Raw genomic sequence first — 93,582 nt, 5'->3', positions numbered from 1 at the left:
GATTTAGGATTATACAATATGTCAGTTATCTATAAACAGTTCAAACATTATTCGAAACCGCCGTGTACGAGAGTACGCACGGTGGTGTGAGAGGGCGGGGGAGTAATCCCCCTACCTACTCGATTTGCACTACATTAGTCATTATTTAGAGCTGGTTCAATTAGAGCTTAGAAGCATGTTTTGGAATCTGGAGACCTATTATTTTCTATCTTTAGGGGTTTGCTTTTTAGCGAACCGCTTAAAAGAAGAGTCAAGCGATGCATTCATCCCAAATCTCATCTATGTTTAATTTTTTTAATTAATAATGATGACAAAAAAGTACGATGTAATTATTGTTGGTGCTGGACCAGCCGGTATTTTCTGTGCCTACGAACTGGTTAAATCAGGTAAGAAACTGAATATTCTAATGCTTGAGAAGGGTAGAGGAATTGCCAATCGAAAATGCCCCAAGCATTTTAATGGGGGAACCTGTACTCATTGTAAGCCTTGCAGTATAACCACAGGTTGGGCAGGAGCAGGAGCCTTTTCAGACGGGAAACTTTCCTTATCACACGAAGTTGGAGGGACGTTGCCTAAATATTTAGGTGTAGAGAAGGCCATGGAACTGATTAAATATACCGATGAGGTTTATTTGGAGTTTGGAGCTGATGGAGATATTCATGGGGAGGACTTTAGTCCTGAGATGAAAGATATTAGAAGAAGAGCAATTGAGGCAAATTTAAAATTAGTTCATTGTCCGGTTCGTCATTTGGGGACAGAAAAAGCTCAGGCTTTATACCATAAGCTTTACGACTATTTAACTGGTGAAGGTGTAGAAGTGCAATTTAATTCAGCGGTAAACGATTTGATTATTGAGGATGAGGTAATTAAAGGTGTTCGCAATGGAAGTGGAGACTATTTTGCTGATCAAGTCATGGTTTCAGTTGGACGTGAAGGTGCAGATTGGTTGATGCAAAAATGTGCTCAAGAGAATATTTCAACGGAAGTAGGAGCCGTTGATATAGGTGTTCGTGTTGAGTGTAGAAATGAAATCATGCAAGAAATAAATGATAATTTCTACGAAGCCAAGCTGATTCATTATACCAAGACATTTGACGATAAGGTGAGAACTTTTTGTTCTAATCCAGGTGGATTTGTCTCATCAGAATATTACGAAAATGATTTGGCAGTTGTAAATGGTCATAGCTTCAAAGATTTGAAGAGTGATAATACAAACTTTGCTCTATTGGTTTCTCAAAAATTTACAGAACCTTTTAACGAGCCAATCGAATATGGAAAGCATATTGCACGCTTAGCTAATATGCTAACGAAGAACCAGATTATGGTTCAGCGATTTGGTGACTTTATGCGTGGTCGTCGTACTACAAAGGAACGTTTGTATCGAAACAATATTATCCCTACGCTTAAGGATGCTGTTCCGGGTGACTTAAGCTTAGTTCTACCACACCGTATACTTAAGGATATTCGTGAGATGATAATGGCTTTGGATAAGGTAACACCAGGTTTAGCTTCTGATGAAACCTTACTTTATGGTGTTGAGGTGAAATTCTATTGCAATGTCGCTAAAGTTGGTAAAGACTTTCAATCACTTTCGGTTAAGAATCTTTATTTAGGAGGTGATGGCCCAGGTATTACTCGTGGTTTGATGCAAGCTTCGGTTAATGGTGTTGTCATTGCTCGTGAATTATTGAAGAAGTTCGATAATTAGGAGATACTGCTTAAAAAAAGCAAGAGCCTGTGTATATCAATACACAGGCTCTTTTTATATCGTAAAGGTGGATTTTATTCCAATTTAAGTTTACAGTTATTTGCTCTGATATTTACTTTTGATGAGGCATTTTTAGAACCAAATTTTCCTTTAGATATTGCTTTTTTGCCATCCATCGTTTTATTCGATTCTAAATCGAAGGCACTTGTTTTATCAAACTTAACTGCACGATGATTAATTTCATAATCGAAGTTGGTATTTTTACTAAAGCTCAAGCCAAGGTTACCAAATTTTGAATCGAGTTTCACAAACGAAAAAAGATAATCAACATTGAAAATAAACAGATGACCAAAGTTAATATCATAATCAATTTCACTTCCCAAATGACTGATGTCAAACTTCGATAAGCTCGAAGAACCATAAAGAGATTCAATTTCTTTAATCTCAAAATTGTCACGAGATGATTTAATATTCATATTGTCTATACTTCCAAGTTTATATTTTGAATCACGACTATCCCCCGTAATTTTATTAGCCTCTTCAATATTGATTTCAGATCCACCAATATTTAATTCAACTTCATTAATCTTGCCAATTTTCAGAAAGCAGTTTGAGCGTAATTCAAAATCATTTTTACCAGACAAGTTTTCAGCAGTAAGTTCGCTATAGGTTAAATCGAGCTTTATGTCAGCAGAATGGTTGGCAATGAATGAACGTGAATCCTTTAGAACTAAATCAAGTTTTGTAACTGTAGGAAGGTAAATCGTATAGTCAATTTTAACTTTACCTTTATTAAAAATGGAGTTGCTCAATTTCTTAAGACTAAAGAAATCACCAAATACGGTTTTTGCTATTATCAAATCATCGCCTTCAGTCATGTCAATAGTGATATTGTTGAGCATGGTTTGAGCATTCTCAGCCTTATTTCCTTCAGCTGAAATTTCAATTTCAAATTTGATCTCATTTTTATCCCATGTCTTAAACTCAACTCGACTATAGCGAGTATCGACTTTCAAGTTAGAGCTAGCTGAGTACGTTTTTGTTATTTTTTTAGTCTTTGTTTCTGCTTTTGCATGTAAGCTAATACCTAAACTGATTATAGCCAGTAAGGTGATTTTTAGGAGTGACTTCATATTTAGATTATTTTGTTTTTAAATTGAGATATAATTTACAGTTAAGTTCATAGAGCAATATAACGTCACAAATCAATCTTTTGAAATTGTTGTCTTTTCATTAAAAAAATAAATAAAAGAGTAAACCACTAAGCACATTAAGGACGCAAAAACAAATGATGAAAAATCAGCATAGCGCCCGTTGTACAGTAATTAATAATGAAATAACAAACTGTTACGAGCACTAAGAAATAATGTGTATCAACTTTGTGTTCGTTGCGTTCATTGTGGTTAATATTAATGATTATTGCATATGTTAATACGATATTGTTTTTTCACCATTAATTAGTCATGCCCAATGACCATTAAAAGCAAGCTTTATTTATTCGATTATTTTTCATGGTATTGATAATTCATTAGATAAATTATTGGACTGCTAATTTTCAAAAATAATAAGGCTTAATTGAATATTAGTGATTAGCTCGAGTTATCCGTTTGATTTTAACAAAGATTAATAAAAGGATGGCAAAAAATGCGGCTGTTCTACCCATGTAATCTCCATGTGTGGAATAGAACGTTTTTCTGGAAAATAATTTAATATCACCTCTCAGTATGTCTTTTGTCCACCAATTTGTTTGCTTGACGATTTCTCCTTTTGAATTGATAATTGCTGAAATTCCATTGTTCGCAACCCTTACAATTTCCCGTCTGTTTTCTATAGCTCGTAGGCGGGAAAAATCGAAATGGTATTTATAGCCCAAAGAGTTTTTCCACCAGCCATCATTGGTTATCATGCAAAAGAAACCAGGTAGTTGATTTACCCTCTGAGCACAATAGTCTCCAAAAACGGATTCAAAACAAACGATGGGAATAATTTCAGTTGAGTTACTTGTTGTAAACGTATTAATTGTATTTCTATTGCTATAAGTCCCATTGTAGCCGCCAAGTTCCAAGGAGTATTTCCCCAGAAAACTTAAGTATTGCACAAAGGGCATTCGTTCGAAGAGAGGCACCAGTTTCGTTTTGTGATAAAACTTGGGTTTATTATTCTTAGCAATGAATAATGCTGAATTAAAAGCCTCGTAATAATAATCCTTCTTGTTATTGTAACGGCTTCCTGCTGGAACTTTATCGCCAAGCTTTTGGTAACTGTGAACACCAATTAGAAATTCAGTTCTGGGGTGGTTACTTTTTAGTTTTACTAAGCCATTATAAGAATCTGATTCTATGGGTATTTCTTCATTTATAGCTTGTAGAATCATTGTTTCTGGTCCAAATACAAAATCTGTTTCGTCTTTTTGTAGAAGAGAATCTGTTATTGAAAGAAATTCCATGAAGTGTATCTTCTCATTCTCAGGCTGGAATTTCTCCGTATATGGATTAAGATTGGGTTGAATAAGTGACAAGCTTTTGCTTAAAATAGGTATTTCTTCCTGACTATATAGATACAGAGAGCTGATTATGGGTATAATAAACAGAAGCAGAGCTCCTGTTAAGTTTCTGATATTTCTTTTTCTGAACAGTGTAAATAGCACAATATTGGTGACGATAATCCATAGGCTACCGCCGCTAACACCCGTGTATTCGTACCATTGTACAAGTTTGGGTTGAGTGGTGAAAGCATTGCCTAAATTGAGCCAGGGCCAGGCCAAATCCCATTGCGTATGAAAATACTCGAAACCTAATCCGATGATCAGGAAGGGAAAGAGAATAGAGATTTTAAGATGTTTTCTTGTCATTGAAATCACCCAAAAGACCGTAGCTTGAATGGCTGAATTGATGAGGATGATTAGAATAGATCCTACCAGTTGAGCTTCGCTTACCCACCAATACGATAATGAATTCCATATAAGGAAAGCTAAAAATGAGTAGTTGAAAAGCCAATAGGGATTATCCTGTTTATGACTATCCTCTTCGAGAATAAGAAGTGGTATATAGGCAAAAAATATTGTGAAAAAGAAAACCGAAATCGTCCAAGGCATAGCGAGTAATATTCCTGATAATAGTGCAAGTAGACTTGTTTTGTATTTCATGTTTTTCTTAATATTTATCAGAGAGCAGACTCTAATTAAGTGTTAAAAGTATGTTTTTTCTCCTTTCTGTCAAATATTATATTGAATCCTGTTGTGAGGTTTCAGCGAGTTGAATGTTGATGGAATGATTTTACCAATTGTCTAGGTAAACTATTAATTGAGGGGTCAGGATTGCCAAGGGAAGCCTAAAACTACTAATGGGAGGGGAGTCGTTGCCGTATGTAAGGCTAAAATGACCAATTGGATCACAAATATGACTTAAGGGATATTAAAAGGGACTCATTATACGCTTCACAAAGAAATTGAGATCGAAAATGAAGTCAATGGAGGGCTATTTTGAGTCATGGAAACGGATTAATCCTCGTGGGGGAGGTAAAATGCCCCGAGGGCAGGATAAAACTGTCTAGGGGATAGTATTTAAAAGGAATTGAATATCTTTTGTTAGCGATGAGTAAGATTCACGCCCACAAGTATCAAACAAATCGCTAGAATTTGACTGATTGTAATTTGATCACCGCCAATAGTGATACCCCAAAATAAAGCCACAATAGGAATAAGGTAAGCTATAGATGCAGCAAAGATATGAGATGATCGTTTGATGAGTTGATTGTAAAAAATGACACCGAAAAAAGTTAAGACAGCCAGTAAAGCTAGCATTGAAGCGCTTTTAGTGAAATTGTCAGTTTGAATTACGCTTTGTAAATCGGTAGTTAAAAGGAAAATTCCAGCTATTGGACCAACGAATAAAAATGCTAAAGAAGCAATTTCAATGCCATTGAGTTTTGGGAGAGCAAAGCTGACGATATTGATACTTATGGCAACAGAAAGTATAGCCATAAAAACGTAGAATACACCCATGAATTGGGTGCTGCCAAAGGAATCGCCCATAAGAGCAATCATACATGAACCTATAAGACCTAGACCAATTCCAATAAGTGTATTCCGATTTGACTTGCCTTTAAAAAAAAGAATGGCAAGAACCAAAGTGATACCAGGTAGCATCGCATTGAGCATGCCAGCTAAAGACGAATTAATTAGGGTTTGAGCTTTAGCAAAGAAGAATGAAGGGCCTATATTTCCTGCAATACCAGAAAGTAATAAAGGCCCAATATTGTCTTTGTTTAACTTCTTGAAATTTTTGAATATCAGAGGAAGGAATAAGATGAATGAAAGGAAAACCTGAAATGCTGCAACCTGACTATGTGTAAAACTCTTAAGTGCAATTTCTCTTAAAATATAGGGACTGCCCCAAATGAATGAAACGACTAGTAATAATATCCAGTTTTTGTATTTTGCCTGCATTATCAGTGTAAATAATTGAATTAAGATTTGTCGTCTTAAATTAGAATTTTTTAATTTTCATCCTCACATCCTCACATCCTCACATCCTCACATCCTCACATCCTCACATCCTCACATCCTCACATCCTCACATCCTCACATCCTCACATCAACTAATCTTTATCTTCTTCGAAAGCTTTATATTTTGCAGTTAGCGTAGCAATCATTTCGCTAAATGAACTAACGGCAGCAAGAGTATCTTTTGAAATTTCTTTTTTCTGAAGACGTAGCAAGAGAATACCATAAAGGGCAGTTAAGCAAAGTTCGATATCATTGTTATCATCAGTGGCTTGCGACTTAGTTCTAAATTCGGCAATATGACCCGCTGATTTTTGGAATAAGGCGATATAGGCATTATCCTTTTTATTATTGAGCAAGTGCAAATGAAAATCGAAGAGTTCTTCAATATTATTTTTGATGATTTGAAGATGACCTTTTTCTTCAATCTTTTCAATCTTCATCATTTCAATTAAGTTCTCATACCAATCCTTAACTTCAACTTGCTTTTCTTCTGGTAGATTGAAATGCTGGAGCACAGCTTCCGAAATCAAATTAATGTCGAATTTATAAGCTCTTATCAAATCTTCAATTTGCCACATGTAGAGAATATATTCGGCTAAATTGGTCTTTCTTTTTTCTTGTGCTATAATCATCTTTGGAATCTAAAATATTTATAATTTGTTTAGAAAATCTGCTTAGTCGACGTCTTTCAGTTTGTCAATCATTCGTCTATCATGTTTGGTTGGTCTACCAATACTTCTATCTCGTTTTTCAAAACCAAAATTTTTGGTGGCATCGAGTAAATTAAGCTGATCTTGACTAGTAACATCTTTTACAAAATCAACAGCAAGTTTTGCAGACATTCTTTTGCCCGAAATTGCAAGAACTTTATACGAACGGATGATAGGAGGTACTCTTAGGCTGATCACCTCATTTAATCTGACTTCGCGTGATGGTTTTATACTAACTCCATCAACAGTAACTTTGCCTTTCTTACAAGCTTCGGCTGCCATACTTCTTGTTTTGAAGATGCGGACAGCCCATAACCATTTATCAACTCTAACCTTATCGCTCATAATATGAATTCTATTGGTAAAATCAGAAACGAGTATAAAAACTTATTCTGCTGATTCACTCTTAGGTTTTTTAGGCTCTTTTTTAGTATTGTATGCGGTCATAGTACGTTGTACTCCTATTGTACTTATGCCTTTAATCATATTGATACAGGTTTTGTAAAGTTCAGGAAGCTCTTCAAGTTCTTCTGGTGACCAATTACCTAAAACGTAATCAATTTGTTTGCCTTTGCTGAAATCAGCACCAATACCAAAACGTAAACGTGTATAGTTTTGGTGTCCTAATGTTTCGTTAATGTGTTTTAGTCCGTTATGTCCAGCATCGCTTCCTTTTGAACGTAATCGTAATGTGCCGAATGGAAGAGCCAAGTCATCGACTAAAACCATCATATTTTCAATCGGAATATTCTCTTTCTGCAACCAGTAATTAACAGCTTTACCGCTCAAATTCATATAGGTGCTTGGTTTCACAAGAATATACTGTCGTCCTTTAAATTTGTATTCAGCAATGGCTCCGTATCTACCATCTTTAAATTCAAGATTAGCTTTTTCAGCAAGAGCATCAAGAATTCTGAAACCAACATTGTGACGGGTGTGAAAATATTCTGGTCCTATATTCCCAAGTCCAACAATTAAGTACTTCATATCAGCGTTTTTTTCTGAATTATTGGCTTTTGTTCTTGTGAATAAATTTTTGACAAACTTAAACATGTTGCATGTAATTTATGTAGAAGAATAAGGGCCAATTTAATCAATAGTTTTTGATCTTTTATGCATGATCTACAAGTTCATTTCTTTTTTAGTAGGAATGAATTTGTAAATTGGTTTTAAAAATAAAACTCCCAAGCATAAGGGCTTGGGAGCTTGTATTTTTGCTAATATTTGTATCAGCAAGCTTTTGAAAATGCTTATTTGCCTTGCGCAGCCATTGCAGCAGCACGAGCAGCTCTGGTAAGTTTTACCTGAACAACAACAGCACTCTTAGCATTCAATAATTCAAGGTTCTCAAAAGATAAAGCACCAACTTGGATACTCTTACTTAGACCAAGATTTGTTACATCAATAGGAAGAGCTTCAGGAAGATCCTTCATGAAAGCTTTCACTTTAAGTTTTCTTAAGTTTACAGCAAGTTTACCACCAGCCTTAACACCTTCAGCGAAACCTTCAACTTTTACAGGAACCTCAACTTCGAAAGCTTTATCTTCAGTTACCTGGAAGAAATCAACGTGAAGTGCTTTATCATTTACTGGGTGAAATTGTACTTCTCTCATTACTGAAGTAAATACTTTTCCGTCAATATCAAATTTAATGATAAACACCTCAGGAGTGAAAAGCAATTTGTTAAGGTCTTTTTCGCTTACAGAAAAGTGAATGTTTTCTTCACCACCATAAAGCTCACAAGGAACTAATTCTGCTCTACGTAAAGCTTTAGTCGCTTTTTTTCCTAAGTCTGTTCTTAATGAACCTTTTAATTCTAAAGTTTTCATTGTACTTTTTTTGTTGTGTTACTCAATACAAATATCATAGCCTTTGGTAAGCAGGCTCAATTCATATCCCATCACACGATTATAAATAGTATTACCAAAATTCGCCGCAAATATATTAATTATATAATAAAGTTCGAGCTAATTGACTCGTTATTATAAACATTAAGGATAGTTTTTGCAAAAATGTCAGCAATCGTTAATGTTTTAATCTTAGGTGAAACACCATCCAACTGGATAGAATCAGTGAAAAGGACCTCAGAAAGTTCCGATTCGTCAATTCTTTCGTTAGCTGGTCCTGAAAGAACAGCATGCGAAGCAACGGCTCTAACGCTTAGTGCTCCTTTTTCTCTAAGCATGTTGGCAGCTTTTGCAATGGTACCTGCCGTGTCAATCATGTCGTCAACAATAACCACATTCATACCTTCAACATCACCTATAGCTGTCATTTCACCAACGACATTCGCTTTTTCTCTTCTTTTGTGGCAAATTGCAAGACCAGCATTTAAATATTTAGCATATGCATTTGCTCTTTTACTACCTCCCATGTCTGGAGAAGCAATAACAAGGTTTTCAATATTTAACTCCTTAAGATAAGGCAATATGACAGATGACCCATAAAGATGATCAACTGGAATATCGAAGAATCCTTGAATCTGATCAGCATGTAGATCCATAGTCATAACACGGTCTACACCAGCAGCCATTAATAAGTTAGCGACTAGTTTTGCCCCGATAGCGACTCTAGGACGATCTTTTCTGTCCTGGCGAGCAAATCCGAAATACGGCATTACGGCACAAACTTTATAAGCTGAGGCTCTCTTGGCAGCATCAATCATCATTAAAAGTTCCATCAAGTTGTCAGCAGGAGGAACAGTAGATTGAACGATAAACACGTGAGCTCCACGAACAGTTTCTTCGTAAGCAACCTCAAATTCACCATCACTAAAGTTGACGATACTTGAATTACCGACCTCTAGTCCGGCGGCTTTAGCAATTTGGGCTGCTAATTTTTCACTCTTTGAACCTGCGAAAATTTTAATTGGGGCATTCATAATTTGGCTGTTTTTTACTGATGTTGTAAGTGACATTAGTGCAATAATTATTGAATTGTTTGGAATTCTATAATTTGCACTAAGATAACGATGGTGCAAATTTAAGAATATAAACTAGTTTTTAATAAAAATAAGAACGCAAATATTGTATTTGTTCTCTTGTAATTGAACGACTTAATTGATTGCTGTTTATAATGAAAAAAGAAGATCTCGGATGGAAATCTTCTTTTGGTTATTTTTTTTAGAAGCTGACAATCTTATTGGTTTCTTCTATGAAATTTAAAATTTCTTCTTGTCCCATTCCGGATGATGAGGAACTGATAATATAAGGTGGCATCTCTTCCCATCTCACTAACATTTGCTGTTTATAAGCTTCAATGTTATCGGCCAGTTTTCTTTTGGTGAGCTTATCAGCCTTTGTAAAGATGATAGAAAAGGCGATACCTTTCCCATTCAACCATTCCATAAAGTTGAGGTCGATTTGTTGCGCGTCATGACGAGCATCAACCAAAACAAAAAGGTTAAGAAGATTTTCACGACTTTCGATATAGCTGTAAATAATTTTACTGAAACCACTTTTAAGGTTTTTCGAAACTTTTGCATAACCATATCCAGGAAGGTCAACCAAATACCATTCCTTATTGATAAGGAAATGATTCACGAGTTGGGTTTTTCCGGGTTTTCCTGAAATTTTAGCTAAACCTTTGTGATTGGTTAGCATATTAATCAGGGATGATTTCCCAACATTCGAACGTCCAATAAAAGCATACTCTGGCATATTTGCTTTAGGGCATCTGGTTATGTCGCTGTTCGAAATAATAAATTCGGCTGTATTGACCTTCATGTTTTATATTTTTTTTACCGGGCAAAGTTAGTCAGAAACTAGCTTAATCGAAATAGTGATTTCATATATATTGATTGACTCTTCTATTTCGATGAAGAGTTACTGATTTTCTAGTATGTAAATCAACTTTTACTTATTGAATAAATACTTCAAGTAGTTTTGTGTTCAGCTTAGGTGCTAAAGTCAAATTCTTTAAACTAGCAGGTATTAGTACGGTTTCACCCTTTGTTAATGAAACAGATTCTTCATCTTCAATTTGAATATCACATTGCCCATCTAAACAGATATAGATCACAAATGAATCCAGTGTGAAGTAATCTTTTTCAATAGGTTTGTTGAATTCGATTATATTGGTGGTGAAAAATGGACACTTTATTAAATCTGAAGTTTCATTGATTTTATGCTCGAAATCGGTTTTATACTTTTTCTCAAATGTATAATCCAATGCTTCCTTTGCCAAATCAAGATGAAGTTCACGTGCCTGTCCTTCCGCATCACATCTGTCCCAATCGTATATCCGATAAGTAATGTCTGATGTTTGTTGTATTTCGGCAAAGAGAACACCTTTCCCAGTGGCGTGAATTCTACCAGCAGGAATCAGGTAGCAAGTGTCCGCTTCTACTTTCTCTTTATTAATGATATCTGGTAAGCTACCATTCTGAATGGCATCTAGAAATAGGTTTTTATCTATCGGCTGATTAAAACCGATGAGAAGTTCAGAGTTCTTTTCAGCTTCAATAATATACCACATCTCAGTTTTGCCATAAGCCTTGTGCTTTTCAAGAGCAAATTCATTATCTGGATGAACCTGAATGGACAAGTTCTCATTAGCATCTATAAATTTAATGAGTAATGGGAACTCGAGACCAAATTGGTCGTATACCTTGTCTCCAACCAATTCACCCATATAAACCTCAATGAGTTCTTCCAAATCGTTTCCTTCAAGAAAACCATTTTTCACAAGAGAAAGGTCACCTTCTAAACCTGATATTTCCCAACTTTCACCTACTTTGTCAGTAGTATTGAATTCTTTGTTTAATGTTTTGTTTAAACGGTTTCCTCCCCAAATTTTTACTTTAGGAATTGGATCGAATTTTAAAGGATATAAGTTCATAAAGACTAATTTGTAATATGTGGTTTAGATGTAATATATTTGATCTAATAAAATAAATGATCGGTATTGTTGAGACTATTTTAACCAAGTTAAATTCTCAAATCAATTTGATATTTAAACTAAGAGTGACGACTTAGAGCAATTTATTGAAGGATAAAACTCAGCATAAAATTTATATCTTTGCACTGCAAAATTAGTGCAAATTTATAATATTTGATTTAAATACCATTTCACATGTTAATAATTGGAATAGCAGGAGGTACAGGTTCGGGTAAAACGACCGTTGTGAGAAAGATTATTGAGCGTTTACCTAAAGGAGAGGTTGCTGTATTGCCTCAAGATTCCTATTACCGAGATAGTAGTCATTTGCCATTAGAGAAGCGTCAGGAAATCAATTTTGATCATCCAAATTCAATTGAATTCGAACTTTTGCAAGAGCATTTAAAGCAATTGAAAACGGGTCTTGCTATTGAGCAACCTATTTATTCATATTTAACTTGTACTCGTTCGGAAGAAACGATTCCTGTGCAACCAACAGAAGTGGTAATTATTGAGGGGATTTTGGCTTTAACTCAGCCTGAATTGCGCGATCTAATGGATATTAAAGTATTTGTTGATTGTGATGCCGATGACAGATTGAATCGTGTTATCAAGCGCGATATTGTTGAACGTGGCCGCTCGGTAGATAAAGTTTTAGCTCGCTACGAGGATACATTAAAACCTATGCACTTGCAATTTATTGAGCCAACCAAACGTTATGCCGATATCATTGTTCCTCAAGGGGGAAATAATCATGTTGCTATTGATATTCTGACTCAGTTTATTCAAAAGAACCTTAAGGTAAGTGTTTAGATTTTTATTTAAAGGTTGATTCGTGTCAGGTGCGGAACAAGCCTGGATCAAGCATAGAACAGGTCTGGGTGCATCCAGTCTTGATACGAAGTAGGTGTAGAGAAAGTACGAAATAAACTCTGAGGATACTTCGTAAACGTAAAAGATTTGAAACCTATGATGAAATCAGGGTTTGTGAAGGAGATTTTGTTATGATCTCCTTTTTTTATAGATTTAATCTTCATTTATGATAAATTATTGACTATGCTTGATGATATTAAGATAGAAGATTTACTTTTTGTCGATATTGAAACGGTTTCAGGTGAAGCCGATTTCGATAAAGTTAGTCCCAAGTTGCAAGACTTGTGGGAGAAAAAATCAAATTATTTTAGAAGCGAAGAGCAAACGGCTTCAGATGTCTACCCTAGGGCAGGAATATACGCTGAGTTTGGAAAAATCGTGTGTATTTCAACTGGTGTGATTGTTAAAAAAGGAGATGGAAAACATTTTATAGTGAAATCATACTACGGTCACGATGAAAAGCAATTATTAGCCGATTTTAGAGAAATGCTTGATCGTTTTTGCTCAAAGCCAAGAAAGAATCTTTGCGCTCACAACGGGAAAGAATTCGATTTTCCTTATATCGCACGCAGAATGTTGATTAATGGATTGAAACTGCCTAACGCATTAAATATTGCTGGAAAAAAACCTTGGGAGATCAGGTTTATAGATACCATGGAGCTATGGAAATTTGGCGATTATAAGCATTATACCTCATTGGCTCTGTTATGTGAAGTTTTCAATATTCCAACACCCAAAGATGATATTGATGGATCGATGGTTGGTCAGGTTTATTGGGGGGAAGATGATTTGGAACGTATTGCTATTTATTGTGAAAAGGATATTTTGGCAACCGCTCAATTATTTTTACGATACAAAGGTGAAGATCTGATCCCTGAAGTAAATTTCGAGAGGGTATTGATTTAGTATCATAATCTGTGCAATATTTTGCTTAGTTTCGTGTTTGGAGTAATGAAATTGAAATCAGTCTTAGTTTAAAAGCTAAAATTAAAATAGAACGATGAAAAAAATAGGATTTAAAAGTTTAGGGATTTTTACTGTATCTGCTCTCTCATTGATTATGACTTCATGTGGAGGAAGTAGTGGAGGAGGAGATATAGAAATAGATTTTGAACAAAAAGATTTAGTTAATAAGATGTGGTATTCAAACCCTTACTTATCTAAAAGCTATGAAAATGACGATGCGGTAATTGCATATCGATTTGAAAGTGGAGGAATGCTTAAACGTCAGCAATATAGTGGTAGACGTGATGAAAATGTAGGAACTTGGAGTTTAATTGACGATGTACTCGAAATAGTTGATAATTCAGTGGAAGGTTCAACGACACAAAAATGGTTTATTCAGTCGGGTTCTACAACAGATTTCCTAAAATTAAATAGTAGCTCAGGGAGAAGAGAATATACAACCTCAATTGAGGGGTTCGAAGATGTAACAGCGGATGCCTATATTGTAAATGATTTGCGTTTAGTAGATAATGTTTTTAAGGCAGATTATAGAGTGGATTATGAAGTGACAGGTTCTAATCTTGAAGAGGTAGTTGCAATGCAAAGTTTAAACAAACAAGAAGAATTGATAAAATCTGAAAATTATATTAATGATAAGATTTTTGTGCTTTCAGATGAGGGTTTGAGTCGCTACTTAGATGGTTTTGAGGGAGCTAAAAAGATTCGCTTCTATTTGAGAACTAAGGCAAATGAAAAATTCAAATTAGACGAAGATTTATCTGAATATAAGTTAGAAAAGCTGGATTATACTAAGGTTAAATTTGTCAAACCTGTTGGGTCTACAGATGTTACTGTTGAGTGGAAGGCTCTTGACGGTAAGGATGTGTTTTATATAATTGAGATATTATCATCTAAATCGAACACGGTGCCAGTTTTGTTTAGAAGTTACCTTCAGCCAGCAGAGTCAGGAGCTGATAAATCATTGGAAATTTCACAGAGTATTGGTGCTGAAATACCTTTGGATGTGAACAAAATGAATATCGGGGAAAATTATTTTATTAGAATATCTGGTCTCAAATATGAAGATAATATTGACCCTATTAATTCGAGTAACAAGCGATATAATATTCAAGCCAAAACAGTTTTCACTTATAAGATTACTTGGTAATATTATATTTTCGAATACATATTTAAAAGAGCCGAATAGAATCTAATTCTATTCGGCTCTTTGGTATATTATATTTAACATTAATTCTTTAGGCTTTTTGTCAAAACTTTTAGGATAAATCGAGGCTCGATGCACGATTGATGTTAATGTTTTTAAGCTATACTGTGCTTCGATACTCGATTTTCGTGCCTCGAAGTAGGGTGGGTGCCAATTTTTTTAATAGCAAGTGTGTCTGCATACTCGATATTCGAGTATAGATACTCGAACGAACCTAAAAGAGCCGGATTAAGTTCTATTCCAAAACAAAGTAGTTGATTGTTTTTACAAGTAAATCTGGCTGTTCAGCATGTACCCAATGTCCTGCTTTAGGAATGCTGGTAATTTCAGCATAGGGAAAAATGCTTCGAATAGGCTTGTGGTCGTTATCACAGATATAATTCGATTCCTCGCCTTTTATGAATAAAACAGGGAACCCCGTAATTCCTTTACCTTTCAAAAAAGAGCTTTCATCAATTCCATCCATTATTTGTGGTAAGTAGTCGCTGATTGTTTTAATATTCAATTTCCACCCAAAGCGTTTGTCCTCATTCCGTTTAAGATTCTTCAGAAGAAATTGTCTGACCTTCTCGCTTTTGATTTGTTTAGCAAGTTCGAGATTGATTTCAGTTCGTGAATTAAACGGAGTTAAATCCATATTCAGAATAACGGAAACAAGATGTTCGTGATTGATGGTTTGAGGTGCGTAGTCAGAGATTTTGCTGTAGTTTTTCGGTGCAATGTCAACAACAAGCAAGCTGCTGACTCTTTCTGGATGATCAATAGCAAAAAACATGACCGTTTTACCACCCATAGAATGACCCAAAAGAACAGCTTTATCTATTTGTTGATCGTCCATAAATTCCAGAAGATCATTTTTTAGGTCTGAATAAGTGTGCGAGTCAGCATGCGGTGAATTGCCATGATTTCGTTGGTCGATTAAAAAGACCTCGAAATTTTGAGATAACTCCTTGGCTACACTTAGCCAATTGTCCAGGCTTCCATATAAGCCATGAACAATTATAAGGGCTGGTCCCTCGCCAAGTTTCTTGTAATTGAGTTTCATGGCAGTGTGTAGGTGAGAAAAATATTTGATGTGAAGATTTACACCTTCACATCAAATGATTTTGTTTTATTTTAATTGACGCTTGTACATTTGAATCGTGTTTTCCATTCCAAAATATAAGGCATCAGCAACTAAAGCGTGTCCGATTGAAACTTCAGCAAGATTAGGTACATTTTCGTTGAAGAACTTTAGGTTCTCAAGGCTCAAATCGTGCCCTGCATTCACACCCAATCCTAATTCATGTGCTTTTTCAGCTGCAATGGTGAATAAACGAACAGATTCTTTAGGATTATTTGGAAAGTCTGTTGCGAAAGGTTCAGTATAAAGTTCGATTCTGTCAGTCCCTGTTTCTTTAGCACCTTCAATATTTTTAAGATTTGTGTCTACAAAAATTGATGTGCGAATGCCAGCGGCTTTGAATATAGAAATCACTTCAATTAGAAAATCCTTATTGTTTACTGTATCCCAGCCTGCATTAGAAGTTATCGCTTCTGGTGGATCTGGAACTAGAGTTACCTGATCTGGATTTACGCTTAATACCAAATCAATAAATTCTTTATTTGGGTATCCCTCAATATTAAATTCAGTTGTAACAATCTTTTTAAGATCTAATACATCTTGATAACGTATGTGGCGCTCGTCCGGACGAGGATGAACTGTGATGCCTTCTGCACCAAATCTTTCACAGTCGGTAGCCATTTTGCAAACATTGGGCGTATTGCCACCTCGGGCGTTTCTTAATGTTGCAATTTTGTTTATATTTACACTAAGTCTAGTCATTTTATGTATGAATAATTGAGTTGTTAGAATTAAACTCACAATTTGTACTATTATTGGTTTCTGATTAAAGACAAAATTAGAAGTATTTCCTTGAAAAAAAACCTAATATGATTGCAAAAGATTTAATTTCTGATGTTGTTCCGGTTTTGCGAGAGTCTGACACAGGGCTTCAAGCTCTTAATTGGATGGAAATATTTAAGGTTTCTCATCTTCCTATTGTGAGAGGCGATGAATTTATTGGGCTTCTGTCAGATAATGATATTTACGATTTAAATCAGGTTGAAGAACCTATCGGAAAACAAAAATTGTCTTTATTTAGTCCTTTTGTGACTCAAGACCAGCATATTTATGATGTAATTGAAAAGGTCTCGCATCTTAAACTAACAGTGATTCCTGTTCTTTTAGAGGATGAAACATATTTAGGTTTGATCACCTTAAGTGATTTGATGCAATACGTCGATAAGATTTTTGCAGTGAGTGAACCTGGTGGTATTATCGTTTTAGAATTGAATTCTATTGATTATTCTCTCAGTGAAATTGCTCAAATTGTGGAAGGTAATGATGCGAAAATTTTGAGTTTATATATTAAATCCTCAGATACTTCTCGTAAAATTGAACTAACCATCAAGATAAATGAGACTAATTTAACATCTATTATTCAGACTCTCCATCGTTACGATTATGTCATTAAATCATCTTACCTAAGAAATGATGATATGCAAGATTTACTTTTTGATCGTTATAATTCTTTTATGAAATTTTTGAACACTTAATTAATGTGATTCAAAAGCTCCATAATCTTGTTTAGCTTCTCTATTCCCTTATATTTGTGAATAAATTATAATACAAGTTATTGTAATTAAAAATTGATGTTGAGTTTTAGCTCTATTCATTTATTTTGAACATTTACTATATTAAAAAACAACATGAAGGTAGCCCTGTTTGGGAAGCAGTTTAGTGAAGATTTTCTAGATAGCTTTAAATTAATTTTAAATGAGTTTAATTCTCATAAAATTGAACTTTGTATTTATCGTCCCTTGTACGATTTTATCGTAAATAAATTGGATTTCACACCAGATGTAACTGAGTTTTTTTCTCAACATGCTGATTTGGATAAAGCGGTAGATTACTTTTTTAGTATTGGTGGGGATGGTACTTTTCTTGACGCAGTAACAGTGGTACAGGATTCCGGAATTCCAATTGTGGGTGTTAATAGTGGACGACTGGGTTTCATGGCCGATATTGCTCGTGAAGAAATCCCTGCAGCTATCTCAGATATTTTCGATGGTAATTATTCGATTGAAGAAAGAACCTTGCTAAAGGTTCAAACTAAAGATAATGGCTTATTTAAGGATTTTAATTATGCTTTAAATGAGTTTACGGTTCACAAGAAAGATTCAGCCTCGATGATTACGATTCATACTTATATCGATGGTGAATATCTGAATTCGTATTGGGCTGATGGATTAATAATTGCTACTCCAACGGGTTCAACCGCTTATTCTTTGAGTGTGGGAGGACCTATTTTGATTCCCAACACACAAAATTTTGTAATTTCTCCAATCTCCCCACATAACCTGACGGTGCGCCCTATTGTGGTTCCAAATCATCAAGAGATAACTCTGAAAGTTGAAGGTCGAAGTGACAGTTATCTGGCTTCTTTGGATTCAAGATCGGTCAGTTTTGAAGCTTTAAATGAATTGAAAATAAGTAAAGCTGATTTTAAAATTAAGGTGCTGAAATTAAAAACTCATTCTTTTTATAGCACACTCCGTAACAAGCTAATGTGGGGTGTTGATAAGCGTAATTAGCTAGCTTTTAGGGGCTGGTGAAAACATTTGTAAACCGCGGTTAATTTTTGTTAAGACCCGAGGTTTTTTCAGATTATATGCTACTTTTGTAGCTTATGATTGAATAATATTCGAAACTTAGCGCATCTTATGTTCGAATAAGAAGGATTAAGTTATATAAACGAGTTTTTCATGTATAAATTTATTTTAGGGATATTATTCTTTTTTGTTGGTCACTCAGTTCTTGCTCAGAATTCATCTGATGTCGGAATTATTGCAGGAACCAATTATTATCTGGGAGATATTAACCCTAATAAACAACTTTATTCAAGTTCGCCAACGCTAGGTTTCATGTATCGTTATAATATGGGACCAAGATATGCTTTGAGAACAAGTTTAAGTTTTGGAAATTTAAAGGCTAATGATCTCGACTTTGATAATAAATATCAACAATCAAGAGCAGCATCCTTTGAAACAGAATTGGTTGACTTTTCCATACAGATGGAATTTAATTTTCAACCTTTCTTAGTGCCATTATCGAGTAGGGCAAAACGTTTTTCTCCCTATATTACAAGCGGTTTGTCGTATGTATCATCAAGTAGTACGACTTCATCATTTGCTATTCCTATGGGAGTAGGATGTAAATACTTAATCGGGAAACGCTGGACAGCCGCTGTTGAGTGGTCGTTTAAAAAGACTTTTACCGATGATTTGGATGGATTGAGTGATCCGAATAAATTAAATATTGCTAATAAGTTTCACAATGATGATTGGATATCATTTTTAGGTGTAACATTAACATTGCAACTCTTTAACGATCTGCAATGTCATGCATATGATAGAATAGTAAAATAATATATGTCGATTACTGATAAGATCATAAAAGAAAGATTACCTAAGCACATTGCTATTATCATGGATGGTAATGGTCGATGGGCAAAGGAGAGAGGCGAACATCGTGTTGTTGGTCATCAGAATGGTGTTGAAGCCGTTCGACAAACAGTAGAAGCTGCCGCTGAACTTGGTATATCTTATCTGACACTCTATGCTTTTTCTACTGAGAATTGGAACCGTCCTAAAGATGAGGTTTTAAGTTTGATGTCGTTGCTTGTTGATGCCATCGATCATGAGACCCCAACTCTTATGAAGAATAATGTGAGATTAAAAGCAATTGGAGATCTAGGGACTTTGCCCGAAGAGGTGAAGTTAAAATTAGATGGGACAATTGAAAAAACCGAAGTGAATACAGGTTTAACTTTGGTATTAGCATTAAGCTATAGTGCTCGATGGGAAATTGTTGATGCCGTAAAGCAAATAGCTCTTAAAACAAAAAATGGCGAACTTTCAATTGAAGATATTGACGCATCTTTGTTCGAAAATCATCTTACAACAAAGGGAATACCTGATCCTGAATTGATAATTCGGACTAGTGGTGAACACCGAATTAGTAATTTTTTGTTGTGGCAAATTGCCTATTCTGAATTCTATTTTACAAAGTTGTTTTGGCCAGACTTTAATAAGGATGAGCTATGTAAAGCAATTTTAGACTATCAAAATAGAGAAAGACGTTTTGGTAAAATTAGTGAGCAAGTAAATAATAAGTAAGAATTAACTATTCAATTAGATAATGATTAAGCGATTAACTTTCCTCTTTTCTCTTCTTATAAGTTTAAGCACTTTTGCACAAGAAGCCGATACTATTTACAATCCTACGGTGGACTATGCTTCACCCCAGAAATATGAAATCGGTGGTGTCACTGTTTCAGGTATTAAACATCTCGAAAGTGATGTTTTGATACGAATTGCTGGATTGAAAGCTGGAGAACAACTTGATGTTCCTGGAGAACAAATCACTAAGGGTATCCAAAAATTATATAAGCAAGGTCTATTTTCGGATATTAATGTTTCTGCGACTAAACTTATTGGAAAGAAGATTTTTTTGAATATTCATCTTCAAGAACGACCACGTTTATCTAGCGTAAACTATGGGGGGCTTTCAAAAAGTGAAACGACAAAACTTAAGGAGAAGTTGAAACTTCAGAAGGGGATTCAAGTGACTGATTTCTTACTTAACAATACAGAGATCGTCGTTAAGGACTATTTTAAGGAGAAAGGTTTTTATAATACTGAAGTTAATATTGTTCAGCGAGATGCTACTGATGAAGAGAATAGTATTATTCTGGATATTATAGTTGATAGAAGCAATAAGATAAAAGTTCGAAATATTTTTGTTGAAGGAAATAATGCGTTTACAACAAAGAAAATTAAGAAATTTATCAAGAATACGAAGGAAAAGAGATTCAAGAACTTCCTTAAATCTTCTAAATATATCGAAGAGAAATGGGAAGAAGATAAAATTACTTTGATCGAGAAGTTTAATGAAAAAGGTTTTCGTGATGCCTTGATTATTTCTGATAGTCTTGTTATAGTTGAGGATGATCGTGTAGATATTTACCTAAAGTATAAAGAAGGGAATCGGTATTATTTTAATGACGTAACTTGGGTTGGTAATACCGTTTATAATTCATTCGTTCTTGACCAGGTTTTAAACCTAAAAAAGGGTGATACCTATAATAAAACTTTATTGGATAAGAGGTTGACGATTGAAGATGATGCTGTTAGTAATCTTTACTTAGATAATGGTTATTTATTCTTTAATGCAAATCCTGTTGAAACGGTTGTAGGTACGGACTCAATTAATATAGAAATGCGTATTGTTGAGGGAAAACAAGCCTATATCGACAGAGTAAATATTATTGGGAATACAAAAACGCATGAACATGTTGCTCGAAGAGAGCTTTATACCTATCCAGGCGAATTGTTCAGTAAAAAAGATATTATTCGTTCAGTACGTGAATTAGCTCAGTTGGGGCATTTCGATCCTGAAGCGATAAACCCTGATATTAAGCCTAAGCCAGAAAGTGGAAAGGTTGATATAAATTATGAGTTGGAAGAAAAAGCTAACGACCAGATTGAGCTTTCAGGAGGTTGGGGTGCTGGTATGATTATTGGGACTGTAGGTTTGAAATTCTCAAACTTTTCTATCCGTAATATCTTTAATAAAGAAGCATGGAGCCCACTGCCAACAGGTGATGGACAAACCTTAAGTATTCGTGCACAAACGAATGGCTCATATTATAGTTCATACAGCGTTTCATTTGTAGAACCTTGGTTGGGTGGCAAGAAACCGACTTCATTGAGTACTTCTTTCTATTACTCAAAACAATCAGGATATAGTCGTTCGTATAGTCAGTATTATAATAATAATCAGCCCAATACCGATCAGCAACAGGAGGTTCTGGGTATGAGTGTTGGTTTGGCAAGACGATTGAAATGGCCTGATGACTTTTTTACATTACATAACGAGATAAGCTATCAGAATTATCGATTAAAAGATTGGCAGTATTATCTCATTCATGATGGAACATCGAATAACTTCAGTTTCACAACAACTTTATCCAGAAGTTCTATTAATAATCCTTTATATACAAGAAGTGGTTCTTCATTTTCATTAAGTATGAAAATAACACCTCCTTATTCTTTATTCGATAATGTAAATTATTCTCGACTAACGAATAGCGATAGGGATCAGCAGGAAAAGTACAAATGGATTGAATATCATAAGTGGGTATTTAAAGGGAAAATGTTTTCACCAATCTTGAATAAGACTGATAAGTTAGTTTTATATACAGGAGCTGAGTTTGGTTACTTAGGTCATTACAATAAAGATAAGCGTTCACCTTTCGAAGGTTTTGAAGTAGGGGGTGATGGTATGTCAGGATATTCAATGTACGGTAGCGATAATATTGGTTTACGTGGATATGGTAATGGAACATTAACACCAATTGCTGAAAGTGGACAGCGTTTGGGGGGTAATATCTACTCAAAATTCACAGCTGAAGTTCGTTATCCATTATCTTTAAGTCAATCGGCCACTATTTATGCTTTAGCTTTTGCTGAAGCAGGTAATGCTTGGTATGAATTTGAAGATTTTCAACCCTTCAATGTTAAGCGTTCTGCTGGTGTTGGTATGAGAATTTTCTTGCCTATGTTTGGATTGTTAGGTATCGATTGGGCTTACGGGTTTGATGAAGCAGCTAGACCTGGAGAGAATGGAAGTCAGTTCCATTTCGTAATTGGTCAGCAGTTTTAACTAATTTTAATTGGTTAAAAATTACTGTTAAGTTTATTTCTTTTAAATTTATAATTAGTAAATTCGATACGTTCAAAAAAAATAGACTTAAGTGTCATTAATTTCTATTTACAAGATCATTTAATCAAGCAAATATTATGATGAAGTATTGGATATGTGTTTTAAGCTTTTTCCTGTTTAGTGCTTTAAGTCTTAATGCACAACAACAGCGATATGGATTTGTTGATACATCATATATACTTGACCATGTGCCAGATTATAAAACTGCGCAAGATCAATTGAATGAATTTTCTGCGAAATGGCAATCAGAAATCGAAAGTGTTTATCTCGAGATTAAGAATTTACATGCTAAATTGCGTAAAGATCAGGTGTTCTTATCTCCTGAGTTGAGAACTAAAAAAGAAAAGGAAATTCTGGAAAAAGAAGCTTTGGCTCAAAAATTGCAGAATCAGTATTTTGGACAGAACGGGGCTCTTTATAAAAAAAAGCAGGATTTGGTTCGTCCAATTCAGGATGATATATACGAGGCAATCAAAGAGATAGCCAAGGCTGGGGATTATGGAATGATTATTGATAAAGCTAATGGACCAACAATCATCTACAGTAATAATAAGTTCGACCTTAGTGATAAGGTCCTTTATAAATTAGGAATAAGAGTAAACAAACAATAAAACGATGAATTTGGTTGAGTAATTTAATTGCTTGTTCAACTTCAAATCTAAAAAGAAACCAAATGAAAAGAATTTTAAAAGTTACTTTGTTAGCCGTAGTGCTTTTAACAAGCGCTAATACTTTTGCTCAGACACTTAAGTTAGGTCATATTGATTCTTCTAAGCTTCTAGCGATTATGCCTGAGAAAGATATGGCGCAGAAGCAAATTGAAACAAAAGCTAAAGAATTCGATACTCAGATTAAAGCGATGCAAGCTGAATATCAGAAACTAGTTGAAGCGTATGTAGCGGAAAGAGAGACTTTGTCTGATGCTATACGTGCTGATAGAGAAAAGGCCATTCAGGATTTACAGAATCGTATGCAAACTTTTGATCAATTTGCACAAAATAAAATCCAAACAACTAGACAAGAGTTGTTGAAACCAATTTTTGATAAAGCTTCTAAAGCTATACAGGAAGTTGGTGAAGAGAATGGTTTTACTTATGTTTTAGATCTTAGTACGGGTGTTGTTTTGTTTAATTCATCATCTAGTATTGATATTATGCCACTTGTGAAAACAAAATTGGGTATCCAATAGACACACTTGCCTTGGCAGATGAAAATATTAAAAGGTAGACTTAGTGATAAGTTCTACCTTTTTTTTGTATCATTAGGTGAGTTTTTTTTTATTAAGTATTTATAATCTGATGAATAATATCTTGAACGATCTTTCTTCTACTAAACAACCCATAGGCGTTTTTGACTCTGGTTATGGCGGTTTAACTATTCTCGACGAATTGGTTAAGCTTATGCCTGATTATGATTTTATTTATTTAGGAGATAATGCCCGTGCACCTTATGGTACGCGATCTTTTGACGTTATCTATCAATATACTCTCCAAGCAGTCGAAAAATTATTCTCTATGGGCTGTCAGTTGGTTATTTTAGCTTGTAATACCGCGTCAGCTAAAGCTCTGCGAACGATTCAGCAGAGAGATTTGCCTCGTATAGCACCTAATAGGAGAGTCTTAGGCGTTATTCGTCCGAGTGTTGAACAGTTGGGAGTCTTGAGTAAAACCAAGCATGTAGGAGTTATGGGGACGCTTGGTACTGTGAGGTCAGAATCCTACTTAATGGAAATGGCAAAATTGTATCCGGATTTTACCGTTTTTCAGGAAGCTTGTCCAACTTGGGTGCCTTTAGTCGAGAATAGAGAGTTTGATAATGAAGGGGGACGCTATTTTATTAAAAAACATATTGACTCATTAATGTCAAAAGGTAAGCAAATTGATACAATTATTTTGGCTTGTACGCATTACCCAATTTTGAATAAAGCAATAGAATCTTTTTTGCCGAAACATATTCAGTTAATTTCACAAGGGGAGATAGTTGCAAGAAGTTTAATTGATTATTTAGAACGTCACCCTGAGATAGATCATGTTTGTTCGAAAGAAGGCGTGCTTAAGTTTTTTACGACGGAATCTGTTGCTGATTTTGAAGAAAAGGCAGGTGTATTTTTAAAACGAGACCTAAAAGCCCAACACATCACTTTAAGTTAGTGATGTACGCTTAAGAATTATTAATCGTACATCACCTATTGTTAATGGTTTACTCATACCAACTTGCATACATGGCGTACGAATTGGCTATACGATTGATTTCACCCTCAAGCAAGTCTGGACTTAACTCTTTTATTTTCTTAGCTGGGGAGCCTGCATATACGCTTCCAGATTCTACATGGGTTCCTTTTGTAACAACGGCGCCTGCAGCAATAATTGAATTCGATTCAATAATAGCATCATCCAGTACGACCGCACCCATACCTATTAAAACATTGTCTTTAATTGTACAGCCATGTACAACAGCGTTGTGAGCAATGGATACATTGTTACCAATATTTGTTGGTGATTTTTGGTAGGTGGCATGTATTGTTGCATTATCTTGAATGTTTACGTTGTTGCCGATTTTAATGTAATGTACATCACCTCGAAGTACCGCTCCGAACCAGATGCTACATCCATCTCCCATTTCAACTTCTCCAATAACACTTGCATTAGGTGCAAGGAAACAATCTTTCCCCATTTTTGGAGATTTTCCTTTTAGATCTATAATATAAGCCATGACTTATCTTTCTTATTTAGTTTGAATTTAAATACAAATTTAAATAAAAATTAGACATGAGAATCATGTTTTTAGTTGTGATTATTTCATGATTTTAAAACACATATTTTAACATAGATTAACTTGTATATCTGGCTTGTAGAAACATTATGCTATGCTAAAGCTTTTGTTATGTCGATTATGAAGTGCCTTGCTTTCATTTTATTATTAATATAATACCAGAGTATTGTTCGTGATAATACTTTGATTATTTAATATTTTTTCACACTTTTGGTATTGCTTATTTCAATCTGTTAGTCTCTTGAAATGGTCTAGCCCCCATGTAGAAAGGCTTTTGAGCGGATTGTTAGGGCATTGGCACGATAAAATCATGGTTTTCGTCATAGTTGGAAATGAATACTAATGTTTTCTGAGTGTAAATAAATGTTAATTAACCACTAACTAAAAATTTATGAAAAAAAGTCTATTTTCGATGTTAATCCTGTGTTTAATAGGATTACAGAGCGTATTCGCTCAAAGTCGAGAAGTTTCAGGGGTCGTGACATCAGCCGAAGATGGCATGTCTGTTCCTGGAGTTTCTGTAATTGTAAAAGGTACAACCATAGGTACTTCCACTGATTTCGATGGGAAGTATTCTATTAGTGTTCCTGCTGATGGAAAGATTCTTGTCTTTTCAGCTGTAGGGATGAAAAAAATAGAGGTAGCAATTACTTCTAATGTTATCAATATGGTAATGGAGTCTGAGTCAATTGGTGTGGATGAAGTCGTTGTTGTAGCTTATGGTACCAAGAATAAGAGAGCACTTACTGGTGCTGTAACTAGTGTTGGGGCTGAGGTTTTGGAAAATCAAATTGCTGTTTCTCCTATTAGTTCAATTCAAGGTGCTGCTCCTGGTGTTAATATTTTAACGTCTGGTGGACAGCCTGGTGAGAATCCAACGATTCGTATTAGAGGTGTTGGTTCTGTGAATGCTTCTGCTGATCCACTAATTGTTGTTGATGGTGTTGTATTTTCAGGTAACTTAAACTCAATCAGTTCTTCTCAGATTGAGACTATTAATGTTTTGAAAGATGCTTCTGCATCTGCATTATATGGTTCAAGAGCCTCTAATGGTGTTATCTTGATAACAACTAAAGGAGGTAAGTATGTTAAGAAAGATGCAACTATCTCTATTAATGCAAGAGCTGGTGTTTCTAATGCTGCTGTTGATTTATATGACTATGTTGGTGCTGAAGATTATATGAAGTATTCTTGGGAAGCTCTTAGGAACGGTGCAATTACTGGTGGTGCTGATGCTGCAACTGCTGGGCAAACAGCAACTAATAGTTTGATTACAAATCTTGGTTACAACCCATATGATACTGCAAACCCAGTTGGAGCAGATGGTGAAATTGTATCTGGAGCAAACCTTAAATATGATTCTGATTGGTATGATGCTTTATCAAATGATAATGCATTCTATAATGAGTATGATTTAAGTGTTAATGGTAGTAGTGATAATGTTGTTTACTTTATTAATGGTAACTACCTTAAGCAAGAAGGTGCTATTATTGAGTCAGAATTTGAAAGATATTCAGGACGTATTAACTTAAAAGCAAAGTTAAGAGACTGGATGGAAATGGGTACTAATTCATCTTTTTCTAAATCTATTCAGAATTACCCAAATCAATCTGGTAACTCATACACGAGTATTATGCAGTGGGCTAACTCTGTTGCTAATATTTATCCTATTTACCAAAGAGATGCGAATGGTGATTTGAAATACGATTCAAATAATGCTAAAATGTATGACTACGGTAATGCAAGTGGACAAGCAATAAATGCTGTTCGACCTGTGTTAGGTGGTGAAAATGCAGTGTCGTCTTCATTGTTAAATGAAATTTTATACACGCGTTCAAATCTTTTCTCTTCTACTTTCCTTAAGCTTGACTTACATAAGAATCTTTCTTTTAGAACTAATTTCGGTTATGAAAGATATGTATTTGATTCTAATGAATATGATCATTATAAGTTTGGATCTGCTGCTTCAGTAGGTGGTCGTGTTTCTCAGGAAAGAACAATTACTGAGACAACTACAATTACAAACTCATTGAATTATAAGAAAGACTTCGAAGATCATTCAATTGCAGTTGATTTAATCTCTGAAATGTACGATTATAATTACGATCGTTTATCAGCACAAGGAACAGGATTTTTACCTGGTGTAAAAGTAATGTCTGGTAGTACTGTGCCTGAATCTGTTGGAGGATATATTAATTCTGAAAGACTAGAGTCTTATATGGCTCGTGTAGATTATAACTATAAGCAACGTTATTTTGTTGACTTCAGTGCAAGAAGAGATGGTTCTTCAAGATTTTCTGAAGATAACCGTTGGGGTACTTTCTACTCAGTTGGTGCTAACTGGATTTTGTCTGATGAAAACTTCATGAAGAGTTTCGCTGATAAGATTGACTTATTGAAAATTAGAGGTTCTTATGGTGAGCTAGGTAATAACAGAGGTATTGGTTATTTCCCATACTATGCAGCTTATGGTACTGGTTGGAACAATGGTGAAAACACTGGAGTTCTTCAAGGTGGTATCGTTGATCAAAACATCAAGTGGGAGAAAACAGCTTTGTTTAATGTTGCTCTTGATTATGGTTTCTTCAACAATAGAGTAACTGGTTCTTTCGAGTATTATAGTAAGGAATCTGTGGATCTATTATTTGATATGCCTTTACCTTCTTCTACGGGTAACACAAAAGTAACAACTAATATTGGTACAGTTAAAAACTCTGGTTTTGAGTTTATTGTGAATACTGTAAATGTACATACTGATGATGTTTACTGGACTTCAACTTTCAATATCTCTACTAACAAAAATGAGTTGACTAAGTTGCCTCAAGAAGAAATTATTAGTGGTACTAAGAAGTGGAAAGTTGGGAAATCTATGTATGATTTCTTTATTAAAGAATATGCTGGAGTTGATTCAGATAATGGTGAAGCTCTTTGGTATACAGATGTTGAAGATGCTGAAGGTAATGTAACTCGAGAAACTACAAATGATTATGATGAAGCTGATCGTTATTACCAAGGATCTTCTTTACCTGATTTCACTGGAGGTTTTGGTTCATATTTCAAGTATAAGAATTTCGATTTAAATGTTCAATTTAACTTTAGTGTTGGTGGACAACTTTACGATTACTCTTATGCAGGACTAATGGGAAGTCTTGACCGTCCAGGTTATCAGTTACATGTTGACATTAAGAATCGTTGGCAGCAGAAAGGTGATATTACAAATACACCTAAGTTGACTTCTGAAGAGAATAGTTATAATGGAACTTCAACTCGTTTCTTATTTGATAACGACTATTTAAGAATGAAGGCTTTAACTATTGGTTATAATCTTCCAGAATCTATCTTGAAAAAGACAAAACTGAATAAGTGTCGCTTCTATTTCCAAGCTGATAATTTGTTGACTTTCTCAACAATAAAAGGTATCGATCCTGAGCAAAATTTAGCAGGAACTACTGATAGTCGTTCAAATATTATGAAGACTGTATCAGTTGGTGTTAACTTAGAATTTTAACCTACAAAAATTAAGAAATGAAAAAAATATATAATCTTATAGCAATTTTTGCTATCATGGTAGGAGGATTTGGATGTTCAGGTTATCTTGATGATCCAAAACCGACCGATGTGCTTACTGCACAAGATATTTATGGCTCGAATGAAGGGGTGCAAGCATACTTCTCTGGAATTTATAGAATGTTTAGGAGTCAGTACGAAGATGGAAATACTCATTTCGGTGGGGTTTACTCAATGTATTATGCTAGATCTGTAAAAGCTAATGACATTATTTCTGGTCCAACTTGGTTTTTATATGACTATGCTCATACTTATCGTACACCATCTAAAATGAGAGTAACTGTAACTTGGCAGTATTTTTATGAGATGATTAATCATGCTAATACTATTGTAAAGGAAGTTACAGCTAGTACAGCAATTGCTGAGGCTGATAAGCCAGTTATTATTGCAGAAGCAAAAGCTTTACGTGCATTTGCTTATTTTCAATTGTACTTAGAGTATTATTCTAAGGATTCTGGTTTACAAACACCTCCATTGTATAAGGAGCAAGTTACAGAAGCAGGACCTATGTCTGATCCTGCAGAATATGAAGCTTTCATGATTCAAGATATTAATGATGCTGTTGCTGGATTAACAGATAGTAGAATTAATAAGTCTTACATGAACAAAAGTGTTGCTCAAGGTCTTAAAGCTCGTATTTTAATGGCTTTAAATAAAGATTGGGATCAAGTTGAAGCTGCTGCTAACGCTGCTTATGGTGGTGATGCTGCTGCTGCATTAGATGCTTCTATTTATGCTGGTGGATTTAATGATCTTAGTGCTTCAGAGGTAATGTGGAGTATGGATCAACAGTCTGATCAGTCAAATTATTACTATATAGCTCCTCATGCTTTTGCTGATCACAACCAAGATGCTTATTTCGGTATGTTCTGTAATAATACATTCGTAAGCAACTTTACTGCAACTGATGTTAGAAATGAATTTTGGAATGGTTATGGAGTTCCTGCTACGGATTACAGACAATATATAACTGATAAATTTGTATTTGCTTTTGATTCGGACATGCACTTAATGAGAAAAGCTGAAATGGTTCTTATTGATGCTGAAGCTAACTTCCGTAATGGTGATGAGACAACGGCTCATAACTTACTTTTCGCTTTACAATCGGATCGTGATCCTAGCGCTGTTAAGTCTGCTAACACAGGTGCTGCTTTGCTAGAAGAGATTCTTTTGGAAAGAAGAAAAGAACTTTATGCTGAAATTGGTGTTGAGTGGTTTGATGCTAAGCGTTTGGGTAGAGGTATTGTACGTGATGGTAACCATCGTGTAAATCTTACTTTAGAGCCAAATGATAAGAGATTCTTCTTAACAGTTCCTCAAGCTGAGATTGATGCTAATGATTTTATTGATGATACTGTAAATGATAACAGATAATTAATATGATTCTATAATTTTAAAAAAAAGGATTACTCTGTTTTGAGTAATCCTTTTTTTTATTTATTTAGTAATCAATAAATAAATTATAATAACATGAGATTATTAAAACTCGTTTCCCTGGTTGTTTTTGTATTGTTTGTTTTTAATAAAACTGGGCGTTCACAGGTCCATTCTGGTTTAACAACAGCTTTTTCTGAAGTCAATAAAAAGCATTTCGAAAATTTTTCTAAAATGATTAATGTCGAAGGTGATTTTTTTGTCAATAAAGATTGGACGGATGGCACTGTATACTTTAATGATAAGCACGTTGTTAGCAATGTGTCCATGAGGTATTTTATAAAAGGAAAAGAAATGCATGTAAAGCATGATGGGAAAATCATGAAAATCATAAATCAATCCTCAATTGATTCAATTTTAATAGGAGATCATACTTTCGTTTATTCTGAATTCGTTTTCGGTTCTACTTTATCCCAGGATTTTTTAGAATTGTTATCTGGCGGTTCTATTAAGTTCTATAAACATTATACAAATAAGTTTATAAAGGCTAAAGAAGTTAGTAGTTATCAAACTCAAGAGTCGGATAAGTATATTATTAAAAAAGAATTCTATGTTAGTGTTAATGATAATGCTGCAGAGTTCTTTAAGCCCAAAAAGAAGTCGATATTAGCTCTGTTTTCTGACAAAAAAGAGGATGTTATGAGTTTTGTAAAAAAGAATAAGTTAAAGTTTGGTAGGGAAGCTGATGTGATTAAAATCTTTAATTACTATAACTCTCTATAGTAACTTGTGCCCTCTTAATAATACTTAAGTGTTATTCTCACCATATGAGAATAGCACTTCTTTTTGTGCCTATTTAATAGGGACTAGTTGCTTTAATGATTAAAATATAATTGTTTGGTCTAGTTTACGACTTACGCTAGCTTATTTATAATGTCGAATTTAGTGGTTTACATAGGTTATGGGGACCTTGTGATTGTAATCTATTTATTTATTGACAAATTAACTTTTATTAATGTTTAGTCAGTTTTTCTTAGAGGTTTTGGCTTCAGTATTTTATCTTTTTGTTGGTCTAGTTTTGGTTTTAAGTTGCTGGAATTTACACATGTACATAATACAATAGATTTTTTCTTGGTTTAAAGGTTTTTTAAGTAAAATTAATAGCAAACTTATGTTAGTGATGTTATTGAAAATCCAAATACTTCTTGTCGATTTAAGTTTTTTTCACACTTTTGGCTTCGCTTTTAATGATTGTTAAACTTATTCAAAAGCCCGTATTTGCAGCATATTAAGATGATTGATTGTTTTGTTTGTTGTGGGGTGTTGGAGTTTTGATCGTTTTGTTTTAACAATTATTAAGGCAAATAATTAACCACTAACTAAAAATTCATGAAAAAAAATCTAGTTTCGATGCTAATCCTATGCTTAATAGGATTGCAGAGCGTCTTTGCTCAAGCTCGAGAGGTTTCAGGGGTAGTAACATCAGCAGATGATGGGCTATCAATCCCTGGAGTTTCTGTTGTTATTAAAGGAACCACAATTGGTACTACTACTGATTTTGATGGTAAGTATTCTATCAGTGTTCCAGAATTAGGGGAAATTCTGGTTTTTTCCTTTGTAGGTATGAAAACCACTGAAATGCCAATCAAATCAAATATCATCGATTTAGTGATGGAGTCTGAGTCAATTGGTATGGACGAAATTGTTGTAACAGCTATGGGTGTTACACGTGAGAAGAAAGCACTTGGATATGCTGCTACTTCAGTAGGTGGTGAAGAGATTGGAAAATCTCAGGCAATTAACCCAATGAGTGCCCTTCAAGGTAAAGTTGCAGGTGTTGATATCTCAACTGCTCCAGGACCAGGATCTACACAAAATGTAATGATTCGTGGAGCTTCCTCTTTTGGAAATAACCAGCCTCTTTATATTGTTGATGGTGTACCTATCACCAATGAGCAAAATAGTTCAGGTAGTGCTTTGAATTCACAAGTTGACTTTGGTTCTGGTATCAATGCGATTAACCCTGATGATATTGCAGATATGACTGTGTTGAAGGGTGCAGCTGCAACGGCTTTATACGGTTCACGTGCTGCCAATGGTGTTATCATGATTACCACTAAATCAGGTAAAGATACTGAAGGTAAGATGAGAGTGTCTTACAACGGTTCGGTTACGCTTTCTAAAGTCGGTCGTCTTCCTGATGTTCAAAAACAATTTGGTCAGGGATGGTCTGGTCACAGAGCTCTTGATGAAAATGGTAACTGGGGTCCTGAATATGATGGAAAAGATCGTGTTTGGGGTAATATTGTTGATAATAGTCAGCAAATTAAACCTTATGTATTTTTGGAAGATAGAGTACGTGATTTCTATGAGACTGGTAAAAATGTTAAGAATTCAGTTTCATTGAGTGGTGGTAATGCAACGACCAACTACTTTATGTCATTGTCTCAGAACTCTGTTGATGGTGTTATCCCAACAGATAATGATTCATACAAGAGATATACCATTGCAACTAAAGGTTCTCACAAAGCTGGAAAATTAACTGTAAGTTCTTCTGTTAACTTCAGCACTGAGAAAACTAAAGCGGTTGCTTCTGGTCAGGGAACATCTGTATTTAGATCTTTATACGAATCTGCAAATGATATTTCTATTGTCGATTTGAAAGATTATAACAATAAATTCAATAACCTAGATAACTATTTCACCCCTTATGGAGTGAACCCTTACTATGTGTTGAATGAGAATGCTGCTGAGCAGGATAAGAAAAAGATTTTTGGTAAATTCCAATTTGATTATGCTTTTACGGATGATATTAAATTGAGTTACCGTTTTGGTGGTGACTATGAAACTACAAGATCAGAAACACATACTGCTATTATCGCATTTGCTCCAGGTTCTCCTAATGATGGATCTAGTTCTGCAAATCCAGGTAGTTATGCTGAGACCAGAAGATCAAGAACTCAAGTGAATCATGACTTAATGGCAAGTTTAAAGCAAAATCTAAATGAAGATTTTACTTTAAATGCGATTATTGGTTTGAACGTAAATGAAAGAAGATACAACTGGTTGTCAGGAAGTATTAATTCTATTGATATTCCTAATTTTTACAACCTTAGTAATAGCTTAGCGCCTTCTGTATCAGGTCAGTATAATGAGAAGCGTCGATTGATCGGACTTTATGCGAATGTTGATTTCAGTTTTAGAAATTACGCTTACTTAACGCTTACAGCTCGTAACGACTGGTCGTCTACTCTACCTACAGGAGCTAATGATTATTTCTACCCAGGTGTTACAGGTAGTTTCTTAATTACTGATTTCTTAAAATATAATGATATTGATACGGGTATCTTAAGTTTTGCTAAAGTTAGAGCTGCTTATGGTATGACGGGTAACGATGCTGATCCTTATTCAGTTTACGATCGTTATGTTTCTGCTTTCTCTTCAAATCCAGGTTACCCAAAAATTGACGATCTTAAATTTCCTATTGGAGGCGTTAATTCATATATGGCTTCTAACCGTTTGGGTAATCCAGATCTTAAAAATGAGTTAACTAAGGAATTTGAATTGGGTGTTGAAGCTCAGTTCTTCAATAACCGTTTAGGTATCGATTTCTCATATTATAATCGTTTAACTGAAGGGTTGATTTCCAGTCTACCAAAAGATCCATCATCAGGTTATACAACTCAGATGGCTAACTTAGGTGATGTACGTAATCAGGGTATTGAGTTTGTATTAAACTTTACACCTGTTAAGACAGAAAACTTTACTTGGGATGTTTCTTACAATGTTGCTTTGAACAGAAACAAGATGGAAAATCTTGATGTTGATGAAGTATACTTAGGTGGTTTCGGTGGTGCTGGAATTTATGCTGTTGAAGGTAAGGCTATGGGGCAATTCAAGATTGCTGCAGTTAAGAAAGTTGAAATCGACGGTGTAATGAAAACTGTAGTTGATGGTAGTGGAAACCCACAGCCAACAACAGAAACAGAATTTATCGGTAAAGATATCAATGAGAAATACAGAATGGGTTTAACTAATACCTTTTCATATAAAGGATTTACATTGGGAGCAACTCTAGATTTCCGTTACGGAGGTTATATGTATTCTTATACTAAGGACTATTTACATTGGACAGGTGCTTCGACAGAATCTGTATTGAATGATAGAAAAACCTTCTTAGTTCCTAACTCTGTAGTTTCAGATGGTAGAGGTGGTTATGTTGAAAATACAACACCAGTTGATCCTACTGCTTTGCATAAATTTTATGGTGATGGTGGTGGATTCGATGGCGATGCAGATAACATTATCGATCGTTCATACTTGAAACTAAGAAATGTAAACCTTTCTTATTCATTATCGAAAAACTTTTGTGAAAGATTACATGTTAGTGCTGTTAGCTTATCATTGAGTGCTAGTAATATTCTATTGTGGACACCAGCTGAAAATGTTTACATCGATCCAGAAACAACAACTTTTGGTAATGATGTTAGAGCAAAATTCGGTGAGTATGGTGCTGGACCTAGCAATGAGTTTTACACTTTTGGATTAACTTTTACTTTGTAAACAAAAAAGAACTATGAAACATAAATTAATAACAGTATCACTTGCTTGCCTAACCCTTTTTAGTTGGGGCTGTGATAACTATCTAGATATTAACGAGGATCCTAACATGTTACGTGAGATTCCTGATGCAAAAGTTGTATTACCAGCTGCTGAAATTGGATTAGCCAATCAGCTTATGGGGTGGGATTTCGGATTTGGTGGTGGATTTTGGGGACAGTATTGGACTCAAGCTTATTCTGCTTCTCAATTTAAATCTTTATGCGAATATCAGGAAACTAGTTTCGGTAATGCTTATAATGAGTTAACTGCTGGTGTGTTGAATGATTTAGAAAGAATGAAAACTGTTTCTGCTGAGTCTACTAATAAGGGAACTTATTTTGTTGCTGAAGCTCTTTCAATTTTCTCTTGGCAAATCATGACCGATGTATGGGGTTCTGTGCCTTATTTCGAAGCTCTTAAAGGGAATGAAGGAATTGATTCACCAAAATTTGATGAAGGAAGCGCTATCTATGCTGATTTACTTGTAAGAGTAGATGCATTGATTGCTACAGATCTTTCAGGTTCTACTCTTGATAAGAATTATGATTTCGTGTATGCAGGAAATTTGACTGCATGGAAAGCTTTCGCAACTTCACTTAAGTTGAAATTGATGATGCGTCTTTCAGAAACTTCAAGCTATGATAATGCAGCTGTTGTAAGTTTTATCGAAGCTTCAAGCTTTATTTCTTCAAGTGCAAAAATAGACGGTTCTACATGGTCTGATGGACAGGAAGGTAAACGTCACCCAATGAGAGAATTCCAAGAAGGTGGAGCTAATAACTTATCAACAAATGTTATTGCATCAAAGAATTTCCTTGATTACCTGAATACAAATAATGACCCTCGTCTTGATGAGTTATTTGTTAAGAAAGGTGGTTCTCATCTTGGTGCTTTTGTAGGAGACTTTGATTCTTCTGAAGATTCTGATGGAAATGGAACAGCTGATGATTCTGAAAGTTATAGCCAGCCTAATTTTAAGGCTGATATGGATTTAATAATCATGTCAACATGGGAGATTAATTTCTTTATTGCTGAGGCTTATGCTCGTGCGGGTAATAATGCTAAAGCAAAAGAATATTATGATCTTGGGGTTGAAGCCTCTCTTGCTCAACATGGTGGTTTAGCTAATGATATCATTACAACAGGTTATGCAACTTGGGTTAATGGTTCTGTTGAAGAAGGCATTAAGCAGATTGCGATGCAGAAATGGGTGGCAAATGCTAACTACCAGCATATCGAGTCATTCTTAGAGCGTAACAGAACAAAGTACCCAGCAGTAAACCTTATCGATATTCGTAAGGACCGTGCTGATGCTTTTCTAAATTTCCCAGTTGGATCATTAACGATTTCTGTAGCTGGTAGAGCTAAAACGAATGCAAAATTACCTTCATCACCAATTTATCCTCAGGCTGTATTAACTCGTAATGTTAATGCTCCAGCTCAAAAAGCGGATCTTCTTGAGAAGATTTGGTGGAATCTTAAGGCAGAATAATAATTGTAATAAATTGAGACAGGGCATTACTTGTGTTTAATGTCCTTCTCTTACAATAAAATTTGAAAAATGAAAAAACTATTATATTTATCAATCTTGTCTATCATCACTTTGTTTAGTGCTTGTGATGAAAAGGATACTGAAGGGATTTCCAGAATTACTGAATATCCAATAATTACCGTTCTTGGAGATGATCTTATTTATGTAGAGAAAGGAAGTACTTTTTCTGATCCAGGAGCAACTTCTTCAGGAGGAGAAGAAATTTCTGTTACTGAGGTAGATACTGATCAGCCTGGTATTTACACTGTAGAATATTCTGCAGTTAATCCTGATGGCCTAGATGGTATCTCAACCAGAACTGTTGTTGTTTACGAAGAGGATGATACTTTGGCTGGTGTTTACGATGGTAAAAGAGTTGGTAAGAATGGCGGACTTGTATTAATTTATACTAATGGAGACGGTACATATTCTTGTACTGACCTTATAGGTGGGTATTATCAATTTGGTAGAGGATACGGAAGTAGATATTCTTCTCCTACATCTAAAATGGAAATTTCAGGTTCAGTTATTACTGCTGATCCAGGAAAAAATACGCCTTGGGGACCTTGGGGACTTTCAAATGGTTTAAAAACGGGTGACGTTTTAACTTGGAAGACAACACTTATTGGTGACGGTTTTGGTTTTGATGTTCAATTGACTAAGAAGTCAATTTAATAATATTAATAAAATTTTGATATGAAAAATATATTTTTATATATAATTGGAGCATGTCTTTCTCTTTCTTTAGTTTCTTGTGATAATGAGATTGAAATCTGGGATAGTGCAACTCTTGATTATTCAGGTAGCTACCTTTATACGGTTGCTTTAGAAGATGGTACTCTTGATCATGGTTATAATAACGAATACATGTTAGAGTTTTATAACACTTCAGCTAATGTTGCAAATGAGATATTTATTGATGATCATGATAAATATTTCGAAATGAGAAGTAAATTCTCTTTAGAAGGTGACTTTACAAATTTCAAGTCTGAATCTATTGAATTTGCTGATTTAACAGATAACGAAAAAGCTCTTGTTCTTCCTAGTGGAAAACCGACTGCTTTAAATGAAACTAAAGCTGAAGCTCGTACTAACATTAGAGCAGCAATTGTTGAAGGTAAAATTATTGCAAAAGGAGCAACGACTCTTGGAGGTAATATTACTGACAGTTTGTATGTAAAGATGACTTTGTATAGTGGAACAGTTAATTTTAAGTCTGTTTCTGTACCAGTTGAATACAGAGCTAATCCTGATAAAGAGGAATTTGCTTGGGAATTCGAATCAGTTGTTCATGATGCTACTAAGGACGAAACTGTAATTATTGCAGGACATCGTTTCACTGGTTTTTCTGAAGACGAGTACTAGAATTACTCTTTGATATTATAAAAAAGGCTGCCCAATGGGTAGCCTTTTTTTAACATAAGGAGTGGGTGTACGGGGTGATGAAATAATTTAAGTCTATTATTCCCTATTTTCTTAGACATATTATTGATGATTAAACTTTTGTGAATTAGCATATGTCATATAACATTTTGTGTTTTTATAAAATTAAAGCGACACTGTAATTAATACATAATGTTTGGCTTGTCGGCGTCAATAGTTGGTGTGCGTCTGTTTTGGATTGTGTTTCTAGTTTGCTGTACATAAGTCTGATAGCTTAGTCGTTTCTGCCAACAACTCATTGTTGATAATGTTTCATAATTAGAAACTCTTTTGTAGACGTTTTAAATGATTTTTTTTCTGTAGTATAAAGAGGATGTTTTTAATGCCGTGATTTTAGTTTGTTTATTTAAGTTTTTTTCACACTTTTGGCTCCGCTTAAAATAAATTTTAACATCTGTTAGATGCAGAACCGACCATAATTAGGGGTTTTGGAGAGTTCGTAATGTTATTTTGAGCGAATTAGGTATGGTTTACTCTATCCAAAGGCTAGGGTGAACTGAAAAATTGAATTAACCACTAACTAAAAATTCATGAAAAAAAATCTATTTTCGATGTTAGTCCTATGTTTAATAGGATTGCAGAGCGTTTTGGCTCAAAGTCGAGAAATTTCTGGGATTGTTACATCAGCTGATGATGGACTATCTATTCCTGGGGTTTCTGTTATTATTAAAGGTACCACTATCGGAACAACGACCGATTTTGATGGTAAATACACAATTTCTGTTGAAGAAGAAGGACAAATTCTGGTTTTCTCTTTCGTGGGGATGAAAACAACTGAATTACCAGCTAATACTGATGTTATTAATTTGGTAATGGAATCTGAGTCTATTGGTATGGACGAAGTGATGGTTGTAGCTTTTGGTACAGCTAAGAAAGAGTCATTTACCGGTTCTGCTGGTGTTGTTGGAGCTGAGAAATTAGAAGAACGAACTTTGTCTTCAGTAACTCAAGCTCTAGAAGGTTCAACTACCGGAGTGCAGGTTGCTGCCGCTTCAGGTCAGCCTGGATCTGCTCCCGAAATTCGTATTCGTGGATTTGGATCTCTAAACGGAAGCTCTGATCCTCTTTATATTGTTGATGGTGCTCAGTTTGAGGGAAGCATCGCAAATATTAGTCCTGATGATATTCAGTCAATGACTATCTTGAAAGATGCATCTTCGACTGCACTTTATGGTTCTCGTGCTTCGAATGGTGTTGTGATGATTACCACTAAAAGAGGTAAAAAATCAAATGGTAAAGTGAAGATTGATTTCAAAGCTGTAGGCGGTGTTGTAAGTCAAGCTATTCCTTACTATGAAACTGTAGGGGCTAAAGATTATTATGAGCTGCAATTTGAGTCTTATAAGAATTCTTTAATTAATGGAAAAAGCAAGATGTCATTGGAAGATGCTGCTGCTAAAGCTTCTTCTGAAATTTATTCTAAGTTAAAGTATAATCCTTTTGATGTAGCTAATGACCAGATTGTTGGTACTGATGGTAAAATCAACCCTAATGCTAACGTTATTGCTAAGGATTTAAATTGGTATGAACCTCTTGAACAAACTGGTTACAGACAGAATTATAATCTTTCTGCTTCAGGTGGTGGAGAGAAACATGATTTCTTTTTCTCATTAGGATATTTAGACGAGTCAGGTTATATTAAAAATTCTGATTATGAGCGTTTGACTGCTCGTATGAACGTAAATGCAACACCTAAAACTTGGTTGAAGTTAGGAACAAATCTTTCGACAACTTTGGTGAAAAAAGGACTTGCATCTACTTCTGATAGCAATACTGGATATTCGAATCCTTTTAACTTTGCTCGTTATATGGGGCCTATCTATCCTGTTTATCAGTTGGATCCGACTTCTGGAGATTATATTCTTGATGCTGACGGTAACAAGCAATATGATTTAGGTGGTGGATATAGTACACTTGGAATTAATTCTCGTCCATCAGCAGCTAATAATGGTCGTCATATTATTGCTGAGATGGATTATAATTATAACCAGACTAAAACCAATAGTGTTTCTAATAGATCATATGCTGAATTTACAATTCTAGAGGGGCTTAAGGTTTCTACTAATGTAGGTTTAGATATTCAGAATTTTACCGATAAGGAATTCGAAAATGATATTGTTGGTGATGGTGCACCTACAGGTCGATATAACGAAACTCGTTATACAAGAACTGTAGTGAACTGGAATCAGTTGATTAACTATAACACGACAATTGGTGAAGATCATAATATTGAAGTTTTATTAGGTCACGAATCTTTCGATCGCAACTACTCTAGTATGTATGGTATGAAAACTCAATTGACTGTAAAAGGGATCAATGAGTTCGATAACTTTGTAACACCTACTTCTTTATCTGGTTCGTCTTCTGATAAAAATACAGAAGGTTATTTTGGTCGTTTGAAATATAATTTCCAGAATAAATATTATTTCGAAGGTTCTTACCGTCGTGATGGTTCTTCGGTGTTTGATAAGGATGTACGTTGGGGAGGCTTCTTTTCTGCAGGTGCAACCTGGAGAATGGATCAAGAAGATTTTATTAAGAATATCACATGGATTGATCAATTGAAATTAAGAGCTTCTTATGGTGAAGTTGGTAATGACAATATGAATGACTATTATGCAAGTCAGGCATTATATTCATATAATCCTAATGCGGGTGAGTCTGGTCTAGTATGGTCTACTATTGGTAACCCATTATTAACTTGGGAGTCTTCAAATAGTTATGATCTTGCCGTAGAGTTTACGGTGTTGGACAATAAAGTACATGGTTCTTTGGAATATTATAAGAAAACCTCTGAGGATCTTTTATATTCTCAACCACTACCTACTAGTTTAGGTTTGAGTTCTCAGCCTCGTAATATTGCATCTCTTTATAACGAAGGTTTCGAACTGGGATTAGGTGCTACTATTGTTGATTCTAATGACTTCAAATGGGATATCGATATTCAAGCTTCAACTATTAAGAATGAGATTACAGAAATACCTTCTCCATTCATAAACGGTTCAAAAAGATGGGCTAAAGGTCACTCTATTTACGATTACTACCTTTATGATTATGCAGGTGTAGATGCTCAAACAGGTGCTGCTCAGTATTATGTGCTGGCTGATAATGGTAAAGGCAAAAATGTTCGTACTTATGATGAAAACGGAGAAGCTATCTTAACTACTAACGAATTAAATTCTGAGAAAGGTTACACAGGTAATTCTTCTATTCCTGATGTTTTTGGTTCAGTTTCTAACACTGTTCGTTATAAAGGTTTCCAGTTGGGGGTAATGTTTACATATTCTATTGGTGGTGAAATCTTAGATTACAACTATGCTTCTTTAATGAATCAAGGTGATTATGGTAGAGCACTACACGTTGATCAGAAAAATGCTTGGAAGAAACCTGGTGATATTGCTAGTTCTCCTAGATTGGAGAATGGTAATACCCACCTAAATCCAACATCAGATAGATGGTTAACTGATGCATCTTATTTATCTCTTAAGAATGTTAATCTGAGTTATACATTTAATCAGCAATCAATTAAAGATTTTGGTATTACTGCATTGAAAGTTTTTGCTTCAGGAGAGAACTTATTCATGTTAACTAAGAGAAAAGGTATGAACCCACAACAAGCTTTCTCTGGAACTACAAGTAATGTTTACTTGCCATCTAGAGTAGTATCTTTTGGTGTGAATGTTTCATTCTAATTGTCTAAATGATCATTAATCGACAAAAAAATAATCATGAGAAAATATATAAATAAGTTTTTATTAATGATGTTGGTTGTAGCTTCGGTCGCTTGTTCTGAAGATACTTTGACAAATTTACCAACAGATTCTGTTGCGCCAGACAATGCTTTGTCGTCGCCAGAAAATATGATTGCAGCTTTGAATGGTGTTCATCGAGCTATGTATAGTCAGTCTGATTTAGAGGATTATAACTATGCTGGGGAATCATATATTATGCCAATGTTGGAATTTTCAGCAGGTGATATTCTTCATTCTGGTTCAGGTAACGGATGGTTTCGAAATAATCTTAAATGGTTGTCTCATACAAATCCTAATGGAGCTGATTTATCTTGGGTTTGGTTTCACTATTACCATATTATAGGTAACGTTAATAATATTATTAACGCTGCTGAAGGTATGACACCCAGTGCAACTTTATCAAATGTATTAGGTCAAGCTTATGCTTATAGAGCATGGGCACATCACCGATTGGTATGCTTGTTTGGAAAGAATTACATTCACGGAACTCCATCTACTGATTTAGGTGTTCCAGTAATGTTGAAAACAGATCCAGCTAAGCTAGAAGGTCAAAAAAGAGAAACTGTTGAAAATGTGTATGTGCAAATTGAGAAGGATCTTCAAGCTTCTTTAGCGCATTTTGCTACTGCAGATGATGCAAACAATAAATCTCACATCTCGATTAATGTGGCACAAGGTATTGCAGCTCGTGTTTCTTTAACAAAAGGTGATTACGTTGCTGCGGCAAATTATGCAAAAGCTGCACGCACTGGTTTTAATTTAATGAATGAAGCTGATTACAAATTAGGTTTCAATTCGGTTAATTTATCAGAAGTAATGTGGGGTGCTGAGATTGTTGACTCTCAGACAAACTATTTTTATGCATGGTTCTACTACCAAGGAACCAATTTTAATGGTTCTCAGAACAGAAGTAATCCTAAATTCATAAATCATAACTTATTTGCTAAAATCAGTGATACTGATTACCGTAAAGATATGTGGTTAGAGAAAGCTCCTAATGACTTTTTAGGATGGGAGAAGGATCCTAACTATGCAACAGAAGCCGAATTTAACGCTGCATTTGCTAAATTAGTTAAGGATTATAATATGACAAATTCATTCTATACCAATGCTTATATGTCTGTTAAATTCTTAAACAAAGATGGAGGAACTATTAATCCTGATGATATTTTCTACATGAGAGCTTCAGAGATGTATTTGATAGAAGCGGAAGCTTTAGCACGTCAAGCAGGAAAAGAGGCAGAGGCTAAAGAGGTGATTAATGAATTGGTAACTGCTCGTACACGAGTTGGTCAAACTCCAGTTGCGATCACTTCTGTAGGTGAAGCTTTAATTCAAGATATTTTAACTCAAAGAAGAATTGAACTTTGGGGAGAAGGACACCGTTGGTTAGATATGTTACGTCTGGATTTAGCTCTAGATTTAACTGGTTCTGGAGCTAGTTCTACATTATATCAGAAAGGTTTTAATCAAGCTAAGCCTTCTGTTAATAATAACTGGTTGTATCAAATTCCTCAAGAGGAAATAGATGCAAATTCAGAAATGGTGAAAAACCCAACAGCAGAATTGTAATCTATATCTTGTGCTATTCTAGATAATAGAATTTATTAATGAGGGAATCCAATTGGATTCCCTCTTTTTTTTTTTCAATAATAACCATTTTAAACGGGTATAAATTCCTAAAATGCAAACCTTTGCATTTTTCTTGATTTTTTTTTTTCATTTTCTTGCCTAAGTTCCGGTAATCATTACCTTTACCCACTGTTGTAGAACATGTTTATTAAGAACTGTTCTAAAACAGAAGACCCAACAAGTAGAGTTAAAAGCTTGGTTGAAAGTTTGTAAGGATTCATGATTTTTAGATAGGTTCTGTTTTTTTTGAAAGATTTTCATCCAATTCCCCATACGCTTGAGTGGAATTTGATGTTTAATAATCATTGATTATTAATATCGCATTATCGATAGTTTTTCTAAATAAAGGGCCTCAATATATAATACTTGTTTTCTATCTTTCTCCTTGGTCTTGACTTTGCATCAATAAAACCAAACAACTAAACAAACTAAGAATTTAACTCAACGTTAAATCAAACTGTCATGAGTCAAAAGACAAAAATTATTGAAAGAGAAGAAGTTGTTATTCGATTTTCGGGAGATTCCGGAGATGGCATGCAATTAACAGGAACTCAGTTTTCTGATACTTCAGCTTTATTTGGGAATGATGTAGCAACTTTCCCTGATTATCCAGCAGAGATCCGCGCCCCACAAGGTACAGTTGGTGGTGTATCTGGTTTCCAGTTACACTTCGGACATCAAGAAATTAATACACCAGGTGATTTTGCCGATGTATTAGTTGCAATGAATCCAGCGGCTCTTCAGGCAAACCTAAAGTGGGTAAAACCGAGTGGTACAATCATTGTAAACGAAGATAGCTTTACTGATAAAAATTTAGAGAAGGCTGGTTATGATTCTGATCCATTAATGGACGATAAGCTAGCTGACTATAATTTGATAAAGGCTAAGGTTACAACCCTTACCCGTGAGTGTTTGAAAGATTCAGAGCTCGATCAAAAATCTGTTCTTCGAAGTAAGAATATGTTTACGCTAGGCATGGTGTATTGGATGTTCGATCGTCCATTTGAACATACAGAAGAATTTATAGAAAAGAAATTTAAGAAATACCCTGCGGTTGTAGATGCAAATAAAAAGGTACTTCGTGCTGGTTATAATTTTGCAAAGACTATTGAGGCGTTGGCCTATAACTTTAGTGTAGCACCAGCTAAAATCCGTAAGGGAACTTACCGAAATATTACAGGTAATAAAGCAACAGCCTGGGGATTGATGGCTGCAGCAGAGAGAGCAAACCTTGAACTATTCTGTGGATCATATCCTATTACTCCGGCAACTGAAATTCTTCAGGAATTGGCAGCTCGTAAAGATCTTGGTGTAAAAACATTCCAAGCAGAGGATGAGATTGCTGGTATTTGTACGGCAATTGGAGCTAGTTTTGCTGGTGACTTTGCTGTAACGACGACTTCGGGCCCTGGTTTAGCATTGAAAACAGAAGCTGCTGGCTTGGCTGTAATGACTGAATTACCTCTTGTAATTGTAAATGTTCAGCGAGGTGGACCATCTACTGGTCTTCCAACAAAAACTGAGCAATCAGATTTACTTCAAGCAATTCATGGAAGAAGTGGAGAGTGTCCTATGCCTGTAATTGCAGCAAGTACACCTTCTGACTGTTTCCATTATGCTTTTGAGGCAGGTCGAATTGCATTAGAACATATGACTCCAGTTATTTTATTAACTGATGGGTTTATTGCCAATGGTGCAGAGCCATGGAGAATCCCCAAAATGTCTGAACTTCCAGAAATTATTGCTCCAATAGCAAAAGAAGGAGATGACTTTCTTCCATATGCTCGTGAAGAAAAGCGATTGAGCCGTAAATGGGCAATTCCAGGAACTAAAGGTCTAGAGCACCGAATTGGTGGGTTAGAAAAGATGGATGGTGACGGTACTGTTTCTTATGTGCCAGAAAATCATCAGGTAATGAGTGATATTCGTAAAAGACGAGTGGCGCTTGTAGCTGAAAATATTCCAGAAATTAAGGTGAAAGGAAATGAGGAAGCTGACGTTCTTGTTGTAGGATGGGGTGGTACATATGGACATTTGATTACTGCAGTGCGTGAGTTACAAAAGGAAGAAAAATCTATAAGTTTGGCACATTTCAATTACATTTTTCCACTTCCTAAGAATACGGCTGAGGTTTTCAGTCGTTATAAAAAAATTATTGTGTGTGAAATAAACGATGGTCAGTTTGCTGAATATCTAAGAAGTTCTTTTCAGGATATTAAGTTTGAGCAACACAATAAGTTAATGGGATTACCATTCACTGTAGTGGAATTAAAAGAAAGATTTAACCAATTATTGGAGGAGAAATAAGTCATGGCTGATACAGTATTAAATTCACCTAATATTAAGAAGCTAAGTGCTAAGGATTTTAGAAGTGATCAAGAGAATCGCTGGTGTCCTGGTTGTGGAGACCATGGGATTTTAAATTCCGTTCAGAAGGCATTAGCAGATATGGAAATTAAGAAGGAAGATTATGCCGTTATTTCGGGTATTGGTTGTTCTTCTCGTTTCCCATATTATATGGATACTTATGGCTTTCACACCATTCACGGTCGTGCAGCTGCAATTGCATCGGGAGTAAAATGTGCTAATCCAGATCTTGAAGTGATTCAGGTTTCGGGTGATGGTGATGCTCTCGCAATTGGGGGTAATCATTTCATTCATGCTGTTCGTAGAAATATTGATATGACCATCCTTCTCTTTAATAATGAGATTTATGGTTTAACTAAAGGTCAATATTCTCCGACATCAAATCAAGGTATGGTGACTAAGACTTCACCATTCGGAACAATTGAAGAGCCTTTTAAACCTGCTCAGTTGGCACTTGGTGCTCAATCTAAATTCTATGCTCGTTCTATCGATACGAGTATTAAATTGACCACAGAAGTCGTAAAATCAGCTTCAGCTCACAAGGGAACCTCTATTGTAGAGATTCTTCAAAACTGTGTGATCTATAACGATGGTACTCATGCATTAGTAACTGATAAAGCAACTAAGGATGATTATCAATTGATCTTAGAACAAGATAAGCCTATGATCTTTGGAATTGAAAAGAACAAAGGTCTTATATTGGGAGGAAATGGTAAACTGATTGTTGTTACTATCGGAGAACATGGTATAACTGAGGCTGATGTCTTGGTACACGATGCTCATACCGAGAATCCTCATATGCACTGGTTACTATCAAGTATGATGGCTCCTGAATATCCCGTAGCTTTGGGTGTTATTCGTGATGTAGCTTCTCCTTCTTATGACGAGAAAATGGTTCAGCAAATTAAAGATGTCCAAGCATTATCATCTATAAAAAATATGGATGACCTGCTTAATAGTGGAGACACTTGGGTTGTTGAATAACAAAATAGTCTAATTTATTAGATATAATCCTGTTTGGTATTAAACCGAACAGGATTTTTTTTAGTATTAAGCGCAGCAATTTATGGGATTAGAATTATTTAATTTTGATCATTTTTGCTTAGAAAGCCTTATTTATAGAGTAATCCTTATTGACAATCGTTAATTGTTTATTACTTTCATCAGTCAAATACAAACTTAGAACAGACATGGAAGAGATTGCGATTTCGAAAATTTATAAAAGGAAAAAGAACGACAGAGATATATTTCAAGAACTAATGCCATTTAAGGTAAAGGAAATTCTTCTTGTTGCGACTTATTACGATTCATATACGATTGTAAGAGAAGGACAGTTCTCTGATAAAATTGTTGGAGAATATCTACAGCTTAACTTATATACTGCACCACGTTTTACTAGTGTAACCACCAATGAAGAAGCTCTTCAGGCTATGGATGAGCGCAATTTCGATATTGTCATTTTAATGGCAGGACTTGATAAAGAATCGCCATTGGAACTGAGTCAGGAAATTAAAAAGAAGCAGCCTGATTTGCCAGTATTGGTTTTAGTGAACAATAATAGCGATTTGGCGTATTTTGATAAGGCCGCTGATAAAATAAAAAATAATATTGAGAGAGTATTTGTATGGAATGGATCGACTAAGATTTTTATGGCCATGACAAAATACATCGAAGATAAGATGAATCTTGCTCCAGATTGTAAGATTGGTGACGTTCGTGTTATGCTGTTGGTTGAGGATTCTGTGAAGTACTATTCTCGTTATTTACCTCTTCTCTACACATCAGTTATGACTCAGACTCAGAAAGTAATTTCTGATGAAGATGATATAGATGAGATGCACAAAATCTTGAAGATGCGTGCAAGACCAAAGGTTATTTTAGTGAGTAGCTATGAAGATGCCGTTGATATTGTAGATAAATATCTTGAAAATCTGCTTTGTGTGATTTCTGACGTTCGATTTGCTCGTGATGGTAAATTGAATGATGATGCCGGGGTCGATTTAATTTCTTATGTCCAGGATAAAAAAATGCGAATTCCGTGTGTGATGCAATCGCATGACACCGACAATGCAATGCGGGCTTTTCAGGTAAATGCTGATTTTATTAATAAAAATAGTGATACTCTAGCTCTAGATATCTTTAATTTCATTCACTTGAAATTAGGCTTTGGAGATTTTGTTTTTAAGAATCAGAGTGGTACTCAGGTCGCAATGGCAAAATCACTTGAAGATTTTGAAGAGAAACTAAAATACATTCCAGATGAATCCTTGTTGTTTCACTCCAAACGAAATGGGATTTCGACTTGGTTGATGGCTAGAGGAGAAATTAATATTGCGAAAAAACTTCGACGTTATCAAATTTCAGACTTTAAGACGGTTCGGGAGTTGCGTCAATTCTGTTTGGATGTTTTTGAAGCTTCGCGATTGAAACAATTGCGGGGTAGAATCATAAAATTTAGACCTAGTTTGGCTAATTCGAATCATTATGTGATTCGTCTTGGTAGGGGGTCAGTGGGAGGTAAAGGTCGTGGTCTTGCTTTCTTGAGTAATTTTACCGAAAACATTAGTTTTCAGAAACTGATTAAAGACATCAATATTACTATTCCAAGAACAGCTATTATTGGAGTTGACGAATATGATAATTTTCTAGAAGCAAATAATCTGCTCGATAAAATTTACAATGAAAAAAACTACGATGCCATCAAGAAGCAATTCTTAGATGCTAAATTACCTGAGAAACTTCGAAAGAAACTTCGTTTGTATCTTGAAAATATGACAATGCCCTTGGCTGTGCGTTCTTCGGGATTGTTCGAGGATTCACTAATGCAGCCTTTTGCAGGTGTTTATGCAACCTATCTTCTTCCCAATAATGACGAAGATTTTGAAGTGCGTTTTGAGCATTTGGTAACAGCAATAAAAATGGTGTATTCTTCAATTTTTACTCCAGAAGCAAAGGCTTATTTCTCGGCAATTGATTATAAAATTGAGGAAGAAAAAATGGCTGTCATTCTTCAAGAGGTAGTAGGGCAGGAATACAATGGTAAATTTTATCCAAACATTAGTGGTGTTGCACAGTCATACAATTATTATCCTTTCTCGTATATGAAACCAGAGGATGGTTTTGCAGTACTTGGTATCGGTTTAGGTAAGTATGTTGTAGGAGGAGAGAAAACGCATCGTTTTTGTCCTGAACATCCAAAATTGCAATTGGCATCTATTGAAAATCAGGTGAAAGACTCCCAGAATTATTTCTACGCAATAAACATGGAATCTGATAAGCTGAATCTATTGGAGGATGGGGAAGATGCTGCAACCCTAAAATATGAATTATCAGTGGCAGAAAAGGATGGTAATCTGTTGCATTGTGCTTCAGTTTATGATGGTCGCAACGATAGAATTGAGCCTGATTTGAATCTTAGAGGTCCTAGAGTAGTCGATTTTGCCAATATTTTAAAATACAATCAAATTCCTTTAGCTCAAACTTTAAGTATTCTATTGAATATATTTAAGCAGGCTATGGGAGCTCCTGTTGAAATTGAATTTGCGGTTGACCTTTCAAAAGGTAAGAATGGTTTACCAACATTTAATTTGTTACAAATTAAACCTCTTATCCGTCAGGAAATGAGTGTTGAGATAGACATGTCAAAGATTAATAGAGAGAAGCTTGTATTATTGGCTGATAAGGGTATGGGAAATGGTAAAATAGATCATGTTCGTGACGTTATCTTTATGGACTTGAGTAAGTTTGATCGAATTAAAACCGAAGAAATGGCTCAAGAAATGGCTATTCTTAATCAGAAAATGAAAGAGCAAGACAGGGAATATGTGCTTATTGGTCCAGGTCGCTGGGGAACTAAAGATAGGTTTACTGGAATCCCGGTATTGTGGTCACAAATATCGAACGCTAAAGTTATTGTGGAACAAGGGCTTGATGATTTTCCTTTGGATGCATCCTTAGGTTCTCACTTCTTTCACAACGTAACCTCTATGAATGTGGGATACTTCTCTGTAAAATCAAACTTAAAGACTAGTTTTGTAAATGAGGATGTATTAAATAAGCAAGAGCTGATTGATCATATCCATTATTTTAAACATGTCCGTTTTGCTAAACCATTAGAGATTCTGATGGATGGGAAAAAACAGACCTCTGTTATTAGCTTTAAATAGTATTTTAGTTAGAATGACATACATGTATAAAAAAAAAGAGATCTCGATTAGTCGAGATCTCTTATTTGTTTTGATAGTTTTTTTTAGGCTTAAGCCTGGTATGAATCTACACCAGCAGTTTCCATTTTACGGTCAACCTTCTTAACTAAACCTTGAATAACCTTACCAGGACCAACTTCGGTGAATGAAGTGGCTCCGTCAGCGATCATGTTCTCCATAGTTTGAGTAAAACGTACAGGAGCAGTTAATTGAGCAACAAGATTTTGCTTGATTTCTTCTGGATCGATAACTGGCTTAGCGTTAACATTTTGGTAAACTGCGCAAGTAGGTTTAGAGAAAGTTGTGTTTCTAATAGCTTCTTCAAGCTCAACACGTGCAGGCTCCATTAAAGGCGAGTGGAATGCACCACCAACATTAAGAGGTAAAGCACGTTTTGCACCCGCTTCTTTTAATTTCTCACAAGCAATTTCAATACCTTTTATGCTACCTGAAATTACTAATTGTCCAGGACAATTGAAGTTCGCAGGAACTACAACTTCTTCAATCTCGGCACAAACTTTCACAACAGTTTCGTCATCAAGGCCAATAATAGCGGCCATAGTCGAAGGCTCTATTTCACAGGCTTTCTGCATAGCTATAGCACGCTGAGAAACCAATTTTAAACCATCTTCGAAAGATAGAGCACCATTAGCAACAAGAGCTGAAAATTCACCTAATGAATGACCGGCAACCATTTCTGGTTTGAAATCATCTCCTAAAGTTTTTGCTAAAATAACTGAGTGAAGAAAGATAGCTGGTTGAGTCACCTTAGTCTGTCTTAGATCTTCGTCAGTTCCGTTAAACATTAACTCAGTAATGTTGAAACCTAGAATCTCGTTAGCTTTATCGAATAGTTCTTTACCTAGTTCAGAGTTCTCATATAGGTCTTTACCCATACCAACAAATTGGGCTCCCTGCCCAGGAAATACATATGCTTTCATAGCTTAAAATTAGATATTAGATGTAAGAACAGAGAAATATGATGATTTTAAAACTTAGTATTAAAATAGGCAAAAACTGATGTTCAATCTAATATTTATTAATTATGCGATTTATTATTAATATTATTCTAAGAGATATTTATTTCTAAAATCTCAATACTCAATTTTTTTTAGATCGTTTTTGAAGAGATCAGTCGAATGAATTCTTCGCGAGTTGCTACTTTTTCAAAAGCTCCGGTAAAATCAGAAGTTGTTGTAATTGCATTTTGTTTCTGAACACCACGCATCGACATACACATGTGAGTTGCTTCGATCACAACAGCTACTCCAAGAGGTTTAAGCGTATCTTGTATACAATCTTTAATTTGTGTAGTTAATCTCTCTTGCACTTGTAAACGGCGAGCAAAAGCATCTACTACACGAGCAATTTTACTAAGACCTGTTATGGTTCCATCAGGGATATATGCTACATGGGCTCTTCCCACAAAAGGAAGCATGTGATGTTCACACATAGAATAAACTTCAATATCCTTCACAATCACCATTTGGCGATAATCTTCCTTAAACATAGCTGAACGCAAGATATCTTCAGGCTTAATATGGTAACCCTGAGTTAAAAATTGCATGGCTTTTGCCACTCTTAATGGGGTTTGCTTAAGTCCCTCACGATTCACATCTTCGCCCAGTAGTTCCAATACTTTATTGTAATGAAACATGAGTTGCTCAGTCGTTTCCTGGTTGAATTTTTCTATTTTTGTGAAACCTTTGTTTTCCGTTTCGTTAATTGAAAATTCCATCTTATAATTTGTGTTTAAATATAGTCGTTCAAATAAATACTATTGATACACCTTAAAAGTAGGGATCATCAATATATTGGCTTAAGCTCGCAAATTTAAGTATATTTTTCGTCGATTGAGCAAATTTTAGGAAGCTTTGTTATTGCTAAGTACTTGCATCTATGGATATTTTAATTGTTAGTCCTACTTTTATTTCCCTTCAAAAATTTATTAGTCAACTTCAATTGATTGATAATTATGGGAAAAACTATGCTCGATTTCAATTGGCTGAAAACGAATTTGATATTCTAATATCAGGTTATGGAGGAAGTCTGGTTAGTCATTGGGTCAATAAAGCTATTCAGCGTAAAAGCTACGACTTAGTTGTTCATTTGGGAAGATCATTTACTCTTAATGAGAAATCTGAAGTTGGGAGTTTGGTGAATGTGATCGACGATTATTTTGGCGATCTTGGTTTTACTTATGACTCAGGTTTTCAATCTTTATTCGATTTGGAACTGATTCCTCAAAATGAAAGCCCTTTTAATAATGGGATTCTTGAAAATCCCTCTGATTATTCTGAAATACTGACATCATTCCGAAAAGTGAGCGGTATGACTTGTAATACCATTCCAGCTAATCTATTTCAAATAGGAGAAATATACATTAAAAACTACCCAGAGATCATTAGTCTGGATGGAGCTGCTGTATTGTATGCTTGTTTGGAGTCGAATACTGATGTGATTCAACTTTCGTATGTGGCAGGAAACCTGGATAATGCGACTGATCATTTAAATATTGATGATCTTGAAATAGATCGAATTACTGAAGTGCTTGAAGATCTTCTGAATAAATTGTTTCAGTCTCAATTGGTAAAAGGTTAAGCGTTTTACTACAGGCTATTTGAATTTCACCAATACTGCTTTTTTAAAATAGAGAGCTTGAAAAATCCCACGGGCAAGCATAAACGATAACATGGCAATCCAAAGACCATGGTTAAATAAAATTCCTTTAAGACTGAAATAAACAGGCACAAAGATGAGTAGAGTTGCTGCCATCATGGTTTTTCGCATGTAGACCGATGCTGTTGCACCAATATAGATTCCATCGTAAAGGAAGGATGCAAAACTCAATATTGGAAGCAAAATTAACCATTTCAGGTAGGGGCCAGCAGCGTAAATTGTTTCGGAACTGTTGGTTAACATTGAAAGAATCCAATTGCCACCCAAAGCATAAAATAGGGTGAAAATAAGACTGATTCCCAATCCCCAAATAAATAGGAATCGAACAGTTGTAAGAAAACTTTTGCGATTTTGAGCGCCAACAAATCGTCCAACTAGAGCCTCTGCTGCATAAGCAAAGCCATCCATTAGATATGAAAAAATAAAAAGGAATTGTAGCAGTAGGGAATTAACCGCAAGTATCGTCTTGTTAGTGCTTGCTGATTCTGTAGTGAAAAATGTGAAGACAAAAATGATACAAAGAGTTCGTATAAAAATATCTTTATTAATCAACACAAAGTGCTTCAGTTCTTTAATCTTTAATAAGCCTTTATTGCTCCAGTATTTAAAAAGTTTGCGATAATGTCTCCAAATAAAGAAGACGGCTAAAATAAGACCGCAATATTGAGCAATTACAGTTCCTAGCGCAACCCCTCTGGCATCTAAATTTAAGCCGTAAACAAAAAATGCTGATAAGCTGATGTTGATGATATTACAAATGATGGCTATGGTCATTGGTATTTTTGAATTTTGCATGCCAATGAACCAACCTGTTAATGCGTAAAGGGATATTGTAGCAGGCGCTGCCCAAATTCGGATATTATAATAGGAGAGTGCAATGTTCTCAACTGAAGTTTCGGAGTCGATGTAACTAAAGCTTAAAAGGGAAATTGGTTTTTGAAGTAATAATATAAGAACACTTCCAGCAACAGCAACGAGTAATGCTCGCCCAAGAGAAAGAACACTTTCGCTTAAATTTCTAGCTCCGTAGGCTTGTGCTGTGATGCCACTTGTTCCCATTCGAAGAAAGGCAAAGCCCCAATAAAGAAAATTAAAAATGGTACCACCTAAAGCAATTCCGCCAATAAAATCTACTTCTCCTAAATGACCCATCAGTGCCAAGTCGACTATCCCTAATAGTGGGATGGTGATGTTACTAATGATGTTAGGTAGGGCGATATCTAATATTTTCTTGTTCACTTTTCTGTTCTTCAGATTTAATTCGCTGCGAAATTACAGAATTGACTTGAGGATGTTCTTAATTGTAAGAGAAAAGTTCATCTAAGGTTCTTTAATCAAGACTATAATAATGTTGATTGTGCTAAATATTGAAAATAAAAGACAAATTTGTCTTAAAATATTTGGAAGAGATTTATTTATAGTATAGATTTGTTTTGTTATTGAAAACGAGATTAAATAAAGATAGTCAGATTCAATAATTTCTTTTACTGATTTAAACTGTTAGAATATGAGTTTTGAATTACCTAAATTACCGTATGCATATGATGCTCTAGAGCCACATATCGATGCTAGAACTATGGAGATTCACCATTCGAAGCATCATGCTGGATATACTAATAATTTAAACGCGGCGATTGCAGGGACTGACCTTGACGGGAAATGTATCGGAGAAATTTTGGCAAGTGTTTCAAGACAATCGGCTGCTATTAGAAATAATGGTGGAGGTTATTATAATCACGATTTGTTTTGGAAGTTAATGTCTCCTAATGGAGGTGGAGAGCCTACCGGAGAATTGCAAAAAGCGATTAATGATACATTTGGTGGTTTTGAGCAGTTTAAGGATAAATTTTCAAAAGCAGCAGCGACTCGTTTTGGTTCAGGTTGGGCTTGGTTAGTAAAACTATCTGATGGTAGTTTGAAAATATGCTCTACGCCTAATCAAGATAATCCTTTAATGGATGATGCAGAAGTAAAAGGAACACCAATTTTAGGATTGGATGTATGGGAACATGCTTACTATTTAAAGTTTCAAAATAGAAGACCCGATTATATTTCAGAATTTTTTGAAGTAATTAATTGGGAGGAAGCGTTAAAGCGCTTTCAGGATTAGTTTTGTTTATTGTTTTTTTGATTTTGGGATCGACTTTCGAATTTATTCGAGAGTCGATCTTTTTTTTGCCTGATTCAAGATTTTTTGTGAAATTAGAGTGAATCAAATAAACAAAATTATGAAACATGAACTTCCAAAATTACCTTATGCACTAAATGCATTAGAACCCCTAATTTCTCAAAGAACACTAGAGTTTCATTACGGAAAACATCATCAGGCTTACGTTAACAATTTGAATAATTTGATTGAAGGGACTTCGTTTGAAAATGCCGATTTGGTTGATATTATTCTTAAATCGGATGGTGGAATTTTTAATAATGCTGCTCAGGTTTTTAATCATACATTTTATTTCATGGCTCTTAAGCCAAGGGGTGGCGGTAAACCAAGAAATAAATTGTACGATGCTTTAGTATATACCTTTGGGACGTTTGAAAAGTTTAAAGAAGAATTTTCGAAAGCTGGAGCTACTCTTTTTGGTTCTGGTTGGGTTTGGTTAGTTGCCGATGCAAATAATAAACTTAGTATCGTAAAAACTTCTAATGCCGCAAATCCACTTTGCGATAATTTGACGCCAATTATGACTTTGGATGTATGGGAGCATGCGTATTATCTGGATACGCAAAATGCTAGACCTAAGTATATTGAAAATTTCTGGGAGTTGATTGATTGGGAGTTGATAGAAACTCGTTTTGAAAATCTATGATATATTTTATTTGTTTTATAAACCGAGCTGTTACCTATGTAGCAGCTTTTTTTTATTTTAGATTTGTACTCACCTATAATAATTTTTAGTTAATTAGTTAGTTCTAAGGAATGTCAAAAAAAAAGAGCTTTATTTACTTAAGTTACTTTTCATTTTAAATTGAATTTAACTCTTGATGAAAAGTAATATAATCCTTACCTTAAAAAGAGCTTTAATAAGATTTTATTTCTAAACAAAGTGTATCTAATTGACATTTTCAACCGTATAAAAAGTTAAGATTCGAATGTTAAAAGATTTAGTATTAAAAAATAGAAGTTATCGTCGTTTTTATCAAAATGAAGTCATTGATAAAGAACAATTGAGACAATGGATAGATATGGCTAGACTTGGTGCCTCTGGTAGGAATGCCCAAAGTTTAAGATATTTGACTGTGACAAATCAAGAGATGTGTAAAAATGTCTTTGAAAGTCTTGCTTGGGCAGGCTATTTAAGCGATTGGACTGGACCGATTGTGGGTGAGCAACCAGTGGCCTATGTCATCATGTTGAATGATGAACGATTGAGCAAAAATTATTTTTGTGATGATGGGATAGCCGTACAGAATTTGTTGTTAGGTGCTGTTGAAGATGGCTTTGGAGGATGTATTCTGAGGGCTTTTAAAGAAAAGAACCTTAGAGAATTTCTGAATATTTCTGATGATTATTCATTGATTCAGGTGATCGCTTTAGGGAAGCCTAAAGAAGAAATCGTTATTGAAGAAATGAAAAATGATGATATAAAGTATTGGAGAGACGAAAAGGGCGTACATCATGTGCCCAAACGAAAACTCGAAGATCTTATTATAAATGAATTTTAGACCGAAATACCTTGCTTTATGAGAAAATTAGTATTGTGCTGTGTTATAATTTTTGCTTTCATCTTTTCGAAAGAAACTAAAGCTCAGAGATATAATCTTGATTCTATATTTTTTACAGGAGCTGTAATGGATCAGGTTGATCTGAAAGGCTTGCCTTATGCTCATTTTAGAGTGAATAAAAATCGAGCTGGAACGACTAATGAATATGGACGATTTTCTTTTTGGGTGAATTCAGGAGATACGATCCAATATTCATTTGTTGGCTATCATGATGTAAAAGTTATTGTGAGTGATAGTTTGAAACAGGATGATTATCTGTTTGGCGTATTTCTTGCAAAGGATACTATCGCACTTCAAGAGGTTTTGATTTTACCTCGATTTGGTGATTTCAAAGAAGCATTTATGAATGCTAAGGTCAACACGCCTGAGTATGTTAGAGCCAAAAATAATGTCAACTCAGCAACTTATGAAGCTTTAACGACAAGACCAAGCACAATGGATGCTAAAGCGAATACCGATTTACTCATTAGAAATCATGTCGTGGCTATTGAAAATAAAACCATGGTTCCTACTGAAATGACAGCGGGACTGAGTACGACAAGAACATTACCTGAGTTGAAAAGGTTGAAACGAAAGAGGAAGATGAAAATATCGGAATCAATTATTACAGATTCAGAAGTTAAAATCCTTCAGCAAATGTATAGATATGGCGTAAAAAATGAATAAAAAAAGCGGTGATTTTTCACCGCTTTTTTTGTCTTATCCTCTGCTGAAAAGTGCTTTTATAATCAGCATGGCCATTTTAGGATTTTCCTTAAGTCTACGAGTTGAATACCCAAACCAATCTTTTCCAAATGGAACATACACTCTCATGGTGTGTCCTTGGTCAAGGATAGATTGTCTAAGTTCAGGTGTTACACCATATAACATTTGGAATTCATATTTATCCTTAGGCACATTGTACTTTTCAATTAAGTCATACGCTGGCTGAATCAAATTCTTATCATGAGTAGCGATACCAGGATAGATATCATTCTTTAACATGAAATCAAGATCTTTGATATAGTTCTCGTTAATCTCTTCATATTTCTTGTAAGCAATCTCAACAGGCTCTACATAAATACCTTTACACAAACGATAATTCAACACTGATCCGTTCTTAATATCCATCATGTTTTCAAGATCGGTATGTGTGCGCTTAAGGTATGCTTGTACTACTAGTCCAACATTATTTGGAAATTCTTTTTTCAAACGTCTAAACATATCGATTTCCTTATCCACACATGGAGAATCTTCCATATCGATTCTAACGAAATTATTGTATTCTGCAGCTTTAGCAACTACAGTTCTAATGTTCTCGTAGCAAACTTCAGGATCAATTAATAAGCCGAAGAAAGTTGGTTTTACAGAGTAGTTACCATCAATCTTATTTTTTTCGAAAGCTTCGATAATATCCAGGTATGCATCCTTATTTTCTGTCGCTTGGCTTAAATCTTTAATAAATTCACCTAAAAGATCGACAGTGATTTTTATGCCTTGAGCATTTAAATCGAGCGACGCTTTTATTGCATCGTCAATTGTTTCTCCGGCGATATATCTTTTAGAAAATAACCAAACTAATTTTTTTGGCATAAAAGGCAGGGTCGCTGCGATCATTTTATTAAACATGTCTTGTGGTTTTAAGGGTTAATCTTGGGTTTATTGTTGGCTAAATGTAGACATCATGAGAAATAAAAAGAATGACGTTTATCAGCAATTTCGATTGATTTTGAATATGCTGTCATTTTTTACTATCAAAGGAAAAATCTATCTCAGAAATTTTTCCATTCTCATTAAAAACTTATATTTGCTAGGCTCAATTCAAAACGGAATAGATTCCAAGGTTTTTGCCAATTTTGAATTGTCTAAATAAGTACCTAAATCAATTAATATACGCTACTATTCGCCTATGAAGATAATTTCAAAAGAAATTGCTTTTGGGCAATTTTCCTGATTAGGAGTTCTCTTTCGGGTTAGCAATTTAAAATCAAACTAGAAAACATGAAAAATTTATCCATTGTTCTTAATGCAGTTCTAATTGTTGCAGTTGGAATTTTATTCTTTTTACATTTCTCAGGCGAGAATAAAACTGAAGTTAAAACCGTTGCTGGAGAAGGTGCTGTTGTGTATGTTAATACTGATTCATTATTATCCAATTATAATTTTTCTGTCGATTTGAACGAACAGTTTCTTAAGAAGCAAGAAGATTCTAGAACTGATTTTAATTTCAAAGCTCAAAAATTAGAGAAAGAGGCGGTTGATTTTCAACGTAAATTGCAAAACAAAGGTTTCTTAAACCGTGAGCGTGCAGAGAATGCACAAAGAGACTTGATGGAGAAGAAACAAAACTTGGATCAACTTGACAGAAAGTTGAGTTCTGAACTGATGGCTGAGCAAAACGAGAACTCTAAGCGTTTATTTGATAGTGTTACAAACTATTTGGAATTATATAACGCTAAGCATAAGTTTAGTTTGATTATTAGCACAACTAAAGGTGGGACTGTACTACATTCTGCTAATGGTTTGGACATAACTAAAGATATTATCGATGGTTTAAATGCCAGATATAAGAAATAAAATTAAAAAATATTGAATAAAAGGGCAGAGGCTTATAGCTTTCTGCCCTTTTTTTATCTTTGTGCCTGATGATGACTTTACTTATGTCACCATTGAAAGGAATACCAGTATAAAACTTACAAAGTAGATTAATGAGTTTCGCAGATAAATATCTAAAAAAGCAGCAAGTCTTCCCAGATTATATAACGAGTGGTGTGCCAGACGATTTGGGACTAGTCGTTACAATTCCATGCTTTGATGAACCCGACTTGGTTTCAAGTTTAAAGGCTCTTTGGCTCTGTGATCGACCTAGTTTTAAGGTGGAAGTTATTGTTATCGTCAACTCGGGGGAGCAAGTTTCAGATGAAGTATTAAGTCAAAATGCTAAAACGATTGCTGATGCCAAAGAGTGGATGTCTTTACATGAGGATGAGAAATTGAAATTCTTTTTGATTGATCAGCCTAATTTACCCCAAAAAGCAGCTGGCGTTGGATTAGCTCGTAAAATTGCGATGGACGAGGCGGTGAGTCGTTTCAATAAAATTGGTAAGTCTAATGGTATTATTACGGGTTATGATGCCGATTCTTCATGTGACATCAACTATTTTACTGAAATTGAAAAGTTATTTAAAAAGTATCCTAAGGCAAACGGGGCAAATATATTTTATGAGCACCCTCTTGAAGGGGATGAGTTCAGTGAAATAATCTATAATTCCATTGCTCAGTATGAATTGTATTTGCGCTATTATATGCTTGCTATGCGATTTGCAGGTCACCCGCATGCCTATCATACAGTTGGTTCCAGTTTTGCCGTTTCAGCTGAAGCGTATATTAAACAAGGTGGGATGAATCGTCGTCAGGCTGGCGAAGATTTTTATTTTCTGCAAAAAATTATTGCTTTGGGTAATTTCTATGAAATCAAGCATACCCGGGTTATTCCATCTCCTCGTACGTCGGATCGGGTCCCTTTTGGAACAGGGAAAGCGATGTCTACTTTTGTGAACGAAGGCATTAGTAATTATAAAAATTATAATTATGCAGCCTTCAGGGATTTAAAAGTTTTATTTGATAGAGTTGATGATTTCTTTGGCGTTGACCACGATACATTTATTAATAAACTAATTGTTGAGTTACCTGGTCCGGTAAGAAGTTATCTGAAAGAGGATAATTTCTTCGAAGCTTTAGATCAGATTAATCGTAACTGTGCTTCCATTGATGCTTTTAGAAAGAAATTCTTTGGTGCATTTAATGCTTTCAAAGTTCTAAAATATCTGAATAATGTTCATGAGCAGTTTATGGAAGAAGAAAGTGTTATTGTGAGTGCTAAACTATTGCTTAAAGATTTGGGTATTACTACCAAAGGTATTTATTCAGCAAAGGAATTACTTGAAATATACAGAGAATACGAGAGAACACATTAGTATAAAAGAAAAGCATGGATATAAATCCATGCTTTTAAAGGTTTATTTAAATTTGAATTATTGAAGAACAAAATTGATTGAAGCTGAGTATGTTACTTGTACAGGAACGCCTCTTTGTTTACCTGGAGCAAAAGCAGGTAAGTTTCTAATTACTCTTAATGCTTCTTGATCAAGAGATGGGTCAATTCCCCTAAGAATTTCTGCATTTTTGACTTTACCATCTCTTCCAACAATAAACCTTACAAATACTCGCCCAGTAATTCCGTTTTCTTGCGCAAGAGCAGGATATTTTATACTTTTCTGAATGTGTTTATTGAGTTCAATATTGCCTTCAGCCATACTGCTGCAGATATCCGGACGGAAAATAGGCATATCTTCAACGACAACAAAGATCTCAGTTTCATCTACAATTTCGGTATCATATGATACTTCTTCAGGAGGACTAATATCAATTTCAGTATTTTGATTAATATCTTCTTCTTCGATTACTAAATTAGGGTCTTCTTTCGAATCATTTTCAACGATAGTAATCACATCTTGTAATCTGATTTTAACAGGTGGTTTTACTTTTGGTCTTTCGGGTTCTTGTCTGGTTATAGGAACAATTTCTTCCAATTCGTTAAGTTCCTGAGGGTTGGTGATGAGCTCAGTATCTTTAATTTGAACTCGCCACTTAAACGCAATTAATACTAACAAAAGGGCTATAGCTAGTCCAATTTCAAAGAATAAACTTTTCTTCTTTTCTAGGTCGGCATTCTCTCGTTTTTTAGGTAACATGGCTAGGATTTCTTAAGTATATAGAATAATCTCAAATAAATCTCAAATCAGAGGTTTCGGGCTTATCAGTTTATAAGTAGCGTCTACATATTATACGATATGGTATTTTTTTAGTTTCAGATAAGAAAGTGTTTTGTTTCATATACTGTAAAGTACAAAAAAAGGAATAGTTTTCACTATTCCTTTTCAATTATTATAAAAATATCTTCATTTTTCTTTTTCATGAGATATTGCTCTCGAGCAAATTTCTCCAAATTCTCTCGATTTGTTTTCAGTTCATGTATACTTTCTTTATCTTTTTTGATCTTTGTTAAGAAGTGCTTTTTTTCTTCGCTTAGAGCTTCAATCTTATTGGTATATTCTTTGCGTTCCCATATGGAATGTTGATCGAAAAAGAACAACCATAGGAAGAAGACCAGTAGACTAATGGAGAATTTGTTACTAATAGCCTTTATTAGAAGCGATTTGATTTTCGATTTACCCATTTTAATGTTTTTGTTCTATTGGCTAAAATTAGTGAAAATATTTTTTTGTTAAGAGTTTGTTCCCAATTTTGTAAGTCAAAAAGTATTGATTAATGGATTTAAAACTAAAAAGGACGTTGATTTTTACAATCAGCGTCCTTTTGTGTGAATTATTTAAATCTTCTATACTTTATAAATCGGAGTGAATTTATCTGGTTCACTTTCCCTCATTATGTCGTAAATGATTTCAAAAACATCTTCAGCATTAGGGTTTGAGAAATAATCTCCATCTGTTCCATATGCTGGACGATGATCTTTAGCAGTTATAGTACGTGGTTCTGCATCTAAATGAAAATAAGCTTTTTGTTCTTCAAGAACTTTCTGCATCATAAATGCTGTTGCACCACCTGGCACATCTTCGTCGAAGAAGATCACACGATTGGTTTTCTTCACCGATTCAACAATCATATGATTAACATCGAATGGTAGAAGGGTTTGCACATCAATAAGTTCAACTGAGATATTAAATTCTTTAAGTTGTTTAACTGCATCTTCAGCAATTTTCACACATGACCCATAAGTTACTAAGGTAATATCGGAGCCTTCCTCTAGTACTTCTGGAATACCAAGTGGCGTTTTAAACTCTGCCAGGTTATCAGGCATCTTCTCTTTAAGTCTGTAACCATTTAGTGGTTCAATCACCAAAGCTGGCTCATCGGATTCCATAAGGGTGTTATATAAGCCTGCCGCCTTAGTCATATTACGTGGTACACAAACATGTATCCCTCGTATTGAGTTGATGACCATACTTAGAGGAGAACCTGAATGCCAAATACCTTCAAGACGATGTCCACGAGTACGAATAATAACTGGAGCTTTTTGCCCACCCTTTGTTCTGTACTGTAAGGTCGCCAAGTCATCACTCATGGTTTGTATTGCATACAAAAGGTAATCGAAATATTGAATTTCAGCGATTGGGCGTAAACCACGCATAGCTAATCCAATGCCTTGTCCGAGAATTGTAGCCTCGCGAATTCCTGTGTCTGAAACTCGTAATTCACCATACTTTTCTTGCATGCCTTCCATACTCTGATTGACACCACCAATAAAACCAGTGTCTTCACCAAAAGTTAATAATAAGGGATATTTGCTGAAAAGTTGATCAAAATTATCACGAAGGACTTCCCGACCAGTTACAATTTTAGATGCTTCCGAATATTTGGGTTCTACAGCTTGAATTCTAGAAATCTGCTGATCTGTTTCACTATATAAATGAGAACTGTAGCGTTCGTGATTTTCTTCAATGGTATCCTTCAGCCACTGTTGCAATTGAGATTTCAAGGGTTTGAAAGTTGCACATGAACTACAAATATGACGTAAAATCTTTTTTGCAGAACTCACATTATCTTTTCTAATTGGATGAATGATCTTTTTCAAGTCATTAACAATTGCATCAATACGTTCTGTTTTTTTGCAATTACAAGCTGAAGCCTTTACCAATTCGACTAATTCATCGCGTTCTTTTTTTACAGGAGTGATGAATGTTTGCCAAGCTTGAGTTTTTGCTTGCTTTACAATTTCTATAGCTTCTGATTCAATCGATATTAATTGATCCTCAGTTGCAAGTTCCATATCACGCATCCATTCGCGCATTTTCTTGATTGGATCGTATTCAAGCTCCCATTTAAGACGTTCCTCGCTTTTGTAACGCTCGTGGGATCCAGAAGTTGAGTGACCTTGTGGTTGAGTCATTTCTATCACGTGAAATAAGCTCGGCGTATGATTCTCTCGGCACTTTGCAATCCCTTCGGCGTACATTTTACAAAGTTCAGGGTAATCCCATCCTTTAGCCTTGTAGATATGATAACCATCACCATTCTCATCCATTTCAAAGCCTTTCAGAACTTCAGAAATATTAGATTTTGTTGTTTGATATTTATTGGGAACCGAAATACCCCATCCATCGTCCCAAACACTCATGGCCATTGGGACTTTTAAAACCCCTGCAGCATTTATCGTTTCCCAAAAATGACCTTCAGAGGTACTTGAGTCTCCAATGGTTCCAAAGGCAACCTCGTTTCCTTTGTCTGAGAATTCGGAGAAGCCATGTAATTCTTTATTTTGTCTGAAAATTTTAGAAGCATATGCTAGACCCAAAAGTCGAGGCATTTGCCCTGCAGTAGGAGAGATGTCTGCAGATGAGTTCTTTTGCTCAGTTAAATTTTTCCAACTACCATCGGCATTCAAACTACGTGATGCATAATGATTATTCATTAAACGACCACCATTACCCGGATTTTTATCAAGTTGAGTTTCACCATAAAGTTGCGCGAAGAATTCTTCAGGGGTTAACATACCTGCAGCAAGCATAAAAGTTTGATCACGATAATAACCTGATCGCCAATCACCATTTTTAAAGCTTTTAGACATGGCAATTTGAGCAAGTTCTTTGCCATCGCCAAAAATTCCAAATTTAGCCTTTCCAGTTAAAACCTCTTTTCTACCCAATAGACTTAGTTGACGACTTATATTTGCAATTCGGTAATCTTCGAGAACTTCATTTTTAAAATCTTCGAACGAAATTTCCTTTTTAGTATTCTCCTTATATATTTCTGACATACTCACAATTAATAATGATTAATAGTGATAAGATCTGTAAACGTTTGCGTTTCTAGTAGAATTTTATCACCCATTTTGTTAAGCCATACAAATTTAGTGAGATTTATTCTAAATAAGAAGGGTTTGTTTGAATATTTAAGACTCTCTTGTCTTAATTGATTTGAATTGTGTAAAGGATGTGTTACTTTTGTCCTAATTATATAAATATATAGAATCATGATTTTAAAGCTCATTTTAGTTAGCGTTGTTCTTTTAGGAATAGGTTTTATTGGTTTCGCAATTACGATTCTTGTCAAGAAGAATGGGCAATTCCCGGAAACACATATAGGAAAAACAGATTTCTTAAAGAAGGAGGGAGTGACTTGTGCAACTTCTCAAGATATGCTTGAACAAGCGAAAGCTTTTAAGAAAGGACAATATAGTAAAGAGACAATTTTGGAGAAAGAACTCAGTAAACTTTAGATTAATATTTAAAGTTTCCATTTAAGAATCTCAATTAACTAGTCAATCTTATGACAACTATTTTGTCATAGGTGAGATTATTCGATACGATAAACCCCACTCAGAGATGAGTGGGGTTATTTTTTTGTAGAGATTCAATTTTTATTTGAGAATCATCTCTTTAATCTTATCCGATGAATAGGTTTGATATTTTCCATCTTCGTCGGTGTAAATAAAATAAGCATCTAAATTCGGATCATTCTCAACAATCGTTATACTTTTTTCTAAACCCAAAACCATAAAAGCCGTGGCATAGGCATCAGCGGTCATACAGTCAGGAGCAATTACTGATGCCGAGAGTAAAGAATGCTGAACCGGATAGCCTTGTTTTGGATCGATGGTATGAGCGTATTTCTTTCCATTTTTTATATAAAATTGGCGATAATTACCCGATGTAGCCATTGCTCCGTCAGCTAAGCTTAAAACATCCTGAATTTCTCTGTTTTTCACTTCTGGATCATCAATTGGTCTATCGATACCTACTCGCCAGGAGCGTTTTTTATTACTGATACCTTTAACACGAATTTCACCTCCAATTTCGACCATATAATTTGAAATTCCTTTGCTTTCTAAAAAGGCGGCAACCACATCTACACCGTATCCTTTGGCTATTGCACTAGCGTCAAACATGATTCTAGGATCATCTTTAATAATTCGGTTGTTGAGTAGTTTGACTTTATTAAAACCTACAATTTGTAGTAGACTATCAACGGGGATATCCTCAGGTTCAAGTTTGTTTTTAAAACCAAACCCCCAAGCATTAACAAGCGGAGCAATTGTCATATCGAAAGCACCATTGGTTACTTCAGATATCTGTATGCTTCTGTTGAATACTGTTTTAAAATAATGATCGAGAACGACAGTCGAGTCGTTATTATTAACACGTGATATGGTTGAGTTTGGTTTATAGGTTGAAAGTGAAAGATCGAATTCATTCATCTTAGCCTTAATCTCATCATGAAAGTCTACATTTTTAGGATTATTATAGATAATGTGATAGATGGTTCCCCAAATATAACCTTCATTATACTGATAGTCCTTTTTTGTTGGTTGACATGCAAATAAAACCAGTGCAGTTAATACGAGTAGTTGAATTCTTTTAATCATGACGATTGCTGTTCAAAGTATAAATGAAAAATTAAGAGATTGTAAAGTTAAAAAATTATGACTGCGACTTGGCAAAAAAAAAGCCTCGGAATAACCGAGGCTTAAAATATTTATGATCCGAAATCGTCAAATTCAACCATTTCGTCTGGTACTCCTAAATCATACAGCATATTTGTAACAGCTGAATTCATCATTGGAGGTCCACAAAGGTAATATTCAATATCTTCTGGCTCATCATGATTAGTCAGGTAGTTATCGTAAATCACTTGATGGATAAATCCAGTTGGTCCTTCCCAGTTATCTTCTGGCTGTGGCTCAGAAAGAGCTAAGTGCCATTCGAAGTTAGGGAAATCAGCTGCAATTGCATCAAACTGATCCGCATAGAATACCTCTTTTAAAGAACGTGCTCCATACCAGAATGTAGCCTTACGACCCGTTTTTACAGTGTGGAACAAATGGAAGATATGAGAACGCATTGGAGCCATACCAGCACCACCACCAATAAACATCATTTCGTTATTGGTTTCTTTGATAAAGAACTCACCATAAGGACCTGAAACAGTCACCTTATCACCTGGCTTACGCGAGAAGATAAAGGATGAACAGATACCTGGGTTAACATTCATCCAGCCACCGTTTACACGATCGAATGGAGGTGTTGCAATACGAATATTAAGCATTACAATGTTTCCTTCAGCTGGGTGGTTAGCCATTGAATAGGCACGGTAAGTTGGTTCCGGATTTTTCATCTTAAGATCAAACATCTTAAACTGTTCCCATTCGCCGCGATATTCATCTTCGATAATCATATCCTTAAAATCAACATCGATTTTAGGAACATCAATCTGAATGTATCCCCCTGATTTGAAATCAAGAATTTCACCTTCCGGTAACTTAACAACGAACTCCTTAATAAAGGTCGCTACGTTACCGTTTGAAACCACTTCGCATTCCCATTTTTGGATACCTAGAATTTCTTGAGGTATCGACATGGACATGTCTTCTTTCACTTTAACCTGACAAGCTAAACGCCAATTGTTCTGCGCCTCTTTACGAGTAAAGTAATCAACTTCTGTTGGAAGAATGCTACCTGCACCGTCAAGAACCTGACACTTACACATAGCACAAGTTCCACCACCACCACAAGCTGATGGTAAGAAGATTTTAGCAGCACCTAAAGTTCCTAAAAGGGTATTGCCTGGCTGAACAACTAATTTTTGATCGCCACCATTAATATCAATCGTTACTTCTCCTGACGGGGTGAGTTTCTGCTTTACAAACAAAAGGATAGAAACCAGAATCAGGATCACAAGTAGGAAGATCAAAATACTTGTGCCTATAACAGTACCCTGTGTTGTTAATAATATCATCTCTTTTTCAATTAAATTTTGAAAATTTAGTTTTACTTTATTTTCCTATTTGCTTAGAGTTTGATCCCCATGAAGCTCATAAAGGCAATTCCCATTAAACCAGTTACAATAAATGTAATTCCCAGACCTCTAAGAGGAGCAGGAATGTTTGAGTATCGGATTTTTTCACGAATAGCTGCAATACCTACAATTGCTAATAACCAACCAATACCTGATCCAAGACCAAATGAAGTCGCTTCAGCTAATGTTGAATAATCTCTCTCTTGCATGAATAGTGATCCACCCAAAATTGCACAGTTTACAGCAATAAGTGGCAAGAAAATACCTAGAGATGAGTAAAGTGCCGGAGCAAATTTCTCAACAACCATTTCAACCAATTGTACCATAGAAGCAATTACAGCAATAAACATGATGAAACTTAAGAAACTTAAGTCTACATCAGCCATTGAAGCGTCAAGCCATACAAGAGCACCTTCGGCCAAAATATATTTGTTTAGCAAGTAGTTCATAGGAACTGTAATTCCTAATACGAAAATTACAGCCAAACCTAGTCCCATAGAAGTTTTTACAGTTTTAGAAACTGCAAGATATGAACACATCCCAAAGAAGAATGCGAACACCATGTTGTCGATAAAAATCGACTTGATAAATATATTAATCAGATTTTCCATGTTTCGATTTTTCTTTAAAATTAGGACTCAATTAGAGCTTTGTTACGAGATCTCTGTACCCAGATAATAATACCTACAGTAATAAGTGCCATAGGAGGCAAAATCATTAATCCGTTGTTCTGGTATCCCATATCGTAAAATGCTTGAGGAATCACTTTGAAACCATAAAGGGTTCCTGATCCTAACAATTCACGGAAGAAAGCTACAATTACTAGAATTATACCGTATCCAGCTGCATTACCAATTCCATCAAGGAAAGCTGGCCATGGGCGATTTCCTAAAGCAAATGCTTCAAGACGTCCCATAATAATACAGTTGGTGATAATAAGACCAACAAATACAGAAAGTTGCTTACTTACATCATAAGCAAAAGCCTTTAGAATTTGGTCTACAAGGATTACCAATGCAGCAACAATAACAAGTTGTACAATGATACGAATACGTGATGGAATAGTATTTCTAAGTAATGAAACTATCACATTAGCAAGTGCCAATACAGCCATAACTGAAATGGTCATTACCACTGCGGGTTCTAACTTTGCAGTTACCGCCAAGGCCGAACAGATACCCAATACCTGAATGGTAATCGGGTTATCGCTTCCCAACGGATTGGTCAGCAACTTTCGATTCTTAGCTGAGAATAATGGTTCTTTATCGCTCATCTTTATCTTAATTTGAAGATTTTAAAAACTTTTCATAACTGCTTAGGTTATCCTGAAGCATTGCTTCCAAACCTTTTGATGTAACAGTACCACCAGACACAGCATCGAAAGCGTGTGGGTTAGTAGAGGCAGTTCCTTTTACCAATTTCAGAGAAGTGAAAACACCTGACTCATCAAAGATTTGCTTTCCAGTAAATGGCTTTTGGAACTCTGCTTTAGAGATCTCAGCACCCAAACCTGGAGTTTCTCCCTGGTGGTCGAACGTAGCACCGAAAATAGTTTTACGATCTGGTTCCATTGAGATAAATCCCCAAACGGGTCCCCACATTCCTTTTCCACGAACAGGAATAATTAGTTTTTTGCCAATTTTTGTATCATTGAAAACAAAGACAGGAAGGTTTCTTTCAGAAAGATTCTTCTTGTTTTCATTTTTAAGATCAACTTTAAAGGTCTTGGCTTTATCATTTGATTTAACTTCTCCTTCTGAGTTTACGATAATGGCTTCAACAATGTACTTGTCGTAAAGCTCAACCGCATTGGCAGGAGTCGAAGCAACATTCACAGCTTTTAGAATGTCTTGCTTTTTCTCAATCTCTTTATTCATGTTTTGGCGATCTTTCAATGTCAATGAAGTGAAAGAAAGTACTGCCGCAACAATCACTACCATAATGGCAGCGTAAAGAAATGTATATGTATTGCTTTGAGTATTCATTTTCTAAACGTTTTTTTGATTAAGCATTTACCTTAACACGTTTCAATCTTCTCTTGATGTTACCCTGAATCACGTAATGGTCGATTAGTGGAGCAAATGTGTTCATCAATAGAATTGCTAGCATCATAGCTTCTGGGAAACCTGCGTTCATTACACGAATCAATACAGCAAGGAAACCAATAAGGAAACCGTAGATGATTTTACCGCGAGCAGTTTGAGCTGCTGAAACAGGATCGGTTGCCATAAACACAGCACCAAAAGCAAAACCACCCATAATAAGGTGTTGCCATGCAGGAATTAATTCCATATAAGCATTAGCCCCTACAAGGTTGAAAATTGCTCCCATGGTGTAACCACCAACAAATACTGAAGCCATGATTTTCCAGCTTCCAATTCCTGAAGCGATTAGAATAACAGCTCCAATTAGAATCGCGATGGTTGAAGTCTCACCGATTGATCCTGGGATTAATCCAACAAACATGTCCCATACATTTGAAAGATGTTGTGTGTAGATTGAAGTTGCAGCCTCGCCTGTTGCATCTACAAGAGTCGCAGCATGAGCTAAAGGTGTAGCTCCAGAGAAACTATCAGCCTTATCAGCAATCCAAACAATATCACCCGACATCTTAGATGGATAAGCGAAGAAGAAGAAGGCACGAGCTACAAGAGCTGGATTCCAAATATTCATACCTGTACCACCAAAAACCTCTTTGCCAATAACTACAGCAAATGCAGTTGATACAGCAACCATCCAAAGAGGTGCTCCAACTGGCATGATTAGAGGAATAAGCATACCTGAAACCAGGAAGCCTTCGTTTACTTGGTGACCACGCATTTGTGCAAAGGCAAATTCAATACCCAAACCAACCACGTATGAAACAACGATAATAGGTAGGATTTCAATTAAACCATAAATGCAAATATCCATCAAAGGTGTAGATGCTAACACTTCTTTTCCTAGAGAAAGGAAATGCTGGTAACCTGTGTTATAAATTCCGAACAATAAAGCTGGAATCAAAGCCAATACAACAACCGACATGGTACGCTTCAAATCGATAGCATCTTTAATGTGGGTTCCACTGTGGGATGTTATATTAGGGACGTATAGGAAAGTCTCAAAAGCCTCAAATGAGGACTGCAACTTTGCAAACTTCCCACCCTTTTGAAATAAGGGTTTCTTTTTATCAAGAAATTTTCTTAGTGCTTTCATTATAAATAGTTTTCCGTTTTTTTTAGCTCATTTCTTTAATCATCAGATCAATTCCCTGACGAACTAAGTCCTGTACATTAATTTTTGAAGTACAAACAAATTCGCACAAAGCAAGATCCTCAGGAGCTACTTCGTAAATACCTAATTGTTCCATCTGATCGATATCTTCAACCATAATAGACTTAATTAGTTGTAACGGAAGTATGTCCATTGGTAAAACTTTATCGTATTCACCAGTCATTACAAAAGCACGGTGCTCACCATGTAGGTTTGCATCTAATCTATATTCTTTATTAGGCGTTAACCAAGAGAAGAATGTTTTCGACATAGAGAATTTCTGTAAGCCAGGAAGTGCCCACCCTAAAAATTCAAACTCGTCACCTTCAGGAATAACAGTAATTTGTGAATCATAGAAAGAAAGGTATCCATCTTCAGGAATTTGAGTTCCTGTTAGAACATTACCCGAAATGATTCGAATCTTATCGTCATCTTTAAGCTGCGCTTTAAGAATATTACGAACCGAAGCTCCAAGGATAGTGTTATAATATGAAGGATTCTTCACTTCTGAACCTGTAAGAGCTATTTTGCAGCTCACATCGTAAATTCCTTTTTGGAATAGTCGACCGATGAAAAGAATTTCCTGTGGACGAATAACCCAAACAACATCGCCCTTATTAATAGGATCAAGTTTGTGTATTTGAACACCAACATTACCAGCTGGGTGAACACCTGCAAATTTGTTGATAACAACATTCTTTGCTTCGGTGAAAACTTTCGACTGCGTTTTCTTAGTATCGATGTTTAAGTGAACTTTCCCATCGGTAAGCTTTGTTAAAGCATTAATACCTAATTGAAAAGCCTCCGCTTCACCTTCAACTAAATAATCGAAATCAGCAGCAAGAGGTGCAGTGTCGAAAGCAGAAATGTAAATTGCTTTAGGCGAATCAGCAGGATTGGCAATAACGTCGTAAGGACGCTGACGAAGGAATGCCCATAAACCTGATTTTAATAATTCCTCTTTAACTTCCTCGCGAGATAAGTCAGTAGGATTAGCTTTTTTGAATTCCTCGTATTGCAATTCATTGTCAGCCTGAATAATGACTTCAAGAATTTTTCTTCTTTCGCCACGATTCACAGCAACAACTTTACCACTAACTGGAGACGTAAAATTAATTTCAGGACAATACTTATCGAAGAATAAAGCAGAACCTGCTTTTACTTCAGTATCAACCTTTACTTTTAATTTGGGAGTAAGTCCAGGGAAATCGGTAGGTTTAATTGCAAATGTCTCAGAACGATCAGCCTTTTCAAGTACTTTTTCAGCCTTTCCTATCAGCTTAATATCTAAGCCTTTTTTGATCTTTTTAACTTCAGACATGTTAAACTATTTGATATGATTAATTTGTTTCTAAATTAACTAAATCCAAGCGTGTTTCTATTTTGAGAATGGTATCTTAATCGTGTTTTAAAACTTATAGTAACCAGATAGATTGTCTTGGAAAATCGAAAACAAAGATATAAAGCAATTTTATATATTTGTAGAAAATCTTGCAATTTATAAACATCATATATAGATATCCAAATGTATAAGTTCCTCTTTAGAGTTTTTTTAATTTCACACCTATGTATCTCTTATTGTCTAAGCACTTTTGCTTCGGAAGATTCTTCAGGGTATAAAAGTGAAATTATAAAAGTTAGCATTCATACTGTTCAGTGTCATCCTGTAGGTTGGGAGTTGTCACCTCCCATTGTTGAATTGAGTAGTCAAAATCAACTTCAGTTTTCATTTGATGAATTGGGGAAAGACATACAGGATTATTCTTATCGAATTGTTCATTGTAATGCTGATTGGAAATCGTCGGGCTTAAGTGAGTTTGATTTTCTGGATGGTTTTTCTGAAAATCAGATTCAAGATTACGAGTTTTCTTTCAATACAAATGTTGATTATGTGCATTATTCTCTCTTATTACCTAATGGGGATGTGAAATTGAAACTTTCTGGGAATTATATTCTGGAAGTTTATCAAGATTTCGATGTTGAGAATATCATACTTCGTCAACGATTTATGATTCTAGATTCCAAGATTGAATTAAAGGGAAAAGTGAAACATCCTATTGATATGGATAGAAGAAAAACCCATCAGGAAGTCATGTTTAGTATCTTTCATCCCAATTTTTTAATTGATAATCCGCATTCTGACCTTACTGTTATTCTCCGCCAGAATGATAGGTCTGATGGAAGTCAAATGAAGGTGACGCCTATATTTATTCGTAAAGACGAATTGGTGTTCGATAATAATCAGGAATACGTTTTCCCCGGTAATAACGAGTTTCATTATTTTGATTTGAAGAGTTTCCGTTATCAGTCGATTTATATACAATCAATTGAAAATCTAGAAGGAAAAACGGTAGTTTCTTTAAGTCCAGGTAAAAATCGTCAATTTGATCCTTATATATTTAGGAGAGATAATAATGGTATTTCTGTTGTTTCAGTTGACGAGAGAAAAGAACCAACGACAGAAGCGGACTATGCACAAGTTGTTTTTACTCTCCCTTTTGATAATGAGTTGAAACATGGGCAGATGTATGTTTATGGGGCTTTCAATAATTGGGAATGCAATGAGAATAACAGAATGGTATATGATCACAATTTAGGTTCATATCAGAAAAGTATTTACTTAAAACAAGGTTATTACAATTATGTGTATGCTTTGTTGGAAAATGGGAAAGACTACCCAGATGTTGATTATATAGAGGGAAGTCATTGGCAAACCGAGAATAATTATATGATCTATGTCTATTATCACGATATAGAGAAAAACTACGATCGTCTGATAGGATTTAAAACACTGAACTCTACTAAGGATTTTTAGCAGTAAGAAAAATAAAGAAAGCTTCCCTGTATTCGTTCTAAATTTGATGAAATGAAAATTATAATGTGTTCTGCTTATGAATTATTACTAATTTTGTCATTAAAGTAATAGATTGTAATCAGGAGTTGATGTTGTAGGCCTCAGCTTAAGCTATAAAATATAAAGAGAATGAAGTTTCAAATTGATGATGTTGATCAGAAGATATTATCTTATCTGATAAAAAATGCGCGTATTCCTTTTCTAGAAATAGCCAGAGAGTGTGGTATTTCTGGTGCTGCTATTCATCAAAGGGTGAAAAAACTTGAAGATGCTGGTGTAATTGATGGATCAAGATTTATTGTGAAACCAAGAGCTCTAGGGTATGAAGTTTGCGCTTTTGTAGGTATTTTTCTTGATCATGCACATCAGTATAAGCAAGTTGTTGGTCGTATAGAGGCTATTCCAGAAATTATTGAGTGTCATTTTACAACAGGAAATTTTACATTTCTAGTTAAAATGCTTTGTAGAGATAATCAACATCTTATGGATGTCTTGATTAACACACTTCAAAATGTGCCAGGTGTTTCTAAAACAGAAACTTTTATTTCTTTAGATCAAATTATTGATAGGGATATTGTTGTAAAATAATATCGTAATAAATTAATATAAAATTAAGGGCTTTCTCTCAGAGAAGGTCTTTTTTGTGGATTCTATTAAGCTATTTTAATAAGGATTATTCCGAGTTAATTTTTATCTTTCGTCTGTTTTGGGCAAGCTGGTTGGTTTTATTGGTAATTATTCGATCGATTAGTTAGTCTCTTTTATAAATTATTATATCCTTTAAACAACATATCATGTTTTCAAAAGAAGTTTATATTAACAGACGCGAAAAATTGCGTCAATCCATGAAAGATGGAATTGCATTATTCCTTGGTAACCCAGATGCTCCAATGAACTGCCCACATAATATTTATCACTACCGTCAGGACAGTAATTTTCTTTATTTTTTCGGTTTAGATCATCCTGGTTTTGCAGGTGTTTGCGACATTGATAATAATAAGGATTACATTTTTGGGAATGATGTTGATATCGATGATATTATTTGGATGGGCCCACAGCCTTCTGTAAAAGATCAATCAGCTAAGGTTGGTATTGAAGCAACGGCTCCTTTTACTGATCTGAATAAATTTATTTCTGACGCTATGGCAGCGGGACGTAAAATTCATTTATTACCTGTTTATCGTGCTGAAAATAAAATATTGTTAGAAGAATTAGTTGGAGTTAAACCAGCTGATATCAAATCTAATGTTTCAGAAGAATTGATTAGAGCAATTGTTGCTCTTCGTGAAATTAAGGAGCCTTGTGAAATAGTAGAGCTTGAACGTGCTGCTGAAACAGGTTATCAAATGCATGTTACCGCTATGAAAATGGCACAGGATGGGGTTTACGAAAGAGAAGTTGCTGGTGAGGTTGAAGCTATAAGTCTTCGTGCAGGTGGAATGCTTTCTTTCCCTGCCATTGTTTCAAAACGTGGTGAGACACTTCATAATCACGAACATGGTAATTTGCTTAAAAAGGGTGATTTATTACTTGTTGATTGTGGCGCAGAGACGGATACGCATTATGCTTCTGATAATACTCGTACTATTCCAGTGGGAGGTAAGTTTTCTCAGAAACAGAGAGAAATCTATGAGATTGTCCTAGCTGCTATTGATAAAGGAACTGAATTAATTCGTCCAGGTGTTGACTACCGCTCTATTCATTTAGAAGTTTGTAAGGTGATTGCTTCAGGATTGATTGAACTTGGCTTGATGAAAGGGGATGCAGATGCAGCAGTTGCAGCAGGTGCTCATACCTTATTTATGCCTCACGGTTTGGGACATATGATGGGCTTAGATGTTCACGACATGGAAGATCTTGGTGAAGATTATGTTGGATACGATGATAAGATCAAGCGTGCAAGTCAATTTGGAACAGCTTATTTACGTTTAGGGAAAGAGTTGAAACCTGGTTTTGTTATTACTAATGAGCCTGGTATCTATTTCATTCCAGCATTGATTGATAAATTTCAAAATGAAAAGCAGTACTTAGATTATATCAATTACGATAAGGTAAATAAGTATCGCGATTTTGGAGGTATTCGACTTGAAGATGATCTTTTAGTTACAGAAAAGGGATGTCAGTTAATTGGTAAAAGAATTCCAATTACAGTTGAAGAGGTTGAAAATACAGTGCTTTCGTAATTCATTATTATCAATATAAATAATTTAAGAGGTATCCAGTTATGGAGGCCTCTTTTTTTTTGTTTATATCAACTATAAATTGCGTATCTTTGAGTATATTGATTGGTCTGTGAAAAGGATAGGTTGGTCATTGAGAAGTTGGTTTTTGTGTAAGAAATTGAGCTGTTACTGTTTTTTTTGAATATATTATATAAGCATAAAAAGAATTGATTCGATTTTTATTGTTTCAATATTTTATTATAGATAATAGTAGTTTAAACCTCATCTCTACCTAGATATGGATACTAATACTGTGAATCGTAAACGAGATATATTATGTGCTTCGTTTCTGATGAAGCTATGTATTTTTCTTATACTTAGTTTATTTGCCCCCAAAGTTTTTGCTCAGTTGGATTATATCCACTATGTGCCACCATTGTATAATGGTTCTAATACCAATAAAGATATTGGTAGAAATGTTGTTGTAATTACAACTGATAGTCGAGACTTAATTGATGTGTGGATTTATAAGGGGGATAATAATTTATTAGCTCAAATACAAGTTTCTCGTTTTGAGCCATATCGTTATGTCTTTGAAACTTCACGAGCAGATAATTATGGAGAAATCTATTCATATCCAATCGATTATGAATTCCCAATTGGTGTTGTAGGTGCAAATGAATTAAATACCGTCTTGGTTGATGCTGGGCTTAAATTTATTTCATATGACGCACCTATATATGTCAATATGAGGCATATTACGCAAGATCAGGGCGGGTCTTTAACGACCAAGGGGCGTTTTGCAATGGGGCAAGAATTTAGGACAGGACATGTTTACACTGCGAATGTTGGAGCAACTTTCAGACGAGCTCACTTCTTCTCTGTTATGGCAACAGAAGATACTACGACAGTTAAATTCACGGATATTAAAACAGAAGTTATATCTCAGTTAATAGCTGGAAGTATAGAGCCTTTTGCCATCTCTGCACTTGATACCATTACGGTTTTATTGCAAAAGGGACAAAGTTATGTTATAGGTATTGATCATGATACAAAAGGATTCGGAACAGGTAATATGAATGCCTTAAATGGGACCCATATTTTATCAGATAAAGATATTGTTGTAAATACAGGTTCCTGGACATCAGGATCAAGTGCCGGGCAGGATATGGGGATTGATCAAATCGTACCCTATGAACAAATCAGAGATAAATATATTGTTCTCAAAGGAGAGGGGAATAGTTCTACTGAAGTCCCTATCGTTGTGGCAACTGAGGATGGAACCGATATTTATCTAAATGGAAGTTCTACACCCATCAATTCATTTCCATTAAGTGCGGGAGAGCCTTATCTTGTAACGACGGGCAATTATTATAATGATAAAATATATATAGATACGAAGGGTAAGAATGTTTATGTCTATCAAACACTATCTGGGAGTTCATCTAAAATCGGACCTACTGTAGGAATGAATTTTATAGCTCCCCTTTCTGCTACTGGTATGCATCAGGTTGATATTCCTTTTGCTGATCAGTTGGCAATAGAAAGTGTGAATTCAGTGATAACAATATTAGCACAAAAAGGGGCTACTGTTAAGTATGAGAATATTATAAATGGAGTAACGACAGAAAGAGAATTTTTGTCCTCAGAAGCTTCTGTAATTCTAGGTACTGAAGAATGGGTTAGCTATAGAATGGATGCTGTTGTAGGTAATATTCGTTTTCAAAGTTCTCGTGCATTGAATGTTTGCTGGACGGTTCAAACGGGAGTTGTTGGTTCTGCTGGCTATTATTCTGGGTTTTCTAAAGCCATTCCTAAAATTATTCCAGATCTTCATGTTGATCTAGAAACAGATCTTGATATTATTTGTGAAAGTTATGACGATAATATTGAAGTGGGGTTTAATGCAACTCCGATACCAGATTTTTATGAATGGTATAAAAATGAGATTTCTGAAGCAAATTTATTATTTGAAAATGAAAAATTAGTAGTACCGGCTCCTGATGTGCCTACTAAATATATCCTAAAGGCTTATTTTCGTGATCCTTCTTTAGATATTCTCTATAATGGAGATTTTAGTAGTGGGCGAGGAAATTTTGAAACGGATTATGATTGGGTTCAAGGAAATTTGAGAAATCCAGGTGAGTTTGCATTAACCTTTACACCAAAAAGTGAGAATGCTGCATTCGAGGACTTTGATGATATGGAAGGGGGAGGATTGATGTTTTTAGCTCAATCTAATATTCCTGGTGATACTGTTTATCAAAAACTGGATATTCCGATTGAAAGAGATTATAATTATATTTTAAAAGTTCATGGTAGAATGGCTCAAGTTGCCAAACCTCAACTTTTGGATATTTATATTAATGATGAAAAGATTAAATCAAACTTCTTAATTGATGATGTGTCTAAGTGGCAATCGGCCACTGCTTTGTGGAAATCTAAAGATAATCAGAAAGCAACGATTTCTTTAGTTGACGCAAATGCAGGTGGTAATAAGGGAGTGTTTGCAATTGATAGTATAACGTTTATACCTGCAATTGAAGAAACGGGTGAATTTAATGCTTTAGTCGTTCCTAACTATAGTTTTACGCCTTACGATAAACCTGTACACTTTTGTTTAGGTCAATCTGGACTTATTGATATTTCTAATGGTGATACCAGTTGGTATGATTATTTGTGGGAAAGAAAAAATGGAGAGAATGATTATGGACCTATAGCTGAAGGAAATGTTACAGGATTAGATACACATGTGTTAGGCTATACCAATACAACAGATAATAATGCGGGGATATACCGCTGTACAATTACTTTTAAGGAGGAGTTTGAACAATGTGGAGCAACTGTCGATCCTGCACATATGGAGGTCGAGGTTGTGATTGATGAATTGGCCAATATTACATCACTTACTGGGAATTCCGATTTGTGTGAAGGTGAATTTGCAGCATTAGAGGTCAATGTTGAAGGTAAATATAGCCGAATAGCTTGGTCTGTTAATGGTGTTGAGAAGGCTGAAGGAAAAGTTTTCGATTTTAATTTAGATAAAGCATATGGGGCCGGCATTTATACAATTCGTTGTGATGTTGAAAATGCCTGTGCACCACTTTCTCAAGAACTTCAAATTGAAATTTTTGGAAAACCAAACTTGACTGATTTGCAAGTTCCAACTGGATTGTGTGATCAGGAATTAGTTAATTTAACTGCTGTTGGGACTGTGCCAGCGGGAGCAACGATGGAATATTTCTGGTATCGTGATAATGTTTTGATTGAAACGAATAATCTAACGGTATTTCCAATCTTGCCGACTATTACCGATTCTTATTATAAAGTTGCGGTATCAGCTCGTTATAATATTTCACAAGCAAATGAGCATACTTGTGTTGGAAACGAGCTAGTTAAAAACCTGGCTGTAGATGCAATTTATCCTCAAGTTGTGCTTACTGCTTTAACACCAGTAACACTTTGTGAAGGGACTTCTTATTTATATAGTGCAGAATTAGCTACTTCGGGAGATTACTATACCTACAATTGGGAAACACCTCCAGCTGCTCTTGGTGTTAAAACACAAGCTGATTTTAGTTTAACAGATATTACACCTTCAATGGGTGGTGATTATAAAGTTACAGTAACTAACCGTTGCGGTAGTTCAAATTCGACGAGTTTATTAACTGTAACTCCAAAAATGGAGGTGACAGATATTACGATTGATAAAACTGGTCCATATTGCGATGGAGAAATAGTCACAATAGAAGTTGTTGATAATGGACAAGCAAGCTTTTATAAAGCAGAAAATGTAACAGTAGGCCAAGAACAGGTAATTAATCCTATGACTAATCCATTTGTCTTTGAAGCAAATGCTACAAATAAGGGACAGTGGAAAATTACTGCTGAAGGTAATTGTGGAGCAACATACTATGAGCCTTTTGCAATTAATTTGTTAGAGAATTTTTCGAATCCATCACTAGCCGATATCACGACCTGTTTGGGTGAAGATGTCAGTTTCGAAGTGCAAATTGAAACGATTCCATCCGGATCAGCTTTGACTTATACATGGACAGATCCTAATGGCGATCCAATTATCATTCTAGATCCTAATCCTAAACACATTGTTAGTTTAGTTGATGTGCAGGCTGGAGATCTGGGTACTTATACCTGTGTTGTTAAGAATAAGTGTGGTTATAGCAAGATTGTGACAGCTAGCTTGAATGTTGAAAGTGTGACAAGTGCTTTAACGGCTCCTGTTGAAGTTGTTTGTCAAGGGGCAGCGAATTATATTTTTGATATCGTAACGGTTGGTTCACCAGACTTTGCTTGGAGATATAATGATCCTAATGGGGCTGTAATTGGGACCAATAGTTTTTATGAAATTCCTATTGTGGAATTAGCTAATGCGGGTGTTTATTATTGTGATATCACATTGGAATGTGGAAGCGTTGAAAAATACCAACGTCAATTAGTCGTGAATGACCATATTAATGTTGTGAAAGATCCTGCGACGATTTTGGATATATGTGAAGGAGGTCAGACTGAGTTAATAATTAATGTGACCGGAACTCCAACTTCTATTAAGTGGTTTGATAATGCAAATACTGAGCTAACTGCTTATGAGGGGGAAACAAGAATTTCTACTGGAACTATTGGAGCTTCTGGTTCTTATACTTATACCTATAAGTTGACGGGAGATTGTGAAAACCCACAAGGCAATTTTGTTCTTACGGTTCATGATAAACCAAGTATAAATCCAATTGCTGATATTAATGCTTGTGAAGGTAGTATTCCTTTGATTATGAAGGTTATCGGAATAGATTATGTTCAAGCTTCCTGGTTGAAGCCAGATAATAGTTTTCTTGCAAATGGATTGACTTATACAATTCCTGGAGCGACATACCCTGCATCTTCTGGCAATTATATTGCTAAGGTAAGTACAGCATATTGTGGAGATATAACGGCTATTTCTAAAGTAAACGTTTTTGAACCCATTACGTTTGTTTCAAGTTCAGATTTGGCTCCAGCGCCATGTTTAGATGAACCGCTTAGTTTGGTTGTAAATGGTGTAGGTGCTGATCTGTCATATGAATGGTATAAAGGAGCGGTTTTACAGGGAACAACAGGGAATGTTCATGATCTTGGATTAGCTGATTTAGGCGATGAGGGGAATTATAAATGTGTGCTTGTTTCTGGTAATGGATGTGGTAATGCAGAAGTTGATTTTGTTGTTGATGTGCGTGAACATGCAAGTATTACAACACAACCTTCGGCAGTTATCATTTGTGAAGATGATGGCCCAGCTACATATAATGTTGTCGCTTCTTCAGAAGGTACACCAACTTATCAGTGGTATGATAATGGTGGAGCTTTATCAGGTGAAACATCAGATAATATTTCGATTGCAGATTTATTGGGGAATGATGGGCAATCATACTATTGTATTGTGAGTGACGGGCTTTGTAATTCGATTGAGTCAGAAAAAGCAAGTTTGAATGTGAGTCGAAATGTTGTCATTACAAAAAATCCTCAAGATATTACAATTGCTGAAGATGGAGTTGCAACATTTTCTGTTGAAGCGGAAGGAACTGAACCTTTTACCTACCAGTGGTACGATGATGGTGCTTTAATGGGAGGAGAGACAGCATCTGCTTTAACAATTAATCCAGCTGTTATTGGACTTGATGGTCATAAATATAGTTGTAGAGTAAGTAACGCTTGTTCTACTGATATTGCAAGTGCAGAAGCAACTATAGATGTTGATCCTGCAATTAAGATAACAACTCAACCAGTTGATCAACATGTTTGTAAAGATGATACATACAATTTTGTTGTTTTCTTTAAGAATTCAGCAACCAGTTGTACTTGGCAATATAGTACGAATGGAGGAGGCATTTATAATAATGTAACATTCGGGACGGTTGTTGAAGTAACAGAATCAGTGACTTTAGATAAAAGTACTTTGACTGTCACAAATGCAACGGCTGCAATGAATGGTTGGAAATTTAGAGCTTTAGTAACAGCTCCTGACAACTATTCAAGTGTCGTGAATTTAAGAGTTGATGTACCTGCAAGTTTTGATGCTATTGCAGATAAAGAGATTTGTAATGGTGCGGGAGCTAGTTTTATTGTAAAAGGCTTGTCAGGAGCAAAGCCAAATGTTTATGAGTGGAAAAGAGGCGGAGCTCCAATTGGAACCAACTCGAGCCTAAATTTAGTTGCAGCAGCTGCAACTGATGGTGCTTATTCTGTTGGTGTGACTGCTGGTGTTTGTCCTGCTGTTACAGAGAATTTTAATATTTCTCATTTTGAGGTTTTAGATTTGGATAATCTAACACATACGAATCCTCTTTGTCCCACTGATAATATCGTTTTTGATGTTGTGCTTTCAGGTGGACCCGCTGTTTCTGCGACTTATTCGTGGACCAAGGATGATGTTGATTTAGCAGAGTCAAGTAATTCTTATAGTAAAGCAAACATATCAACTGCAGAAAAAGGTTTGTATAAAGTAGAAGTTACAGATTTTTGTATGAGTAAATCTAAATCAATTTATATTGACGTTTTAGATCCTATTACAAAAACGAATACATGGACAAATGAAACGCTTTGTGTTGGAGATGATTTATTACTTGAAGCAAAAGTTGCTGGTGATAATCCAACTTATGACTGGACAGTATTACCTGCTGGTGTTGGTGATCCTGGAAATGTAGCACTGCTTAAGGTTGATGTAGTTGCTGAACTTAATGAAGGAACCTATACTTGTGTTGTAAGTGGAAGCTGTGGAATTGATGTGACTTACACGGTTGATATTATTATTAATGGTGTTCCAAATATTACAACTGGTCTTAATTTAGCAGCAGTTTGTGAGGGACAAGCTCTTGAGCTGGGACCTATTGCATATGATGCGACTACTAATGAAAGTGTCAGTTGGAAATACAACAATGGTATTTTAGCAGGTGAAACATCGACGACTTTGGATTTGACGACGGCGGAGATGGCAGAAGAAGGTAATTATAAGGTAGAGGTGACTAATGCTTGTGGTACTGATTTCAGTGTAGCTTATCAGGATATTAAGCCAATACCAACGCTTGCACCTATAGCTGATCAAATAGCTTGTCAAGGGGAGGATGTTATTTTTAGGGCAGTAACAACTGGTGAAAGTTTGACTTACCGTTGGTTAATTGATGATGTAGCTCGACCAGCATTTGATGATCTAGCTGAAATTGAACTCTCTAATGTCTTTTCTTTGGATGCTAACACCGCTAAGAATTATAAAGTTGAATGTCAAGTTAGTTCATGTGGTACAGGTCTAAGTGAAATTGTAAACCTTACCGTGAATCCAAATACCATATTAAATACTTCACTTAAAGGTGAAGTCGTTTATGTTGGTAAGAGTCATGTGTTTGATTTGGCAATAACGGGTAGTAATTTAACTTTTGAATGGCATCATATTAATACAGCAAATGTTGATACTGAATTGGTATCTGCCACAACTAAGACTCTAATTATAGATAAGCTTAGCATGGCAGATGCAGGTGAATATTACTGTAAGATTACAGGTGATTGTGGTATTCGTTTTACTTCAGGATATTTGACTGTTAAAGACCCATTGAAGGTTATTGATGGTTTAAGTACGCTTGCTGATATCGAGAAGTGTTACGGTGAACCTTTAAATTTAAATATTAATGTTGAAGGTGAAGTTTTCTCAATCAATTGGTTTAAAAACAATGTGGATCTTAATCATCATGAATTAAACTATTCAATACCTGCATTAGATGTCTCCAATGCTGGATCTTATCGTTGTGAAATTGTAGGGGAAGGAGACAGTTTTGATGAAACGGTCAATGTGAGTGTGTATCAAACCACAGTTTTAAATTCTGAATTGAAGGATAAAGTTTTGTGTGAAAATGAGGATTTGTTATGGACTCCTGCTGTTTCTGGTTCATTAATGACCTATGATTGGAAGCATAATGGGAAATCTATTTCAACAGATGTAGCACTTAGTATTTTGAATACACCTTTAGATTCTGCAGGTATTTATTCAGTAGATGTAACAGGTAAATGTGGAAGTATTTTTACTGAAGCGGATTTAACTGTCAAGAAACTTCCTGAATTTATTAGTAATAGTGAAGATCTGGAAAAATGTGAAAATGATGCGGAAGCTATATTTACAGTTGATTTTAGAGGTGATAACTTAGTTTATCAGTGGCAAAAAGATAGTGTTGATATCACAGGTGCAAATAGTCCTGAATTGAAAATACAAAACTTGAGAACTAGTGATACTGGAACTTATAGATGTGTGGTAAATTCTTCATGTGGTATTGCATCAGAAAGTCTGGAAATGAAGCTGGTTGTGATTCCTCAACTCAAAATATTGAGTGAAAGTCCTGGGATGGAAATTTGTGATGGAGAAAGTGCTCAGTTTCTTGTTGAAGTTGAAGGAACCGAAGAGGTTTATCAGTGGCAAAAAAATGGCGTTAATTTAACTGGAGAAAATGCACCTCAGCTAATGATTGACCCAGCTAGTCTAACGGAAGATGGCTATTACAGTTGTGAAGTATCTGATAAGTGTACAGCTAAGCGATACTCAAATTCTAAAAAACTAACGGTCAATTCATTGCCAAATTCGCAAATCTTTGGACGAATGACGCTTTGTGTATTGGAAGATAGAGTCGCTTATACTACAGCTTTATTGCCAGATATTAATTATGGTTGGTTAGTTGACGGAGGAGCCTTTACCACTCCAGCCGAAGATGTTGTTAAGACCAAAATTACCTGGGGAGATGTGATAGAAGATAGTAAAGTAAGGTTAAAGATTTTAAATGAAGCAACAGGCTGTTATTTCGAAGTAGATTCTTTAGTTGAACTTCATCCTCTACCTGATGTAAATTTAACTGCCCTTGAATCTAAAGGGATTTGTGAATCTGAATTTGCATTATCAGGAGGTTTCCCAACTGGAGGTATTTATTGGGTGAATGGTGTTGCTCAGAATACGTTTGATCCTTCCCAAGGGAATGGTGAGTATCAAGTTCGTTATTCTTATACGGATGATTTAGGTTGTTCAAATAGTACGGGTGAACTCGTCATGAAAATTGATTCATTACCAATTGTTGAGCTTATTGAAGATGTTGTAGTCGGATCCTGTGAAACTAGGATGTTGAGTGCGGAGACTCAGGAAAATAATATTAAGTGGTCTCCGAGTCGATACTTAGATGATCCAAATTCTGAAACACCAACTTTTACAGCTGGAGAAACAACACTTTATGTAGCAACTGTAGTTGATAAATATGGATGTGTTGGTAATGATATTGTAAATGTAACTGTTGCTCCTCTACCTCTTATCACAACAATAAACGATACGATTATTGGAGAATGTAAAGAGATTGAGTTGACAACACATATTTCAGGTGATATTAAAGAAATCAATTGGACAAATCCAGATGATTTAGATAATACGAAGAATTCTAATCCGAAATTGATCAAACGTCGTCTAGGTGTAAATGATTATCAGATTAATGTAACTGATGAATATGGTTGTGTTGGTTCAGCTTCTATAAGAGTAGAGGTGTTACCAAATCCAGAAGTTGGAGAGAGTCAATTCTTGTGTGAAGGAGAAACGCTGCTTGTTGATACGAAAGATCTGTCTAATCCTATTTGGGATGATGGCTATACAGCTTGGGAAAGAACGATAGACAGACCAGGAGAGTATGTGTTAAGCGTTGAGCAAAATGATTGTAAGCTTAAGCAGAGAATTGTGATGAATCCATTACCAAAATTTAAATTGGATAAAACAGTTCAGCCCGGTATCGTCATTTTTGAGGGGCAAACAATTACTCTGGATCCTGAACTAAATCCTGACTATGGTCCTTATGTATACGATTGGAGTGATGGTAGTGTATTGCCACAATTAATAGTGAGTGAGTCGGGTGTTTATAAACTTAAAGTTGAAGATAATATTGGTTGTATTGCAATTGATACCGTTATGGTAGAAGTTAAACCTATTGGAATTGAATCGCCCAATGCCTTTACACCCTTGTCAAAGAACGAAAATGATCGTTTCTATCTGAAAGACATAAATGTGACTGAGAAGTTTGAAATGTATATTTATAATCGTTGGGGAGAGTTGATGTATCAAACAAAGGAGGCTGGTTATGCTAATGGTTGGGATGGAACCTACAACGGCGAAGATTGTCCTGTTGGAGCCTACGTTTGGGTTTTGATGTTGGATGGAGAAGTGAAAGAAAAAGGGAATGTCATCTTAGTTCGCTAAGTTTATTAAGTATATTTAATTTAAAGAGTTGGCCATTGGGTCAACTCTTTTTTTTATGCAAAATATTACATTCTAGAATTTCTTCGCAAAAGGATAAGGCTATGGTATTCTTTAAATAGCAGAGTTTATAAACTGTAGTCTCTTATTTTTGAGAAGCTTTGCTTTATTAGGCCTTTGGATGGGTTCGAGATGAAAAATAGTTAACTGTCTGGATTGTAGTTGGTATTGTGTATTGATAATTAATTATTTTTTTGTTATTTATTAAAAAAAATATTAGTTAAATTCATAAACTTGTTATGTTCATTGTTCTTATCTTTGTCGACTAACCAAAATCCATGTGATGAATTTTTTGTTTCGCTCTATGAAAATCAAGGCTTGTTTTAAACTAGCCATTCTCTTTTTTTTATCTCTATTTTCCTTTACTGCAAAAGCTCAATTGGATACTGAACATTTTGTACCTCCCTTATATGCAGGTACAAATTCTGAAGGAGATGTGGGGAATCATTGGGTCGTGTTTACAACACCTTCTGTAGAACCTATTAGCATTGAAATCTATAAGGGTACTAGTAAAACACCTTTTAGGACGGTAACTAATGTGTCCATCACTAATCCAAAGTTTTTGGATTTAGGCAATAATACTGTGGATCATTTGGGGAATATTGGGACTCCTACGAAGCCTCCTTTAGGCGTTGTTAATTATAAGGATCTGAATAAGAAGCTTGATGATCAGGCTTTAAGGTTTAAGTCTGATGTACCATTTTATGTCAATGTTAGGCACAAATCTAAGATACATGGTTTGTCTTTAACTGCAAAGGGACGTGCAGCCTTGGGGACTTCTTTTCGATCCGGTCATCTCTACAGTAAGCGAGGTGATAAGAGAATGTATGGATGGGGAGGTGATCAGTATTGGGATGGTTATAGGTGGCGTAGGTATTCATCTAGTTCTTCTTATATTGTAAATCACCGTAGTCATTTTATTTCGGTAATGGCAACTGTTGATGGTACTGAGGTTACTTTTTCAGATGTCGGAGTTGAAAACTTAACATTAGATTGGGAGACACCAATGGTTGTTCCTAAATACATTAGTGTAACATTACAAGCTGGTGAAAGTTATGTTATTGGTGCTAATCTCCGATTTCTAACTGAGGATGACGTTAATGATTTAAATGGAACTCATATTACTTCCAATTTTCCTATAGCAGTCAATTCTGGTTCATGGACAGGAGGGCCTTCTCTTGAATCCTCGCAGGATATTGGAGTTGACCAAATTGTACCTGAAAATTTGGTTGGACGTGAATATATTCTGCTTAAGGGTAAAGGGAATTATGAAACTGAAAGGCCAATAGTTGTGGCAACTAAAAATAACACAAATATATATATTAATAAAAAAGCCCCTGACACACCTGATGGATCGGAAGTGAAAACGTTAGATGCGGGAGATCATTTTGTGTTACCTGCATCATATTATGATGCAGGTAATGGTGTTATGTTTATTTCAAGTGATCAGGATATTTATCTCTATCAAACCACCTCTGCATCATCAACAATGCAATACGCAACAGTGGGAATGAATTTTATTCCTCCTATTAGTAGCCAAGGGTTTCGTCAGGTTGATATCCCATTCGTCAATCAGCTAGGTACAGGGGTTGTTGCCATATATTCGCAAAAAGGAGCAAGTGTATCAGTTAGTTCGCTTATAACAAACAAAGATAATGTTGAAAGTACCATACTTGAAGGTTTGGACGAAAATGACGCACAAACTGTAATTGGAAACGTAGATTGGGTTGTTTATAAATACATACCGAAAACTGGAAGTCATGATGTCGTGAAAAATGTAACCGTTGCATCTAATAAAGCTGTATATGTCGCTTTGTCTACCGAAGATGATGCTGTAGGAGCAGCAGGCTACTTTTCAGGATTTACAAAATCAATTACGCCCATTGATCCACATATTGAAGTAAACCTAAATCAGACCTTGGGTTTTGTGTGTGAAAATGTGGGTGGAGGACTTAAACTATCGATAAATAGTGAGCCTGATGCTGATTATTATGAGTGGTATTTTGATGATATAAATTCTACGCCTTTATTCCCAAAACAAGATTTAATTGACCCCGATCCTAAAGAAGGAACAAAATACATTCTAAGAGCTTATTATGCTAACCCGAATGTTAATCTCGTTGCCAATGGGGATTTTTCGTATAAAAATGAATACATCACTTTTTCTTCGAGTTACGACTATGGTACATCTCAAAATTTAGAAGAACCTGGGAGTTATTTGTTTTGTTTAAATCCTGAAGATGTAAATACTCGTTTTACTGCTTTTGGAGATAAAAACGAGGATCAGCTTAATAGTCAAATGTTACTAACTCATTCATCTAGTATGAGTGACTCTGAAGTGATTTGGGAAAAAACGCTTACAGAGAAAGTCGCTAACCAAAATTTTATCTTTGAGATTTTTGGACAAATGGTTCAAGATCGCTATCCACAGGACTTGAATGTTTACGTGAATGATATAAAAATTAATACAGAAGGAGTAATAACGCTTGATAAGCTGGGTGTTTGGAAGTCTTTTAAAGTTTTGTGGTCAGCGGGAGATGCTGAAGAAGCCACGATTTCCATTCGAAATGCCAATGCTTCTGGTAAAGAAGGAATTTTTGCCTTGGATGCCATTTCTTTGAGACCAGCTATCGAAGAGGTAATAGAATATAATCCGACGATCGTTCCATCTTATAGCTACGATCCTCATGCTGATGGTTTAGAGTTGTGTGAGAATCAGAAAGGTATTATTAGTATCGAGCATGGAAACATGAATTGGTTTGATTTTTCTTGGGAGAAACAAATTCCGGGGAGTATAAATTTTGAACCCATTAATGATGCAAGTATTAAAGGGCTTGATAGCTATAAATTAGTAATTGATCAAGTCGATAAAGAAAAACATGAAGGGACTTACCGTTGTCATATTTCGTTTATAGATAGTTATAGTGACTGTGGTATTGAGGCCAAACCAACCTCTGTTGATGTTAAAGTTATAGTTAATAAGGAAGTAAATCTGGAATCTCTTTCTGGAGAAACGGAATTGTGTGGGGGAACCACAACCGAAATTACAGCTAAAATTTCTGGAGAACCTAGCTACATAAAGTGGTCAGTATCTAATAATACTGGTCTGCTAGAAACTAAAGAAAATAATTCTAACGTATTTACATTTAATTCTAATCCTGACCTTAATTATGGACCAGGAGTTTATACTGTCCGCTGTGAATTGATTAATGCTTGTTCTGAGGATTTATTTAAAGAAATTGACATTAAGATTTTAGGTAAGGCTAAATTGAAAAATCTTATTATTCCAACGAATTTATGTGAAACAAAAGAAATAACACTTGAAGCGAAATTAGATGGTGATTATATTTTAGATAATTCTACCATAGAGTATTCTTGGTACAAGAATGGAGAATCGACTCCTATAGGAATTACAAATGGGTTGACGTATAAGCTAACACCTGATATAAATGATAAATCTTATAAGGTTCTCGTTAATACACATTATAATTTTGGTTCAGAAAATCAATTTACTTGTAAAGGTAATTCGATTGAGGAGACCATTGTTGCTAATCCCGTTCATCCTGAGATTAAACTAATTGGTTTAAATTCGGATCCTGTTTGTGAAGGAGAACCCTATACCTATAAGGCAAAATTAGAAACGCCAAGTTTATCTTATACATACAAATGGAGTGTTCCTGATGGTGCAAAAGAAGGTAAAACTCCAGAGGATTTTATATCAAGTTCATTCAGCTTTGCTTCTGTTAAGTCTGAAATGGTTGGGGATTACACCGTTACTGTTGCAAATAATTGTGGCGATAGAAGTGCTCTTGGTTCTTTAGTATTGAAGCCAAGGTTATTGGTGACAGGCGTATCACTTTCAGAGGAAGGGCCTTATTGCTTAAATGAAGTCGTAAGTGTAAGTGTAGAAGATAATGGTAATGCAAGTGGGTATTATGCCGAAAATGTATCAACGGGGAAAATCATAGATCCCGTAAATAAGTCGTTTGATATAAAAGTAGATGCATCAACAGTTGGAGAATGGCGAGTAACCGCATTGAATTCTTGTGGTAATAAACAAACGCCAAATTTCTCAATAAGCCTAGCCTCTGGTTTTACTCTAAAACCAATTGTCCCAATAAAAGCTTGTGTTGGGGATAATGTGAGTTTGAAAGCTATCGTTGAGACACCACCTGTCGGACTTTCATATCAGTGGAAAGATCAAGCAGGAATTGATATTCCTGGAGAAAATAATTCATCACTGGAAATTAGTAACATTAAACCTACTGATGCAGGTGAATATACCTGTGTTGTAAGCGATAATATTTGTTCTACTAAAATTGCAAAAGGAACTTTAAGTGTTGATGATATTACGATTGAAAACTTGAAGCCTGAATCAGTACGTAAATGCCAAGGAGATACTTACCGTTTTGATATTCCATTTGTTGGAAAACCAACATTTACTTGGTTCTTTAAAGGTAAGGATAAAACTGAAGCTGAGAAATTAGGTGTTTCAACTTCATTTTATGAAATTAAGAAGATAGCTACATCTCACGAGGGTTTATACTATTGTGTCGTAAAAACTTCATGTGGAGATAAAAGATTCGAACAAACATTAAATGTGACTAAAAACGTTGAAGTAAGTAAAGTCCCATTGGTGGATCTTAATATTTGTGAGGGAGAATCAACAGAGTTAGGAATCATTATTGATGGAAGCCCAAAATCGATTCAATGGTTTAAAGATGGTGTTTTACTTGATGAAGATAATAAGAGAATTATTTCCACTGAAGAATTGGTAACTGCTGGAACTTATGAATATAAGTATATCGTTGATGGTGATTGTTTTGACCTGGAAGGTGTTTTTGAAGTCATTGTTCATGATAAACCAAGTATAACTTTAGTTGATCATGCTCCTTTTTGTGAAGGAGATATTCCTTTGACTATGAAAGTGACAGGTGGTGATGATAGCCAGGAAATTAGCTGGTTGAATCCTTCTGGTGTTGAGATAGGAACGGGATTAAATACTATTATAGAAAAAGCCACTTATCTTAAATCTGTTGGAAGTTATACCGCCAAACTAAGTACTTTACACTGTAAAGACATTACCCGAGTCACTGAGATTAACATATTTGAACCGATTTCAATAATTACCCCTGTACGGCCAAATGTAAAAGTGTGTTTTAATAATCCTCTTGATCTTGTTGTAGATGGTAAAGGTGCAGATTTATCTTATGAATGGTACAAATCTACAGATCTTGATAATCCAATTCATATAGGGAAACAATATCATTTGGATCATACTGATATGGATGCACAAGGTGATTATATCTGCAAGTTACTTTCTTCCAATGATTGTGATGAACTTGAAGTAATTATTCATGTGGATGTTCAACAGCGACCAACTTTCTCAATTGATGATTTCGATGCATGTTCGAATAGAGGTCCTGCAATTTTTGATGCTAGTGCAACTGGCGAAGGTGACTATAAATACAAATGGTATAGAAATGATGAGACTAACGCTCTATTAGAATCTGCTAGATTAGAAATTGTAGATATTGAAGCAAACAATGGTAATAACTACCATTGTAAGATTTCGGATGACGTTTGTGGTACAACAACAACAAGAGATTTTAATTTAACTGTTAAAGGGGATATTAATATTTATCAAGATCCAGAAAATCGAACTGTTGCAGAGAATGGATCAACAAATTTTACAGTAGCAGCTACTGGTACTGAGCCAATCGAATACCAATGGCTTGTTGATAAAAATGATGGAGCTGGTTTTGAAAGTATGGAAAATAAACCAGCGTCTGCTCAGGCAAGAACTCTCAGTTTAGTATCCGTTCCATTTTCATATAATGGGTATAAATACCGCTGTAGAGTTTCTAACGATTGTACAAGTGATAATAGTGAAATAGCGATTTTATCTGTTACAGCTGATAATCGTATCAGTTTAGATCCTGAAAATGCTGAAATTTGTATAGGAGATGAATTTACTTTTGTAGTAGAGTATAACAACACGACAGATGGTTGTGTATGGCAGTATCGCGAAGTTGATACAGATCCATTCAAAGATGTAACTGCAGCAATCGGTTCATATCCATTTACACCAACTAAGAGTACTTTAGCTATAATATCTACAACAATAGATATGTCTTCTTGGACATTTAGAGCTCTGGTTAAGCGTTCTGGATATGTAGATGATGAGAGTAAAGAGGTGAGTGTTATAGTACATAAACCAGCTACATTTACTGATATTTCACCTATTGAGATTTGTAAAACATCTGATGTAAGCTTTGAGAAGAAGAAGTTAACAGGAACAGGAACATATAGTTACGAATGGAAAAAAGGTTCTACAGTTCAAACGGTTCAAACTTCAATTTTGAATTTAATTGCTGCTGACGATTCTGATGGAAATTATTCTGTTCAGGTTAGTGATGGTTTCTGTAATTATCCTATTGACGATTTTAAAATCACACATTATGAAGATTTACAGATTAGCAAACTTGCGGATGTTGATGTTATTTGCTTAAATGCCCCTAAAAACTTAGTAGCTAAAACGGATTATATTGATACAGATATTACAGATCCTCTGATTTATCTTTGGAAAAAAGATAATATTGATCAAACCGAAAAATCGAACACTTTAAATCTTTCAGGAATCCTTACTTCTCAAACTGGTCTTTACCAAGTTTTTGTTAGTGATGGATGTACGACGAAATCATTAGATTATGATATTACTGTTTTGGATGATATTTCCTTAACTACAAAATTACCTTCTGCAATTGATTTATGTGAGAATGAAGATTTGAATTTATCAGTAGAAGGCCATGGTGTTGATTTATCTTATGCTTGGTATAAAACAACTAAGCCTACAGATATCTTATCATTTACTAATAAATTAAATATATCCAATGTAAAATCAACTCATTCTGGTGATTACGTTTGTAAATTGACGACTGCAAGTGGATGTAGTACTGCAGATAAAGTATTTATAGTGAATGTTCGTGGGCATGCAACTGTTTCACCATTATCGAATATTACTGTTTGTGAAGACGAACTATTTGCTGAATTTACAGTAATAGGAACAGCAGTTGATTCTCCATCATATCAATGGTATAATAGTAATGATATAGCGCTTACCAATACAGGAGATTTCTCAGGTGTATTAACATCAACATTGAAAATTGAAAATGTATTGACCAATGAAAATAAATCTTTTTATTGTGTAGTCAATGGTGATTATGATTGTAATCCTGCAAAATCGAATGCAGCAAGTTTATTTGTAAATCGGAATGTTATTATTTCTAAGTCGCCAATGAGTCAAACTGTTGCTGAAATGGGAACGGCTAGTTTTACAGTTGAATCTATCGGAACAGGACCATATTCATACCAATGGTTTAAAGATGGTGTAAGTATGGAAGATACACCTGCATCAGCAAAGACTAAGACACTTGAATTAACAAATGTGCCTTTATCAGATACTGGTTCTAAATACCATTGTGTTGTGGATGGTGCTTGTGATCCAGCTACAAGTGGTGAGGCAATTCTTATAGTTACAGATGGTTATCGTATCATTTTAAACCCAGAAAATGCTGAAATTTGTATAGGAGGTGAATTTACTTTTGCAGTAGAGTATGACAACACGACAGATGGTTGTGTATGGCAGTATCGTGAAGCTGATACAGATCCATTCAAAGATGTAACTGCAGCAATCGGTTCATATCCATTTACACCAACTAAGAGTACTTTAGCTATAATATCTACAACAATAGATATGTCTTCTTGGACATTTAGAGCTCTGGTTAAGCGTTCTGGATATGTAGATGATGAGAGTAAAGA

The 93,582-nt window shown here is 35.2% G+C and carries 64 protein-coding genes; 37 read left to right on the top strand and 27 right to left on the bottom strand.

Annotated elements, in window-relative coordinates; genetic code table 11:
- The first annotated feature begins 307 nt into the window (after positions 1-307).
- The gene (locus DWB61_RS14690) at positions 308-1,708 is read left to right on the top strand and encodes an NAD(P)/FAD-dependent oxidoreductase (protein ID WP_156190264.1); all 1,401 of its coding nucleotides are present in this window, start codon (positions 308-310) and stop codon (positions 1,706-1,708) included.
- Between the two features lie 74 nt (positions 1,709-1,782).
- On the opposite strand, the gene DWB61_RS14685 is transcribed toward DWB61_RS14690, so the two are convergent.
- The 10 genes from DWB61_RS14685 to DWB61_RS14640 form a co-directional block, all read right to left on the bottom strand.
- A complete protein-coding gene (locus tag DWB61_RS14685) occupies positions 1,783-2,841 on the bottom strand; it encodes a hypothetical protein (protein WP_125031672.1) in 1,059 nt (352 codons plus the stop codon).
- A 449-nt stretch (positions 2,842-3,290) separates the two neighbouring features.
- Entirely contained in the window at positions 3,291-4,853 is a 1,563-nt protein-coding gene (gene lnt, locus DWB61_RS14680; protein WP_125031671.1) for an apolipoprotein N-acyltransferase, read from the bottom strand.
- Between the two features lie 441 nt (positions 4,854-5,294).
- Positions 5,295-6,155: a DMT family transporter gene (locus tag DWB61_RS14675; RefSeq protein WP_125031670.1), complete on the bottom strand. Its 861-nt coding sequence runs from the start codon at positions 6,153-6,155 to the stop codon at positions 5,295-5,297.
- A 152-nt stretch (positions 6,156-6,307) separates the two neighbouring features.
- Positions 6,308-6,847 carry a DUF4924 family protein gene (locus DWB61_RS14670; RefSeq protein WP_125031669.1) on the bottom strand — a complete coding sequence of 180 codons (540 nt, stop codon included), beginning with the start codon at positions 6,845-6,847 and terminating at the stop codon, positions 6,308-6,310.
- 42 nt (positions 6,848-6,889) lie between these two features.
- Positions 6,890-7,270 (bottom strand): RNA-binding S4 domain-containing protein, encoded by a 381-nt coding sequence (locus DWB61_RS14665; protein WP_125031668.1) that lies wholly within the window; start codon positions 7,268-7,270, stop codon positions 6,890-6,892.
- Between the two features lie 42 nt (positions 7,271-7,312).
- The gene (pth, locus tag DWB61_RS14660) at positions 7,313-7,912 is read right to left on the bottom strand and encodes an aminoacyl-tRNA hydrolase (protein WP_125031667.1); all 600 of its coding nucleotides are present in this window, start codon (positions 7,910-7,912) and stop codon (positions 7,313-7,315) included.
- A 263-nt stretch (positions 7,913-8,175) separates the two neighbouring features.
- Complete coding sequence (locus DWB61_RS14655; RefSeq protein WP_125031666.1) at positions 8,176-8,754, bottom strand: 50S ribosomal protein L25/general stress protein Ctc; 579 nt, start codon at positions 8,752-8,754, stop codon at positions 8,176-8,178.
- 119 nt (positions 8,755-8,873) lie between these two features.
- The gene (locus tag DWB61_RS14650; RefSeq protein ID WP_225423405.1) at positions 8,874-9,842 is read right to left on the bottom strand and encodes a ribose-phosphate diphosphokinase; all 969 of its coding nucleotides are present in this window, start codon (positions 9,840-9,842) and stop codon (positions 8,874-8,876) included.
- 205 nt (positions 9,843-10,047) lie between these two features.
- Positions 10,048-10,650 (bottom strand): ribosome biogenesis GTP-binding protein YihA/YsxC, encoded by a 603-nt coding sequence (yihA, locus tag DWB61_RS14645; RefSeq protein ID WP_125031665.1) that lies wholly within the window; start codon positions 10,648-10,650, stop codon positions 10,048-10,050.
- Between the two features lie 133 nt (positions 10,651-10,783).
- The gene (locus tag DWB61_RS14640) at positions 10,784-11,764 is read right to left on the bottom strand and encodes a type I phosphomannose isomerase catalytic subunit (protein WP_125031664.1); all 981 of its coding nucleotides are present in this window, start codon (positions 11,762-11,764) and stop codon (positions 10,784-10,786) included.
- Between the two features lie 234 nt (positions 11,765-11,998).
- Between DWB61_RS14640 and udk the strand changes: the two genes are divergently transcribed.
- The 3 genes from udk (at position 11,999) to DWB61_RS14625 (ending at position 14,789) form a co-directional block, all read left to right on the top strand.
- A complete protein-coding gene (gene udk / locus DWB61_RS14635; RefSeq protein WP_125031663.1) occupies positions 11,999-12,616 on the top strand; it encodes a uridine kinase in 618 nt (205 codons plus the stop codon).
- Between the two features lie 243 nt (positions 12,617-12,859).
- Positions 12,860-13,582, top strand: coding sequence for a 3'-5' exonuclease (locus DWB61_RS14630; protein ID WP_125031662.1), 723 nt, complete (start codon positions 12,860-12,862; stop codon positions 13,580-13,582).
- Between the two features lie 94 nt (positions 13,583-13,676).
- Positions 13,677-14,789, top strand: coding sequence for a hypothetical protein (locus DWB61_RS14625; protein WP_125031661.1), 1,113 nt, complete (start codon positions 13,677-13,679; stop codon positions 14,787-14,789).
- Positions 14,790-15,081: 292 nt separating this feature from the next.
- Here the strand turns inward: DWB61_RS14625 and DWB61_RS14620 are convergent, their stop codons facing one another.
- Positions 15,082-15,891, bottom strand: a complete 810-nt coding sequence (locus tag DWB61_RS14620) for an alpha/beta fold hydrolase (protein WP_125031660.1) — start codon at positions 15,889-15,891, stop codon at positions 15,082-15,084.
- A gap of 66 nt (positions 15,892-15,957) precedes the next feature.
- Positions 15,958-16,671 (bottom strand): pyridoxine 5'-phosphate synthase, encoded by a 714-nt coding sequence (locus DWB61_RS14615; RefSeq protein WP_125031659.1) that lies wholly within the window; start codon positions 16,669-16,671, stop codon positions 15,958-15,960.
- A 107-nt stretch (positions 16,672-16,778) separates the two neighbouring features.
- Here DWB61_RS14615 and DWB61_RS14610 point away from each other — a divergent pair, with 107 nt between their 5' ends.
- The 8 genes from DWB61_RS14610 (at position 16,779) to murI (ending at position 24,824) form a co-directional block, all read left to right on the top strand.
- Positions 16,779-17,444 (top strand): CBS domain-containing protein, encoded by a 666-nt coding sequence (locus DWB61_RS14610; protein ID WP_125031658.1) that lies wholly within the window; start codon positions 16,779-16,781, stop codon positions 17,442-17,444.
- Positions 17,445-17,597: 153 nt separating this feature from the next.
- Complete coding sequence (locus DWB61_RS14605; protein ID WP_125031657.1) at positions 17,598-18,482, top strand: NAD kinase; 885 nt, start codon at positions 17,598-17,600, stop codon at positions 18,480-18,482.
- Between the two features lie 171 nt (positions 18,483-18,653).
- Positions 18,654-19,316 carry a type IX secretion system protein PorG gene (gene porG, locus DWB61_RS14600; RefSeq protein ID WP_125031656.1) on the top strand — a complete coding sequence of 221 codons (663 nt, stop codon included), beginning with the start codon at positions 18,654-18,656 and terminating at the stop codon, positions 19,314-19,316.
- Positions 19,317-19,319: 3 nt separating this feature from the next.
- On the top strand, positions 19,320-20,066 hold the full coding sequence (locus DWB61_RS14595; RefSeq protein WP_125031655.1) for an isoprenyl transferase: 747 nt from the start codon (positions 19,320-19,322) through the stop codon (positions 20,064-20,066).
- Positions 20,067-20,088: 22 nt separating this feature from the next.
- On the top strand, positions 20,089-22,614 hold the full coding sequence (gene bamA, locus DWB61_RS14590) for an outer membrane protein assembly factor BamA (RefSeq protein ID WP_125031654.1): 2,526 nt from the start codon (positions 20,089-20,091) through the stop codon (positions 22,612-22,614).
- 140 nt (positions 22,615-22,754) lie between these two features.
- Positions 22,755-23,285, top strand: a complete 531-nt coding sequence (locus DWB61_RS14585; RefSeq protein WP_158614438.1) for an OmpH/Skp family outer membrane protein — start codon at positions 22,755-22,757, stop codon at positions 23,283-23,285.
- Positions 23,286-23,347: 62 nt separating this feature from the next.
- A complete protein-coding gene (locus DWB61_RS14580) occupies positions 23,348-23,863 on the top strand; it encodes an OmpH/Skp family outer membrane protein (RefSeq protein ID WP_125031652.1) in 516 nt (171 codons plus the stop codon).
- A gap of 109 nt (positions 23,864-23,972) precedes the next feature.
- Positions 23,973-24,824, top strand: coding sequence for a glutamate racemase (gene murI / locus DWB61_RS14575; RefSeq protein ID WP_125031651.1), 852 nt, complete (start codon positions 23,973-23,975; stop codon positions 24,822-24,824).
- A 49-nt stretch (positions 24,825-24,873) separates the two neighbouring features.
- Here murI and DWB61_RS14570 read toward each other — a convergent pair whose 3' ends face one another.
- Positions 24,874-25,386: a gamma carbonic anhydrase family protein gene (locus tag DWB61_RS14570; RefSeq protein ID WP_125031650.1), complete on the bottom strand. Its 513-nt coding sequence runs from the start codon at positions 25,384-25,386 to the stop codon at positions 24,874-24,876.
- A 451-nt stretch (positions 25,387-25,837) separates the two neighbouring features.
- On the opposite strand from DWB61_RS14570, the gene DWB61_RS14565 reads away from it, so the two are divergent.
- From DWB61_RS14565 to DWB61_RS14510, 12 genes are all read left to right on the top strand, one after another.
- On the top strand, positions 25,838-28,954 hold the full coding sequence (locus tag DWB61_RS14565) for a SusC/RagA family TonB-linked outer membrane protein (protein ID WP_125031649.1): 3,117 nt from the start codon (positions 25,838-25,840) through the stop codon (positions 28,952-28,954).
- Between the two features lie 17 nt (positions 28,955-28,971).
- Entirely contained in the window at positions 28,972-30,387 is a 1,416-nt protein-coding gene (locus DWB61_RS14560; protein ID WP_125031648.1) for a RagB/SusD family nutrient uptake outer membrane protein, read from the top strand.
- A 96-nt stretch (positions 30,388-30,483) separates the two neighbouring features.
- Positions 30,484-31,170, top strand: a complete 687-nt coding sequence (locus DWB61_RS14555; RefSeq protein ID WP_125031647.1) for a hypothetical protein — start codon at positions 30,484-30,486, stop codon at positions 31,168-31,170.
- A 606-nt stretch (positions 31,171-31,776) separates the two neighbouring features.
- Complete coding sequence (locus DWB61_RS14550) at positions 31,777-34,950, top strand: SusC/RagA family TonB-linked outer membrane protein (RefSeq protein WP_125031646.1); 3,174 nt, start codon at positions 31,777-31,779, stop codon at positions 34,948-34,950.
- Between the two features lie 13 nt (positions 34,951-34,963).
- Entirely contained in the window at positions 34,964-36,481 is a 1,518-nt protein-coding gene (locus DWB61_RS14545) for a SusD/RagB family nutrient-binding outer membrane lipoprotein (protein ID WP_125031645.1), read from the top strand.
- 69 nt (positions 36,482-36,550) lie between these two features.
- Entirely contained in the window at positions 36,551-37,195 is a 645-nt protein-coding gene (locus DWB61_RS14540) for an immunoglobulin-like domain-containing protein (RefSeq protein WP_125031644.1), read from the top strand.
- Between the two features lie 21 nt (positions 37,196-37,216).
- Complete coding sequence (locus DWB61_RS14535; protein ID WP_125031643.1) at positions 37,217-37,885, top strand: lipid-binding protein; 669 nt, start codon at positions 37,217-37,219, stop codon at positions 37,883-37,885.
- A 608-nt stretch (positions 37,886-38,493) separates the two neighbouring features.
- Entirely contained in the window at positions 38,494-41,655 is a 3,162-nt protein-coding gene (locus DWB61_RS14530; RefSeq protein WP_125031642.1) for a SusC/RagA family TonB-linked outer membrane protein, read from the top strand.
- A 36-nt stretch (positions 41,656-41,691) separates the two neighbouring features.
- Complete coding sequence (locus DWB61_RS14525) at positions 41,692-43,287, top strand: RagB/SusD family nutrient uptake outer membrane protein (RefSeq protein ID WP_125031641.1); 1,596 nt, start codon at positions 41,692-41,694, stop codon at positions 43,285-43,287.
- 522 nt (positions 43,288-43,809) lie between these two features.
- Positions 43,810-45,654: a 2-oxoacid:acceptor oxidoreductase subunit alpha gene (locus DWB61_RS14520; protein WP_125031640.1), complete on the top strand. Its 1,845-nt coding sequence runs from the start codon at positions 43,810-43,812 to the stop codon at positions 45,652-45,654.
- 3 nt (positions 45,655-45,657) lie between these two features.
- Positions 45,658-46,698, top strand: coding sequence for a 2-oxoacid:ferredoxin oxidoreductase subunit beta (locus DWB61_RS14515; protein WP_125031639.1), 1,041 nt, complete (start codon positions 45,658-45,660; stop codon positions 46,696-46,698).
- A 206-nt stretch (positions 46,699-46,904) separates the two neighbouring features.
- Positions 46,905-49,880 (top strand): PEP/pyruvate-binding domain-containing protein, encoded by a 2,976-nt coding sequence (locus tag DWB61_RS14510; RefSeq protein WP_125031638.1) that lies wholly within the window; start codon positions 46,905-46,907, stop codon positions 49,878-49,880.
- 89 nt (positions 49,881-49,969) lie between these two features.
- Here DWB61_RS14510 and fabD read toward each other — a convergent pair whose 3' ends face one another.
- Positions 49,970-50,860, bottom strand: a complete 891-nt coding sequence (fabD, locus tag DWB61_RS14505) for an ACP S-malonyltransferase (RefSeq protein WP_125031637.1) — start codon at positions 50,858-50,860, stop codon at positions 49,970-49,972.
- 170 nt (positions 50,861-51,030) lie between these two features.
- The gene (gene folE, locus DWB61_RS14500) at positions 51,031-51,657 is read right to left on the bottom strand and encodes a GTP cyclohydrolase I FolE (RefSeq protein ID WP_125031636.1); all 627 of its coding nucleotides are present in this window, start codon (positions 51,655-51,657) and stop codon (positions 51,031-51,033) included.
- Positions 51,658-51,818: 161 nt separating this feature from the next.
- On the opposite strand from folE, the gene DWB61_RS14495 reads away from it, so the two are divergent.
- Positions 51,819-52,520 (top strand): nucleoside phosphorylase-I family protein, encoded by a 702-nt coding sequence (locus tag DWB61_RS14495; protein WP_125031635.1) that lies wholly within the window; start codon positions 51,819-51,821, stop codon positions 52,518-52,520.
- A 15-nt stretch (positions 52,521-52,535) separates the two neighbouring features.
- Here the strand turns inward: DWB61_RS14495 and DWB61_RS14490 are convergent, their stop codons facing one another.
- Positions 52,536-53,837: an MATE family efflux transporter gene (locus tag DWB61_RS14490; RefSeq protein WP_125031634.1), complete on the bottom strand. Its 1,302-nt coding sequence runs from the start codon at positions 53,835-53,837 to the stop codon at positions 52,536-52,538.
- A gap of 268 nt (positions 53,838-54,105) precedes the next feature.
- Between DWB61_RS14490 and DWB61_RS14485 the strand changes: the two genes are divergently transcribed.
- The 4 genes from DWB61_RS14485 (at position 54,106) to DWB61_RS14470 (ending at position 56,993) form a co-directional block, all read left to right on the top strand.
- Entirely contained in the window at positions 54,106-54,708 is a 603-nt protein-coding gene (locus tag DWB61_RS14485) for a superoxide dismutase (protein WP_125031633.1), read from the top strand.
- A gap of 118 nt (positions 54,709-54,826) precedes the next feature.
- Complete coding sequence (locus DWB61_RS14480) at positions 54,827-55,411, top strand: superoxide dismutase (RefSeq protein WP_125031632.1); 585 nt, start codon at positions 54,827-54,829, stop codon at positions 55,409-55,411.
- Positions 55,412-55,694: 283 nt separating this feature from the next.
- Positions 55,695-56,267, top strand: coding sequence for a nitroreductase family protein (locus tag DWB61_RS14475; RefSeq protein ID WP_125031631.1), 573 nt, complete (start codon positions 55,695-55,697; stop codon positions 56,265-56,267).
- A gap of 18 nt (positions 56,268-56,285) precedes the next feature.
- Complete coding sequence (locus tag DWB61_RS14470) at positions 56,286-56,993, top strand: peptidase associated/transthyretin-like domain-containing protein (RefSeq protein ID WP_125031630.1); 708 nt, start codon at positions 56,286-56,288, stop codon at positions 56,991-56,993.
- Between the two features lie 33 nt (positions 56,994-57,026).
- On the opposite strand, the gene DWB61_RS14465 is transcribed toward DWB61_RS14470, so the two are convergent.
- Positions 57,027-57,935, bottom strand: coding sequence for a proline dehydrogenase family protein (locus tag DWB61_RS14465; protein ID WP_125031629.1), 909 nt, complete (start codon positions 57,933-57,935; stop codon positions 57,027-57,029).
- 372 nt (positions 57,936-58,307) lie between these two features.
- On the opposite strand from DWB61_RS14465, the gene DWB61_RS14460 reads away from it, so the two are divergent.
- Complete coding sequence (locus DWB61_RS14460; RefSeq protein ID WP_125031628.1) at positions 58,308-58,883, top strand: OmpH/Skp family outer membrane protein; 576 nt, start codon at positions 58,308-58,310, stop codon at positions 58,881-58,883.
- Between the two features lie 131 nt (positions 58,884-59,014).
- Positions 59,015-60,283: a glycosyltransferase family 2 protein gene (locus tag DWB61_RS14455; RefSeq protein WP_125031627.1), complete on the top strand. Its 1,269-nt coding sequence runs from the start codon at positions 59,015-59,017 to the stop codon at positions 60,281-60,283.
- A 57-nt stretch (positions 60,284-60,340) separates the two neighbouring features.
- Here the strand turns inward: DWB61_RS14455 and DWB61_RS14450 are convergent, their stop codons facing one another.
- From DWB61_RS14450 to DWB61_RS14440, 3 genes are all read right to left on the bottom strand, one after another.
- Positions 60,341-61,060: an energy transducer TonB gene (locus tag DWB61_RS14450; protein ID WP_125031626.1), complete on the bottom strand. Its 720-nt coding sequence runs from the start codon at positions 61,058-61,060 to the stop codon at positions 60,341-60,343.
- 176 nt (positions 61,061-61,236) lie between these two features.
- The gene (locus tag DWB61_RS14445; RefSeq protein ID WP_125031625.1) at positions 61,237-61,545 is read right to left on the bottom strand and encodes an FtsB family cell division protein; all 309 of its coding nucleotides are present in this window, start codon (positions 61,543-61,545) and stop codon (positions 61,237-61,239) included.
- A 162-nt stretch (positions 61,546-61,707) separates the two neighbouring features.
- Entirely contained in the window at positions 61,708-64,143 is a 2,436-nt protein-coding gene (locus DWB61_RS14440; protein ID WP_125031624.1) for an alpha-ketoacid dehydrogenase subunit alpha/beta, read from the bottom strand.
- A 216-nt stretch (positions 64,144-64,359) separates the two neighbouring features.
- Between DWB61_RS14440 and DWB61_RS14435 the strand changes: the two genes are divergently transcribed.
- The gene (locus DWB61_RS14435; protein ID WP_125031623.1) at positions 64,360-64,605 is read left to right on the top strand and encodes a hypothetical protein; all 246 of its coding nucleotides are present in this window, start codon (positions 64,360-64,362) and stop codon (positions 64,603-64,605) included.
- Positions 64,606-64,746: 141 nt separating this feature from the next.
- On the opposite strand, the gene DWB61_RS14430 is transcribed toward DWB61_RS14435, so the two are convergent.
- The 7 genes from DWB61_RS14430 to DWB61_RS14400 form a co-directional block, all read right to left on the bottom strand.
- Positions 64,747-65,751, bottom strand: coding sequence for an FAD:protein FMN transferase (locus DWB61_RS14430; protein ID WP_125031622.1), 1,005 nt, complete (start codon positions 65,749-65,751; stop codon positions 64,747-64,749).
- A 110-nt stretch (positions 65,752-65,861) separates the two neighbouring features.
- Positions 65,862-67,121, bottom strand: coding sequence for an NADH:ubiquinone reductase (Na(+)-transporting) subunit F (gene nqrF / locus DWB61_RS14425; protein WP_125031621.1), 1,260 nt, complete (start codon positions 67,119-67,121; stop codon positions 65,862-65,864).
- Between the two features lie 53 nt (positions 67,122-67,174).
- Complete coding sequence (gene nqrE, locus DWB61_RS14420; protein ID WP_125031620.1) at positions 67,175-67,792, bottom strand: NADH:ubiquinone reductase (Na(+)-transporting) subunit E; 618 nt, start codon at positions 67,790-67,792, stop codon at positions 67,175-67,177.
- A gap of 20 nt (positions 67,793-67,812) precedes the next feature.
- Positions 67,813-68,454 carry an NADH:ubiquinone reductase (Na(+)-transporting) subunit D gene (locus DWB61_RS14415; protein ID WP_125031619.1) on the bottom strand — a complete coding sequence of 214 codons (642 nt, stop codon included), beginning with the start codon at positions 68,452-68,454 and terminating at the stop codon, positions 67,813-67,815.
- A gap of 7 nt (positions 68,455-68,461) precedes the next feature.
- Positions 68,462-69,166, bottom strand: coding sequence for an NADH:ubiquinone reductase (Na(+)-transporting) subunit C (nqrC, locus tag DWB61_RS14410; protein WP_125031618.1), 705 nt, complete (start codon positions 69,164-69,166; stop codon positions 68,462-68,464).
- A gap of 19 nt (positions 69,167-69,185) precedes the next feature.
- Positions 69,186-70,376, bottom strand: a complete 1,191-nt coding sequence (locus DWB61_RS14405; protein ID WP_125031617.1) for an NADH:ubiquinone reductase (Na(+)-transporting) subunit B — start codon at positions 70,374-70,376, stop codon at positions 69,186-69,188.
- 22 nt (positions 70,377-70,398) lie between these two features.
- Entirely contained in the window at positions 70,399-71,754 is a 1,356-nt protein-coding gene (locus tag DWB61_RS14400) for a Na(+)-translocating NADH-quinone reductase subunit A (protein WP_125031616.1), read from the bottom strand.
- A 204-nt stretch (positions 71,755-71,958) separates the two neighbouring features.
- Between DWB61_RS14400 and DWB61_RS14395 the strand changes: the two genes are divergently transcribed.
- The 5 genes from DWB61_RS14395 to DWB61_RS14375 all read left to right on the top strand — a co-directional run.
- Complete coding sequence (locus DWB61_RS14395; protein ID WP_125031615.1) at positions 71,959-73,248, top strand: type IX secretion system plug protein; 1,290 nt, start codon at positions 71,959-71,961, stop codon at positions 73,246-73,248.
- A 168-nt stretch (positions 73,249-73,416) separates the two neighbouring features.
- Complete coding sequence (locus tag DWB61_RS14390; RefSeq protein ID WP_125031614.1) at positions 73,417-73,875, top strand: Lrp/AsnC ligand binding domain-containing protein; 459 nt, start codon at positions 73,417-73,419, stop codon at positions 73,873-73,875.
- 206 nt (positions 73,876-74,081) lie between these two features.
- Entirely contained in the window at positions 74,082-75,470 is a 1,389-nt protein-coding gene (locus DWB61_RS14385; RefSeq protein WP_125031613.1) for an aminopeptidase P family protein, read from the top strand.
- A 277-nt stretch (positions 75,471-75,747) separates the two neighbouring features.
- The gene (locus tag DWB61_RS14380; protein ID WP_125031612.1) at positions 75,748-85,704 is read left to right on the top strand and encodes a T9SS type B sorting domain-containing protein; all 9,957 of its coding nucleotides are present in this window, start codon (positions 75,748-75,750) and stop codon (positions 85,702-85,704) included.
- 340 nt (positions 85,705-86,044) lie between these two features.
- Positions 86,045-93,582: immunoglobulin domain-containing protein (locus tag DWB61_RS14375; RefSeq protein WP_148095939.1), on the top strand; the 7,538-nt coding region annotated here is incomplete at its 3' end.

The sequence above is a fragment of the Ancylomarina euxina genome (assembly GCF_003863355.1).
Classification (GTDB): domain Bacteria; phylum Bacteroidota; class Bacteroidia; order Bacteroidales; family Marinifilaceae; genus Ancylomarina; species Ancylomarina euxinus.
Note: the sequence above shows the minus strand (reverse complement) of the source record. Positions and strands in the feature narration are given on the sequence as shown.

Excerpts from the sequence above, each read along its gene's own strand:
- DWB61_RS14485 (WP_125031633.1), top strand. The coding sequence starts at position 54,106 with ATGAGTTTTGAATTACCTAAATTACCGTATGCATATGATGCTCTAGAG.
- DWB61_RS14470 (WP_125031630.1), top strand. The coding sequence starts at position 56,286 with ATGAGAAAATTAGTATTGTGCTGTGTTATAATTTTTGCTTTCATCTTT.
- DWB61_RS14675 (WP_125031670.1), bottom strand. The coding sequence starts at position 6,155 with ATGCAGGCAAAATACAAAAACTGGATATTATTACTAGTCGTTTCATTC.
- pth (WP_125031667.1), bottom strand. The coding sequence starts at position 7,912 with ATGAAGTACTTAATTGTTGGACTTGGGAATATAGGACCAGAATATTTT.
- DWB61_RS14460 (WP_125031628.1), top strand. The coding sequence starts at position 58,308 with ATGAAAAATTTATCCATTGTTCTTAATGCAGTTCTAATTGTTGCAGTT.
- nqrF (WP_125031621.1), bottom strand. The coding sequence starts at position 67,121 with ATGATATTATTAACAACACAGGGTACTGTTATAGGCACAAGTATTTTG.
- DWB61_RS14550 (WP_125031646.1), top strand. The coding sequence starts at position 31,777 with ATGAAAAAAAATCTAGTTTCGATGCTAATCCTATGCTTAATAGGATTG.
- DWB61_RS14525 (WP_125031641.1), top strand. The coding sequence starts at position 41,692 with ATGAGAAAATATATAAATAAGTTTTTATTAATGATGTTGGTTGTAGCT.
- DWB61_RS14380 (WP_125031612.1), top strand. The coding sequence starts at position 75,748 with ATGGATACTAATACTGTGAATCGTAAACGAGATATATTATGTGCTTCG.
- DWB61_RS14585 (WP_158614438.1), top strand. The coding sequence starts at position 22,755 with ATGAAGTATTGGATATGTGTTTTAAGCTTTTTCCTGTTTAGTGCTTTA.
- folE (WP_125031636.1), bottom strand. The coding sequence starts at position 51,657 with ATGGAATTTTCAATTAACGAAACGGAAAACAAAGGTTTCACAAAAATA.
- DWB61_RS14570 (WP_125031650.1), bottom strand. The coding sequence starts at position 25,386 with ATGGCTTATATTATAGATCTAAAAGGAAAATCTCCAAAAATGGGGAAA.
- DWB61_RS14520 (WP_125031640.1), top strand. The coding sequence starts at position 43,810 with ATGAGTCAAAAGACAAAAATTATTGAAAGAGAAGAAGTTGTTATTCGA.
- DWB61_RS14690 (WP_156190264.1), top strand. The coding sequence starts at position 308 with ATGACAAAAAAGTACGATGTAATTATTGTTGGTGCTGGACCAGCCGGT.
- DWB61_RS14530 (WP_125031642.1), top strand. The coding sequence starts at position 38,494 with ATGAAAAAAAATCTATTTTCGATGTTAGTCCTATGTTTAATAGGATTG.
- DWB61_RS14665 (WP_125031668.1), bottom strand. The coding sequence starts at position 7,270 with ATGAGCGATAAGGTTAGAGTTGATAAATGGTTATGGGCTGTCCGCATC.
- DWB61_RS14650 (WP_225423405.1), bottom strand. The coding sequence starts at position 9,842 with ATGTCACTTACAACATCAGTAAAAAACAGCCAAATTATGAATGCCCCA.
- DWB61_RS14580 (WP_125031652.1), top strand. The coding sequence starts at position 23,348 with ATGAAAAGAATTTTAAAAGTTACTTTGTTAGCCGTAGTGCTTTTAACA.
- DWB61_RS14565 (WP_125031649.1), top strand. The coding sequence starts at position 25,838 with ATGAAAAAAAGTCTATTTTCGATGTTAATCCTGTGTTTAATAGGATTA.
- DWB61_RS14510 (WP_125031638.1), top strand. The coding sequence starts at position 46,905 with ATGGAAGAGATTGCGATTTCGAAAATTTATAAAAGGAAAAAGAACGAC.
- udk (WP_125031663.1), top strand. The coding sequence starts at position 11,999 with ATGTTAATAATTGGAATAGCAGGAGGTACAGGTTCGGGTAAAACGACC.
- bamA (WP_125031654.1), top strand. The coding sequence starts at position 20,089 with ATGATTAAGCGATTAACTTTCCTCTTTTCTCTTCTTATAAGTTTAAGC.
- DWB61_RS14515 (WP_125031639.1), top strand. The coding sequence starts at position 45,658 with ATGGCTGATACAGTATTAAATTCACCTAATATTAAGAAGCTAAGTGCT.
- DWB61_RS14540 (WP_125031644.1), top strand. The coding sequence starts at position 36,551 with ATGAAAAAACTATTATATTTATCAATCTTGTCTATCATCACTTTGTTT.
- lnt (WP_125031671.1), bottom strand. The coding sequence starts at position 4,853 with ATGAAATACAAAACAAGTCTACTTGCACTATTATCAGGAATATTACTC.
- DWB61_RS14595 (WP_125031655.1), top strand. The coding sequence starts at position 19,320 with ATGTCGATTACTGATAAGATCATAAAAGAAAGATTACCTAAGCACATT.
- DWB61_RS14385 (WP_125031613.1), top strand. The coding sequence starts at position 74,082 with ATGTTTTCAAAAGAAGTTTATATTAACAGACGCGAAAAATTGCGTCAA.
- DWB61_RS14615 (WP_125031659.1), bottom strand. The coding sequence starts at position 16,671 with ATGACTAGACTTAGTGTAAATATAAACAAAATTGCAACATTAAGAAAC.
- DWB61_RS14495 (WP_125031635.1), top strand. The coding sequence starts at position 51,819 with ATGGATATTTTAATTGTTAGTCCTACTTTTATTTCCCTTCAAAAATTT.
- DWB61_RS14445 (WP_125031625.1), bottom strand. The coding sequence starts at position 61,545 with ATGGGTAAATCGAAAATCAAATCGCTTCTAATAAAGGCTATTAGTAAC.
- DWB61_RS14435 (WP_125031623.1), top strand. The coding sequence starts at position 64,360 with ATGATTTTAAAGCTCATTTTAGTTAGCGTTGTTCTTTTAGGAATAGGT.
- DWB61_RS14390 (WP_125031614.1), top strand. The coding sequence starts at position 73,417 with ATGAAGTTTCAAATTGATGATGTTGATCAGAAGATATTATCTTATCTG.
- DWB61_RS14400 (WP_125031616.1), bottom strand. The coding sequence starts at position 71,754 with ATGTCTGAAGTTAAAAAGATCAAAAAAGGCTTAGATATTAAGCTGATA.
- DWB61_RS14640 (WP_125031664.1), bottom strand. The coding sequence starts at position 11,764 with ATGAACTTATATCCTTTAAAATTCGATCCAATTCCTAAAGTAAAAATT.
- DWB61_RS14625 (WP_125031661.1), top strand. The coding sequence starts at position 13,677 with ATGAAAAAAATAGGATTTAAAAGTTTAGGGATTTTTACTGTATCTGCT.
- DWB61_RS14475 (WP_125031631.1), top strand. The coding sequence starts at position 55,695 with ATGTTAAAAGATTTAGTATTAAAAAATAGAAGTTATCGTCGTTTTTAT.
- yihA (WP_125031665.1), bottom strand. The coding sequence starts at position 10,650 with ATGAAGGTCAATACAGCCGAATTTATTATTTCGAACAGCGACATAACC.
- DWB61_RS14480 (WP_125031632.1), top strand. The coding sequence starts at position 54,827 with ATGAAACATGAACTTCCAAAATTACCTTATGCACTAAATGCATTAGAA.
- DWB61_RS14535 (WP_125031643.1), top strand. The coding sequence starts at position 37,217 with ATGAAAAATATATTTTTATATATAATTGGAGCATGTCTTTCTCTTTCT.
- DWB61_RS14405 (WP_125031617.1), bottom strand. The coding sequence starts at position 70,376 with ATGAAAGCACTAAGAAAATTTCTTGATAAAAAGAAACCCTTATTTCAA.
- DWB61_RS14605 (WP_125031657.1), top strand. The coding sequence starts at position 17,598 with ATGAAGGTAGCCCTGTTTGGGAAGCAGTTTAGTGAAGATTTTCTAGAT.
- murI (WP_125031651.1), top strand. The coding sequence starts at position 23,973 with ATGAATAATATCTTGAACGATCTTTCTTCTACTAAACAACCCATAGGC.
- DWB61_RS14450 (WP_125031626.1), bottom strand. The coding sequence starts at position 61,060 with ATGTTACCTAAAAAACGAGAGAATGCCGACCTAGAAAAGAAGAAAAGT.
- DWB61_RS14395 (WP_125031615.1), top strand. The coding sequence starts at position 71,959 with ATGTATAAGTTCCTCTTTAGAGTTTTTTTAATTTCACACCTATGTATC.
- DWB61_RS14465 (WP_125031629.1), bottom strand. The coding sequence starts at position 57,935 with ATGTTTAATAAAATGATCGCAGCGACCCTGCCTTTTATGCCAAAAAAA.
- DWB61_RS14455 (WP_125031627.1), top strand. The coding sequence starts at position 59,015 with ATGAGTTTCGCAGATAAATATCTAAAAAAGCAGCAAGTCTTCCCAGAT.
- DWB61_RS14440 (WP_125031624.1), bottom strand. The coding sequence starts at position 64,143 with ATGTCAGAAATATATAAGGAGAATACTAAAAAGGAAATTTCGTTCGAA.
- DWB61_RS14545 (WP_125031645.1), top strand. The coding sequence starts at position 34,964 with ATGAAACATAAATTAATAACAGTATCACTTGCTTGCCTAACCCTTTTT.
- DWB61_RS14430 (WP_125031622.1), bottom strand. The coding sequence starts at position 65,751 with ATGATTAAAAGAATTCAACTACTCGTATTAACTGCACTGGTTTTATTT.
- DWB61_RS14630 (WP_125031662.1), top strand. The coding sequence starts at position 12,860 with ATGCTTGATGATATTAAGATAGAAGATTTACTTTTTGTCGATATTGAA.
- DWB61_RS14610 (WP_125031658.1), top strand. The coding sequence starts at position 16,779 with ATGATTGCAAAAGATTTAATTTCTGATGTTGTTCCGGTTTTGCGAGAG.
- nqrE (WP_125031620.1), bottom strand. The coding sequence starts at position 67,792 with ATGGAAAATCTGATTAATATATTTATCAAGTCGATTTTTATCGACAAC.
- nqrC (WP_125031618.1), bottom strand. The coding sequence starts at position 69,166 with ATGAATACTCAAAGCAATACATATACATTTCTTTACGCTGCCATTATG.
- DWB61_RS14560 (WP_125031648.1), top strand. The coding sequence starts at position 28,972 with ATGAAAAAAATATATAATCTTATAGCAATTTTTGCTATCATGGTAGGA.
- DWB61_RS14685 (WP_125031672.1), bottom strand. The coding sequence starts at position 2,841 with ATGAAGTCACTCCTAAAAATCACCTTACTGGCTATAATCAGTTTAGGT.
- DWB61_RS14655 (WP_125031666.1), bottom strand. The coding sequence starts at position 8,754 with ATGAAAACTTTAGAATTAAAAGGTTCATTAAGAACAGACTTAGGAAAA.
- DWB61_RS14620 (WP_125031660.1), bottom strand. The coding sequence starts at position 15,891 with ATGAAACTCAATTACAAGAAACTTGGCGAGGGACCAGCCCTTATAATT.
- fabD (WP_125031637.1), bottom strand. The coding sequence starts at position 50,860 with ATGAAAGCATATGTATTTCCTGGGCAGGGAGCCCAATTTGTTGGTATG.
- DWB61_RS14415 (WP_125031619.1), bottom strand. The coding sequence starts at position 68,454 with ATGAGCGATAAAGAACCATTATTCTCAGCTAAGAATCGAAAGTTGCTG.
- porG (WP_125031656.1), top strand. The coding sequence starts at position 18,654 with ATGTATAAATTTATTTTAGGGATATTATTCTTTTTTGTTGGTCACTCA.
- DWB61_RS14670 (WP_125031669.1), bottom strand. The coding sequence starts at position 6,847 with ATGATTATAGCACAAGAAAAAAGAAAGACCAATTTAGCCGAATATATT.
- DWB61_RS14555 (WP_125031647.1), top strand. The coding sequence starts at position 30,484 with ATGAGATTATTAAAACTCGTTTCCCTGGTTGTTTTTGTATTGTTTGTT.